General features: G+C 67.6%; 94 protein-coding genes, 2 tRNA genes and 1 other RNA gene (2 of these 97 cut by a window edge). 68 read left to right on the plus strand and 29 right to left on the minus strand.

The genetic code is table 11. The annotated features are described in order from the left end of the window. Nucleotides 1-760: the 5' portion of a M3 family metallopeptidase gene (locus tag NQ038_RS00485; protein WP_257049213.1), read on the minus strand. 1,550 nt of this gene lie to the left of the window's left edge; the window shows 760 of its 2,310 coding nt (coding positions 1-760); its start codon is at nt 758-760; its stop codon lies off the left edge, out of view. Nucleotides 761-830: 70 nt separating this feature from the next. Here NQ038_RS00485 and NQ038_RS00490 point away from each other — a divergent pair, with 70 nt between their 5' ends. From NQ038_RS00490 to NQ038_RS00500, 3 genes are all read left to right on the plus strand, one after another. Next, nucleotides 831-2,072: an MFS transporter gene (locus tag NQ038_RS00490; RefSeq protein ID WP_257049211.1), complete on the plus strand. Its 1,242-nt coding sequence runs from the start codon at nt 831-833 to the stop codon at nt 2,070-2,072. Nucleotides 2,073-2,144: 72 nt separating this feature from the next. After that, on the plus strand, nt 2,145-3,263 hold the full coding sequence (locus NQ038_RS00495) for an AI-2E family transporter (RefSeq protein ID WP_257061404.1): 1,119 nt from the start codon (nt 2,145-2,147) through the stop codon (nt 3,261-3,263). Nucleotides 3,264-3,289: 26 nt separating this feature from the next. Next, nucleotides 3,290-3,916 carry a peroxidase-related enzyme gene (locus tag NQ038_RS00500; RefSeq protein WP_257049208.1) on the plus strand — a complete coding sequence of 209 codons (627 nt, stop codon included), beginning with the start codon at nt 3,290-3,292 and terminating at the stop codon, nt 3,914-3,916. 18 nt (nt 3,917-3,934) lie between these two features. Here the strand turns inward: NQ038_RS00500 and NQ038_RS00505 are convergent, their stop codons facing one another. Further along, the gene (locus NQ038_RS00505; protein WP_257061405.1) at nt 3,935-4,675 is read right to left on the minus strand and encodes an AAA family ATPase; all 741 of its coding nucleotides are present in this window, start codon (nt 4,673-4,675) and stop codon (nt 3,935-3,937) included. A gap of 213 nt (nt 4,676-4,888) precedes the next feature. Between NQ038_RS00505 and NQ038_RS00510 the strand changes: the two genes are divergently transcribed. Together NQ038_RS00510 and NQ038_RS00515 are read left to right on the plus strand one after the other, a co-directional pair. Continuing rightward, nucleotides 4,889-6,412 (plus strand): aldehyde dehydrogenase family protein, encoded by a 1,524-nt coding sequence (locus NQ038_RS00510; protein ID WP_257049205.1) that lies wholly within the window; start codon nt 4,889-4,891, stop codon nt 6,410-6,412. Between the two features lie 25 nt (nt 6,413-6,437). Continuing rightward, nucleotides 6,438-6,926, plus strand: a complete 489-nt coding sequence (locus NQ038_RS00515; protein WP_373456756.1) for a DUF779 domain-containing protein — start codon at nt 6,438-6,440, stop codon at nt 6,924-6,926. 177 nt (nt 6,927-7,103) lie between these two features. Here the strand turns inward: NQ038_RS00515 and NQ038_RS00520 are convergent, their stop codons facing one another. The 3 genes from NQ038_RS00520 to ffs form a co-directional block, all read right to left on the minus strand. After that, on the minus strand, nt 7,104-7,841 hold the full coding sequence (locus NQ038_RS00520; RefSeq protein ID WP_257061406.1) for an SDR family NAD(P)-dependent oxidoreductase: 738 nt from the start codon (nt 7,839-7,841) through the stop codon (nt 7,104-7,106). Between the two features lie 189 nt (nt 7,842-8,030). After that, complete coding sequence (locus NQ038_RS00525; protein WP_257049202.1) at nt 8,031-9,401, minus strand: Ig-like domain-containing protein; 1,371 nt, start codon at nt 9,399-9,401, stop codon at nt 8,031-8,033. A 271-nt stretch (nt 9,402-9,672) separates the two neighbouring features. Next, an RNA gene (ffs, locus tag NQ038_RS00530) (signal recognition particle sRNA small type) lies at nt 9,673-9,767 on the minus strand. A 160-nt stretch (nt 9,768-9,927) separates the two neighbouring features. Between ffs and NQ038_RS00535 the strand changes: the two genes are divergently transcribed. Continuing rightward, nucleotides 9,928-10,012, plus strand: a tRNA-Ser gene (locus NQ038_RS00535). 48 nt (nt 10,013-10,060) lie between these two features. Here the strand turns inward: NQ038_RS00535 and NQ038_RS00540 are convergent. Continuing rightward, nucleotides 10,061-10,645 carry a TetR family transcriptional regulator gene (locus tag NQ038_RS00540; RefSeq protein WP_257061407.1) on the minus strand — a complete coding sequence of 195 codons (585 nt, stop codon included), beginning with the start codon at nt 10,643-10,645 and terminating at the stop codon, nt 10,061-10,063. Nucleotides 10,646-10,835: 190 nt separating this feature from the next. Between NQ038_RS00540 and NQ038_RS00545 the strand changes: the two genes are divergently transcribed. From NQ038_RS00545 to NQ038_RS00565, 5 genes are all read left to right on the plus strand, one after another. Continuing rightward, complete coding sequence (locus NQ038_RS00545; protein WP_257061409.1) at nt 10,836-11,963, plus strand: MFS transporter; 1,128 nt, start codon at nt 10,836-10,838, stop codon at nt 11,961-11,963. Next, nucleotides 11,960-12,559 (plus strand): hypothetical protein, encoded by a 600-nt coding sequence (locus tag NQ038_RS00550; RefSeq protein ID WP_257061410.1) that lies wholly within the window; start codon nt 11,960-11,962, stop codon nt 12,557-12,559. The genes NQ038_RS00545 and NQ038_RS00550 overlap by 4 nt, the downstream gene beginning before the upstream one ends. A 66-nt stretch (nt 12,560-12,625) precedes the next feature. Continuing rightward, a complete protein-coding gene (locus NQ038_RS00555) occupies nt 12,626-12,838 on the plus strand; it encodes a tautomerase family protein (protein WP_257061411.1) in 213 nt (70 codons plus the stop codon). A gap of 196 nt (nt 12,839-13,034) precedes the next feature. Then, the gene (locus tag NQ038_RS00560) at nt 13,035-13,307 is read left to right on the plus strand and encodes a hypothetical protein (RefSeq protein WP_257061412.1); all 273 of its coding nucleotides are present in this window, start codon (nt 13,035-13,037) and stop codon (nt 13,305-13,307) included. Between the two features lie 446 nt (nt 13,308-13,753). Beyond that, nucleotides 13,754-14,104, plus strand: coding sequence for a hypothetical protein (locus NQ038_RS00565; protein ID WP_257061413.1), 351 nt, complete (start codon nt 13,754-13,756; stop codon nt 14,102-14,104). A gap of 249 nt (nt 14,105-14,353) precedes the next feature. Here NQ038_RS00565 and NQ038_RS00570 read toward each other — a convergent pair whose 3' ends face one another. Further along, nucleotides 14,354-15,244, minus strand: coding sequence for a LysR family transcriptional regulator (locus tag NQ038_RS00570; protein WP_257061415.1), 891 nt, complete (start codon nt 15,242-15,244; stop codon nt 14,354-14,356). Between the two features lie 93 nt (nt 15,245-15,337). On the opposite strand from NQ038_RS00570, the gene mqo reads away from it, so the two are divergent. The 3 genes from mqo to NQ038_RS00585 all read left to right on the plus strand — a co-directional run bounded on the left by mqo (nt 15,338) and on the right by NQ038_RS00585 (nt 19,013). Beyond that, entirely contained in the window at nt 15,338-16,816 is a 1,479-nt protein-coding gene (gene mqo / locus NQ038_RS00575; protein WP_257061416.1) for a malate dehydrogenase (quinone), read from the plus strand. Nucleotides 16,817-17,366: 550 nt separating this feature from the next. Next, the gene (locus NQ038_RS00580) at nt 17,367-17,795 is read left to right on the plus strand and encodes a tyrosine-type recombinase/integrase (protein ID WP_257061417.1); all 429 of its coding nucleotides are present in this window, start codon (nt 17,367-17,369) and stop codon (nt 17,793-17,795) included. Nucleotides 17,796-18,089: 294 nt separating this feature from the next. Then, entirely contained in the window at nt 18,090-19,013 is a 924-nt protein-coding gene (locus tag NQ038_RS00585) for an Abi family protein (RefSeq protein WP_257061419.1), read from the plus strand. Between the two features lie 187 nt (nt 19,014-19,200). Here the strand turns inward: NQ038_RS00585 and NQ038_RS00590 are convergent, their stop codons facing one another. The 4 genes from NQ038_RS00590 to NQ038_RS00605 all read right to left on the minus strand — a co-directional run bounded on the left by NQ038_RS00590 (nt 19,201) and on the right by NQ038_RS00605 (nt 23,815). Then, nucleotides 19,201-19,752, minus strand: coding sequence for a DUF3592 domain-containing protein (locus NQ038_RS00590; protein ID WP_257061420.1), 552 nt, complete (start codon nt 19,750-19,752; stop codon nt 19,201-19,203). Nucleotides 19,753-19,908: 156 nt separating this feature from the next. Next, entirely contained in the window at nt 19,909-22,062 is a 2,154-nt protein-coding gene (gene betT / locus NQ038_RS00595) for a choline BCCT transporter BetT (protein ID WP_257061422.1), read from the minus strand. A 308-nt stretch (nt 22,063-22,370) separates the two neighbouring features. After that, the gene (locus tag NQ038_RS00600) at nt 22,371-23,456 is read right to left on the minus strand and encodes a DUF1648 domain-containing protein (protein WP_257061423.1); all 1,086 of its coding nucleotides are present in this window, start codon (nt 23,454-23,456) and stop codon (nt 22,371-22,373) included. Beyond that, nucleotides 23,453-23,815, minus strand: coding sequence for a GntR family transcriptional regulator (locus NQ038_RS00605; protein WP_257061424.1), 363 nt, complete (start codon nt 23,813-23,815; stop codon nt 23,453-23,455). Before NQ038_RS00605 ends, NQ038_RS00600 begins: the two co-directional genes overlap by 4 nt. A gap of 158 nt (nt 23,816-23,973) precedes the next feature. Here NQ038_RS00605 and NQ038_RS00610 point away from each other — a divergent pair, with 158 nt between their 5' ends. The 10 genes from NQ038_RS00610 to NQ038_RS00655 all read left to right on the plus strand — a co-directional run bounded on the left by NQ038_RS00610 (nt 23,974) and on the right by NQ038_RS00655 (nt 37,349). Continuing rightward, nucleotides 23,974-24,720, plus strand: coding sequence for an O-methyltransferase (locus NQ038_RS00610; protein WP_257048894.1), 747 nt, complete (start codon nt 23,974-23,976; stop codon nt 24,718-24,720). A gap of 81 nt (nt 24,721-24,801) precedes the next feature. Then, entirely contained in the window at nt 24,802-26,271 is a 1,470-nt protein-coding gene (locus NQ038_RS00615) for a sugar porter family MFS transporter (RefSeq protein WP_257061426.1), read from the plus strand. A gap of 3 nt (nt 26,272-26,274) precedes the next feature. Further along, nucleotides 26,275-26,898 carry a 2'-5' RNA ligase family protein gene (locus NQ038_RS00620; protein WP_257061427.1) on the plus strand — a complete coding sequence of 208 codons (624 nt, stop codon included), beginning with the start codon at nt 26,275-26,277 and terminating at the stop codon, nt 26,896-26,898. A 59-nt stretch (nt 26,899-26,957) separates the two neighbouring features. Further along, the gene (locus tag NQ038_RS00625; RefSeq protein ID WP_257061428.1) at nt 26,958-27,668 is read left to right on the plus strand and encodes a L,D-transpeptidase family protein; all 711 of its coding nucleotides are present in this window, start codon (nt 26,958-26,960) and stop codon (nt 27,666-27,668) included. 111 nt (nt 27,669-27,779) lie between these two features. After that, on the plus strand, nt 27,780-29,162 hold the full coding sequence (locus NQ038_RS00630) for an MFS transporter (RefSeq protein ID WP_257048898.1): 1,383 nt from the start codon (nt 27,780-27,782) through the stop codon (nt 29,160-29,162). Further along, on the plus strand, nt 29,155-31,326 hold the full coding sequence (locus NQ038_RS00635; protein WP_257048899.1) for a hydantoinase/oxoprolinase family protein: 2,172 nt from the start codon (nt 29,155-29,157) through the stop codon (nt 31,324-31,326). The genes NQ038_RS00630 and NQ038_RS00635 overlap by 8 nt, the downstream gene beginning before the upstream one ends. Beyond that, on the plus strand, nt 31,323-33,446 hold the full coding sequence (locus NQ038_RS00640; RefSeq protein ID WP_257061430.1) for a hydantoinase B/oxoprolinase family protein: 2,124 nt from the start codon (nt 31,323-31,325) through the stop codon (nt 33,444-33,446). The genes NQ038_RS00635 and NQ038_RS00640 overlap by 4 nt, the downstream gene beginning before the upstream one ends. Before the next feature lie 258 nt (nt 33,447-33,704). Further along, on the plus strand, nt 33,705-35,396 hold the full coding sequence (locus NQ038_RS00645; RefSeq protein WP_257061432.1) for an ATP-binding cassette domain-containing protein: 1,692 nt from the start codon (nt 33,705-33,707) through the stop codon (nt 35,394-35,396). A 35-nt stretch (nt 35,397-35,431) separates the two neighbouring features. Next, a complete protein-coding gene (locus NQ038_RS00650; RefSeq protein WP_257048918.1) occupies nt 35,432-36,781 on the plus strand; it encodes a threonine/serine exporter family protein in 1,350 nt (449 codons plus the stop codon). 148 nt (nt 36,782-36,929) lie between these two features. Then, nucleotides 36,930-37,349 (plus strand): hypothetical protein, encoded by a 420-nt coding sequence (locus tag NQ038_RS00655; RefSeq protein ID WP_257048919.1) that lies wholly within the window; start codon nt 36,930-36,932, stop codon nt 37,347-37,349. A gap of 9 nt (nt 37,350-37,358) precedes the next feature. Here NQ038_RS00655 and NQ038_RS00660 read toward each other — a convergent pair whose 3' ends face one another. Genes NQ038_RS00660 through NQ038_RS00670 form a run of 3 tightly spaced genes read right to left on the minus strand, consistent with a single transcriptional unit; the run spans nt 37,359 to nt 38,814 of the window. After that, complete coding sequence (locus tag NQ038_RS00660; RefSeq protein ID WP_257061433.1) at nt 37,359-37,682, minus strand: multidrug efflux SMR transporter; 324 nt, start codon at nt 37,680-37,682, stop codon at nt 37,359-37,361. Then, the gene (locus tag NQ038_RS00665; protein ID WP_257061435.1) at nt 37,679-38,161 is read right to left on the minus strand and encodes a multidrug efflux SMR transporter; all 483 of its coding nucleotides are present in this window, start codon (nt 38,159-38,161) and stop codon (nt 37,679-37,681) included. Before NQ038_RS00665 ends, NQ038_RS00660 begins: the two co-directional genes overlap by 4 nt. Beyond that, nucleotides 38,161-38,814 carry a TetR/AcrR family transcriptional regulator gene (locus NQ038_RS00670; RefSeq protein WP_306427580.1) on the minus strand — a complete coding sequence of 218 codons (654 nt, stop codon included), beginning with the start codon at nt 38,812-38,814 and terminating at the stop codon, nt 38,161-38,163. The genes NQ038_RS00665 and NQ038_RS00670 overlap by 1 nt, the downstream gene beginning before the upstream one ends. A gap of 138 nt (nt 38,815-38,952) precedes the next feature. On the opposite strand from NQ038_RS00670, the gene betT (NQ038_RS00680) reads away from it, so the two are divergent. The 4 genes from betT (NQ038_RS00680) (at nt 38,953) to NQ038_RS00695 (ending at nt 47,354) form a co-directional block, all read left to right on the plus strand. Continuing rightward, a complete protein-coding gene (betT, locus tag NQ038_RS00680) occupies nt 38,953-41,334 on the plus strand; it encodes a choline BCCT transporter BetT (RefSeq protein WP_257061436.1) in 2,382 nt (793 codons plus the stop codon). Further along, complete coding sequence (locus NQ038_RS00685; protein ID WP_257061438.1) at nt 41,331-42,830, plus strand: aldehyde dehydrogenase family protein; 1,500 nt, start codon at nt 41,331-41,333, stop codon at nt 42,828-42,830. The genes betT (NQ038_RS00680) and NQ038_RS00685 overlap by 4 nt, the downstream gene beginning before the upstream one ends. Nucleotides 42,831-42,833: 3 nt before the next feature. Further along, nucleotides 42,834-44,426 (plus strand): GMC family oxidoreductase, encoded by a 1,593-nt coding sequence (locus tag NQ038_RS00690; protein ID WP_257061439.1) that lies wholly within the window; start codon nt 42,834-42,836, stop codon nt 44,424-44,426. 99 nt (nt 44,427-44,525) lie between these two features. Then, a complete protein-coding gene (locus tag NQ038_RS00695; protein ID WP_257061440.1) occupies nt 44,526-47,354 on the plus strand; it encodes a LuxR family transcriptional regulator in 2,829 nt (942 codons plus the stop codon). A 60-nt stretch (nt 47,355-47,414) separates the two neighbouring features. Here NQ038_RS00695 and NQ038_RS00700 read toward each other — a convergent pair whose 3' ends face one another. After that, the gene (locus NQ038_RS00700; RefSeq protein ID WP_257061443.1) at nt 47,415-49,808 is read right to left on the minus strand and encodes a VaFE repeat-containing surface-anchored protein; all 2,394 of its coding nucleotides are present in this window, start codon (nt 49,806-49,808) and stop codon (nt 47,415-47,417) included. Nucleotides 49,809-49,951: 143 nt separating this feature from the next. Here NQ038_RS00700 and NQ038_RS00705 point away from each other — a divergent pair, with 143 nt between their 5' ends. Both NQ038_RS00705 and NQ038_RS00710 read left to right on the plus strand, forming a co-directional pair. After that, the gene (locus NQ038_RS00705; protein ID WP_257061446.1) at nt 49,952-50,914 is read left to right on the plus strand and encodes an aldo/keto reductase; all 963 of its coding nucleotides are present in this window, start codon (nt 49,952-49,954) and stop codon (nt 50,912-50,914) included. 185 nt (nt 50,915-51,099) lie between these two features. Then, nucleotides 51,100-53,433 (plus strand): FAD/NAD(P)-binding protein, encoded by a 2,334-nt coding sequence (locus tag NQ038_RS00710; RefSeq protein WP_257061447.1) that lies wholly within the window; start codon nt 51,100-51,102, stop codon nt 53,431-53,433. On the opposite strand, the gene NQ038_RS00715 is transcribed toward NQ038_RS00710, so the two are convergent. Then, complete coding sequence (locus tag NQ038_RS00715; protein ID WP_257061448.1) at nt 53,362-54,387, minus strand: DMT family transporter; 1,026 nt, start codon at nt 54,385-54,387, stop codon at nt 53,362-53,364. The two genes, NQ038_RS00710 and NQ038_RS00715, sit on opposite strands and share 72 nt — an antisense overlap. Nucleotides 54,388-54,456: 69 nt before the next feature. Between NQ038_RS00715 and NQ038_RS00720 the strand changes: the two genes are divergently transcribed. Continuing rightward, nucleotides 54,457-55,410, plus strand: coding sequence for a LysR family transcriptional regulator (locus NQ038_RS00720; RefSeq protein ID WP_257061450.1), 954 nt, complete (start codon nt 54,457-54,459; stop codon nt 55,408-55,410). Between the two features lie 44 nt (nt 55,411-55,454). Further along, complete coding sequence (locus NQ038_RS00725; protein ID WP_257061452.1) at nt 55,455-56,528, plus strand: Rv2578c family radical SAM protein; 1,074 nt, start codon at nt 55,455-55,457, stop codon at nt 56,526-56,528. A gap of 135 nt (nt 56,529-56,663) precedes the next feature. Here NQ038_RS00725 and NQ038_RS00730 read toward each other — a convergent pair whose 3' ends face one another. Then, the gene (locus NQ038_RS00730; protein ID WP_257061454.1) at nt 56,664-57,887 is read right to left on the minus strand and encodes a serine hydrolase; all 1,224 of its coding nucleotides are present in this window, start codon (nt 57,885-57,887) and stop codon (nt 56,664-56,666) included. Between the two features lie 267 nt (nt 57,888-58,154). Here NQ038_RS00730 and NQ038_RS00735 point away from each other — a divergent pair, with 267 nt between their 5' ends. Further along, nucleotides 58,155-58,505, plus strand: coding sequence for a VOC family protein (locus NQ038_RS00735; RefSeq protein WP_257061456.1), 351 nt, complete (start codon nt 58,155-58,157; stop codon nt 58,503-58,505). A 100-nt stretch (nt 58,506-58,605) separates the two neighbouring features. Then, nucleotides 58,606-59,982, plus strand: a complete 1,377-nt coding sequence (locus NQ038_RS00740) for a M20/M25/M40 family metallo-hydrolase (protein WP_257048943.1) — start codon at nt 58,606-58,608, stop codon at nt 59,980-59,982. Nucleotides 59,983-60,002: 20 nt separating this feature from the next. On the opposite strand, the gene NQ038_RS00745 is transcribed toward NQ038_RS00740, so the two are convergent. The 3 genes from NQ038_RS00745 to NQ038_RS00755 form a co-directional block, all read right to left on the minus strand. Continuing rightward, nucleotides 60,003-62,132, minus strand: a complete 2,130-nt coding sequence (locus NQ038_RS00745; RefSeq protein ID WP_257061459.1) for an NAD(+) synthase — start codon at nt 62,130-62,132, stop codon at nt 60,003-60,005. A 38-nt stretch (nt 62,133-62,170) separates the two neighbouring features. Beyond that, nucleotides 62,171-63,280, minus strand: coding sequence for a zinc-binding alcohol dehydrogenase family protein (locus NQ038_RS00750; protein ID WP_257061461.1), 1,110 nt, complete (start codon nt 63,278-63,280; stop codon nt 62,171-62,173). 134 nt (nt 63,281-63,414) lie between these two features. Next, nucleotides 63,415-64,668, minus strand: a complete 1,254-nt coding sequence (locus tag NQ038_RS00755; protein ID WP_257061462.1) for an MFS transporter — start codon at nt 64,666-64,668, stop codon at nt 63,415-63,417. Between the two features lie 143 nt (nt 64,669-64,811). Between NQ038_RS00755 and NQ038_RS00760 the strand changes: the two genes are divergently transcribed. The 3 genes from NQ038_RS00760 (at nt 64,812) to NQ038_RS00770 (ending at nt 67,012) form a co-directional block, all read left to right on the plus strand. Then, nucleotides 64,812-65,405 (plus strand): helix-turn-helix transcriptional regulator, encoded by a 594-nt coding sequence (locus NQ038_RS00760; protein ID WP_257048948.1) that lies wholly within the window; start codon nt 64,812-64,814, stop codon nt 65,403-65,405. A gap of 90 nt (nt 65,406-65,495) precedes the next feature. Further along, on the plus strand, nt 65,496-66,572 hold the full coding sequence (locus NQ038_RS00765; RefSeq protein ID WP_257061465.1) for a serine hydrolase: 1,077 nt from the start codon (nt 65,496-65,498) through the stop codon (nt 66,570-66,572). After that, nucleotides 66,569-67,012 (plus strand): hypothetical protein, encoded by a 444-nt coding sequence (locus NQ038_RS00770; RefSeq protein WP_257048950.1) that lies wholly within the window; start codon nt 66,569-66,571, stop codon nt 67,010-67,012. Before NQ038_RS00765 ends, NQ038_RS00770 begins: the two co-directional genes overlap by 4 nt. Nucleotides 67,013-67,035: 23 nt before the next feature. Here NQ038_RS00770 and NQ038_RS00775 read toward each other — a convergent pair whose 3' ends face one another. Together NQ038_RS00775 and NQ038_RS00780 are read right to left on the minus strand one after the other, a co-directional pair. Continuing rightward, a complete protein-coding gene (locus NQ038_RS00775; protein WP_257061466.1) occupies nt 67,036-72,282 on the minus strand; it encodes an ATP-dependent helicase in 5,247 nt (1,748 codons plus the stop codon). 39 nt (nt 72,283-72,321) lie between these two features. Further along, a complete protein-coding gene (locus tag NQ038_RS00780) occupies nt 72,322-73,653 on the minus strand; it encodes an ABC transporter permease (protein WP_257048952.1) in 1,332 nt (443 codons plus the stop codon). A gap of 235 nt (nt 73,654-73,888) precedes the next feature. On the opposite strand from NQ038_RS00780, the gene NQ038_RS00785 reads away from it, so the two are divergent. From NQ038_RS00785 to NQ038_RS00805, 5 genes are all read left to right on the plus strand, one after another. Continuing rightward, nucleotides 73,889-73,972 (plus strand) — tRNA-Leu (locus tag NQ038_RS00785). A 597-nt stretch (nt 73,973-74,569) separates the two neighbouring features. Beyond that, nucleotides 74,570-75,577 (plus strand): amidohydrolase family protein, encoded by a 1,008-nt coding sequence (locus NQ038_RS00790; protein ID WP_257061468.1) that lies wholly within the window; start codon nt 74,570-74,572, stop codon nt 75,575-75,577. Between the two features lie 282 nt (nt 75,578-75,859). Next, a complete protein-coding gene (locus NQ038_RS15320; RefSeq protein WP_306427582.1) occupies nt 75,860-76,594 on the plus strand; it encodes a DUF4190 domain-containing protein in 735 nt (244 codons plus the stop codon). A 13-nt stretch (nt 76,595-76,607) separates the two neighbouring features. Next, the gene (locus tag NQ038_RS00800; RefSeq protein ID WP_257061470.1) at nt 76,608-77,507 is read left to right on the plus strand and encodes a Sir2 family NAD-dependent protein deacetylase; all 900 of its coding nucleotides are present in this window, start codon (nt 76,608-76,610) and stop codon (nt 77,505-77,507) included. Between the two features lie 9 nt (nt 77,508-77,516). Continuing rightward, nucleotides 77,517-78,068 carry a maleylpyruvate isomerase family mycothiol-dependent enzyme gene (locus NQ038_RS00805; protein ID WP_257061472.1) on the plus strand — a complete coding sequence of 184 codons (552 nt, stop codon included), beginning with the start codon at nt 77,517-77,519 and terminating at the stop codon, nt 78,066-78,068. Between the two features lie 60 nt (nt 78,069-78,128). Here NQ038_RS00805 and NQ038_RS00810 read toward each other — a convergent pair whose 3' ends face one another. Then, nucleotides 78,129-78,815, minus strand: coding sequence for a DUF1707 domain-containing protein (locus NQ038_RS00810; protein ID WP_257061473.1), 687 nt, complete (start codon nt 78,813-78,815; stop codon nt 78,129-78,131). Between the two features lie 54 nt (nt 78,816-78,869). Here NQ038_RS00810 and NQ038_RS00815 point away from each other — a divergent pair, with 54 nt between their 5' ends. The 7 genes from NQ038_RS00815 (at nt 78,870) to NQ038_RS00845 (ending at nt 88,890) form a co-directional block, all read left to right on the plus strand. Continuing rightward, nucleotides 78,870-82,544 (plus strand): DNA polymerase III subunit gamma and tau, encoded by a 3,675-nt coding sequence (locus NQ038_RS00815; protein WP_257047922.1) that lies wholly within the window; start codon nt 78,870-78,872, stop codon nt 82,542-82,544. Continuing rightward, a complete protein-coding gene (recR, locus tag NQ038_RS00820) occupies nt 82,541-83,146 on the plus strand; it encodes a recombination mediator RecR (protein WP_306427583.1) in 606 nt (201 codons plus the stop codon). The genes NQ038_RS00815 and recR overlap by 4 nt, the downstream gene beginning before the upstream one ends. Nucleotides 83,147-83,392: 246 nt before the next feature. Further along, entirely contained in the window at nt 83,393-84,730 is a 1,338-nt protein-coding gene (locus NQ038_RS00825; RefSeq protein ID WP_257058665.1) for an aspartate kinase, read from the plus strand. Next, nucleotides 84,727-85,764 carry an aspartate-semialdehyde dehydrogenase gene (locus NQ038_RS00830; protein ID WP_257058668.1) on the plus strand — a complete coding sequence of 346 codons (1,038 nt, stop codon included), beginning with the start codon at nt 84,727-84,729 and terminating at the stop codon, nt 85,762-85,764. The genes NQ038_RS00825 and NQ038_RS00830 overlap by 4 nt, the downstream gene beginning before the upstream one ends. Before the next feature lie 271 nt (nt 85,765-86,035). Then, on the plus strand, nt 86,036-87,079 hold the full coding sequence (locus NQ038_RS00835) for a metal ABC transporter solute-binding protein, Zn/Mn family (RefSeq protein WP_257061475.1): 1,044 nt from the start codon (nt 86,036-86,038) through the stop codon (nt 87,077-87,079). Nucleotides 87,080-87,133: 54 nt separating this feature from the next. Continuing rightward, nucleotides 87,134-87,982, plus strand: a complete 849-nt coding sequence (locus NQ038_RS00840; RefSeq protein WP_257061477.1) for an ABC transporter ATP-binding protein — start codon at nt 87,134-87,136, stop codon at nt 87,980-87,982. Beyond that, nucleotides 87,979-88,890 carry a metal ABC transporter permease gene (locus NQ038_RS00845; protein WP_257061480.1) on the plus strand — a complete coding sequence of 304 codons (912 nt, stop codon included), beginning with the start codon at nt 87,979-87,981 and terminating at the stop codon, nt 88,888-88,890. The genes NQ038_RS00840 and NQ038_RS00845 overlap by 4 nt, the downstream gene beginning before the upstream one ends. 205 nt (nt 88,891-89,095) lie before the next feature. On the opposite strand, the gene NQ038_RS00850 is transcribed toward NQ038_RS00845, so the two are convergent. Further along, nucleotides 89,096-89,872 (minus strand): nitroreductase, encoded by a 777-nt coding sequence (locus NQ038_RS00850; RefSeq protein WP_257061481.1) that lies wholly within the window; start codon nt 89,870-89,872, stop codon nt 89,096-89,098. A 190-nt stretch (nt 89,873-90,062) separates the two neighbouring features. On the opposite strand from NQ038_RS00850, the gene NQ038_RS00855 reads away from it, so the two are divergent. The 6 genes from NQ038_RS00855 to NQ038_RS00880 all read left to right on the plus strand — a co-directional run bounded on the left by NQ038_RS00855 (nt 90,063) and on the right by NQ038_RS00880 (nt 96,251). Beyond that, on the plus strand, nt 90,063-90,980 hold the full coding sequence (locus tag NQ038_RS00855) for a metallophosphoesterase (RefSeq protein WP_257058677.1): 918 nt from the start codon (nt 90,063-90,065) through the stop codon (nt 90,978-90,980). 128 nt (nt 90,981-91,108) lie between these two features. After that, a complete protein-coding gene (locus NQ038_RS00860) occupies nt 91,109-93,457 on the plus strand; it encodes a transglycosylase domain-containing protein (protein WP_257061483.1) in 2,349 nt (782 codons plus the stop codon). Between the two features lie 174 nt (nt 93,458-93,631). Continuing rightward, on the plus strand, nt 93,632-93,790 hold the full coding sequence (locus tag NQ038_RS00865; RefSeq protein ID WP_257047937.1) for a hypothetical protein: 159 nt from the start codon (nt 93,632-93,634) through the stop codon (nt 93,788-93,790). A gap of 89 nt (nt 93,791-93,879) precedes the next feature. Beyond that, nucleotides 93,880-94,359, plus strand: a complete 480-nt coding sequence (locus NQ038_RS00870; protein WP_257058681.1) for a RidA family protein — start codon at nt 93,880-93,882, stop codon at nt 94,357-94,359. Between the two features lie 36 nt (nt 94,360-94,395). After that, on the plus strand, nt 94,396-95,457 hold the full coding sequence (locus NQ038_RS00875) for a hypothetical protein (protein WP_257047939.1): 1,062 nt from the start codon (nt 94,396-94,398) through the stop codon (nt 95,455-95,457). Between the two features lie 41 nt (nt 95,458-95,498). Next, a complete protein-coding gene (locus NQ038_RS00880; RefSeq protein ID WP_257061485.1) occupies nt 95,499-96,251 on the plus strand; it encodes an MBL fold metallo-hydrolase in 753 nt (250 codons plus the stop codon). A gap of 85 nt (nt 96,252-96,336) precedes the next feature. Here NQ038_RS00880 and NQ038_RS00885 read toward each other — a convergent pair whose 3' ends face one another. Beyond that, nucleotides 96,337-97,014 carry a Crp/Fnr family transcriptional regulator gene (locus tag NQ038_RS00885; protein ID WP_257047942.1) on the minus strand — a complete coding sequence of 226 codons (678 nt, stop codon included), beginning with the start codon at nt 97,012-97,014 and terminating at the stop codon, nt 96,337-96,339. Between the two features lie 268 nt (nt 97,015-97,282). Between NQ038_RS00885 and nth the strand changes: the two genes are divergently transcribed. From nth to NQ038_RS00905, 4 genes are all read left to right on the plus strand, one after another. Continuing rightward, entirely contained in the window at nt 97,283-98,146 is an 864-nt protein-coding gene (nth, locus tag NQ038_RS00890) for an endonuclease III (RefSeq protein WP_373456757.1), read from the plus strand. Next, nucleotides 98,143-98,856, plus strand: coding sequence for a CoA pyrophosphatase (locus tag NQ038_RS00895; RefSeq protein ID WP_257047945.1), 714 nt, complete (start codon nt 98,143-98,145; stop codon nt 98,854-98,856). The genes nth and NQ038_RS00895 overlap by 4 nt, the downstream gene beginning before the upstream one ends. 160 nt (nt 98,857-99,016) lie before the next feature. Continuing rightward, nucleotides 99,017-100,552 carry an MmgE/PrpD family protein gene (locus tag NQ038_RS00900; RefSeq protein ID WP_257061488.1) on the plus strand — a complete coding sequence of 512 codons (1,536 nt, stop codon included), beginning with the start codon at nt 99,017-99,019 and terminating at the stop codon, nt 100,550-100,552. 109 nt (nt 100,553-100,661) lie between these two features. After that, nucleotides 100,662-101,498 (plus strand): phosphosulfolactate synthase, encoded by an 837-nt coding sequence (locus tag NQ038_RS00905; RefSeq protein WP_257047948.1) that lies wholly within the window; start codon nt 100,662-100,664, stop codon nt 101,496-101,498. Nucleotides 101,499-101,656: 158 nt separating this feature from the next. On the opposite strand, the gene NQ038_RS00910 is transcribed toward NQ038_RS00905, so the two are convergent. The 3 genes from NQ038_RS00910 to NQ038_RS00920 all read right to left on the minus strand — a co-directional run bounded on the left by NQ038_RS00910 (nt 101,657) and on the right by NQ038_RS00920 (nt 105,060). Beyond that, the gene (locus NQ038_RS00910; RefSeq protein ID WP_257047949.1) at nt 101,657-102,064 is read right to left on the minus strand and encodes a phage holin family protein; all 408 of its coding nucleotides are present in this window, start codon (nt 102,062-102,064) and stop codon (nt 101,657-101,659) included. A 150-nt stretch (nt 102,065-102,214) separates the two neighbouring features. Further along, complete coding sequence (gene acs / locus NQ038_RS00915; RefSeq protein WP_257058694.1) at nt 102,215-104,170, minus strand: acetate--CoA ligase; 1,956 nt, start codon at nt 104,168-104,170, stop codon at nt 102,215-102,217. A gap of 542 nt (nt 104,171-104,712) precedes the next feature. Beyond that, complete coding sequence (locus tag NQ038_RS00920; RefSeq protein WP_257061490.1) at nt 104,713-105,060, minus strand: hypothetical protein; 348 nt, start codon at nt 105,058-105,060, stop codon at nt 104,713-104,715. A gap of 81 nt (nt 105,061-105,141) precedes the next feature. Here NQ038_RS00920 and NQ038_RS00925 point away from each other — a divergent pair, with 81 nt between their 5' ends. From NQ038_RS00925 to NQ038_RS00960, 8 genes are all read left to right on the plus strand, one after another. Next, on the plus strand, nt 105,142-106,638 hold the full coding sequence (locus tag NQ038_RS00925) for a hypothetical protein (protein WP_257061491.1): 1,497 nt from the start codon (nt 105,142-105,144) through the stop codon (nt 106,636-106,638). Between the two features lie 139 nt (nt 106,639-106,777). Further along, on the plus strand, nt 106,778-107,791 hold the full coding sequence (ssd, locus tag NQ038_RS00930) for a septum site-determining protein Ssd (protein WP_257047953.1): 1,014 nt from the start codon (nt 106,778-106,780) through the stop codon (nt 107,789-107,791). Continuing rightward, a complete protein-coding gene (locus NQ038_RS00935) occupies nt 107,788-108,933 on the plus strand; it encodes a TadA family conjugal transfer-associated ATPase (RefSeq protein ID WP_257047954.1) in 1,146 nt (381 codons plus the stop codon). Before ssd ends, NQ038_RS00935 begins: the two co-directional genes overlap by 4 nt. Before the next feature lie 60 nt (nt 108,934-108,993). Further along, the gene (locus tag NQ038_RS15520; protein ID WP_257061494.1) at nt 108,994-109,779 is read left to right on the plus strand and encodes a type II secretion system F family protein; all 786 of its coding nucleotides are present in this window, start codon (nt 108,994-108,996) and stop codon (nt 109,777-109,779) included. Nucleotides 109,780-109,788: 9 nt separating this feature from the next. Next, on the plus strand, nt 109,789-110,427 hold the full coding sequence (locus NQ038_RS00945) for a type II secretion system F family protein (protein WP_257061495.1): 639 nt from the start codon (nt 109,789-109,791) through the stop codon (nt 110,425-110,427). Nucleotides 110,428-110,608: 181 nt separating this feature from the next. After that, a complete protein-coding gene (locus NQ038_RS00950) occupies nt 110,609-110,869 on the plus strand; it encodes a DUF4244 domain-containing protein (RefSeq protein WP_257047957.1) in 261 nt (86 codons plus the stop codon). 1 nt (nt 110,870) lies between these two features. Next, nucleotides 110,871-111,305: a TadE family type IV pilus minor pilin gene (locus NQ038_RS00955; RefSeq protein WP_257058705.1), complete on the plus strand. Its 435-nt coding sequence runs from the start codon at nt 110,871-110,873 to the stop codon at nt 111,303-111,305. Continuing rightward, on the plus strand, nt 111,302-111,685 hold the full coding sequence (locus NQ038_RS00960; protein WP_257058707.1) for an Rv3654c family TadE-like protein: 384 nt from the start codon (nt 111,302-111,304) through the stop codon (nt 111,683-111,685). The genes NQ038_RS00955 and NQ038_RS00960 overlap by 4 nt, the downstream gene beginning before the upstream one ends. 99 nt (nt 111,686-111,784) lie before the next feature. Here NQ038_RS00960 and NQ038_RS00965 read toward each other — a convergent pair whose 3' ends face one another. Then, nucleotides 111,785-114,262: a DEAD/DEAH box helicase gene (locus tag NQ038_RS00965; protein WP_257061497.1), complete on the minus strand. Its 2,478-nt coding sequence runs from the start codon at nt 114,260-114,262 to the stop codon at nt 111,785-111,787. Nucleotides 114,263-114,298: 36 nt separating this feature from the next. Between NQ038_RS00965 and NQ038_RS00970 the strand changes: the two genes are divergently transcribed. Beyond that, on the plus strand, nt 114,299-115,343 hold the 5' portion of the coding sequence (locus NQ038_RS00970) for an HSP90 family protein (protein ID WP_257061500.1). Its footprint extends 806 nt past the window's final position; the window shows 1,045 of its 1,851 coding nt (coding positions 1-1,045); the start codon lies at nt 114,299-114,301; its stop codon lies off the right edge, out of view.

The raw sequence follows: 115,343 nt of genomic DNA on the forward strand, positions 1-115,343 counted from the left end.
GCCCGGCCAGTGTCTCCGCGTCGAGGCCGGCCAGCGCCGCGGCCGCCCGGTCGTACGGCACCTGCAGGGCCAGGGAATCGGACTCGGCCAGGACCTCGACGTCGAAGTCCGTCTCCAGCCGGGTGATCTCCGCGGACAGGTCGCGCACACGGGCGCGGGCATCGGGGTCGAGTTTGGCACCGGCGTGGACGAAATCGGCGACCATGAGTTCGTGGTGGCGACGGTCCTCCGGGGTCAACGCGGCCGTGGGGACCTCGTCGAGCCTGGCGTAGAGGTCGGCGTCCAACAGCAGGCCGGTCTGCAGGGCGGCGAGCCGACGGAACACGGTGTTGACCGCGTCGGTGATGGCCTCGGTCATGATGTTCGAGCCGATGACGCGCGCCACCGCGGCCAGGCAGAACGCCGGAGCGGTGGCCTCGTCGATGCGCAGCGTGGTGTTGATGAAGGTGGGTGCGGCCGGATCGGCGAGGAGTTCGGCGAGGCGGGCGGCCTGGAAGGATTCGACGAACTCCAGGACCTCCAGCAGAGCCGCCGAGTCGATGCCGGAGAAGTCCGGCAGCGTCAGGTTCTCCGGGGCCACCACGAAGTCGTGCAGCGCCTGCCGGTGTCCGGGGAGCGCTGCCAGCGGGTCGGCGACTTCAGCGGTGGCTGGACCCTCGGCCACAGCCCCGGAAGCGGCCGTGGCTTCCTCCACCTGTGGGATCTGCGCGGTTGTGGCTTCCCCGGCCGGGCCCGGCGCGGGGGTGGAATCGTCGGTCACTCTTGTCTCCTCGATCGCGGCGCCCGGGTGCCCCCGTTGCGGGCGGGAGGCGGGCGCCTACCATGGACGTGTGAGCGAATTCGCCGGATACCTCAAGGGAGAACCCGCAACACGGAGAATCGAGGCCGGCCTGCTCATGGCTGGAATCGCGACCTTCGTCCTCCTCTACAACACTCAAGCCATTTTGCCGTATTTCGCGCGCGATTACAGCATCAGCCCCGCTACGGCCGCCCTGTCGGTGTCCGTGGCGACCGCAGGCCTTGGCATCGGCCTGATCCTGGCGGTGCCCGTATCCGAGCGGATCGGGCGGGTCCGGCTGATTCGCTGGTCCCTGGCCCTGGCGGTCGTGCTCAGCATCGTCGTTTCCCTCATCCCCAGCTGGCCACTGTTCCTGTGCGGGCGCTTCTGCATGGGCCTGGTGCTGGCCGGACTGCCCGGCACAGCCGCTGTCTACCTGCGCGAGGAGATCCACCCCTCCTATGCCACCACCGCCACCGGCCAGTACATCTTCGGCACCACGATCGGCGGCCTGACCGGCCGGTTGGTGTCCGCCGGGGTCATCGAACTGCTCGGCCGACTGGGAGTGAGCCACGTGGCCTGGCTCGACACATCCCATTTGGCGCTCGCGGCCACGGTTCTGGTGTCCGCCTTGTGCGCCGCCGGCTGCTGGATCCTGCTCCCGGAATCCCGAGGCTTCACCCCGCACCGCGATTCCGTCGCCGAGCTGGTGGCCAAGTTCGGTCGCGCCCTGCGCGACCCCGTGCTGATCGGCCTGTATCTGCTGGGCGCACTGGGCATGGGCGCCTTCGTCGGAACCTTCAACGTCATCGGCTTCCGGCTGGAACAGGCGCCGTACCTGCTCAGTGTGGGCGTGGTCGGGCTGTTCTACCTGGTGTATCCGATCGGGGGCCAGGCCGGGGCATTCGCCGGGCGCCTGGCGGATAGGACCAGTCTGCGTTCCGTCGTGGTGTTCGGACCGGTCGTCGCCCTATTGGGCGTGGCGGCCCTGGCCATGCGGCCCCTGTGGGTGATCATCCTGGGCCTGCTGCTGTTGAGTACCGGGTTCTTCATGGTGCACTCGCTGGCCTCGGCGTGGGTGGCCCAGCGCGGGGCCGCCGGAGCCGGGGTCCCCGCGCAGGCGGCATCGCTGTACATGCTGTTCTACTATGCGGGGTCCTCGCTGGCGGGCAATGTCACGCCGCGGGCCTGGGAGCTGGCGTCCTGGCCCGGCGTGACCTGGGTGATCGGCGCGTGCATGGTGATCTGCCTGGTCATCACGATTCTGTTGCGCCGCAGCCGCTCACTGCTGTAGCCGCTTCCCGCTGCGCCGCGGCTGCTTCCCACCGTAGCCGGGCACGGGCCGGGTCCGCCTATGCTGGGGTTCATGAGTGACGAATCGTCGGATTCCCCGCTGCCCGCGGCCGCGCGCCCGAAGAACCTCGTGGGCGCGGTGCTGGCCCGGCCGGGCCAGGCCTTCCTGGTGGGCTTCCTGCTGGTGCTCGGCGGGGGTATGGGCTGGTGGCTGCTGCAGGGCATCGACACCCTGTCCACCGTCGTCACCTATGTGGCCATCGCCTTCTTCATCACCCTGGGCCTGGACCCGATCGTGCGCTTCCTGGCCAAACGGGGGATCAAACGCTCCATTGCAGTGGTCATCGTGGCGGTGGCCTTCCTTCTGGTGGTCACCGGCGTCCTCCTGTTGATCGTGCCGACCCTGGTCGCGCAGATCCAGGCGTTCATCGGCAATCTGCCCACGATCATCGGCGATATCGCCGAACAGGAATGGGTCAAGGACCTGGAGAGCAGATTCGGCGGTTCGCTGGACGTCGACACGATGGTCGCCAACGCCACCACCTGGGCCAGCGATCCGCAGAACCTGGTGAGCGTGGGCGGTGGGCTCGTCAGCGTCGGCTCGACGATCGCCAACGGCACGACAGGCGTGATCATCGTGCTGATCCTGACCGTCTACTTCTCCGCGACCCTGCCGACGATCAAGTCCTGGGCGTTTGCGCTGGTCCCCGCGTCCCGGCGCACCGGGACGGAATCCGTGGCCGAGGAGATCATGCGCTCGGTCGGCGGCTACGTGCTGGGCCAGGTCAGCCTGGCGGCCATCAACGGAGTCCTCTCCGCGGTGTTCCTGGTCATCCTGCAGGCGCCGTTGCCCGCGCTACTGGCCCTGATCGCCTTCATCGGCTCGATGATCCCGCTGGTGGGGACCCTGTCGGCATCCGTCGTCATCGTCGTATCGTGCCTGTTCGTATCGCCGACCATGGCGATCATCGCGGGCATCTACTATCTGGTCTACATGCAGATCGAGTCCTATGTGTTCAGCCCCCGGATCATGCGCGCGGCCGTCAACGTGCCGGGTGCCCTGGTGATCATCGGGGCGGTCGCCGGGGCCACGATCGCCGGGGTGCTGGGCGCCCTGCTGGCGGTGCCGGTGACGGCCAGCCTGCTCATCATCATCCGGCGCGTGGTGGTGCCGCACCAGGCCGCGCGATAGGGGCCGGCAGGCGTTAGGGTTGGACCATGAATGCCAAAGACGACATCTCACCCACTTCGTTCCCACCCGTCGAATTCCCATTGCCGGACCCGGCCGACATTCCCGAGGACATCCGCGAGTACCTGGCTCAGCAGACCGAGAAGGCGGGCTTCACCCCGAACGTCTTCATCGCCCTGGCCCGGCGCCCGGCGGAGTTCTGGGCCTTCGTGAACTACTACGACGCGCTCATGACCAAGGAGACCGGCAACCTGACCAAGGCGGACCGCGAGCTCATCGTGACCGCGACCTCGGCGGCCAACGGCTGCCTGTACTGCGTCGTGTCCCATGGCGCCTTCCTGCGCATCTATGCGCGCGATAAGCACATTGCGGACAAGGTCGCGGTCAACCCGCGGCACGCCGGTCTGGCGCCGCGCCAGCAGGCGATCGTCGACTTGGCAGTCAAGCTGGCGCGCTCGCCCGAACTGGTGCGCCAGGCCGACTATGTCCCGGTGCTTCAACAGGGCCTGGACGCCGAGGACATCTGGGACATCGCGGCGGTCACCGGTTTCTTCGGCCTGTCGAACCGCATGGCGATCGTCGGCGGGATTCAGCCGAACCCCGAGTTCTACGTGATGGGGCGCGTGCCCAAGGACCAGATGATGGACCTGGCGTAGCCGGCCGCGCCCGAGGCCTCAATCGAGCAGGTGCCGCAGATAGCGTTCCGGGGCCTGAAGATAGCGACACCAGTGGTCGACCAGCTCGAGGTCGCGCCACTGCACCTGTCGCATGCCCCAGTCGCCCACCTCGATGACGGTGGCCCCCGGCAGCGAGGCCAGGATGGGGGAGTGGGTGGCGATCAGCGCCTGCCCGCCGGCGGATCTGATCTGGTCCAGGATGCGCAGCAGGCGCAGGGTGGAGCCGAAGGACAGCGCGGCCTCGGGCTCGTCCATGCAGTAGAAGCCGGGCCGGGAGAAGTAGTCGGAGAAGAGCTCCAAGTACGATTCGCCGTGGCTCATCTGGTGCAGTCCAGTTCCGGGCGAGACCTCCTCCAGATAGGTGTAGAGGGAATGGGTGGTCTCCGAGCGTAGGAAGAAGCCCCACCTTTTGGTCCCGATCCCCCGCTGGATGTACAGGCGTGTATACAGGTCGGACTCCGATGGCCAGGTGCTGTGCTGGGAGTGGATCGACCCACCCTCGGGGGCGAAGCCGAAGGCCAGGGAGATGCCCTCTAAGATCGTGGATTTGCCCGAGCCGTTCTCGCCGACCAGGAACGTCACCCCGGGGTCCAGGGTCAGGCCCTCGGTGAGCAGCTGGGCCACGGCGGGGATCGAATAGGGGTAGGCCGCGCCTGGTTCTGCCCCGGCCGATCCGTTCTCGGCGCCACCAGTGGTGTCCCGGCTGATGCGGACGACGGGCGGTTGCTTGAAGTCCATGCCCCGAGCCTAGTGCTTGAGCGCGCAGACACCGCCTGAGCGCGGAAACGACTCACTACAGCCGGTCGTTCCCGTGCTCGCGTGGTGTTTACGCTTGTGTTGGGAGCCGGCCCTCCCAGAAAATCCATGCAACGCGGGTGCAACTGTGCATGAGCAGACTTACAGTGGACATACCCGCACAGCGGGACCACGATTACTCAACGAGGAGACATCATGGCGGTTTACGCAGCACCGGGCACGCCGGGCGCACTCATCGACTTCAAGCCCCGTTACGAGAACTACATCGGCGGCGAATGGGTCCCGCCGGTCAAGGGGCGCTACTTCGAAAACGTCAGCCCCGTCAACGGCAAGCCCTTCACAGAGGTCGCACAGTCCGATGCCGAGGACATCGAAGTCGCGCTCGACGCGGCCCACAAGGCGAAGCTCACCTGGGGCAAGACCAGCGTGGCGGAGCGCGCGGTGATTCTGAACAAGATCGCCGACCGGATCGAGGCGAACCTGGAGAAGATCGCGGTCGCCGAGACCTGGGACAACGGCAAGGCGATCAGGGAACCGCTGGCAGCGGACCTGCCGCTGGCCGTCGACCACTTCCGCTACTTCGCCGGCGCCATCCGCGCGCAGGAGGGCAGCCTGTCCCAGATCGACGAGGACACGGTCGCCTACCACTATCACGAGCCGCTGGGCGTGGTCGGCCAGATCATCCCGTGGAACTTCCCCATTCTGATGGCCGTGTGGAAGCTGGCGCCGGCCCTGGCCGCCGGCAACTGCGTGGTCCTCAAGCCGGCCGAACAGACCCCGGTCTCCATCCTGGTGGTCATGGAGATCATCGGCGATCTGCTGCCCCCGGGCGTGGTCAACATCGTCAACGGCTTCGGCGTGGAATGTGGTAAGCCGCTGGCCAGCAATAAGCGGATCTCGAAGATCGCCTTCACCGGTGAGACGACCACGGGTCGCCTCATCATGCAGTACGCATCCCAGAACCTGATTCCCGTCACCCTGGAGCTGGGTGGCAAGAGCCCGAACATCTTCTTCGAGGATGTGGCGGCGAAGGACGATGCGTTCTACGACAAGGCACTCGAGGGCTTCGCGATGTTCAGCCTGAACTCGGGCGAGGTCTGCACCTGCCCCTCGCGTTCGTTCGTTCAGGATTCCATCTTCGACAGCTTCGTCGGAGCCGGCATCGAGCGCGTTCGCAATACCAAGATCGGCAACCCGCTGGACACGGACACGATGATCGGCGCGCAGGCCTCGAACGATCAGCTGGAGAAGATCAAGTCCTATTTGGACATCGGCAAGCAGGAGGGCGCGAAGGTCCTGATCGGCGGCGAACAGGCACACCTGGATGGGGACCTGGCCGATGGCTTCTACATCCAGCCCACGGTGTTCCACGGGGACAACAAGATGCGGATCTTCCAGGAGGAGATCTTCGGACCGGTGTTGGCGCTGACCTCGTTCACCGATTATGACAATGTGATCGCACAGGCCAATGACACCCTGTACGGTCTGGGCGCCGGTGTGTGGAGCCGCAACGGCAACACCGCCTACCGGGCGGGCCGGGACATCCAGGCCGGTCGTGTATGGGTCAACAACTACCACTCGTACCCCGCACACGCGGCCTTCGGCGGTTACAAGTCCTCGGGCATTGGCCGCGAGAACCACCTGATGATGCTCGACCATTATCAGCAGACCAAGAACCTGCTGGTCAGCTATGCCGAGGGCAAACAGGGCTTCTTCTAAACGGAAGGGATCGATCGGTGTCGTCATGAATACCGATTTCGGCGCAGCACCCGTGACGGGGGACACCCCCGCCGCGGGTGTCGGCGCATCTACGAACGAACAGGACACCGGCGTCGAGGCCGTGCTCGCCTCGGAGTCGGCGATCGAGGGTGAGACCCGGCCCCGGGTCGATATGACGGCTGCGGCACTGGAGCTGTTGCAGCAGCTGGTGGGGCAGCATGGGCAGCTGATGTTCCATCAGTCGGGCGGGTGCTGCGATGGCTCCTCGCCCATGTGCTATCCGGCAGGCGAGTTCATCACCGGCGATGCGGACGTGTTGTTGGGACGGTTCACTCTGCCGGGGGTGCCGGAGGATCAGGCGGAGCTGGAATTCTGGATGTCAGCCGAACAGTTCGAGTACTGGAAACACACGTACCTGACCCTGGACGTGGTGCCCGGGCGTGGTTCGGGGTTCAGTGTGGAGTCGCCCACGGGCAAGCGCTTCCTCATCCGTTCGCGGCTGATGGAGGCCTGAGCACCAGGGCCGTCGTGCCCGGACGCGAATCGGTCCCTGTGGGACGGAATCCTCGATGGATCCGTCCCACAGGGACCGATTGGCTTGGAAGGGCCGGTCGGCTGACCGGTCGGGCCGCTGTCTGGCCGGCCCCTCGCCCGGCCGATCCGCTGTAAACGGCACCGGCGCGGGTGTGTCTCAGATGCCGGTGGTCAGGTAGCCGCCGTCGACCGGGACCACGGTGCCGGTGACGAAGGACGCGGCGTCGGAGACCAGGAAGGCGATGACCTGCCCGACCTCTTCGGGGCGGCCGAAGCGGTTGGCCGGGGTGCGGGAGAGCAGGCGCTCCTTGCCGGCGTCGTCCAGGGTGGCCAGCAGCGGGGTGTCGATCCAGCCCGGGGCGACGGCGTTGACGCGAATGCCCTCGGGGGCCCAGGCCTCGGCCAGGGACTTGGTGATCTGGGCGACGGCGCCCTTGGCAGCCGAGTAGGCGACGCGCTTGCCGCCTCCGAAGAACGAGTACATCGAGGCGATGTTGACGATCGAGCCGTGCGAGGCGGCCAGCAGATCGTGGGCCAGTTCGGTGATGCGGTAGACGGCGTTGAGCTGGATGGACAGGACCTTGTTGAAGGCCTCCCATTCGACCTCGCGGTCGCCCATGCTGATGCCGGCGGCTGGGACCAGGATGTCCAGGCGGTCCAGGCTGTCGATCAGGGCCTTGACGCCTGCATCGTCGGTGACATCGAGTTCGCGCAGGTCCAGGGTGACGTCCTCGGGAACCTGGGTCTTATCGGAGCCCAGGCCGACGGCGATGACGGTTGCGCCCAGGCGGGCCAGGGTCGACGCGGTGGCCAGGCCGATGCCCGAGGTGCCTCCGGTGACGACGGCGACCTTACCGGCGAGCATGTCGGGTGCGAATGACGGAACAGCAGTCATAGTATGTTTCCTTTGTCTTGTGGGCTGGGTGTCTAGGCGCAAGGCAGTATCGTTATGACGATCTGTGCGTCTTCACTTGTTCCAACCAGAAAGTCATCGGATGTATTCCCAAAGTGGCCGAGGCCGCACCCGGTTGGGTGCGGCCTCGGCCACTAGGATCCTGCGCTGTTCGGAGTGAGCGCGTGCTGCTTAGAGCGCGGACATCTCCTTGTACTCGTCCCAGTCGTAGACCCAGTCGATGACATCGCTATTGGACTTCGACAGCTTCACCGAGGAGCCCTTGATGATGACGGGGTCGCCATAGAGAGCCGACTTGTAGTACTTGTACGCGCGGCTGTTGGACAGGTTGATGCAGCCGTGGGACACGTTCGCCGAACCCTGCGAGCCCTCCGACCAGGGAGCCGCGTGGACGAATTCGCCGTTGTTCTGGATGCGCACGGACCACTGGGTGGGGGTCGTGTAGTTCCAGCGCTCGGACTTCATCGTGTAGTTCGCGTGTTTGGACATGACGACGTGGACGCCGTTGTAGCTGGGGGCGGCGGGGCGGCCCAGCGAAGCCGGCCAGTTCCAGATCTCCTTGCCGTTGCGCTCGACCTTGAAGCGGTGGGTCTTCGCATTGCCGGTGGCGATCTGCTCGCGGCCGACCTTGAAGCTGAAGTTCACGTCCTTCTTGCCGAAGCGATTGGCGGCGTACTGCACGTTCTTCAGCGGCAGCTCGACCTTGACGTTGGTGTGGGCCGGCCAGTATTCCTTCGGCCGGTAGTTCAGGCGGGAGATGCCGTCCTCGACCGGCAGCCAGGCCCAGGTGCCCTCGACATTGCGCTTCTTCCCATCCTTGTCCGTGGCCGTGACCTTGAGGCGGGATTCGACGGCGGCCTTGTTCTTGTCGGTGACGATGGTGTTGAAGTACAACAGGATCGGTGCGCCCACGCCCACGGTCTGGCCGTCGGAGATGATCGGGTTGATGCCGGTTGCCTCGCCCTTGGGCTTGGCGGTCTTGACGGTGCCGGTCTTCTCCTGGGTGTTGCCGTTGTCGTCGACGACGGTGGCCTTCCAGTTGTACGTCGAGCTACCGGCCAGGCCGTACTTCGAGCTCCACGTGGTGCCCTGTTCGGTGGGCTCCGCACTGGCCTGGGTATCGGAGAGCGAGCCGGAGTCGTCGGTCGCTGCACTGGATTCCGCATCCGAGGTGTCCGTCGGATCGGTGGCCGCTGTGGTCTGGTCGGTCGACGTCAGAGCGAGGTTTCCGCCGGCCTTGGCGGTTTCCGTCGCTGTGGCGGTCGACTTGGTCTTGGGGTTCATCACGCCGGTGTCGGCCGGGGCGGAGGAATGATCCGCATCGGTGACTTCGACCTTCTGGAACTTGCCATTGGCCACGCTCAGCTTGAGCTTGCCGCCTGCCTTGATGGTCTTATCGGGAGCGGTGACGCTGATTTCGGGGGCGTCCGCTTTGGCACCGGCCTTCTTCGCATCGTCACCGCCAGGGGTCGTGCCGGTGCATGAGCTCAGGGCGACAACCGCCGCAAGGGCTGCGGCGATCGGGTAAAGACGACGTGACACGGGGGCCTCTCTCCAGAAGGTGCTCAGTACCTGCCCTCCACACGGATGTGCCCGGGTGGAAGAAGGCGATCAATTCATGTTAGGAGGCGGTCCTGTACGGCGATAGGTATTTGTGATGCGAATCTCCGACGTTTTCCAGTGAGAACTCGTGCATCCGACGCCTGGGGGCGGCAAACGTTCTCAAAGAGCAACGGGAACTGTTGCGGAATCGTAATATGCCGATGGGGGAGGCGGGGAAGGTGGTTACAGGGGCTGCCGCGGGGAGGGGAAAGTAAAGGACTCTCCGTGCACCCGCCAGAGCTTCCTTACCCTTGCTACCTTTCGGTCCTGGGGGATTCGCAAGATGACGCCGCACGAAGAGCCACTGACAAGTGTAGTGGATCGAGCCCGTGGAAGCGAAACGGGGCGGCGTGCGTCAGGCGGGTGGCCAGTTGCTCGCCGGGCGGCCGTGCGGTCTGTTGTGTGTTGTCTCACGTGGGGCCGTTTCGATTCGCGCCGGGGTGGTGGGTCATGTAGAGTTATCTGCGGAGGATTCGCCTAGCGGCCTATGGCGCACGCCTGGAACGCGTGTTGGGTTAACGCCCTCAGGGGTTCAAATCCCCTATCCTCCGCAGTGAGGTTGAAGCCCGGAATCATTGAGATTCCGGGCTTCTTCTGTTTCATGGCTGTGTGAGCCGTCGGGCGGCCGTGACCACGGAAGCACGGCGACGCGCGTGTTCGGCCTCGGTCTCGGGTCCTGTGATCATGCGTGCGACCTGCGGGGCGGCTGACCACCAGCCGGCCAGCGACAGGATGAGGAACATCATGTGGTCGGCGTCAATGGACTCGGTGACCGTGCCCTTGTTCTGACCGTCGCTGACGGCCGCGGTCTTATGAGCGTAGTAGTCGCGCCTCTGCTCCTCGTCCGGCACCTCGGCATCGAAGACCAGCCCTTCCCAACGCAAGAGGCGCGTTAGCTCGGGCCGCTCGCGGTGATAGTCGTAGACCCGGCCCGCGTATTCACCTATATCTTCAACAGCGAAGGACTCCACTGGGACCGCCTGGGCGACCTTGGCGAGCTCGTTGCGCAGTACCCGGGCAAAGAGGTCGCGCTTGCCACCGAAGTAGTTGTAGATGCGCTCCTTGTTGATTCCGGAGGCCTTCGCGATCCGCTCGATCGTCGTGCCATCCGGGCCGTGTGCGGCGAACTCCGCTACGGCGGCATCGAGAATCTTTCGTTTGGTTCCCTCGGTATCCCAGGCCATCGTGCCACTCCTATCGACTGCGCCAGAACGCAGTTCCAACGCTTGCGTTGCTTCTTGTCGACAACGGTACTACAGTCAATTTCCAACGACTACGTTGGAAAGGTGTTTTATGGTCCCACAACCTGTTCTGGAAACCCCTGCTCTGGAATCCACTCGGAAACGCATAGCTCCGTTCGGGGTGACGTCCACGGTGGTCGCCGTCACGGCGGTCGTGGTGCTCTCACAGCTGTATGGAGCGATCCCGCTCTTCGGGCCGATCGCGAAGACGTTCACCGTCGACACCGGGTCGATCGCGTGGGTGCAGACGGCCTTCGGCATCGCCTATGCGGCCTCGTTCATCGCATGGGGGCCGGTGGTCGACCGGTTCGGGCCGCGCCGCATCATGCTGATCGGGCAGGGCTCGCTCATCATTGCCACGGTCCTGACCTCGTTCGCCCCCTCATTCGCCTGGCTCATCGTCGGGCGGGTGGTGCAAGGAGTGCTGGCAGCGACGTTCGCACCTGCGGCTTTCAGCTACCTCGGGTCGCGCATCGCGCCTGCACAAAGGCCTCTCTCGATCACCGTGTTGACGAGTTCGTTTCTCGCCTCCGCGGTGCTCGGCCAGGTCGCCGCACAGGTGGTGGCGACGGCATTGGACTGGCGCTGGTTCTTCTGGCTGAGCACGCTGGCGCTGGTGCTCACAGCGGTGGCGATCCGGCTGGTGTTCCTGCCAGATCTCACAGCCGTCGGGATGTCCGGTAACCCGGTTGCCGCGTTCGCCCGGCTGTTCAAGCGCGTGCCGGTGGTGTTGCTGCTCGTGGCGACGGTGGTGATCCTCGGGCCGATGATCGCGCTCTACACGGCAGTGGGCAGTTCGGGCCTCGCGACGGGAAACGCCCTACTCGGACTGCGCGCCAGCGCACTGCCTGCGCTGATCTGGGCACCGTTCGGCAACCGGTGGCTTGCACGATTCGCGCCGCACCAGCGGCTGATCAGCGCATTCATCGTCGCAGGGCTTGCGGCCTCGGCCGTCGCCGTGGTCCCAGGCAGCGCGATCGGTACTGGACTCGCGATGTCCGTCGTCGCAGCCTCGGCGGCCGTAGCCGCTCCGGCGATGATCCAGACGCTCGTCGGGTATGCGCCCACACAGGGCGGGTCGCTGACCGCGCTCTACACCTGCTTCCTGTTTCTCGGGGCCAGCATCGCACCCTCCTTCGTCGGTGCGGCCAGCGCGTCGCTGTCCGAGACGGCGATCGCCGCCGGGGCGGTCGCACTCGCCGGGGCTGTGCTCGTTCTGTTCACCCGAATCCGTCCGCACAATCAGGAGAAGAAATCATGACCAAGACGTCCACGATATCCAGGCCCCCGCTACCCGCCGGGTTGGTGATTCCCGAAGACTTCGTCCATACACACGTGCGTCACGAGTTGCACGAGGACATCCCCGTCACTGTCACCCGGCATCAACGCATCCATGATCTTGCCTATGGAGGTGAACATGTCACCACCGTGATCGGCGCCGACAATGGCATTCTCTATGGCTACACTCGCCAGATCGCCACGCGCGCCGAGGGCCGTCTGCCCGATACCGATATGGCCCGCGAGATCGCGTTCGACCTGCTGAATCGCGTGGATGCCGACTACGCGCTAGGGCTGCGCGAACTGTGGATCGACCGGCATGACGAGTCGGTCCTAACCGGCGCCGGAGACCCCGCGACCGTGGCGGGCGTCAAGGTCAAAACCGGTCATGACAACGGTCTCTACACCTGGGTGATCGTGGGTGAGCATGGCCGGGTCATCACCTATGAACGCGACGTGGTCTGGAACAGTGCCGAGTCACGACGTCACACTCATATGTGGCTCCACGATCGATGGATCGCCGCTCATGATGCGGGCGGCCCCGAGCCCGTTCCGCCTTTTGCGCACCTGGCCCGGTAACCGGGCTCATTCCATCGCTGCGCACTCAAGCGGCGTCCCATGAAAATAGAAAGAGGGAAGCATAAAATGCCGATCATCAACATCGATGCCTGGGAAGGCATCAGTGACGACCGAGCGCAGGAACTGCTGACCGAGGTCACCGAGACCGTGCACCGTGTCACAAGCGTCCCCCGTGACAAAATCCTCGTGCTGTTCCACGCCAACCCCGTCAAATACTGGGCGCAGGGTGGTGTCTTTGCCTCCGATCCGGAGTTCCTCGACAAGTCACGTCAATACTGACTCTGGCGCAGTCTCGCTTCAAAGAGGCCTGGCTGACGGCGGCTCTCTCCGATTCCGCGGAGGGGGTCGCCGTGCCCGTGCCCTGTTCTCGTAAGTCTCCTCTGTAAGCTCTGGTATACCTAGTGGTACTTGGGTACCATTGAGTGCAGGTGCAAGCCTGCACTCAACCGTGGAGTTTTACCCGGGAGGTCATCTCATGTCTGCATCAGTAGCTCCCATTAAAGTCGATGCCAAGACCGACCAGCTCATTGGCGACGCCGCCCATTTCCTGAAGCGATCGAAGAAGTCGATCGTGGATGATGCCGTTCGCGAATATATCGCGGCACACCGTGATGAGATCCAGGCCGCGGCCCTTGAATCGCTCAAACTCCTTGATGGGTCGACGAAGCGCTCCGTCTCATTGCTCAGCGGAATGTCGGCTGACGAACTTGATGCGCTAGGCGGATTCGAACAGTCAGCCGAGCGATGACCGAGGGCGTCCGTCCGACAAAACGAGTCCTTGACGCTCTTGATGTGGGTTTTCCACCTCTAACGTCTCCGCTGGAGGAACTTGCTCATCCGCTTGTGTTGCATGCGCAGATGGTGCCGGAGCAGGTTGCCGCCGGTGGGGCGGAACGTATCCGGTCCTTGCAGGATCGCGTATGGTTCAAGGTCAAGACGGAGGCATACCGCGGTGCAGTCGGGGAAGTCGATTCTGATGATCGCGATGCCCCGGTACCCACGGACTTAACCGGATGTGGGACTTCATGGTGGTTGGGCGCAGCTGGCCGTCGTCAGTCGGACTCTCCCCAACGAGACTTTTATGCGAGCTTGTCGGACGAGTGCGTGCGAAGGGGGAAGGAGCTCGGCCAATCCGTCTCGACGAGGCACCTGCTCCCACGTCCTGTCGATTTCAAGCGCTGGGAAGCCGAACGTGTGACGCTGGCGACAACCGCCTTGCAACAAGTCGTGCGTGAGATCGTCGCTCGGGCTGCGCAAACCGGCAAGTGGGCAGTTGCCGAAGCTGATCGACATGAGCTGCGTGCACGGGTCCACGTAGCGGATGGTGAAACGTATCTGGTAATCAGCACGGAGGGGTACCTCGACCCCAAAGTCATCGCGGTCATTCTCGCGGCAGTTCCGGGCGTTCCCGCTGATGATTGGCAGGCCGAACCGGGCAAAGTGTCCGGTGTTGAGCCCGGGCCTGCTCAGATAGTCTTCTCGACGTTGCTGCCTGAAAGCACTCTCGTCCAAGTACTCGATGATATTGACGGGACCTTCCTGTGACAGCACGGTCGTTGGCATATGTTCAAAACGTGTTCAGAAATGTCTGCCGAATCCCGCTCACCCAGTAACGGCACGGGATTCTCCCTCTGACGTTTGGGGTTCAAATCCCCTATCCTCCGCAGTGAGGTTGAAGCCCGGAATCGTTGAGATTCCGGGCTTTTCCCTTGTCTGGACTGGGGGCGCGGGGTGCGTTGTCTGCAATAGACTCGCGATCAACCCCTGGCGTACCAACCCGTCACTACGTCAATGTCAAACTGCAAACGCCTCTTGGAAATAGCTGTTGAGCTGTTGAGTGGCTGGTGTAGGAGGTATGGGACTCCATACGAGCGCAATATCGCGGCTGTAGGTCGTGTCGCCGGTTAGCGGCACCTCGACCACGCCAGGTGTCGGCCGGTCGTTGTGTGGCAGGAGTGCGACGCCGAGGCCGCGGCTGATGAGCTCTCGGATCGTTGCGAACTCGGTGATTTCGATTGAGACGGCTGGTGAGAACCCAAGCTTTTGACACCATGCTTCAGTCAGTGCGCGGAGGTTGTAGCTGGAAGGATTCGCGATGAACGTCTCGCCGTGAAGTTCATCAAGCCGCAACGATACGCGCGTTGCGAGGGGGTGCTCTTGAGGGAGTGCTGCGCAGATGGGCTGGTTATCGATGATGACGTGCTGAAGATCGTTCGGCGGCGGGATCGTGATTGCCAGATCCAGGTCGCCTGATCGTAAGTCGGCCATGAGTGCGGAGCCGTGAGCCTGTTTCAGGTGCAGCCGGATGCCAGGATGATGTCGGTGAAACGCGGCCAGAAGATCAGGTGTTTTTCCTGATCCCATCGTCAACGGGAACCCGAATCGGACCGTACCGTGCTCGGGGTCTGCTGTGCCGGTCGCAGTTCCTACTGCGAGTTCCAACTCGTGCAGTGGGCCACGCACTTGGGCGACGAGTTCACGGGCAACCGGGGTGAGCGTGACAGTACGCCCGCTCCGCAAGATGAGGGGCACGCCAAGCTCGGCTTCGAGGGAGTGGACTCGGCGGCTCATCGAGGATTGCGGGACGCCTAGCGTCGATGCCGCCTGTGTCATGTGGCCGTCTTGCACTACGAGTTCGACCAACGCGCGAAGCTGTGGAGCGAGACGCGGCACCCATTTATCCATATATGGATGCTATCAAGCAAAACATACATTGGACGGAACAGTGGTTGGTCGGTAACTCTGGGATAAGTAGTCAGTCGATCTGAGGTGGGTCAAATGAACACAACCGATCAGTACCGGAGTAAGACAGTGCAAGACGCCGATGTGGTGCTCATCGGGGGCGGTATCATGTCAGCCACGCTGGGGTCGATGCTCGCGGTGCTCGAACCGAGCTGGCGTATCGTCCTGCTGGAAAAGGGTGACGAGCCGGCGACCGAGAGTAGCGGCCCGTGGAACAACGCAGGCACCGGCCATTCGGGATACTGCGAACTCAACTACATGCCGAACCCCGAGGACGGTACCAAGGCAGCCACAATTGCCCAGCAGTTCCACACTAGCCGCGAGTGGTGGTCGTACCTCGCCCGGCATGGTCTTATCGACCCAACTGCATTCATCCATTCGACTCCGCATATGGACGTGGTGTTCGGTTCCCGCGACGTCGAATATCTCCGCCGCAGGCACGCAACCCTCGTGAACGATCCGTTGTTCGCAGACCTCGATTACTCTGAGGATCGAAGCACCATCGCTCAATGGGCACCGCTCGTCATGGCAGGCAGAACCGATGACGAAGAAATCGCAGCTACCAGGCACTCACAGGGCACAGACGTGGACTTCGGTGCACTGACACGCCAGCTCACCGGCCTCATCAACGCGCGCGGCGGCACTGCCCTGTACGGTCACGACGTGCGGGCACTCGACCGTGCAGAAGCGGGTGGCTGGATCGTTTCAGGTAACGGTCCAGGCCGAGCCCGATTCTCGATCAACGCCAAGCACGTGTTCGTCGGAGCTGGTGGTTTCGCGCTCCGCCTCCTGCAACGCGCGAAGCTGCCCGAGGTTCGCGGTTACGCGGTGCTGCCGGTCGGCGCAGCGTTCTACCGCTGCTCTGCCTCTGATGTTGTCGCACAGCATGAAGCGAAGATATACGGACAGGCCGCTATTGGTGCACCGCCCATGTCGGTGCCGCACCTTGATAAGCGGGTCGTGAATGGAGAAGGGCATCTACTCTTCGGCCCCTACGCGACGTTCAGCACCAAGCTCTTGAAGCGCGGAAAGCTCACCGACTTCTTCACCACCCTTCGCTGGCCCAACCTGCACGTCATCGTCGCAGCCGGGCTGCAGAATCTTTCATTGGTGCGCTATCTCATCACCGAGCTTGCTGCCAGCCCACACAAGAAGTTTGCCCAGCTCCAACGCTTCTATCCCGAGGCGAAGTTCTCAGAGTGGGAACTCATCCTCGCGGGTCAGCGCGCCCAGCTCGTAAAACCGGATCGTCGCAAGATCGGCGTGCTGCAGCAGGGCACCGAACTCGTCACCAGTGCCGACAACACCATGTCGGGGCTGCTCGGTGCCTCGCCCGGGGCATCCACCGCCGTACCGATCATGCTCGATCTGCTACGACGGTGCTTCCCCGACTCCTGGGGAGATGCTTGGCATAGCGTTCTCAGTGAAGCGATCCCGAGCATCACGAGGGAGACCTGGGATGCAGCAACTGTTTCGGCTACGACTGACTGTACGGAGAAGGCCCTCGGACTCTGAATCCTGTCCCGCTGAGCATTGGCGTTCTTGTAGTTATTGCACTTGGGAGGACGGAACAAGTGCTCAGTCGCTCGCAACTTAAGGTGCCCGTCCAAGAACCAGTCGGGGTAGATCGTCGTAGTCTGTGCTCATGGCGCACACTTCCCTCCGTTGAGCATTTCCACTCAGGCAAGAAGAGTGTCCTCAACCGATGTTGTGCCTCCGCCAGTAGCGTCCTTATTCGCCAAAGCGGTCCTGGACATCCGGCATCATGCGTGCAGTCGGCGTCTTGAGCGACATTATGAGGGTCGCAGTCCGCGATGGTCGTATCCCGCACAATCCCGCTGAGGCGAAGTTGTTGACGCTGCCGACGAAGCCCCGGCACGGGAAGGTGGGGGGCTCGTCGGTACCTGACAGCTGCGGAAGTACTGAAGCTGGCCGAGGCTTCATACGCGGACCTGGCGATCGTAGTGTAGCTGGCCGCTGTGGTGGGCCTCAGATTTTCTGAAATCAACGGCCTGCAACCTGGTGACATCGACCCGGAAAAGTGCCGTATCCGAGTAGTGCGTGCGTGGACCCAGGACGAGACTGGCGCTTGGCATCTGGGGAGCCGAAGCACGGCAAGAGGCGCACAGTGCCGGTGCCGCGGTTCCTGGTCCCTGTGCTGGAGACGCAGAAAGAGGACAAAGCCGACGGCGACCGGCTCATCAAGCGCCGCGATGACAGTGACAAACCGCTGCCGTGCCCCGGCAAGGCGAACGGAAGGGGTGAGGCCAGCTGGCTGGAACGCGGCCTCGAAAAGGCAGAGGTAGCTCGGCTGACGGTCCACGATCTCCGGCACACTGCCGCCAGCCTGGCAGTGCAGGGAGCGAACGTGAAGGCATTGAGCCGGATGCTGGGCCATGCGGACGCAGCAATGACCCTGAATGTGTATGCCGATCTTTTCGACTCGGACCTAGATGACGTCGCCTCCCGGCTGGACCAGGCGTTCATCAGGTAGAACACGCGGCACGTTGGAGCGTTCGTCGTTCGCCGAACGGCAGACGTCCCCTCGCCTAGAATTGGAGGCAATACGACAGGCTCGCTTCTCTAAATGAGACGTGGGTCTGTTCTCTTTTGGCCGATAGCCTCTGCTAGAACGTGTTGCACCAGTACCGGCTTGCCTCTTCGAGGTCAGGGGCGGTCTTCTTTTTCAACGACGTCTGTGCTAGTTTTGGGATAACAAGACCGGTTCCGCTGCCCGCTTCGGTGGGAGTCCAGGGCCGGTCCTCGTTTTTCTTCCAAAGTGGTGACGATGGCGGACGCCAAGCAGTTCAAGACATATACGCAGCAGATTGCACTTCTTGAACAGCGTGGCATGACCGTCGAAGACCCGCCATCTGCTGTAGCGTTGTTGCGTCAGCTGAACTACTACCGTCTTTCCGGCTACTGGCATCCCATGCGGCGCTTCGATTCTGGAACTGGGCAGAGCCTCGACGTGTTTCGGCCGGGTGCGTCATTTGAGCTTGTCCACCAGTTGTACTTGTTCGACGAGCAACTCCGAAATGTTGTTTCTGGTGAACTCGCACGAATCGAACTGGCCGTTCGTGCGCTACTCGGGCATGCACTGGGTGCGATAGATCCCTTCCTCCACTTGAAACCAGAACTGCTTGGAGCCCCTGCTCGCCAGGTCGTCTCGAAGCGGGGAGATACTCGCTACGAGGTTTGGCTGAAGAAATACGAAGCAGCGCTGAGAGCATCGCGTGAAGATTTCGTTGCGCACCATAAGAAGAAGTATGGTGGCAAACTCCCGATCTGGGCGGCTGTCGAGGTGATGGACTGGGGCACCCTTTCACACCTCTACGGTATGGCGCCCGGGTGTGCACGCAACCCGGTCGCTGACGCGTGCGGGCTGAGAGCACCGCAACTTGAGTCATGGTTGAAGTCACTGAACATTTTGAGGAACTACGCTGCGCACCATGCGCGGCTGTTCAACCGTGTCTTCGACATCAAACCGAGATTCAGCAGCGATCCACGGCTGGCTGTGGCGAAGGGTAGCGAGAATCGCGTTTTCACGCAGCTCACCTTGATTCAGTACCTACACCATGAGCTGAAGCTGTCGGCCGCCACCTCGTTACCGGCCTTGTTGACGACGTATCCAGAGAACGGGGTCGTTCCGTTCAAACGAATCGGGGCGCCCGAAGGATGGCAGCAGTCTGCCCTTTGGTCGGCGCGCTGACGCTGAACAGATGTGTGGGGAATGTGTGGGTATGGCACATTTTGGTGCTTGCCAAGCCCTGCTTCCCCAGCAACGGCGCGGATCTCACCAACAGAACCCTGGGGTTCAAATCCCCCATCCTCCGCCGAATGGGAAGCCTCTTGCCTTCACGGCCACGACCGGGAAGCGGAATGTGTGGATCGGCTCGTCAGTCCCTGCGCTTCGCCCGGGAGGAGAGAATCCAGACGAGTCCCAAAATGGCCGAGGCCACTCCGACGGCCACGAGGACCAGCCACGAGTACGTGTTCATGAAGTTGCTCGGATTCACCACGGTGTTCCGATCCGGATTGGCGGGATCGTAGTAGACGGTCATCTGCACGCCTGCGGTGTGGTCGTTGCCGCATTGCCCACTGTCGGAGCCCGAGCCCTTGACCTTGGCATCGTCGTCACCCCGGCTGCCGGCGCGCTCCGGGATGAACTGGTAGGTGAAGTTGCACGTGTAACGGGTGTCGCACTTGGAATGGCCGCTGCCGCTACAGCTCGATTCCCGATCCTCGGAGGCGCCGGGAGCAAGTGTCGCAGTGCCGGTTTCCGTCATGTGCGCTCGGGCATCGACGCCGGTGTGGTGAACATACAGCCCGAACACGATCGCCACGACCGCGACCACCAGGGCTACGATCCCGTTGAACCGGTCTTTGCTGCGGGCCCGGGCCGCCATCTGTTCTGAGAAATCAAAATTGGGCGGCACAGGCACTTCCACGTGTGAAATCCGGGAACCTTGTCGGAAACATCATGAGCGAAACATATCAAAGTTCTCGATCCGTGTACGGGCGGCCTGCACGGGATGTGTCTGCACATGCCGGAGGGCCCTCCCTCCGGCATGTGCAGAAGCCCCGGACCCGGACACCGGAGCGCGTTACTTCTCCAAGGCCCCGTCCTCTGTCCGGGTGGTGGCCTTGTCCGCAGAGACGGTCGCGTCCTCGGCCGCAGCGGACCCGGGATCCGCCGGCACGGTCGGCGGGGTGACGACCGACTTGACCGCGTACGCGTGCGAATAGCCCAGGAACGACATGTGGCTTTCGTAGCGGTCCAACACATCGTCGATGATCTGCTGCCGGCCCAGGCCCATCAGGTCGTAGCCCTCGGAACCGGTCTGGGTGAACACCTCCAGGCGGTAGTAGACGTCGTCACCGCGCGGAGCATTGCGTGCGCCGAACGCCGGCGTGTGTGCTTCGACTGGGGCGACGCGGTAGCTGAAATCGCGGTGCTCGCCCATATCAACCGACAGTGTGTCCGTTGCGATGCCGGACTCCTGGTCGATCCCCTGCTCCAGATTCGTCGTGTAGCCCAGCCGGCGGAATTCGGCGGCGACGGACTGCAGCGCCGGCTGCACGACCTCGGCGACGAATTTCCGGACCTCGCGTTCCGATGGATGCGACCGGAACCGGGCCAGCCGTTGTCGCCAGGTCTTCTCCGGCGTGGGTCCGCCGTCGGTGGCGATCGCGTGGTGTCGGCGGGTCCGGCCCTCGCGTTCGGCGTTCTCCATGCGCAGGACCTTGGAGAACGAGGCCATGACGAGATAGGCGATCACCGTCACCGGCAGTGCGAAGATGAGCGTCGCGTACTCCATCGTCGTCACTCCGCCGGCCACGAGCATGGCGATGGTCAGGACCGCGGTGAGCAGCGCCCAGAAGATGCGCAGCCACTTCTTGCCGTCATCGGCGGGATTGGGGATGGAGGAGCTGAAGTTCGACATCACCATGGCACCCGAATTGGCGCTCGTCAGGTAGAACAACAGGCCGGACAGCGTGGCCAGGCCGATCAGGAACGGAGCACCCGGGAACGTCTCCAACAGCGCGTACCACCCACGTTCCGGGGAATCGATGGCAAGTCCGGCGAAGCCCTTGTCGCCGTCGAACACCTTGGACAGGGCCGAGTTGCCGAAGATCGACACGATGATGAAGTCGCACAGGACCGGGGCGGTGATGGCTGCGATCACGAATTCGCGCAGGGTCCGGCCGCGGGAGATCCGGGCCAGGAAGAGACCCACGAACGGCCCCCAGGCCAGCCAGAACGCCCAGAAGAACAGGGTCCACGCGCCCATCCACTCCGAGCCGTTGCCCACATAGGCCAGGGTCGACAGAGTGCGTTCCGGCAGGGTGAAGACGAATCGGCCCACGTTCTCGACGAAGGCATTGAGCAGGAATGCCGTCTTGCCGGTGACCAGGATGTAGAGCATCATCGCCGCACAGGCCCAGAGGTTGAGCTCGGAGACCAAGCGGATGCCCTTGTCCACACCGGAGGTGCAGGCGGCCACGGTCATCACCACCGCCACGATGACCAATGCGATCTGCAGCGCCAGGCCCTCCGGCAGGCCGAACAGGAAGGAGAAGCCCACGTTGAGCAGGACCACGCCGATGCCCATGGAGGTGGCCACGCCGAAGACGGTTCCGATCAGTGTGACGATGTCGATCGCATCGCCTGCGGCTCCGCGCACTCGCTTGCCCAACAACGGGTACAGCACAGCGCGGATGGACAGCGGCATGCCCCAGCGGTACGCGAAGTAGCCCATGGCCATGCCCAGCAGGGAGTACATGGACCAGCCGGCGATGCCGTAGTGGAACATGGTCCACACCACGGCGTCCTGTGCGGCGGCCGCGGATTCCGGAGTGGCTCCGGCCGGCTGCATGTACTGGCTGATGGGTCCTGAGACGGAGAAGAACAACATGTCGATGCCGACGCCCGCGGAGAACAGCATCGCTACCCAGGTGAAGAGTTTGTACTGGGGCCTCGAGTGGTCCGGCCCCAACCGCAGACTGCCGGATTTGGACAGGGCGACCCACAGGACGAAGCCGATGACGACGGTGACGGTGAGGACGTAATACCAGCCGAGGTTCTGGGCGATCCAGTCGACAACCGACTTCATTGTCGTTTGCGCACTGTCCGGCGCTGCGAACGCCCAGATGGAGAATGCCACGATGACGGCGGATGAGATGAGGAAGACTTTCCAGTTCACACGCGAGCCGCCGCTCGCCGGATCGGGGGCCAGATCCGCAGGCCCGCGCTTCATTTCAGTGCTGGAGATGGGAGGGCGCATCTTGGGGTCAGCGTCTTTGCTGCGCCTGCTGCTCCGTGCGGTTCCGCCGAACTGCTGGCGTTCCACTAATGGTTCCGTTGGTTTCTGAGGATTCGGGTCTTTCACGCAGTGCCTTCGGTAGGGGACAATGTACCTTGAGGCCTTTCTCAGGAAAGGACACCAAGTTAGCTTATATGCTCAGGGTTTTCCCCGGTTTGTCAGCCTTGCCTTCAAGGAGGCTTGAGGGTAAGTCCGGGCGGGACATCCGAGGGTATTCGCCATATGCGGGCGGCTTCGGAATCTTAAGCTGCGCTGTGGGAATCGGAGACGGCCCGAAGTACCGCGGCTGCCTCGGTGGCATCGTCGATGGTGACCACGATGCGGCTGCCGGTGTGCCGCACGACCTCCAAGCCCGGACCCTTGCGCAGCACGAACCCCATCGCGCGTCCGGCGCCGAATCTCCAGCCCCAGCCGCCGAATTGGGCGAACGGATCCACCTCGACGACGCGCACCTCGGCGACCTTTTCAGGGGGAATGTGGACTCGGGGGATACCGATGAGAGATCGCACGGTGATGCCGCCTCGCCCGATCACCACGCGGAACGTCAGACAGCTGGCACTGGCCAGAATCACGATTAAGAGGGTCGGACCGGTGATCCACAGGGTGGAGCGATCGACGACGATCCCATACACGGCTGCTCCTGCGGCCAGCAGGGCCCCCAGCCCCAGGATGATGAGGGGGCCTTTGCCCATCCGCGCCGTGCCGGTCCACATCACGCGCTCGCCCGAGGTCAAAGGGAAAGAGTGCTCATTCGGGCTGGCCACCCCGCTTGCAGCTCTGTCGCCGTTCGCTCCCTGCTCGGAGGCACCCTTGGCGGTGGTCCGTAGAACCAGCCAGACGGCGATGCCCAGCAGGGCCGCTACCCCGGTGGCGACGAGGATCGACGGGTCCACGGACCCTGCCTGGCGGGCATCGGCCAGGCCACGTTGCATGGCTACGCTCCAGCACATGGTGGTGCTCATGAACGCGGCCATGGCCAGGTTGAATGCCGACAACCAGGTTCCTGTCTGCGAGCCGGGGGATCTGCGCTCAGCCCCGTAAGCGACTGCGCCCATCACCACTGCCATGCCACCGCCGATAGCCAAGAGTACGGCTAAGTACGTTGAAGGTGGCCCAAACCCATCTGGTTCGGGGCCGTTGCTCCAATGGGTGGCTGCCGGGTTGGGCAGTTCGGGCAACCACAACCAGATCATGAAGGCACCCACCGCGATCAGTAGGACCGGCAGGATGAGTCCAATCCACAGGACGACGATGCGCTGTCGTCGAACTGCGGGGGCGGTTGATGCAGGCCGATTCGAATCGGGTCGGTTCCCGCTGAGCAGAGTCATGATCGGTTCTCCTCCTGTGTTCCCGTAATGAGTGCCGCCAGGGTTTCGCGGGAGATCCCGAGGGACTTCGCGCGGGCCACCAGATCGCTCACGTCCATTGACAGTTCCACCAGGGACGCCGCCTGTGGGGTGACTATGGCACCGCGGGCGCGCCGGAGCTCCAAGAGCCCCTCATCTCGCAATTGCTGGTAGGCGCGCAAGACGGTATGGACATTGACGTTGAGAGCTTGGGCCGTTTCCCGGGCACTGGGCAGTCTGTCGCCCGGGGTCAGGGACCCGCCGACGATATCCGCGCGAACGGAATCGGCGATCTGATTGTGCAGTGATCGGGCGTCGCCCACGTCTACCCGGATGAGCATGGGGCCTCCTCATTGATTAGCCGGTGTGTGCTCCCCACCGAAATGAATCTTTGTTCTAGTGTAACTAGAACAATCAATGTTGCACCGGATACCGGCGCGGCCGTGTGAGCAGATCATGCGCACAGGGTTTGATCAGGCCGGGTTCTTAGGGTGTGCGCATGTCGAAACTCGCAGCATCGCCATTGGACCCACGTGCCCGTGCCGTGGCAGACAGACTCCACGCCCGCAGCCGCCGACAGCTCGGCACGTCCTTGCTTCCACAGCTGGTGAGCAGTGTGCGCAGCAGGATCAAGAACGGCTCATGGGACAACACACAGACGGATGACGGCAAGCGGTTTCTGTCCGACAAGCTCGTGGCCCTCGACCCGGAGAAGGCCGCACTGTGTTACCTCCTGTGTCGCTCGCTGGGCGCTGTGCGCGTGGTGGAGGCCGGGACCTCGTTCGGGGTATCGACGATTTATCTGGCCGCAGCGGTCCGTGACAATGCAGCGGTCCGTGACAATGCGGCAGCTTCGGGAGGTGTCTTAGGCGACGGTGTGGAGCCCCTCGTCATCGGCACCGAACACGAACCGGCCAAGGCCGCCGCGGCGCACCGCACTCTGCGGGCCGCGGGCGTGGACGGTTATGTCGACATCCTGCAGGGCGACCTGCGGGAGACCTTGCAGGACATCGCAGGGCCGATCGACTTCATGCTCGTCGACATCTGGATCCCCATGGCACGCCCGGCGCTGGAACTCGTCACGCCCCATCTTCGGCCCGGCGCCCTCGTCGTCTGCGACAACGTGCTCAGCGGGTATTCCGAGTACGCCGATTACCTGGCATTCGTGCGCGACCCGGACGGGCCGTTCACCTCGGTGACGATTCCGGGCCAGGGCGGCATGGAGGTGTCGATGCGTCGCCGGTGAAATCCACGACCCGCCCACCTTCCCGCCCTCTTCTCCGCCCTCCTTTCCGAATGAACAGGGGCCACGGCGTACAGTTGCGGCGTGAACAACGCCCAGACTCATGATCAGGCCCGCGTGGAGACTCCCCGGGCCCGCAGATTCCAAAGCCGAATCGCACTCCTGGCGGGAGCCGGGATGTTCATCGATGGATTCGACGTCTCCGTCATCGCCGTCGCCCTGCCCGGGCTGACCTCGGCCTGGCACATCACCAGCGGCCTCGTATCGGGCTTGGTGGCCAGTTCGGTGGTCGTCGGCATGTTCTTCGGAATGATGTTCGGCGGCCGGCTCGTCGACTACTTCGGGCGTCGCAAGATGTACATGTTCGACCTGGTGGGCTTCGTCGTCTTCGCGCTCGTCGCGGCAGTGACACAGGAAGCCTGGCAGCTCATCGCCGCGCGCTTCCTGCTGGGTCTGTTCATCGGCGCCGACTATCCGATCAGCTCCTCGACGACCGCCGAGTTCACCACCCCCGCCCGCCGCGGCCGGCTCATCATCTTCATGTCACTGCTGTGGCAGCTGGGTGCCTTCACCGCCTACGTCACCGGCATTCTCCTGATGCCGGTGGGTGCCAATGCCTGGCGCTGGATGCTCTTCGTGGGTGCGGTATTGGCCGTCATCGTGATCGTCTTCCGGCACAACATGCCGGAATCGCCGCGCTGGCTGCGCACCCAGAACCGCGATGAAGAGGCCGATGCGATCGAGCGTGAGATGTGGGAGAAGCACGACCTGGTCATCGACTCCCGCGCCATGACCGCAGCAGAGCACAACGCCGCCGCCGAGGCCGCACACGGCGCCGCCGGCCAGGCACGGGCCGCGGGATCCGGGCGCTGGCGCGAACTGTTCAGCGCCCGCAGCATCAGGGCGACGGTGTTCTGCTCGGTGTTCTGGTTCGCCTTCGCCGTGTCGTTCTACGGCATCCAGATGTACACCCCGACGATTCTCGATCCGTTCACGAACGGGAAGCCCGCGCTGGCCTTCCTGGGCGCTGCGCTGATCGCGGCCCTGGGCGTGCTGGGCGCCGGCATCGGTATGGTCACCGTCGAACGGTGGGGCAGGCGCCGCCAGATCATCTGGTGCTTCGTCGGCATGGCGATCGCCCTGGTGATCCTGGCGGTGTGGCAGCAGCCCACCCTGGCCCTGCTGATCGTGCTGCTGGCTGTGACGATCCTGCTGGCGAACCTGGGGCCCGGTGTGCTCAATATGGTCTACCCGAACGAAATGTTCCCCACGCGGCTGCGCGGAACCGGCGTCGGCTTCGCCGGTTCGGCCAGCCGTGTCGGTTCGATCCTCGGCGTCCTGGTGTTCCCCATTCTGGTGAGCGCCTGGGGCATGGCCAATGCCACCTGGCTGTTCGCCGCGGTCGCCATCTTCGGCTTGGTGGTCTCGATCTTCCTGGCCCCGGAGACCAAGGGCCGCAGCATGGACGAACTCGAGGACCTGGCCGGCAACGGCTGGCGGGACGAGGACGGGGCGCGTGTGTTCTACGGCCCCTACCGCACAGGGAAGAAGTGAACGATGGTCACCGATTTCTTCGCCACCACGGTCGACGACTGGGACGATCCCTCGGGAAAGCTGCACGCCTATCTGGTGCCGGATTCCGCGACCCGGGACCGTCTGTGCCCTGCCCTGGGCCGGCTTGCCGATCTGCCCTTCCTGGCGCTGCAGCCACTGGATGCGCTGCACGCGACCGTACAGCGGTTCGGGTTCTCGGCCGATGAGTTGGGCGACGCCGGCCTGGCGGCCCTGGAACGCACTGCGGGCGAGGCGGCCGCCGCGCTTGCGCCGGTGACGCTGGAATTCGCAGGGCCCTCGGTGACCCGGGATTCCGTCCTGGTGCCGGCCGGCCCCGACACCGTGTGGGAGGCCCTGGTGGCCTCCGTGCGCGCAGCGGCGGGCGAGGCCCTGGGCCGGGAAGCAACGCACTACGCACCTCCGTGGGGCCCGCATCTGACACTGGCCTATGCGACCGCCACCGGGGACGATGCGCAGATCACCGGCAGGCTGGAGCGGGACCCCGCGGTGACCTCGGCGCTGGGCACCGTGACCTTTTCGCATATCCACTGGTGCGCGGTCCACCAGAACCGGGCACAGGGCACGTACACCTTCGATACCCTGTTCGCCACGCCCCTTGGTTCGTAGCGCCAGTCCGAGGCGGACCGGCCGCCCGCCGGTCGGACGCGGGGGAGCACAATAATCCTGTGCTGAAAATCAAACCCCTCCTCACAGCTGCCACCTCGTTCACGATGGCGGCAGCACTGGTGCTCAGTGGCCTCGGCGTCCCCGCCGCCCAGGCGAAGGCGAAGACCCACTACTGCACCGGGATCGAAAAGGACAAGAAGGTCACGGCCAAGAAGGTCATCGAGGTCCGCCACCAGAAGAAGTCGGGCAAGAAGTCCAAGCGGGACGACTCCCTGGTCTACCTGTGCCACAAGTCGGGCAAGCGCTATATCCGGGACTACGGCGGCTGGCACGCCAACACCGGCTACGGCGGGATGAGCGCGAAGAAGGTCGAGGGAGACGGCAAGACCCCCATCGGCGTGTTCACCATGGGCAATGCCTTCGGCGTGAATAAGCGTCCCGGCCAGTGGAAGAAGGGCGCGAAGAAATACACGAAGGTCACCAAGGATCATGTGTGGGTCGACGGCCGGGGCAAACGCAAGGGCTACAACACGATGCAGCGCAAATCCAAGGGCTATAAGGGCGAATCCCTCTATGTGAAGCCGGCCTATCGGTATGCCCAGGTCATCGGATACAACCCGAAGAATACGAAGAACAAGGGCTCGGGCATCTTCCTGCACGTCCACACCGGTTCCGGTACGACCGCCGGCTGTGTGTCCATCAGCAAGGCCAGGGTGCTCACGACCTACAAGTGGCAGGGCAAGGACAGGACCCAGATCAAGATCCACTGAACAAGGATCCACTGAATATGACGCCGGGCCATGGGCACCAGATCGTCGCAGATTAAACTAGCTGACCGTGTGACCAGGTAATGCACTCGAGCGGCGAGAGGATTCGACAGCATGGCGGACAGGGAAGCCCGGACCCCACAGGGGACGGGCGCCGCGAGCGCGGCGGCCACTGATCGGGGAGCGCCGAAGCTCGGCGCCAGGATGATCACCGGAGGCCTCATCGGCACCGTGGTCGAATGGTACGACTGGTTCTGTTATGGACTCCTGGTCAGTGTCTTCGCCCCTTTGATCTTCCCCTCCGACAGCGCGATCGCGTCGATTCTGCAGGCCTTCGCCGTCTATGCGGTGGGCTTCCTGATCCGGCCCCTGGGCGCGCTCATCCTGTCCCCGCTGGGCGATAAACTGGGCCGCCGTTGGCTCATGGCCTGGTCCATCGTGACGATGGGCATCGCCTCGCTCATCATCGCGGTACTGCCGACCTTCGACGCGGTCGGCCTGTGGTCCCCGGTCATCCTGCTGGTGGCCAGGCTGCTGCAGGGCCTGTCCGCGGCGGGGGAATTCCAATCCGGCTCCAGCTATCTGCTGGAGAACGCCCCGCGGGGCAAGCGCGGGATGCTCTCGGGCCTGTTCAACGCGGCGGCCGGTGTCGCGATCCTGTTGGCGACCGTTTCGGCCAATCTGGTCACCAGCCTGATTTCGGACCCCGCTCTTTCGGCCTGGGGCTGGCGCCTGCCTTTCGTACTGGGTGCGGTCCTGTCGGCATTCGGCCTGTGGGTGCGCTTCGGCGTACCGGAATCGCATGCGTTCACGGAGATCGCCGAGGAGCAGAAGGTCGCTCCGACCCCGATGCGCACGGTGGTGCGCACGTACCCGATGCGGCTGCTGCAGATCGCGGCGGCCCAGTTCGTGTGCGTGCCCTACTACCTGTGGTCCACGTTCATCCCGACCTATGCGAATCTGGTCAGCGGGATCCCCCTGTCCAAGGCCCTGATGGGCAATTCGCTGGGCCTGGTGCTCTACCTCATCGCCCTGCCCACTGCGGGCCGGCTGGCCGATCGATACGGGCGCAAGCCGTTGCTGTTCATCGGCTCGATCGGCCTGGTCATCATGGTCTACCCGTGCTTCCTGCTGTTGCACAATCCGTCGTTCGGCGCCTATCTGGCGGCGAACATCATCGGTTGGCTGCTGCTGTCCACGATCGAGGCCCTGACGCCGGCGATCGGCGTCGAACTGCTGCCCCCGCGGGTCCGCGTGTCGGGGATCGGCTTCTCCTATCAGCTGGTCACCGCGGTGTTGGGCGGCACCGCACCGCTGCTGGCCTCCTGGTTCATCTCGATCGGTCATCCGACGTTCATCGCCGGCTACGTCGTCCTCATCATGGCCGTCACCGCGCTGATCTTCCTGACCATGCCGGAGACCAAGGACGCGGTGGTCGACCACGATCCGGATGCTGTGCCCGAGGCCGCAGCAGACAAGGAGCACCCCGTTGACTGAGGACACTCCGGTTTCCACCCCGGCTTCCCCTGTGGCTCCCGCACCGGTATCCGCGAAACGGATCCGCGTGGGCATCGACGTGGGCGGCACGTTCACCGACTTCGTCGCCGTCGTGGACGATCCCGTGGCGGCCCCGGCGACGTCCACCGCCGCCCTGGCCGCTGGGCCGGACGTCCCCGCATCCCAGCGGATTCAGGTCAAGGAGCCGAGCACACCCGACGATCCCTCCCTGGCGGTGATCCGGGGACTGACGCGGCTGTTGGAACAGCTGGATGCGCGTCCTGCGGACATCGTGAGCATCGTCCACGGCACGACCATCGGACTCAACGCGGTGATCCAGCGCAAGGGCGCCCGCGTGGGCCTGGTGGTCAGCTCGGGCCACCGTGACATCCTCGAACTGGGACGCCGTCTGCCCAAGGAATACGATCTGCGCCAGCCCCGTCTGCATCCGCTGGTGCCACGGAACAACGTCTTCGAAATCGAGGCACGGCAGGACGCAGCCGGCCGGATCACGGCTGAACCCACAGATGAGGAATTGGTTCGGGTCGCCCAGGCGATCAGGGCCCGCGACCTGTCGGCCGTGGCGATCGTCGTGCTGGGCAGCTATCGCGCCCCGGAGTTCGAAGCGCGCATCGCCGAACGCCTGGCCGAACTCCTCCCGGACACCCCGATCAGCACCTCGGCGGGCGTGTGGCCGGAGATCCGCGAATACAACCGGGCCTCGGCCACTGCGCTGAACATGTACATCACCCCGCTGATGCGCGGCTACCTGGACGAACTCCAGCGCCGCCTGGCGCGGCTGGGCACCACCGCCCCGCTGTACATCACGGCGAACAACGGGGGAGCGATCGGGGTGTCCACCGCGCGCAGCCGCCCCGTGGACACGGTGCTGTCCGGACCGGCCTCCGGCGTGGCCGCGAGCCTGCACCTGGCGGAGGACAACGGCATCGCCCAGATGGTGTCCTTCGATATGGGCGGGACCAGCAGCGATATCGCCGTGGGAGTCGGCGGTGCCGCTGAGGTCACGACCCGCAGCGAGGTCGGCGGTGTCCCGCTCATCCTGCCGGTCATCGCCGTGAGCGCGATTGGCGCCGGCGGCGGTTCGATCGCCGGAGTCGACGCATCCGGAGGCCTGCACGTGGGTCCCGAGTCCGCCGGAGCCGTGCCGGGGCCCGCCGCATACGGACTGGGCAATCGGGAGCCGACGATCACCGACGCGTACCTGGCCTCGGGCATCCTGGCCGCGGATAAACCGCTGGGCGGGCGCCAGACGCTGGATCCGGAGCTGTCGCGGGCGGCCCTGGAACGGCTGGCACCGGCGCTGGGGCACACCGGCCCGCGGGCGGCCGAGGCCGCGGCCGCCGACGTCGTGGCCGTCGCCTCGGCGGATATGGCGGCCGGCCTGCAGAAGGTCCTGGCCCGCGGCGGCTACGAGGCCGCAGAATTCACCCTCGTCCCCTACGGCGGCGCGGGGCCGACCCATGCCGCACTATTGGCCGAGGAGGTCGGGATCGGGACCGTGATCGTCCCACTGACCGCCGGCACCTACTGCGCCCTGGGCGCGGTGGAATCCGAGCTGCGGCGCGACTACCTGCGTGGGATCGCGGCGCCGCTGACCGAGGAGTCGGTCCGGCGCGCAGACGACCTCCTCGCCGAACTCGACGCCGAGGGCCTGCACTGGGTCGCATCCGAATCCAGTTCCGCGGCAGAACGCGCCCGCGTGCTGCTGCGCCTGGAGATGCGCTATGCGGGCCAGGCTTTCAGCCTGGAACTGCCCGTCACGGCGTCCGATCTGCCCCTGGACGTCGCGGCCCTGACCGAGGAGTTCCACAGGCTGCACGAACAGGAGTTCGGGCACCGCGATCTGCACGCTCCCATCCACATCATCGCGGCCAAGGCCACGGCCACCGGCGGGGCGCCGGAGCGCAGTCATCCGGAACCCGCCCGTGCTGCGGCGCCGGCAGTGCGCCCCACCCGCCGGATCGTGCTCGGCGGGGTGGCCCACGAGGCCTCCGTGCTGACCGCGGCGGACCTCGGCGCGGGCCTGCACGTGACCGGCCCCGCGGTATTCGACCTGCCGAATACGACGGTCCTGGTCCCGCCGGGCTGGCGGGCGGGGCTCGGCCTGGGATCGACGCTGCGCCTGGATCGGGAGGAACGATGACGAAGGAGATGGAGACATTGACCGACGAGCCGCTGAACCCCGTCGTCCTCTCCGCTATCGCGGCCCGTCTGCCGGCGATCGCGGTGGAGATGGGCTTCACCCTCAAACGCACCAGCCGCTCCCTCTACGTCAAGGACGGCGAGGACTTCTGCGCCGCCGTGGTCGGGGTGGACGGCCTGGTGCTCGGCGCGCCGGACACCGTCGGATCCACCCTGTTGACCCTGGTGGACGTGACGGCGGCCATCGAGGCGGTGGGCGGCCTGGGGCCCGGTGATGTGCTCATCACGAACGACTCCTTCACCTCCGGTGCGCTCTCCAGTCATTTGGCGGACATCCACGTGGTCCAGCCGTACTACTGCGAGGACACCCTGGTGGGCTACGGCTGGGCGTTCATCCACTCCTCCGATGTGGGTGGCCGGGTGCCCAGCAGCATTTCCCCGCTGAACACGGATGTGTTCCAGGAGGGTCTGCAGATCCCGCCGGTGAAGTTCGTCAAGAACGGTGAGATCGACCCGGAGATCGAACGGATTATGCGGCAGAACTCCCGCACCCCGGACGCCAACTCATCGGATATCCGCGCGATGCTCGCGGCCCTGCGCCACGGGCAGCAGGCGGTGGCCGGGCTGGTCGACAAGTACGGCCTCGGCGCTTATCTGGCCGCGGGCGGGCAGATCCTGCAGCGCAGCGCCGAGAAGTCCCGCGCGCTGGCCCGGAAACTGCCCGCCGGACCGTTCGAGTTCAGCGACTTCCTCGACGACGACGGGCTGACACCCTACCCCGTGCGGTTCAAGGTGCGGGTGGGCGTGCGCGCGGACGGGGACTTCGATATCGACTTCACGGGCACCGACCCGCAGGTCGCCTCGGCCTTCAACATCGCCACGGCCGGCCGGTCGAATCCGATGACCACCGGGCGGATCCGCTCGACCCTGTCGACCCTGGATCCGGACTTCCCCACCGATGGCGGCCAGCTGCGGGCCCTGCACGTCACCGAGCCCGTCGGCACGGTGGTCCACGCCCAACGCCCCGCCGCGGTGGGTGCCAGGCACGTCTCGGGGGTGCGCCTGTCCGATGTGCTGGGCGGGGCCCTGTTCCAGGCCGCGCCGGGGGTGCTGCCGGCCGCCGGCAGTGGCGTGGTGGTGCCCGTGGTGGTGGCCGAGCGCACCGCCGCGGGCTACGGTTCGCAGGTCGCCATGACCCTCTACGGGGGCTTCGGCGCGGCCGAGGGGCTGGACGGACACGATGGCCGCGACAACAGCTACAGCATCGTCCAGCCGTCCCCGGTCGAGGCGACCGAGGCCGCGCTGGACGTGGACGTGGTCCGTTACGGGTTGCGCTGCGATTCCGGCGGAGCCGGGCGGTACCGCGGCGGTGCCGGCCTGGAGTTCGTGCTGCGCATCAAGGCCGACCACACCCGGGTGCTGGCCCGCGGCCTCGACCGGTTCGTGTTCCGCCCCTGGGGTGTGTTGGGCGGTCGGCCCGGCCTGCCCATGGAGGTGCTGGTGGACGCCGGCACCCGGGAGGAACGGCGCCTGCAGAAGTTCGACTTCCTGGAACTTCGCGCCGGCCAGACCGTCACCTTCCGCACTCCCGGCGGAGGTGGCTACGGTTCCGCGCTGCAGCGGCCGATCGCCGATGTGGCCCACGATGTGGAGCTGGGGCTGGTCTCGGTGGCCGCGGCCAGGGCCGAATACGGTGTGGTTCTGGACGTGGACGGGGTGACCGGCCTGGTCACCGTCGACGAGGACACGACCGCGCAGTGCCGTGATGAGGCCGGTCGGGCGAATGCTGCAGCGCAACCGGCCGGGGCCCCGGCCGCGGATGAAGGTGCGGCTCTGATTGGGGGCGCGGACGGCGGTGCAGTTGAGCTGTTCGACTTCGGGCCCGAGCGCCGCGCCTGGGATACGGTGTTCCCGTCTGCCTGGTACGACGATTTCAACCGGACGTTGATGGAGCTGCCCGTCGAACTCCGGCGGAGCGAACGCGCACGGGTGTTCGCCCGGGCACTGGCCGGCCTGCCCGAGGGCTTCCCCCGCATTCCGGCCGAACCCGCGGCGCTGCAGGCCGCGGCCGCTGAGGCCAGGGCCGGCCTGGCGGAGCTCACGGAGCTGCGGAGCGCGTAGCGGGCCCGGCGGGCCGACAAGTTTGGACTGTTCATTTCAGATTGGACCGGACGTCCGGTCCAATCTGAAATGAACAGTCCAAACCCGTTGTGGGTGGGGTTGTGGGGGGGCTGCTATGGTGGTGCGCATGAAGATGAATGACACGGATGAGGTCTCCAGGACCCGCTGAGGCCTGCACGGTCGTCGACCACCCTTCATCATCTCCACCCGGACCTGCCGCGTTGTACCGCGCTCGCCGGGAGAAACGCGAGCATCTTCATGCCAACCCATCATTCACACACCCCCGCCAAGCCCTCCATCACCCTGGTCGATCTGAGCTTCGACTGGCCCGACGGCACCCCGGCGCTGACCGGCCTGTCCGGCACCTTCACCCCCGGCCGCACCGGCCTGGTGGGGCGCAACGGCTCCGGCAAATCCACACTGCTGCGCCTGATCGCCGGCCTCCTGCAGCCCACGGGCGGCCATATCGACACGGTCGGCGAGGTCGGTTATCTGCCGCAGACCCTGACCCTGGAGGCCACGACCACCATCGCGGATCTGCTGGGCGTGGCCGGAACCGTGGCGGCCCTGCGCGCGATCGAAGCCGGGGACGTGGCCCAGGAACACTTCGATGCGGTGGGCGACGACTGGGACATCGAGGCCCGCGCCGCCGCTGCCCTGGAGCGGATCGGCCTGCCCGGCATCGAACTGGACCGCCGGGTCGTCGAACTCTCCGGTGGCGAGGCCATGCTCACCGCCGTGACGGGCCTGCGGCTGCGCGGCACCCCCATCACCCTGCTCGATGAGCCGACGAACAATCTGGACCGCGCCGCCCGCGCCCGCCTGTCCGGACTGATCGACGACTGGCCCGGCACCCTGGTGGTCGTCAGCCACGACCTCGAACTGCTCGAACGCATGGACGTCACGGCCGAACTGCACGACGGTCGGCTGGAGACCTTCGGCGGACCCTACAGTGCCTGGCGCGCCCACCTGGAGAACGAACAGGCAGCGGCAGAGCAGGCCGCCCGGACCGCCGACCAAGCGCTCAAGGTGGAGAAGCGCCAGCAGATCGAATCCCAGACCAAGCTGGCCCGTCGCGAGCGCACCGGTCGGAGGGCCCAGCGCGAGGGCGGCCTGCCGAAGATCGTGGCGGGGACTCTGGCGCGTAAGGCGCAGAATTCCGCGGCGGGTCTGCGCGCCGTGCACGAGGACAAGGTGCGGTCAGCGCAGGCCGCCGTCGATGCCGCCGACGCCCGAGTGCGCGAGGACGAACACATCCGTCTGGATCTGCCGGATCCGGCGGTGCCGCGCTCGCGCCGTCTGCTGGAATTGACGGACGGGGTCACCGAGGTCGTGCTGCAGGGGCCGGAGCGCCTGGCCCTGGTCGGCGGGAACGGCACAGGTAAGTCGACTTTGGTCGCCCGCCTGCTGGCCGGTACGGCAGCGGATCCGGCGCAGGGGGAGGCCGCAGGAGCCTCGGCAGGCGGAATCGGACGCCGCGGTGGCGAAGCACCCAGCCGTCCCGGCGGTCGGCTGTTGACCGAGCGGGTGGGCTACCTGCCGCAGCGCCTCGACGGGCTCGACGATGAGGCGAGCGCGATGGACAATGTCAGGGCGGTGGCCCCCGATCTGCCCGCCGGCGAGGTCCGCAACCGTCTGGCGCGCCTGCTGTTGCGCGGGGATACGGTGGACCGCCCGGTGTCCACCCTGTCCGGCGGCGAGCGCTTCCGCGTGTGCATCGCCCGCCTGCTGTTGGCCGATCCGCCTGCGCAGCTGCTGATCCTGGACGAGCCGACGAACAATCTGGACATCGCCAGCGTCGAACAGCTGGCCGAGGCGCTCGACGCCTATCGCGGCGCGCTGCTGGTGATCAGCCACGACCATCCGTTCCTGCGCCGGATCGGCATCGATGCGGTGGTCGAGCTCGATGCGGTCGGCCGGCTGCACCGCAGGGCCGAGCTGCCGGACTGACCGGACCGAGCCGGGGCTCGCACTATCATCGACTCATGGAGACACCGCAGGAGACCCCGATGGAGCGGCCGCCGGCCCTGACAGCCTCCCAGATCCGCCGGCGTCTGGACTTCCTCACCGTCCTGGCGTACGGACTGATGGAATCGGGCCAGACCAGTTCGCAGGTCGAGCCGGTGGTGCGGCGCACCGCCGTGGCGCTGGGCGTGGACAATCTGGGTTTCAACGCCTTCGGGCGGATTCTGCTGATCGATACGACGCGCGGCGACGGGTCGACCAGTTCTGTGTCGGGTGCTGCCCGCGGGCTGGACATGATCGACTGCACCAGGGCCCGCGCCCTGCAGGACGTGGCGATGGGGCTGGTACAGGCGGCGACCTCGGCCGATACGGCGGAGCTCGCGGTCGAAGCGCGCCTGGATGCGGCCAAGGACAGGGTGGACCGGCTGCGTGAGTCCGCCACCCCGTGGTGGCTGTCCATGGGCGGACTGACCATGCTGGCCTTCTTCATCAGCATGCAGGTGGGGGTCTCCTGGCAGGCGTGGGTGTCCGCCGCACTGGTGCAGTTGGCCTCGTCTCTGATGGGTGCGGCCACCGGCGCGGTGCGCATGCCGAAGCTCTTCGCCACCGCCGTGCAGGGCTGCACCTCGGGGGCGCTGGCCACGGTCCTGGTGCTCGTGGGCTTCGTCGACCCGGTGGGCGCGGCCGCCGCGATCGCGGTGAGCTGGCTGATCCTGGTGCCGCTGCCGCAGGTCATCGGAGCGGTCTCCGATGCGATCGCCTCCGACTTCGTCTCCGCCATGACGCGCACTGCGAGCCTGCTGGTCGCGGTGATTTCCCTGACGATAGCCGGGGCCTTCACCTTCATGCTGGGGGAGGTGCTGCACATGGAGCATCCGCGCCTGGACGAGCTGCCGTCCTTCCCCTGGTACCTGGTGCTGGTGTTCTGCGCGCTGGGCGCGGTGGCCAACGCCTTCGCCAATGGCGGCCGACTGCCACTGGTGCTGCCGGCGGCCGGCCTGGGCCTGGTGACGGGTGCGGTCAACCAGGCGCTGCTGATCGGGGCGGGGCTGCCCACCCTGTGGGCGAACTCCCTGGCCGCGGTGGTGCTGGGGGCTTTGGCCGCATTCTATGCGGTCCGCTCCGGCTATCCGCAACAAGTGCTGGCGCTCATGGGCTTCACCGGCGCGTTGATGCCCGGCATCCCGGTGTTCTTCGGGATCCTGCAACTGATGGGAGGGGGCCAGGGCATGTCCTCCTTCGCCGAGGCCGCCGCGATCTGCGTGGGCATCGGTACCGGGGTGGGACTGGGCGCCTACCCCGTCGACGTGGTGCGCAGGCACCGGCGCGGGACCGACGCCTGGCTGCACCGCTTCGGCGCCCGGGCGTAGGGATCGCCGCGGTGGCCGGCCTCGTGCGCCACCAATCGCCGACCCTCCGCATTGCGTGTCCGGATACCGGATTACAGTGGACGGGTGCCCGGGGGAGTCCGCGGGCGCATGATCGAATCCACCTGCACGCCGATCGGAAGGTCGAAACATGACGCATCGTTTGAGCACCGCAATCCTCCGAGGCCTGTCGGGAGCCTCCATCCTCAACGCCGGAATCGAGAAGCTCAGCCTGGACGACGGCAGCGCCGGCTTCCTCAAGGGCATGGCCGCCAAGGGCTTCCCCTTCCTGGACCAGCTCGATGACAAGGCCTTCGGCAAGCTGTTGGCCGCCGGTGAGATCGCCGTGGGCGGTGCGCTGCTCGCCCCGTTCGTGCCCAACCGGGTGGCCGGTGCCGGCCTGGCGATCTTCAGCGCCGGCATGCTGACCATGTACTTCCGCACCGAGGACTTCACCAAGGACGACGGCGTGCGCCCCGCCGGCGATGGCGTCTCCGTATCCCATAACGCCTGGCTCGCCGCGATCGCCGGAGCCCTGCTGGTCGAGGGCAAGTCCAAGTCCGCGCGCTGAGGTCGGCGGTCAGCCCAGCTCCACCATCACCACGCCGCAGATGATCAGGCCGATTCCTGCCAGCATGCGGCGGGACAGGGGATCACGCCAGATCAGGCGTGAGAGCAGTGCGACGCTGACGATGCCCAGGGCCGACCACATTCCGTAGGCCACGCCCAAGGGCATCCCGGCGTCCAGGGTCAGCCGGAGGCAACCGAAGGCCGCGGCGTAACCCAGGCCAATCGGTATGAACCGCCACTTGCTGCGGCGCTTGTCACCATCCTGGCCGATGCGCAGGCCCAGTGTCGCCGCGACCTCGCAGCAGACCGAGGCGAGTAGCCAGACCCAGCTCATGTTCCCTCCCGCCTGTGGTTCTCATCACCGCTCGCAGCATCATGATCAGCATCGTGCCCGGCACCATGATCAGCACTGAAATCGGCACCGAGATCGGTGCTGAGATCGACCATGTCATCGACCACGTCGTCGAGCGCGGTCTCCCAGTCCTTGGTTTCGGATTCGCCGGATCCGGTTTCCACCAGGACGACGCCCACGACTGTCAGCCCGATTCCAACCATGGCCGGTGGGCTGAGGGACTCTGCGAATACGACGGTGCTCAGCAGGGCGACGAGCACAACCCCGGCCGCCGCCCACGTTCCGTATACGACGGTGAGCCCGAGGCCGGTGCGCAGGCTCCGGGCGATGAGCGTGAACGCCAGGACATAGGCGACGACGACCAGCGCGATCCAGGCGGCGTGCTCGGAGCTGGCCCGCAGTGCCAGGGTGCCGACGACTTCGGCGGCGATCGCCGCGCACAGGAACAGCCAGGACTTCATCAGCCGTGTTCGTCCTCCGCTGCCCGTGCACGATCCACCAGCTCCAAAGCGTGGGAGCGCACGGAGTCGAGTTCCGCCGCGGGGAACATGCCGGTGGCCTCGGACATCCACGCGCCGTCGGCACAGAAGCGCGCGGTGGTGAGCCATGCCCGGGCGGCGGCGGACACCCCGGCCGTGGAGAACCACGGGTTCAGCCGGTCGTGCCAGACATGTGACAGTGCTGGATGGTAGAGGGCATCGGAGAAGATCCAGTAGTCGGCTCGCGACACCCGGGCCGAGGTCGCGACCCGCACATAGCCGCGGTATCGGGCGAATACGCTGAAGTCCGCGGGTTCCCCCGCTGGCTCCGGATCGTGTCCCGGTGCTCCGGCGCAGCCCGAATCCCCCGTCCCGTCCGAGGCCTCCACCGCGGCTTGCGTACAGGCGGCGGAGATCATCTGCGCCCAGTTCGCCGCGGCCGCGTCGACCAGGCCGGTGATCAGGGCCTCTTTAGTCGGGAAGTGGTAGAGCAGTCCCGGTTTGGTCAGCCCGGCACGTTTGGCCACGGCCTCCAGCGAGATGGTCACGCCCTGAATTGAACGGTTGTCCTGGGCGATCTGCTTGGCGGCCTGGAGGATGCGCCGACGGGTGTCGGTCGGATGCGCGGAACTCATACTTCGACACTTTACCATCCGGTAGGTAAAGTAGGGGCGTAGCTGGCGAACCTCAGGGGGTGCCTCATAGGATGAAGGGGACTTGTGAAGGCAACTTGATGTAATCGACTCGTCGTCCATAAGGAAGTAGGCCGTGTTTTGACAGAAGCAGCCCCGAGTTCTCAGAGGACCGGACCGCAAGAGGACCAAGAGGACGGAGCCAAGCCCTCATCGGGCACCTCTGCCGTCAACTGGCCGGTCTTCATCGGGGCGGCGGTCATCATGGTCGCCTTCGCCCTGTGGGCGATGCTCCTGCCCGAACAGGCGGAGACCGTGATCTTCGGTGCGATGGACTGGGTCGCCACGAACTTCGGCTGGTACTACGTACTCACGGCCAGCATCGTCGTGGTCTTCGTCATCGTCGTCGCCTGCTCCCGGGTGGGACGGACCCGGCTGGGCCCCGACCACTCCCGTCCCCACTTCAATATGTTCACCTGGTCGGCGATGCTGTTCGCCGCCGGCATCGGCGTGGACCTCATGTTCTTCGGCATCTCCGGACCCGCCACGAACTACCTGACCCCGCCGGACGTGGCGCCGGAGTCCGATGCCGCGGCCAAGTGGGCACCGGTGTGGACGGTATTCCACTACGGCATCCCCGGCTGGGCGATGTACGCGCTGATGGGCATGGCCTTCGGCCTGTTCGCCTATCGCTATCACCTGCCCCTGAGCATCCGTTCGGCCCTGGCCCCCATCTTCGGCAAGCGCGTCAAGGGCACCGTTGGCCATGTGGCCGAAATCGCCTCGACCATCGGCACCGTCTTCGGCATCTCCGTGTCCCTGGGCATCGGCGTGGTCTTCCTCAACTACGGCCTGTCGGCGATCTTCGGGATCCCGCAGTCCATCGGCGTGCAGATCGCCCTGATGGCCCTGGCCGTGTTCATCACGATCCTGTCCACCGTCTCCGGCGTGGACAAGGGCATCCGACGGCTGTCGGAACTCAATGTCTACCTGGCCGTGGCCCTCATGCTGTGGGTGCTGTTCTCCGGCAACACCCACGAATTGCTGAATGCCCTGGTGCAGAACGTGGGCGACTTCTTCGCCGGCTTCGCCTCGATGATGATGAATACCTTCGCCCAGACCAGCGGGACGGAGGGCTACCCGGCCGAACAGTGGATGAAGGACTGGACCCTGTTCTTCTGGGCCTGGTGGATCGCCTGGGCGCCTTTCGTCAGCCTGTTCCTGGCCCGGATCTCCCGCGGGCGCACCCTGCGCCAGTTCGTCATCGGCGTGCTGCTCATCCCGTTCGCCTTCATCATGCTGTGGGTGTCGATCTTCGGCAATGCCGCGCTGAGCTTCTTCCGCGACCCGAACAGCGACGGGGGCTTCCTGGATCAGGCGATCAACCTGCCCGAATCCGGTTTCTTCACGCTGCTCGAACAGTATCCGGGCTCCACCTTCACGATCGCGCTGGCGGTCATCACCGGGCTGTTCTTCTACGTGACATCTGCCGATTCCGGTTCGTTGGTGATGGCGAATATGACGTCGAAGTCGTTGTCGACCGATGATGACGGCCCCCGCTGGCTGCGCATCGTGTGGGCGGTCATCACCGGCGGCCTGACACTGTCGATGCTGTTCATCGACGGCGTCTACACTCTGCAGGCGGCCACCGTGATGGTGGGCCTGCCGCTGTCGATTCTCGTGTACCTCGTCATGTACAGCCTGTACAAGGTGTTGCGGCGCGAGCGCATGGTGCTCGACGCCAGGGCGGAATCGCTGCCGGACATCCTGTCCTCGCGGGCCGACGCCGGCCGCGACCCACGCCGGAACTGGCGCCAGCGCCTGGGCCGGCGGATGAACTACACCTCGGCCGCCCAGGCCAAGCGCTTCGTGGAGACCGTGGCCGCACCCGCCCTGGAGGAGGTCGCAGCCGAAATGGAGCGCAACGGCGCCGATGTCAGCTGTGAGCGCGGCGAGCATCCGGACTATCCGATCCCGTACACCGACCTGGTGGTCACCTTCAGCAACGGCGAGCACTTCAAATACGAGGCGTACCCCGTGGCCTATCCGGTGCCCAGCTTCGCGGTCAACGTGCGCACGGTCAACGATGTGTACTTCAAGCTCGAGGTGTTCTCCTCCACCGGTTCGCGGGGCCGGGACATCATGGGCTACACGAAGGAGCAGATCATCTCCGATGTGCTCGACGGCTACGACGCCAGGGTGATGTACCTGTCCAGCCTCGACAGCGCGTCGGACACCGGCCCGATCGACGGCCCGGCGCCGGAACAGTGGGACGACGTCGATCAGATCGAGGCGGAGAACCTGGCCGACGAGGTCGCGGAGTCGATCGTCGAAGCCAAGGACGCCCTGGAACCGGCCGCAGGCCCGCGCCCGCCGCAGCCGGAGGACCTCGGGGGCACAGGGGACCGGCGGGCAGCCGCCCGGCCCGTGAACCCCCGCCAACTACTCACAGAGACCGAGCCCGCTGCCCGGCGCTCGAAGGAGAATTCGAATGGGACGGAACCCAAAGAAGGAGAACGATGACTGAGCAGACTAACGGCGTGGCGACGCTGTACATCGACGGCGCATGGGTGCCGGCGGCCGACGGGGCGACGCGCACCATCCACTGCCCCGCGGACGGTTCCACGGTCGGCGTGGTGTCCGAGGCCTCGGCGGCGGATACCGAACGCGCCATCGCCGCCGCCCGAAGGGCCTTCGACGCCGGCCAGTGGTCGGCCACACCGGCGGCCCAGCGCGGCGATCTGCTGCTGGCGGTCGCCGATGCGATGAAGGAGCGCAAGGACGAATTCGCCCGTGCCGAGGCCCTGGACACCGGTAAGCGCCTGGTCGAGGCCGAAGGCGATATGGACGACATCATGGGTTGCTTCCGGTACTTCGGCAAGATCGCCGATCAGCATCCGGGCCGGCTGGTCGACACGGGCGATCCCACGGTGATCTCCCGTGTCGTCAACGAGCCGGTGGGCGTCTGCGGGATGATCACCCCGTGGAACTTCCCGCTGCTGCAGGCCTCCTGGAAGATCGCCCCGGCCATCGCCGCCGGTGATACCTTCATCCTCAAACCGGCGGAGCTGACCCCGCACACAGCAATCCTCATCATGGACGTGCTCGACAAGCTGGGCCTGCCCGCCGGTGTCGGCAACCTGGTGCTGGGCGCCGGCGCCACCGCGGGTGCGCCCCTGTCCAGCCATCCGGATGTGGACCTGGTGTCGTTCACCGGTGGGCTGGTCACCGGGCGCACGATCGCCCAGACGGCTGCACAGACCATCAAGAAGGTCGCGCTGGAGCTGGGCGGGAAGAACCCGAACGTGGTCTTCGCCGATGCCGACTTCGACGCGGCGGTGGACAATGCGCTCAATGCGGGCTTCCTGGACTCCGGCCTGGTGTGTTCGGCCGGCACCCGGTTGATCGTGCAGGACACGATCGCGGAGCGCTTCGTCGACGAACTGGTCCGCAGGGCCGCGGACATCCGCCTGGGTGGGCCCTTCGACGAGGCCGCGCAGACCGGACCGCTGATCTCCGCGGCGCACCGGAACAAGGTCACCGACTATGTGGAGCGTGGCGTGGCCGCCGGCGCCCGCCTGCGCGTGGGCGGATCCTGGGGCGGCGACGAACTCAAGGACGGCTTCTTCTACACGCCGACCGTGCTCGATCAGTGCGATTGGGACAATCCCGCAGTGGTCGAGGAGGGCTTCGGCCCGGTCATTACGGTGGAGACCTTCTCCACGGAGGCCGAAGCCGTCGAGATCGCCAACCACACCGAATACGGTCTGGCCGGTGCCGTGTGGACCTCGGATTCCGGGACGGCGAACCGGGTGTCGCGGGCCCTGCGCCACGGCACGATCTGGATCAACGACTACCACCCCTATGTGCCGCAGGCCGAATGGGGCGGTTTCAAGAACTCGGGCATCGGCCGGGAGCTGGGGCCCAGCGGCCTGGGCGAATACGTCGAGGCCAAGCACATTTACGAGAACACCGAACCGGCCGTGAGCGGTTGGTTCCCGCAGCAGAACGGAGAGTGACATATGACTGAGACCAACGACTCGCGCGACTCATACGACTACATCGTGATCGGCGGCGGCTCATCGGGTGCCGCGGTGGCGGCCCGGCTCAGCGAGGATCCGAGCATCACCGTCGCCCTACTCGAAGCCGGCCCCACGGATGTGGACAAGGCCGAGGTGCTCACCCTGAACCGCTGGCCCGAACTCCTGGAGTCCGGCTTCGACTGGGACTATCCGATCGAACCGCAGGCCAATGGCAACTCCTTCATGCGCCACGCCCGCGCGAAGGTGCTGGGAGGGTGCTCATCGCACAACTCCTGCATCGCCTTCCACACCCCGGCCGAGGACCTGGACTACTGGGAGTCCCTGGGCTGCACCGGCTGGTCGGCCGCCGAGGTCAGGCCACTGCTCAAGCGCCTGGAGTCCAATGACCGTCCGGGCGAGGGCCACGGCCACGACGGCCCGGTCGAACTCATGTCGGTTCCGCCGGAGGACCCGGTGGGCGTTGCGGTGCTGGACGCCTGCGAAGAAGCCGGGATCCCGCGTGAGTTGTTCAACGAGGGACGCACGGTCAGCCACGGCGCGAACTTCTTCCAGATCAACTCGAAGGCCGACGGCACCCGCGCCTCGTCCTCGGTGTCCTATCTGCACCCGATCCTGGATCGGGAGAATCTGGACATCCTGACCGATCGCCAGGTCACCCGGCTGATCTTCGAACAGGGGCCGGAAGGACCGCGTGCCACCGGCGTCGAGTTCGTGGACAACCCCTTCCACCGCTCGTCCCGCTTGCACGCCACCCGCGAGGTCATCCTGTCCGCCGGTGCCATTGGCACCCCGCAGCTGCTCATGCTCTCCGGGATCGGCCCGGCCGATCATCTGGGCGAACTGGGTCTGGACGTGCTGGTCGACGCGCCCGGGGTGGGCTCGAACCTGCGCGATCACCCCGAAGCGGTGATCTCCTGGGAGTCCCAGGTCCCGATGACCAGGGACGCCACCCAGTGGTGGGAGATCGGCATCTTCACGAAGGTCGACCAGGACGGCGCAGACGGCACCGGGCTGCCGGACCTGATGATGCACTACGGCTGTGTGCCCTTCGATATGCACACCCGCCGCTACGGCTACCCGAGTGCGGAAGAGGCCTTCGCGCTGACCCCCAACATCACCCATGCGAAGTCCACTGGCACGGTCCGGCTGCGCTCGGTGGACTACCGCGACAAGCCGATGGTGGATCCGAAGTACTTCACCGATCCCGAGGGCTACGATATGCGGATCGCCGTCGAGGGCATCAAACTGGCGCGCAAGATCATAGCCGAACCGGCGATGGCGCAGTACGCCGGGCGGGAGCTGTTCCCCGGGGCCCAGACGCAGTCGGACGAGGACATCGCCGAATACGTGTCCAAGACCCACAACACCGTCTACCACCCGGCCGGCACCTGCAAGATGGGTGCCGCCGACGATCCGATGGCGCCGCTGACCCCGGATCTCAAGGTCAAGGGTGTGGCGGGGCTGCGCGTGGTCGACGCCTCGGTGATGCCGCAGCTGACCGCAGTCAACCCGAACATCACGTGCATGCTGATCGGGGAAAAGGCCTCTGATCTGATCAAAGCGGAGCAGTGATCGCAACGGTGCGCTGACCGGTCGGAAAATGCCATAGGAGATTGCTCAGGATGCCCGTAGTATGTGAGGTGAACTACCTGCACTGAAAAAGGAATATCCATGCGTAGTCCCACAGCGCACCGGGAAGCAGCACTCGATGATGCCCTGTCCGCAGCGAATGCGGGCAGGGCACATCTGTTCGTCGTCGACGGTCCGTCCGGAATGGGCAAGACCGTGACCCTGGGGCGGCTGGTGGAGAAGGCCCGCGCCCACGACACCTGGCGGGTCCACCGCACCATCGCCGCCCACGACGAACAGTCCATCCCCTTCGCCTACATCGAACGACTGCTCAGCAGTCTGGGCCAGGCCGATGCGATCTTCGACGCCGAGGACCTGCCCCAGCCGGTGGCCGTGGCCAGGCGCTGCCTGCGCGCCCTGCAGGCCAAGGCCGACACCGGCGCCCGACTGCTGGTGATCGACGACGCCCAATGGCTCGACGCGGAATCCGAGCGGGTGCTGCGCTACGCCCTGCCCCGGATGATGCGCCCCGGCGTGCTGGTGGCCATCGGCATCCGCACACCCCACGCCGATTCCAGCCTGGGCTCCTTCCTGCTGGCCACCGCATCCGGTGGAACGGGCCGGGTGCTGCACGTCGAACCGCTGACCCCCGACGAGGTCCAGGCCCTGACACTGGACCGCTTCGCCGTGCGCATCGCCCGCCGCAACGCCGCAGACCTGTGCCGGGCCACCGGCGGATCCTTCCTGGGCATCGACGAGCTGTTCTCCCGCCTGACCCCCGACGAGGTCTCCCGCCTGCACCTGGTGTGGGACCTGCCGATCCGCCGGAGCCTGGACGCCATGAACCCCCTCACCGCCGAATACCGGGCGGCCGACTCAGCCGCGCGGCTGATCGGCGAACTGGTCTGCCTGGCCGGCGCCGAGGTCCCCGCCGAGCGGCTGCGCCAGGCCGCCATGCGCGCCGCCACCGACCCCGGGATCGACACCCAGGACGGCAGGCCGGACACGGAACCGGCCGACTGGGTCACCGCAGCGCTCGAGCGGGCCCTGGCGGCGGGGATCATCGTCGAGGCCGGGTTCGGCGCCACCCTGGCGCCGCGCCACGCCCTGGTCGCGGACGCGGTGCGGCAGGCCGTGCCACGGGAGCGCGCCGCCGCCGTGCACCGCGCTCTGGCCCAGGTGAGCGACGGCCACGCCGCCGTGGTGCACCGCCTGCGCGGGGCCTCGGCCTGGGACGAGGAACTGGGCCGCGATGTCGAATACTGCACGACGGCGGCGCTGGAACGCGGCCGGCCGGAGTCCGCCATCGAGGTGCTGCGCCTGGCCCTGGACCTGGCCGACGATCCCGTCAGGCGCGGTGTCCTCATCACCCGCCTGGCGCTCATCCACACCAAGGCGAAGAGCTGCTATGCGTGCCTGGACCTGCTGGGCGAACTCGAAGCTCTGCCGCAGTCCATTCTGCGGGAATTCCTCGTTCTCATGCTGCGCGCCTACCTGGTCGATCAGGAGTTTCCGCAGCAGCGGGCGCTGGCGGTCCTGCAGGCGCCGACCGAGGACCCCGACGAGCGCACGATCCAGTCGTTCATGGCCTTCCTGCTGGCGATGATGACCCTGCGCTCGCCCGACGGGCCGAACATCCTGCTGCCCATGGTGCCACTGGTCAGGGGCATCTTCGAGAGGGCTCCCAGCGACCCCGCGCAGGTGGCGGATCCGCTGCTGCACTGGATGGTCACCCCGCGGGAGTTCTCCGCCGTGGTCGACTGCTATACGATCGTCGCCGTCTATCGAGCCAATGACGTGCCCGGCATTATGGCCGCGCTCCCGCGGCTGCTGGAGCTGACCGCCGCACTGCCGGACACGCCCCTGAAGACGGACTGCCTGGTGCCCCTGGCCTCGGCGCAGTTGTTCAGCGATCAGGTGGTTCAGGCGCGGGATCTGATGGAGCAGGCGCTGACCCTGATGGACACGGTGGGCCTGCCCTGGGGCGCGGGCGCGCCCTATCTGCTCTACGTCGACGCGCAGATCCTGCTGGGGGAGTACGGTGCTGCGCTGGACCGCTTGGAGACCTTCATGAATGTCTTCGAGGTCCTGTTGGACATCGAGACGAGGCTGACCGCAGCGGCGCTGCGCGCCCTGCACGCGAGCATCACCGGCTCCGGCGAGGCCGCCGGCTTCCTGCGCGGGACCGAGCGCCTGGTGGAGATGGACTGGCAGTCCTTCGGCCACGACACGCCCATCATCGCCGCTTGTGAGGCGGCCAGAGTGGCAGGCGACCCCGAGGCCGCGCTGGCCGCGACCGCGGATCCGGCTCTGCTCACCTCGTACAACTCCCGGCGCGGCTATCTGGGCTACCGCGCCCATGCGCTGCTGGACCTGGGGTGCGTGGCCGAGGCCGCCGAACTGATCGGGCGGCTGTCCGGGCTGCGCGGCTCGGGCTGGTTCGAGTACTGGGGCACCCTGGACTGGCTGCAGGCCAGGCTGGCACAGGCCAGGGGTCTTGAATCGGACGCCGCTGCCGCCTATGCGCGCGCCCTGGAGGTGCGGACCTATCCGCTGCCGCGGGCACTGACCCTGGCAGACCAGGCGGAGTTCCTGGCGGGTCTGGGTGACTACAAGCGGGCCGAGGACGCGGTCTTGGAGTCGCTGAGCGAACTGGACCGAATCGGGGCCTATGGCTATATCGACAGGGTGGGCGAACTGCGCAGGAGGATCACGGCGCAGTCCGGGGATGTGGCCCAGCTGCAGCTGAGCCTGCTGACCGAGCGGGAACGCCAGGTGGCCAAGTTGATCGCCGCCGGGATGGGCAACCCGGCGATCGCCCGGGAGCTCTTCGTCTCCCAGGCGACCGTGCGCTTCCATGTGTCGAATATCCTGCGCAAGCTGCAGGTCGAATCCCGGGCCCAGGTATCCGCCGCTTTGGCGAAGGCCTGAGCCCGGGATTCCGGGCCTGTGCCGGTCCCACCCGGCTGAGCCGGTCGGCACCGGATGCGGTCAGCTCCGGCGGCGCCTGTAGCTCACCGCGATGGTGATGCCGCCGATGGCCAGCAGGGTCAGCCCCGCTGTCAGCGCCAGGCCCGCTTCCAGACCGGTGCGCGGCAGGCGATTGCCCTGGCTCTCCGGGGTGTCCGGCTGCTTCGGCTGTTCGGGCTGTTCCGGGGCCTCGGGTCCACGTGGGGCGTCCGGTCCCGCCGGGGGTGCCGCGGGTGCACTGGGCGAGTCCTCGGGGGTCGGGACGATGCTGGGCAGGACCTCCTCCTCGGGGGTCTCGCTTGGCTTCGGCGTCTCACTCGGAGTGTCGGCAGGCGTTTCCGACGGTTCCGGCGATGGGGTCTCCGAGGGAGTCTCGCTGGGTTCCGGGCTAGGTGTTTCGCTCGGCGTTTCAGATGGCTCTGGCGTCGGCGTCTCGGAGGGTTCCGGTGTCGGCGTTTCGCTCGGGGTCTCCGAGGGTTCCGGAGTGGGCGTCTCACTCGGCGTCTCGGACGGCTCCGGTGTCGGCGTTTCCGAGGGTTCGGGAGTGGGCGGTGGGGAGACGGTGACCGTCTGCCTGGCCGATGCCAGGTCCTCGTGCTTGGCCAGCTCCTTCTCCTTCGGCTCATCGGTCTCGGAGGAGAACTTGCGCATCCGCGTTTCCCCGGCCGGGACCTCGTCCGCGGATTCGGGCAGCAGGAACAGGCGCTCGAAGACGACCAGGGTGCGTCCGGCGTGCTCGGCCGGGATGTCGAAGTCCATGTGGGCCACCCCGGAGGACTCCTCCGGGGTGAAGTCGGCCATTCCGGTGATGCCGGTGGATTCGCCGGTCTCCTGGTCCATTACGGTCCCGCGCAGGCGGTAGGTGTCGCCCGGGCGCAGGCCGGAGTAGGACACGTAGTCGCGCAGCACGCCGCCGGTGGCCGGCAGCTGCTTGCCCAGCGTGTCGCGGTCCGGATCGGAGTCGGGGTCGTGACCGGTGAAGTCGTAGGCGTCCGTGTCGATGGCGGGCCGGTAAACGGTCTGATCCGCGTCCTCGATGTCGGTGTGCACGGCGACCTCTTGATCGTCCTGGTACAGGCGCTCGAAGACGACCACGACCTCGCCGCGCAGCACGTCGGCTGGAACCTCGAAGGTCAGCTCGACGGAGCCGGATGCCTCTTCGGGGGTGAAGGTCTTCTCCGCCGTGATGCCGGTGGGCTTGCCGTTGGCGGAGCCGTCGCGGACCATCAACTCGCCCCTGACGGTGTACTCCGTGCCGGGGCGCAGGTTCTGGTAGGCGACGGTGTCGACGATCGTGGCGGGGCCGGTCTCCGGGAGGAAGGAATCCTCGTCGTCCCCATCACGGGCCTCGGTGCCGATCTTGGGCACATCGGTCCAGTCGGCCAGGGCGGAGGCGGTGACCTCGGTCTGGTCGCTGCGGGCGATCATCAGGGTCTGGGCGCGCGGATCCGTGTTCGTCACCAGCATGCCCACCCGCTCCGGGCCGGTCAGTGAGGCGGTGATCGTCGCGGAGCCGGCACCTGCCGAGGCGGGTACGTCGAGGTAGAAATCGGTGCCGGCGGGCACTGCCGTGGCGTCGATCGCCTTGCCCTCGGCATCGACCAGCGGGTAGTCGGGATCGACGGTGACTGCGACGGTGGGAGCGGAGGCGGTGAAGCGGAACGGGCCGACCCTGCTGCCCGCGACTCCTGCGGTGTCCGGGCCGCTGGCGGTCAGCTGCGGTGCGTCGGATTCGGTTTCGCGCGTGTTCGCATCGCCGGTCAGGTAGGCGATGAGGTCGCCCACCTGTTTCGTCGCGGCGTTCGGAGCGCTGCTGGTCAAGCCGCGGTAGACGAAGTCATCGGTCAGCTTCCAGATGGCGGCCTGGGTCCCGGCGATCGCCGCCTTCTCCGACAGCCCTGAAATGCCGGAGGCCTGCCGCAGAGCGTCCAGGCTCATCTGCGGGTAGGAGTGGGAGACGATCCAGGCGACTTTCTCTCTGACCTCCAGGCTCTCGGCGAAGTTGTTCTCGCCCGGGAAGCTGTTCCAGTCGCCCACATTCATGCCGATGTCGTACTGGGCGTTGACGGTGAATTCCACACAGTAGGCCAGCTGGTCGGCTTTATCGCCGGCTTCCGTGTACAGCGGGAACAGGGTGGTGCGAACGGAGCTGGAAGCCGTTTTCACGGAGTAGCCGTTAACGGATTCGGACGCCTTGCCCATCTTGGGATAGCCATCGGGGAAGGTGAAGGCCTGGGCCGGTCCCGTGAACAGGGCCGGCGCCAGGGCCAGTAGGCCGGCTACCAGCAGGGCCAGGACGGAACGCAGGGTGCGGCGCACGGTGGCGCGGAACGCGCCGGAGGTGCGGTGTGACGATGAGTTCTTCGATGAGCTGCGGGGCGGTGGCGCGGCGGTGCGCGGGTCATTTCGGGTCATGTTTCGACGCTATTGAGAACCGCACGCGGGCACACTAGCCCACAGGACGGTTCGAGCGTTGGGATTGTGTGGGCGAAGCGTTGGGATGAGCAAGGGACGGCACAAGGGGTCGCGCAGGGCGGTGCCGCCCTTAGACTGTTTGCATGACTGAGAAATACACTCTGATCCCGAACACCGACCTGTCCGTGAGCACCATCAACCTGGGCGGCAACGTCTTCGGCTGGACCTCCGACGAACCGACCTCCTTCGAGGTGCTCGACGGCTTCGTGGCAGGCGGCGGCACCTTCATCGATTCCTCCGCGTCCTACACCGGTCCGGTCGGTGGCCTGTCGGAGACCATCATCGGCAATTGGACGGCGGCCCGCGGCAACCGTGACAAGGTCGTCATCGCCACCAAGGTGGGCGCCCAGCCGGGCCGGAAGAACCTGGAGCCTGCGAACATCGCGGCCACCGTGGACGAATCCCTGACCCGCCTGCAGACCGACTACATCGACCTGTACTACGCGCACTTCGACGACGACTACACCCCGATCGAGGACATCGCCGCGGCCTTCGACGCCACCGTCAAGTCCGGCAAGGTCCGCTATATCGCCATGTCGAACCTGAGCCCGGCCCGCCAGCGCGACTGGATGCTCACCGCCAAGCGCGAGGGCCTGGCCGCCCCCGTGGCGATCCAGCCGCAGTACTCGCTGGTCTACCGGCACGAATACGAGGGCCCGGCGGAGACCCCGAAGGCCGGCTACCGCAGCGTGGCCGAAGAGTTCGACCTGGCCGTCTTCTCCTACTGGTCCCTGGCCGCCGGTCTGCTGACCGGCAAGTACTCCACCGCCGCGGACTTTGAGAACGCCCCCCGCGCGCACTCGCTGAAGAAGTACGGCACCCCCGAGGGCCTCAAGCTGGTCGGCACCCTGCGCGAGGTCGCGGACGGCCTGAGTGCCCAGCCGGCCTCCGTGGCCATCGCCTGGCTGCTGGCCAAGGGGATCACGGCGCCGATCGCCTCGGCCCGCACCCCCGAGCAGCTGCCCGCGCTGTTCGCCGCGCAGGACCTCGACCTGCCGGCCGAGGCCGTCGCCCGCCTCGACGAGGCCTCGCAGCCGTTTGCCTGAGGGGTATTCGCGCGGTGTCCTGCACGATGGAGTGCAGGATACCGCGCGAATGTCTTCCGGGCCGGTTCGGTGGCAGCCGATGCGCGTCGCGTCGCGCACTGCGTCGCGTAGCGCGAGCACATCCCCGCGTCGCTGCGAGTCGGGATGTGTGGGGACGGCCAGGGTGACTCTCTAGGATTGAGTGCGTGGCTGAAGATATCCCCGCACCCGTGACCGAGTCCGTCCATCCCTCCTCCGGAGTTCCACTGGAAACCGCGGTCGGCCCCCACTCCGTGGCGATCGTGGGCGCGGGCCCGCGCGGGACCTCGGTCCTGGAACGGTTGAGCGCCTACGCCGCCACGGTTCCCGACCGCACACTGCACGTCCACGTCTGTGATGACGCCGAGGCCGGACCCGGCGAGATCTGGGACCCCGAGCAGCCGCGCGAACTGCTGCTCAACGCCACGGCCCGCCAACTCACCCTGTTCACCGATGAGACGATCGGTGCCGCACGCGTGCGCAACGGGCCCGACCTCTACGAGTGGACCCAGCTGATTGCGCAGCGCGCGGGGTTGGGTGGGGGCGCGAGCGTTCCCGCAGCCGCTGCCGAACTCTTCGCCGCCTGGACCGCGCCGGACTACGCCCCGGCCGCCGACATCTTCGCCCTGTGCGCCGCCACCCGGGAGGACACCTTCCTGCCGCGCGCCGTCTACGGCGAATACCTGCGCTGGTACTTCGCCGGGGTCGTGCGCACTGCGCCCGAGAACATGCGTGTGAGCGTGCACCGTGCCAGGGTCGTGGGATTGCGCCCGGTGGCGGGGTCCCGCGCGGATGCGGATTCTTGCGCGGAGGAGTCCCGCGCAGCGGCGGGGGAAGCCGGCTGGGAAGTGGAATTCGCCGGCTCGCCGGAGGTTGCAGGTCCGCCGGACTCTGCGGGCTCGCCGGAGGCTGAAGGTCTGCAAGGATCTGCGGGACGAACGCAGCGGGCTGCAGTGGCTCCTTCCCTGCGCGTGAACGATGTGGTCCTGGCCCTGGGCTGGGTGTCCAACGATCCGGGCCCCGCCCGTCCGGACGATCCCCGGATCGCCTGGCTGCCGCCGGGCCATGTGCTGCGCCACGACCTGGAGGCGATTCCTGACCGGGCGCGCGTGGTGGTGCGCGGCCTGGGCCTGACCGCGATGGACATCATCGCCCGCCTGACCGAGGGCCGCGGGGGCGTCTACACGGCCGCCTCCGCAGGTTCCGGCGGCTCCGAAGACTCGGCGCAGGCCGGCACAACTCAGGGCGACCCGATCGTGGACAGCCCGGTGACGCTGCCGCGCGGGCCCCTGGTCTACCGGGCCTCGGGCCGCGAACCCACCGTCCTGCTGGCCTCGAATTCGGGCAACCCCTACCGCTGCAAACCCGCCGACTACGGCCCCGAGGCCGCCGACCACACCCTGCTGCACGCTGCCATCGCCCGCGCGGGGGCCCGGCGCGCGGCCACCGGCGAGCCCGTCGATTTCGCCGCCGAGCTCTATCCCGCGGTGCTCGCCGATGCCGCCATCGCCTACTACCGCGCCCGTGTCCGGCTCGACGGCGCTCCGGTGGCCGCGACCGCGGAACTGTGCGCGGCCATCGCCGCCGGCGGGGACCTCGGCGCCGTGGACGAGGAACTGTTGGCCGCCGCCTGCCCCATCCCCGCCGAACGCTTCGATCCGGTGCGGCTGCGCCCCCGGGTGCCCAGCCCACTGCCGGCCGGGCAGGACTACACGGCCTGGCTGCGCGACTTCTTCGCCGCCGACGCAGCCCGCGCCGAGGCCGGACCCGCCGTGGCGTTCAATGCCGCCATCGGCTCGGTGTCCGCTGCGCGCGGCCCGCTTGCGGCCTTCACCCGCGGCCGCGTGCTCACAGAGGAATCCTTCCGTACCGCCTACCAGCCCTTCCGCACCCTGGGCGCCAGGCTGGGCGGCGGCCCGCCCCCGGAACGCTACCGGCAGCTGGCCGCCCTCATCGACGCCGAGGTCGTGGCGGGCCTGGGTGCCCGTCCCACCGTGCGAGCGCTGACCGACTCGGACGGGGCACTGAGGGGTTCGAACGAGACCCTGACGGGTTCGGACCAAGCGCCGGCAGCGCCGGGAGCCGCGTCCCACCCGAGCGGGGAGGCGCTCACGGGGTCGGTGTTCGTCTGCGAGTCCGCGCACAGTGCCGCGCCGGTGGCCGCGGACGTGCTGATCGACGGCTGGCTGGCCAATCCGATGCTGGTCCAATCGGCGGATCCGCTGGTGTGTGGACTATATGCGGCGGGCCTGGTCCGCTCATCGAGCCTGGAGGCGGCGAGCGGGGGCAGCATTCCGACGACCAGTATCGACATCACCGCAGACAACCGGGTGATCGGGCCGGCGGGCCGCGCGGTGCCGGGCTTGTTCAGCCTGGGGCTGCCCAATGACGATGTCAGCGGACACAGCTTCGTCAGCCCGCATCCGCGCTCAGGAGCGAACTTCCTGGTCGAGACCGACCGGGTGGCCCTGACGATCGTGGGCGCGCCGGCGGGGGAGTGAGGCTGTGCGTCGGGCGGGCCAGGTGATGAGCACATTGCTCGCGACGATGAGCGCGATCCCCGTCCACTCGGCCGTGTGCAGGCCCTGGCCCAGGAGCACCCAGCCGGCCAGTGCCGCCCAGACGGGGTTCACGCTGGTGAGGACGCCGAAGGCGTTCGCCGGCATCCGCCGCAGCGCCAACAGGTCCACGGCGTAGACGATCGCCGATGACCCGAGTCCACACGCCAGCGCCAGCAGGAGGGCGTGTTGGAAGGCCGGGTCGGCGAACTGTGCCGCGGCGCTGCCGCCCTGGCCGTCGGAAGCATTCCGTGGCAGGTGGAATCCGAACCAGTAGAGGGCCACGGGGGCCCAGGCCAGCGCCGAGATGAGCGAGGCGACCGTGGGCCCCGTGAGCCCTGGCAGGCGCCGGCCCAGGGACCGGTTGAGCAGAATATAGGTGCCCCAGGCCGCGCCGGCCAATAGCGCCAGCGCGATTCCGAGCCAGTCGGTGGCCGGCCCCGGCCGGGTCAGGGCGACCACCCCGACGGTCGCCAGCCCGGCGCCGGTCAGATCCCGCCCGCGCCTGGACCCGCCGATTGCCACGGCCAAGGGGCCCAGGAACTCCAGGGTGACGGCCAGTCCCAGGCCGATGCGCTGCACGGACAGGTACAGCGCCAGGTTCATCACCGCGAACATCACCGCCAGCAGTGTGCACCGCAGCCAGTCCCCGGCGTGCAGGCGGGTCAGGCGGGGCCGGGCCAGGGGGAGCAGCACGGCGGCCGTGACGAACTGGCGGACCACGACGACCCCCGGCACTCCGATCACCGGGAACGCCTTGGCGCCCAGCGCTGCCCCGGTCTGGTTAGACAGGGAGCCCGCCAGAGCCAGGGCGATGCCCGATGTGCGAGCGCTCGCCGGAGTGGGCCCCACGATCTGCGGGGCAGCGCTGCCGGGGATCTCGTGTCCTCTTCTCATGGCATCCAGCATCCGTCCGGGCAAGGCATTCGTCCAGTGCATATTGCGCCCCTGCTATACGCTTTGATTATGGCTGAGGAGCAGGCGCTGAGGCAGGCGCCGGAACAGGCGTCGTCGCAGAGTCCGAAACCGGGCCCGGAGCAGGGCCCGGGTAAACGGCGGCACCGGGGGTGGACGCTGCGGGATCTGCGCGTCTTCGCCACCGCGGCACAGCTGGGCTCGTTCACGGATGCGGGCGCGGAACTCTACATCTCCCAGGCCGCGGTCTCGCGGACCATCGCCGGGCTCGAGGCCGCTGTCGGCGAACGCCTCCTGTTGCGCACGGCCCGTGGCTGCGAACCGACGGGGGTGGGCCTGGAGGTGCTCGAGCACGCCAGACGGTTGCTGCTGGAGGCCCAGCACTTCGACGACTTCCTGGCCACCCGCGGGCAGACCCTGCGTCTGGGGTATTCCTGGGCGGGCCTGGGGCGGCACACCGCCTCCTTCATCCGGGCCTGGGAATCGGCCCATCCCGGGATCGGCCTGGAGCTGGTCCGCTACGATTCCGCCTCGGCCGGGCTGGCCGAGGGTCGCTGCGATGTGGCGATCGTGCGCGCGGAGCCCCATGACATCCGCTTCGATACGACGGTGGTCGGCTTGGAACGGCGGATGGCGGCCTTCGCCTCCGACGATGCGCAGTGGGCCAGGCGGCGCAAACTGAGCATGGCGGAGCTCGCCGAGCGCACGGTGCTGGTCGATCCGCACACGGGAACCACGAGTGCCGCGCTGTGGCCGGCCGAGGGGCCGCGGCCCAAGACGCGGGAGACGCACAATATCGACGCCTGGCTCGATGCGATCGCCGCCGGCCGTGGCATTGGGACCACGTCCGAGGCGACTGAGGCCCATCATGGGCGCGCCGGGATCACGTTCCGGCCGGTCAAGGACGGTCCGCCGATCGCGGTGCGGCTCATGTGGTGGCGCGGCCAGGCGCCGCCGCAGTTGGCGGAACTGGTCGCCGCCGTTTCCGGGGTGTACGCGGGGTAGGCCCGGCGCTTGACTCATGTCCTAATAAGTGTTCGAATACATGCATGAGGTGGAGCGGACAGGCAGAAGGAGCTCCCGGACTGGTGAGCGTCAAGGGCCTGCTGCGCACCGTACAGACCCCGGAGTTCGCAGGCCTGACCTTCCACGAGATCACGGCCAAGTCCCTGTTGAACAAGGTGCCGGAGACATCCTCGATGCCGTTCCGGTGGACCATCAACCCCTATCGCGGCTGTTCACACGGCTGCGTCTACTGCTACGCCCGCAACACCCACACATATCTGGACTTGGACGCCGGGCGGGACTTCGATTCGCAGGTCATCGTCAAAGTCAATGCGGCCCAGGTGCTGGAACGGGAACTGGCGCGGGCGTCCTGGGGCCGCGAACATGTGGCGCTGGGGACGAACACCGACCCCTATCAGCGCGCCGAGGGCCGCTACCGTCTGATGCCGGGCATCATCACCACCCTGGCCGAACACCACACCCCGTTCTCCATCCTGACCAAGGGCACGCTGCTGCGCCGTGACCTGCCACTGCTGGTCCGGGCGCGCGAACGCGTCCCCGTGGAACTGGGCATGTCGATCGCGATCGTCGACGACGAGCTGCAACAGCAGATCGAACCCGGCACCCCACGCACCTCGGCCCGGCTGGCGACCGTGCGGGCCGCCGCGGATCTGGGCTTCAACGTCACCGTGTTCCTCATGCCGATCATGCCGGCGCTGACCGATTCGCGCGCCCAGCTGGAATCCCTGGTCGAGGCGGTCGCCCGGGCCGGGGCCACCCGGGTCACCTATGGCGCGCTGCACCTGCGCCCCGGCGCCAAGGAGTGGTTCATGCGCTGGATCGGCCACACCCGTCCGGATCTGTACCCGCGTTACCGCAGGATGTACGCGGACTCGGCCTATGCCTCGCGGGAGTACAGGGACTGGCTCGACGTCCGGATGCAGCCGCTGCTGGAACGCGCCGGGCTGGACTGGCTGCCCGACGACGACACCCCGGAGGCCCGGCGCTTCGCCCGCGACCTCGCGCAGAACGGTGCCGCCGAGGCCTCGCCCCCGGGGAGCGTGGTCCCGCCGCCAGGGAGCGCCGGTTCGGCACCCGCCGCACCCTCCCTCTTCTAGTCGACCCCGCGGACCCGGGTTCAGACGCGGCCCAAATGTAGGGAGGTGTCACGAAAAGACGGTCGTCCGGGCTCCTGAGCACTGATTTGTGACACCGGCCCGCCTTTGCGACACCTTCAGCCCCGCCCTTACTCCTTATTTCCCGTAGGCCGCCGATTCGAAGCGCATATAGCCGCCGAAGGAATCGGCGTCGGCGAACGGCAGGATCTGGGTGGCCCAGAAGCCGCCCAGTCCGTTCTTCCTGTCGATCCAGTAATACAGGTTCGCCAGCCCCGCCCAGCCCTGGGAGCCCGCGGGCCGGCCGGTGGGCGCGTCCTCGTTGTTGATCATGAAGCCGTAGGACCAGGACTTCGGCTGCCCGGGGAAGAACTCGGCGTCGTTCGACAGGCTCGGGATGACCCCGGGCAGCGGCGTGATCAGCCGGTCGCCCAGGTGATTGGCGGTGGCGAAATCGACCGTCTCCGGCTTGAGCACCTGCGTGCCGTCGTCGGCACTGCCATCGTTGAGCCACATCCGGATGAACTTCAGATAGTCGCCCACCGTGCTGTACAGACCCGCGCCGCCCAGGTGCACCTGGGGTCGGATAGGGATGACATAGCCGTCGATCGGAGTGAGCGATCCGTCCTCCCCGCGCTGGTGGATCGACGCGACCCGCTCGGTCATCTCAGTGCCCGGCTCGAAGCTCGAGGACTCCATGCCCAGGGGTGCGAAGATCCGTTCGGCGAACACCTCGCCCAGTTTCTTCCCCGTGATCCCCTCGACCACCTGGCCGGCCCAGTCGAGGTTCGTCCCGTACTCCCAGTTCTCGCCCGGATCGAAGACCAGCGGGGTCTGCAGTGCGGCCATGGAGGCGTCCGTGACCGGTGGCTGTCCGCATTCCTCGGTCAGGCGCAGGTAGTCCTGATCGAAGAAGTTATAGGCGAAGCCCGCCTGGTGGGTCAGCAGATCGTGAGTGGTCACGGGCCGTTTGGGCGCGCGCAGCCGCGGCTTGCCGGGCCCGTCCCACCCGTCGAGCACCTGGACCTCGGCCAGCCACGGCGCGTACTGCGAGGCCGGCGCCTGCAGGTCCAGATCGCCCTGTTCGTACAGCTGCATCGCAGCGGTGGCGGTGATCGCCTTGGTCGTGGAGAAGATCGCGTGGACCGTGTCGACTGTCATCGGCTCCTTCGTGCCCAGGTCCCGCACTCCGGCCGCGCCCAGGTACAGGTCGCCATCGCGCCCGGTGGCCCCGGCGACCACCCCGGGCACCGTGCCGCCCACAGACGGGGCCAATTGGACGACCGCGTCGAGGCGGTCGGCGATGCCGGCGAAGTCGACGGCGTGTCCGGTGGATTGTGTGCTGTTCTCTGGAGTGTTCATGCTGACCGCCTTCATTGCCGGTTCGATGCTCGTATCGGTGCGGTGATCCCACCGATTCGGATGATTGTCCGCTGCCTGGTTGCCGTGGCGCCGGATGACTCAAAGGTAGCGCCAAGCCGGTGCATTCGCGTTGCATCGTGTCAGGTTGCATCCGGCCGGGAACTCCACGACATCCGGCGGTAGAGTCGAAGGCGAAGGTCGTCGCAGGCGAACGTTCACCCCACACCGACCATCACACGAACCACAACACAACAGGAGGAAACGCACATGGCCGAACACCTGATCCGCCAGATCATCCTGAGCACCGAGGACCTCGACGCCTCGATCGAGTTCTACGAGAAGCTGGGCTACAGCCTGAAATTCCGCGACGGCGCCCACTACGCCCAGCTCGACGGCGGCCCGGTCGCCCTGGCCCTGGCCACCTCGGTCGACCACCCGCTGCCCGGCAAGACCGTCGTCGCGATCAAGTCCGACGATCCGGATCAGGACGCCAAGGACATCGAGGCCCTGGGCGGTGCCGTGGTCAAGGGCCCGTACGACGACGCGCACGAACGCCGCACCGTCGCCTACGACAACCAGGGCAACGGCCTGGTCTTCTACAAGTCGCTGGGCCGCTGAGCCCAGCCCGCGCCCGCTGAGCCCAGCCGACAGTTGATCCCAACGGGCGTCCGCTGAGCCACTGGCCCCAGCCCATCCACCAACGAAAGGGAACCGCCCGATGACCACTGCCACCTCGCCTGCGGCCGAACAACTCCACTCCGAGACCCTGGAACTGCTCCAGGCACTGATCCGCAATGCCTGCGCCAACGACCTGACCCCGGATTCCGGGCAGGAGGTGCGCAGCGCCGAAACGCTCGAGGAGTTCTTCGCCGGCGTGGACAATGTGACGATCCAGAAGGTCGAGCCGCGGCCGGGGCGCACCACCATCATCGTGACTCTGCCGGGCACCGACCCGGCAGCGGAGCCGCTGACTCTGCTGGGGCACACGGACGTGGTGCCGGTGGATGCGGACAAGTGGACGAAGGACCCCTTCGGCGCGGTGGTCGAGGATGGGGCGATCTGGGGCCGCGGCGCGGTCGACATGCTGTGCCTGACCGCCTCGATGGCCGTCGTGACCCGGCAGATCGCGCGTGCCGCCCAGGCGGATCCGGCGGCGGGCCCGGCCGGCACGCTGACCTTCGTGGGTGTGGCCGATGAGGAGGCGCGCGGAGGGCTGGGCGCCAAATGGCTGTCGGAGGAATACCCCGAGCTGTTCTCCTGGAAGAACTGCCTGTCGGAGACCGGCGGCTCGCACCTGCCAGTGGCAGACGGCTCGGATGCCGTGATTCTGGGCGTGGGGGAGAAGGGCGCGGCCCAGCGCCGCCTGCACGTCACCGGCGACGCCGGCCACGGCTCCCTGCCCTATGGCCGGGACTTCGCGGTGGCCAAGATCGGCCGCGTCGCCGAGGCGATCGGCCGGTTCGCCCCGGCCGTCGCCCAGGATTCCATCTGGGAGGGATACGTCAAGGCCTTCCGCTTCGACGAGGACACCGAACTGGCCCTGCTCGAGGGCACGGACCAGGCGGCCTACGAGGCCTTCGGCGAACTGGCGCCCTATGCCCATGCGGTGTCCCATCTGACCGTTTCGCCCACCGTGCTGCGCGCCGGCGAGGCGATCAACGTCTTCCCCAGCGCGGCCTATCTGGAGCTGGACATCCGCACCCTGCCCGGCCAGACGGACGACGAGGTGGACGCGGTGCTGCGCGGGGCACTGGGGGAGCTGGCCGACGAGGTGCGCATCGAGCGGCTCATCAGCGAACCGGCCTCGGCCAGCCCGACGGACTCGGAGCTGTTCAAGACCATGGAACAGGTCGTGGCCGAGCACTTCCCGGATGCCGCGATCGTGCCGACGATCGCCAGCGGCGGATCGGATCTGCGCTTCGCCCGGAAGCTCGGCGGGGTGGGTTATGGCTTCGGTCTGCACCGCCGGTCGACCACGCAGGCCTTCATCAATGCGCAACTGCACCAGCACGATGAGCACCTGCCAGTGGAGGACCTGTACCTGACCGTCGACGCCCTGGACCAGGTGGTCCGCCGCTTCACCAAGACCGCCTGAGGTCCATTGGCGGGGGCGGGCTATGCGATGGCCGCTTCGATCGCCTCGAGTTCGGCCAGCCACAGGCGGGCGTTGCCGTCCGAGGGCGCCCGCCAGTCCCCGCGCGGGCTCAACGCCCCGGCGGCCAGGACCTTGGGCCCATTGGGGATCGCCGAGCGCTTGAACTGGGAGAACCCGAAGAAGCGCTTCAAAAACACCTTCTCCCATTTCAGGATCGTGGCCATGTCATAGGAGTACCGGTCGGGCTCAGGGAAGCCCGCCGGCCACAGCCCCGCATGCGGATCGCCCGCCCAGGCGTGCCGGGCCATGAACGCGATCTTCGAGGGTCGGGCCCCGTGCATGATGTGGAACAGCGTGAAGTCGTGCAGGGCGTAGGGCCCGATCGTGTCCTCGGTCGACTGCACCTGGCCATCGGGCCCCGCCGGCACCAGTTCGGGGCTGATCTCCGTGTCCAGCACCGACTGCAGCACTTTGGCACCGGCCTCGTCGACTACGTCCCCGCGCGCGATCACCCAGCGGATGATGTGCTGGATGAGTGTCTTGGGAATCCCCGAGTTCACCCCGTAGTGGCTCATCTGATCGCCCACCCCGTAGGTCGACCAGCCCAGCGCGATCTCGGACAGGTCGCCCGTGCCCACCACGATCCCGCCCAGGTGATTGGCCAGACGGAACAGATAGTCGGTGCGCAGCCCGGCCTGCACGTTCTCGAAGGTGACATCGTAGACGGGCTCGCCATCGCCTGCCGGGTGGTGCATCTGGCGCAGCATCTCCGTGGCCGCCGGCCGGATGTCGATCGTCTCCACACTCGCGCCGATCGCCCGCGCCAGGGCCAGGGCATTGGACTTCGTATGGTCGCTGGTGGCGAAACCGGGCATGGTGTAGGCCAGGATGTCCGAGCGCGGCCTGCCCATCAGATCCATCGCGCGGGCGATGACCAGCAGCGCGTGCGTGGAATCCAACCCGCCGGAGACGCCGATGACCGGCTTGGGCCCGCCGATCGCGCGCAGCCGCTGCACCAGCCCGGAAACCTGGATGTTGAAGGCCTCGTAGCAGTCCTGGTCGAGCCTGGCGGCGTCCGTGGCGATGAACGGGAAGCGCGGCAGCGTGCGCAGCAGGCCCACATCCCCGCGCGGCGGGTTCGCCTGGAATTCCACGGTCCGGAACGCCGAGGCCTCGCCCAGCGCCCGGCGGTTGTCGTCGAAGGTGCCCTGGCGGCGGCGGTCCTGGACCAGGGAGTCCAGGTCCACGTCCGCGATCGAATGCCCGGCGGTCTGCGGGAAGCGTTCGGTCTCGGCCAGTAGTGCGCCGTTCTCGTAGATCATCGTCATGCCGTCCCAGGACACGTCATTGGTCGACTCGCCCAGGCCCGCCGCAGCATAGGCATAGGCCGCCAGGCCCCGTGCCGAGGCCGCACGCGCCAGCAGGTGCCGGTCGTCCGCCCTGGCGACCGTGATGGGGCTGCCGGACAGGTTGGTCAGCACCGTGGCGCCGGCCAGGGCCGCCAGTGACGAGGGCGGTACGGGCACCCACATGTCCTCGCAGATCTCGGCGTGGACGACCAGTCCGGGCAGGTCCGTGGCGGCGAACAGCAGATCGGGGCCGAAGGGCACGGTAACGGGTGCCCCGGCCGCGGAGGATCCGGAGCCGGGCGCCGCCTCGGCCGCTGCAGCCGGCCCCGCCGTGCCGGGGTCGGGCAGGGTGATCGTGCCGCGCTGATCGTCGCCCGGGGCGTACCAGCGGCGCTCGTAGAACTCGCGGTAGGTCGGCAGATAGGACTTCGGGGCGACGCCGAGGACGCGGCCGGCTTTGATCGCCACCGCACAGTTGTACAGGCGGTTGCCGTGGGCCAGGGGTGCGCCGATCAGCAGCAGCGGCGAGTACGAGGCGGTCTCGCGGGCGATCCGGTGGATGGCCGCCAGCACGCCGTCGAGCAGCGCATCTTGGAGTACCAGGTCGTCGATCGCATAGCCGGACAGGCACAGCTCCGGGAACACCGCCACGGTGACGGAGCGTTCGTCCAGGTCACGGGTAGCGTCGATGATCGTCTGCGCGTTCGTCGCCGGGTCCGCGATGGCAAGGGGGACCGTGCAGGCTGCGATCCGCGCGAAGCCGTGGCCGAAGGCATTGTCGAATTCAGTTGCGTCACTCACCGTCTCAGTCTTTCACGCCCGGCTCCGGCTCGGCGGCCTCAGAGGTCGTTGACCAGCACCGCGGCACCGTCGAACCGTCCGGCCTGCAGATCCTCCAGCGCGTTGAGCGCCCGGCTCATCGGGTACTCGTGGGTCGTGGCCCGCACCCGGTGGCGCGCCGCCAGTTCCAGGAACTCCCGGCCCTGGTCCCGCGTATTCGAGGTCACGCTGCGGATCTGTTTCTCATAGAACAGCTCGTCCTCGTAGTTCAGCGGCGGAGTGTCCGACAGGTGGATGCCCGCGATCGACAGCACGCCGCCACGGTCCAGCGCCCGCATCGCCGGCTTGACGATATCGCCCACCGGCGCGAACAGGATCGCCGAATCCAGCGGCTCCGGAGGCATATCGTAGGCCCCGGCAGCCGAGGCCGCGCCCAGTTCCAGCGCCAGTTCCCTGGCCGCCCGGTCACGTGTCAGCACGTGGACGCGGGCGCCCTGGGCCAGGGCGAGTTGGGCGCACAGATGGGCGCTGCCGCCGAATCCGTACAGGCCGAGGCGTCCGCCGGCCGGCAGTTCGGCCTTGAGCAGGGCGTGGTAGCCGATGATGCCGGCGCACAGTAGGGGCGCCAGGGCGGTGTCGTCGACCTCGGGCAGTTCATAGGCGTAGGCGGCGGGGACCGTGGTGTATTCCGCGTAGCCGCCGTCGGCGTCCCAACCGGTGTAGGTAGATTCCGGGCAGAGGTTCTCGCGCCCGGTGGTGCACCACCGGCAGTGGCCGCAGGTGCCGCGCAGCCAGGCGACGCCCACTCTGCGGCCGATCCGGGTAGTCCCGGGATCGGCAGCACCGGGGCCGGCCGTCCCCGGGCCGCAGGCGACGACGCGGCCGACGACCTCGTGCCCGGGTGTGACATGGGGCCGGTGCACGGCCAGGTCGCCCTCGACCACGTGCAGATCGGTGCGGCAGACTCCGCAGGTGTGGACGTGGATCAGCAGTTCGCCGGGGCCTGGAGTGGGGACGGGCACCTCGCGCAATTCCAAGGGTGGAACCGGTGCAGGGGAGGAGCCATCAGCGGCGAGGACCGGGGCGGGGCCCGTTACGGTCCAGGCGCGCATGGTCGCGGGTACCTCTGGCGGTGTCGTGACCGGATTCGCCGGCTGTGCAACGCTCATGGTCTGAATCTACCCAGGTGTCGGGTCAAGGGGAACCCCATAACCGCGTCGAACCGCCGATAATGTGCGATTCCACCAGGGGCGGGGCACACATTATCGACGGTTCGGCGCGAAGGGTTGGGGAGGGGCGGGCCTCAGCCGGCGACGACCTCGCGGTCGTGGGGCTTATTGGCCGCTGACAGGGGACCGTGCAGCGAGAACACGAGCACGATCGCCACGATGAGTGCCGCAGTGCCGAACACATAGGAGGCGCTCCAACCGAAGGCATGGCCCAGGCTGGTGGCCAGCGGAGGGGCGATGGCGCCGCCTAGGAAGCGGATGCCGGAATACGCGCTCGAGGCGACCGGCCGCGGCAGGTCGGTGGACTCCATGGACGATTCGGTCAGGACGGTGTTCATCACGCCCAGGATCAAACCGGAGACCACGATGAGGGCGATGAGGGCCGGGACCACGTTGACGAGGAAGATCGCCAGGGCCACGACGATGAACAGGGCGACCAGGCCCGAGGCGATGATCGTGGTGCGCTTGAACCGGGCGGACAGCGCCGGTGCGCCGAAGACCGAGGTCAGAGCCAGACCCACGCCCCAGCCGGTGAAGGTCAGGCCGATGCCCAGCGCCCCGAAGCCCAGAGGATAGGGGGAGACGGCGAGGACGACGAAGAAGGCCATGTTGTAGAAGATGGCGATGAGGCCGAAGCTCAGTAGGGCCGGCTTCTTGAAGGCGCCGAACGCGGCGAAGACCGGGGTGTGCCTCTTCTCGACGGCGCTCTTGTCCAGCATGGTCAGGATGGCGACGAAGCCCGCGGCCATGAGGACGGCCGTGCCGATGAAGGGCGCTTTCCAGGAGATCATGCCCAGCAGGCCGCCGACCAGCGGGCCCAGGGCCATGCCGACGCCCAGTGCGGATTCGTAGAGGACGATCGCGCCGTCGGGATTGCGCGATTCGCTCATGATCGTCGACAGTGCGGTCGAGATGAACAGGGCGTTGCCCAGGCCCCAGACCGCGCGGAAGGCGATGATCCACGGAACGCTGGGGGCCAGGCCGGAGGCCAGTGAGAACACCACGATCAGGCCGAGGCCGATCAGCAGGGTGTTGCGCGCGCCGATCCGCCCGGAGACCCAGCTGGTGAAGAACATCGCCACGGCGGTGATGAGCAGGTACGAGGTGAACAGGAGCGAGGTCTGGGCTGGGGTGGCGTGCAGGTCCGCGCTGATCGCAGGCGGGATCGGGTCGACCAGGCCGATGCCCATGAAGGACACTGCGGCGGCCAGCGCCACCGCCCATACGGTCTTGGGCTGGATCCACCAGCCGGGCTCGACCTCGGCGGCGGTGGCGTGCGTGCCCGGTGGTGTCTGCCCGGTGGCTAGGTTCTCTGTCTCTGCGCTCACTTCTGTGACTTCCCTGGTCTTTCTGTCGGCTGCTTGTGCCAACAAGAATATCAGATAGATATATAAATAAGTGTCTGGAATGTTGCAGAGTTGTTGCCGTCTGCCTCTAGTCAATTAATACGTAATTACGTTATAGTGAGAATATGACGGATGCAGATGATGTCGAGCGGGATCGGGTCGAGGTGCTCGAAGACCGGATCGGAGCGCTTGAGGAACGGCTCGCGCTGCTGGAACGCGGCGGGAAATCGCCCGGTGCCGGTTTCACCGACTTGACTGGCTCCGATGCCGACTCCCCGGGCCTCAGAGCCGATACGGCGGCCACATCGGCCGCAGTTTCGGAATCGGCCTGGATCCTCACGGAATCTGCCCGGCGCTATCCGGGCATGGACGCCGTGCACTTCGCTGGCACCGCACAACTGCCGGAGGGCCCGGTGGCCTGGCAGTGGGGGCGACCCACCGCCGAGCTGTTGGGCCGCGACTTCGCCGATGCGGGCGAACGCCTGGCCGCGCTCTCGCACCCCGTGCGGCTGGCGCTGGTCCAGGCGGTACTCGCGGGCACCTCGACCTCGGCGGACCTGACGGCTCTGCCGGGGATGGGCACATCGGGGCAGGTCTACCACCATTTACACCAGCTGGCAGCCACCGGCTGGCTGCAGTCCCCGCGCCGGGGCCACTGGCGGGTGCCCGCGGACCGGGTGGTGCCGTTGCTGGTCATCATCATGGCTGCCACCGACTGAGGCCCGGAGCCCGCAGTGTCAGCACTGCAGTGCCCGCATCGGAAGTGGCCGCCACGGCACCGGCATCCGGCCGGTGCGAGGAAGGACATCATGAGACGACACACAATAGCCATTGCGGCCGGACTCCTGGGCGCCCTGCTCATCGCCCTCGTGGCCCCGAAACCCCTGGGATTGCGCGGCCAGGCCAACGGAGATTCCGAATTGGTGTCCCAGATCGACGGATTGCTGGGCACCGGATTCCGCCACCACCTGGTTGCTTTGCGCCTGGACGAGGACGGTAAGACCTCGTTTGCCGGCTGGGGCGCGGACGAGCATACGGAATTCGAGATCGGATCGGTGACCAAGACCTTCACGGCCGCCGCCTTCGCGGATGCGATCGACCGCGGCGAAGTCGACCCCGATACCCGGCTTGACGAGGTCTTCCCCGACTTCCGCGACCGTCCGGCGGGAAGTGTGACGCTGGCGGAGCTGGCCACTCAGCATTCGGGACTGTCCCGCCTGCTGGAATCCGGCGCGGCGGGTGTGGGCGTGCAGACCGTCCGCGGGCTACTGGGATTCGACCCCTACACCCTGGATAAGGAAGAGTTCTTGACGCAGGCCGCCGAGAGCAGGGTATCCACGGGCCAGGGTGGGAAGAAGGAGTATGGATACTCCAATCTGGGCTTCGCCCTGCTGGGCCAGGCCGTGGCGAAACGTGCGGGGATGGAATATCCCGAGCTGATCCGGACCCGTATCCTCGCACCGCTGGGAATGGACGAGACGACGGTGCCGACCGAGGCCTCGGACCTGGGGACCGATGCTCCGCGCGGCTTCGACGCCGCGGGCCTGCCCACCGGCAGGTGGACGATGCGCGCGCAGGCCCCTGCCGGGTCGATGCGCTCGACCGCACACGATATGGGACTGTGGCTGCAAGCCGTGGCGACCGGAAAGGCGCCGGGGGTCAAGGCGGTCAAAGCCCGGGCGGACGCAGGGTCCGGCCAGCGCATCGGCTACGCCTGGATGCACACGGGCGCGGGGACTGTCTGGCACAACGGCGGCACCGGGGGCTTCTCCTGCTATCTGGGTTTCGCCGGTGACCGCAAGCAGAAGGACGGCGCGAGGGGAATCGTGGTGCTTAGCGATACCGCGACCTCGGTCGACGAAGCACAGAAGGTGATCGAACCATGAACGGCACACTGTCCCTGGTCATGAGTCTGATTCTGCTCCTGGTGTCCGCCTGGCTGCTGCTGGGCCCGCCGGTGCTGGCCCTGATCCGGTTGCGGCGCGGCACCCTGAACCCGGAGGCCGGTGCGCGGATGGCCGGCAGCTATTTGATCGGCATGCTGCTGGTGCGCATCCTGTGGCCGGCCGGCACCCTGCTGCTGGTCGTCTGGCTGCTCGCAGCGGTCCTGGCCGGGATCGCCGTCTGGCGGGTGGTCGCCGGTGGGGTTTCGATTGGCGCGGGCCCGGCGAGTCCGGCAGGGACTGGTCCGGCGGGGGAGGGCCTGGCAAAGGCGAGCCGTTTAGGCGGTGCCCGGCGCGGCCTGTCGAGGAAGACGATGGTGGTCCTGGCCGTCGAGCTCGTGATCATCCTGGCCCTGGCCGTGCGCTGCTTCCTCAACATATAGGATGGTGTGCCCAGTCCGTGCCCTTAATTCCCGTAGTAGCGTAGGCCACGCGGGGCCAGGCGCAGGCCGGCCCGTTGTAGGGCCTCGGCCCAGGGATGGCCCAGGGCCGGCCTGTCGTCGATCGTCTCCAAGACGAACCCCGGCAGCCGGTACCGGTCGAATGCGGCAAGCAGGGCCTCGGCTGCACGTCCCTGCCGTTCGGTGAAGGTCACAAGGTGCTTTCCGCCGCGGGCCAGCCAGGCGACCGCGCCCGCGTGCGGGTCGAGGACGAGCAATGCGCCCGCGGCCCGGTTCGGTTTGGGGACATGTCGCCCCTCGCCCTCCGACGGGGGCGCGCAGTGCCCGGTCCCATCCCGTGTTTCGGACTCGGTCCACGTCCCCGCCTGCGGCCAGGCGAGCCCAACACCATAGGGATTAGCCGGGTCGTTGGCGGCCAACACATAGACGGCACCGGCGGTTGCCGCGGACTCCACCGGGCCCTCGAGCCCCTGCCACAGATCGCGCAGGCGGTCCACCGTCTGGTGCTCGGCGTACTGACTGCCACCCAAACCCGCGACGAAGCGCCCGCGGATGGCCCGGCCCGCATCCTCGAAGGCGGTCAACGCGCGGGCCAGGGCGGGGAATCCGCCGGGTACGGATTCGTGTACGGCGGCGGCCCGGGTGACGACGCCGTAGCGATCCAGCATGGCCTCGGCCCGCTCCACGATGCGCTGTTCGGCACTGCCGTCTGGACTCGACTCTGCGGTCGGACCGGCGCCGGCAGAGGCGATACCGTCCCCGTTGGGCTCATCGCCGAACCACGGTGATAGGGCCCAGCGGCCCCGCAGCCTGGGATCGGCCGAGGTTATGAACGGATTGCGCGGTATCCGGCCGCTCCCATCGGCTTCGTGACCTGGACCGGCACCACCGACCCCCGGCAGGGACCGGTATGCGGAGCCGTACGCGGATGCGCCATAGCGGCCCGCGGCCCGGCCGGAGCGTCCCCGGCGACCCGAGCGCCGTGCACCGCGACCGGCGGTTCCACCCGCCGCTGAACCATGGGCGCCCCGCCCACTGCCGTCCGCTGCGAACTCAGCCAGGCCCCGCACCGGGGCGAAGGACTCCGTCACCACTGCTCCGCGCGCGGCCAGGCCCCACAGGGCCCGGAACAGGGCGTCGGCGTCGAGCGGTTCGGCAGCAGTGGCCGAGGCCGAACCGGCCCTGGCGCCGGGTCCGGCCCCAGGGTCGGCTCCAGCGTTCACGGCATCGGCCCCGGTATCTGCCCGCCGGCCCAGTTCGGCGGCACTCCAGGCGCCGCCGCTGGCCAACACATCGAGGATCGCCTCCTGCAGCGGAGTCAGTGGTGCAGGGTCGACGGCCTGCACCGGTCCCAGATCCTGTAGGCGCAGCGAGATGAGCGGCTCGGCAGCACCGGTTCCGGAGGCCCGGGCGCCCACCGCCGCGCCGCCGGCGAAGACGGGGACCCAGGTGACCGAGCCCTCTGCCAGCAGCTCGTCGAGCAGGTGCGGTCCATAGTCCGCAACTCGCGCGGGCAGGATCTGCGACTCCCACAGGGATGCGGGCAGAGCCAGGCCGTCCAACTGCTCGATCACCCTGGCCAGGCCATCGGCACCGTGCAAGGGGTGGGTGATGAACTGGCGTTCGAGTAGCAGGGAGGTGAAGGCCGGGGCCGGGGCCGGCCGTGTGGCCTCCCGCGCGGCGCGCAGGGCGGACCGTCTCACCCGGGCGAAGACCTCGGCATCGATCCACACCGCCGAGGGCCCGCCGGCCTGCTTGCGCGCCTCGCCGGGTGCCGCATGGGGGACCGTGTCCGGGACTTGGCCGTGCGCCCCGATCGCGATGAGTGTGCCGGAGTCGCGGAATCCGCGCAGGACAGGTTCGACAACGGCGGGTCCGAGTCCGAACGCCCGCGCCAGGGCCGAGGTCGTGAAGGTGCCGTGGGTGCGCGCGAAGCGGGCCACGAGATCGCCCATGGGGTCAGGGCCCGGGTTCAGGAATTCTGTGGGCAGTGTGGGTCGATCGACGCAGTCCACCCCGGCGACATCCGCTTCGGCACCGCCGGCCCCAGGAGTACTCGGTACGGTGTCCTCGCCCAGTGCCGCGCGCAGACGGCCCGCGTCCTCGGCTGCGGCCCAGGCGGTCTGCCCGGCGATCCGCACCGGAATCGCTCGTCCGGCGGAGGCCAGTTCGCGCACGTACCCGAAGACCTCCGTCCCCTCCTCATCCCGTAGCCGAGCGGCGAGCTGCGCGGTGTCCAGGGGCCCCAAGTCGCGCAGCAGATCGGCGACGCCCTCCATGCCGCGCGCTCGCCGGTCGGGGGCCAGGCGTTGGAGTTCGGCCTCGATACGGGCCAGGATCCTGGGGTCCAGGAGCTTTTCGGCATCGGGGGAGCCCAGGAGTTCGGCCAGTAGGGCCGGGTCCAGGGCGAGGGCCCCGGCGCGGCGTTCGGCCAGCGGGCGGTCCGAATCGTAGAGGAACTCGCCCACATAGCCGAACAGTAGATCGCCGGCGAAAGGCGAGGGCACGCGCGTGTGTTTCACGTGAAACAGGATGCGTCCGGAGCCCAATTCCCGCATCAGATCCTGCAGCCCCGGCAGATCGTAGACATCGTGCAGGCACTCGCGCGCGGTCTCCGTCAGTATTGGGAAATCGGGAAACTCCGCCAGCGCCTCCAGGAGCTGTCCGGCCCGCTGGCGCTGCTGCCACAGTGGAGTCCGCTTGCCGGGATCCCGGCGCGGCAGCAAGAGGGCGCGCGAGGCGCATTCGCGGAACCGTGCGGCGAACAATGCGGATCCGCCCACCAGCCGTTCGATGCGCGGGGAGAGCGATTCGGGATCGAACTGGAAGAACCGCGCGTCCGGCACGGCGGCATCCGCGGGTATCCGGGCGACGATCCCGTCGTCTGCGGCCATGACCGAGGCATCCGATCCGTAGGCTGCCAGCAGGCGTTCCGACAGGGCCAGGGCCCACGGCGCGTGGACCCTTCGGCCGAAGGGCGAATGCAACACCAGGCGCTGATCACCGGTCTCGTCGGGGCAGACCTCCAGTACCAGATCGGTATCGTCGGGCACCACGTCCGTGGCCTCGCGCTGCTCGTCGAGGAAGCGCACGGTGTTCGCCCTGACCCGGTTCTCCCGGGCCCGCTCGGCGCCGGCCTCGGACTGCGTGGCGGGCTGCGTCGAGGCCGTGCGGACGAAGGCGCCCATCGCCCGGCCCAGCGCCAGGGGCCGGCCGGGCCCATCGCCGTGCCAGAACGGCAGGCGCGAGGACCTACCGGGCGCGGGCACGACGACCACCTGATTCGTCGCGATCTCCTGGATTCGCCAGGCCGAGGCCCCCAGGGTGATGATGTCGCCGATCCGCGATTCGTGGACCATTTCCTCGTCCAGCTCACCGACGCGCCGGTTGCCGGTGTCCTCGACGCCGGCGGGCAACACCACCGAATACGCGCCGCGGTCGGGGATCGTTCCGGCGTTCGTCACGGCCAGGCGCTGGGCGCCGGGACGTCCGTGGAGTTCTCCGGTGGAGCGATTGAACACGATGGACGGCCGCAGTCCCGCGAACTCCCGGGTGGTCCAGGCGCCGGCCAACATTGCAAGCACGCTGTCGAAGGACCGGCGGGACAGGGCGGTGAAGGGATGGGCCCGGCGCACCGTGGCGAACCAGGAGTCCGCGGTCAGCGACGCAGCGGAGTCCGCGTCCGCGATCGCCACGGCTGACACCGTGTGCTGCGCCAACACGTCAAGGGGATTGCGGGGCGGGGACAGTGGCTCGAGCAGCCCCTCGGACATTCGCTCGGCGATCACCTGGGCCTGGACCAGATCGCGCCTGGTGCGGGGGAAGATCAGCCCATGGGCCACTCCGTCGACCCGGTGGTTCGCCCGGCCCACCCGTTGCAGGCCGCTGGCCACATCCGGCGGAGGGGCGATCTGGACGACCAGGTCGACCGCGCCCATGTCGATGCCCAGCTCCAGGGAACTGGTCGCCACGACGCAGCGCAGCTCCCCTGACTTCAACTGGTTCTCCACCAGCAGACGCTGTTCCTTGGATACGGAGCCGTGGTGGGCCCGGGCGATGATGGGCGATTCGGCCGCAGTTGTCGAAGTCACCGCGGCTGTTGCACTGGCCGCCACGGAATCGCGTTCGGCCGGCGGGCCCGAGGCCCGGCCGCCCTGGGGTCGGTCTCCATCCTCGGTTCTGCCGGTGGTCGGTCCCGAGGCGGAATGGCGCGCCTCGGGGAAGGGCTGCCCCAGCCTCTCGGCGTGCAGCTCGTTGAGCCGGGCGGCCAGACGTTCGGCCAGGCCGCGGGAGTTCACGAACACGATGGTCGAACCGTGGTCCAACACGCGATCCAGCACCTGGGCCTCGATATGCGGCCAGATCGAGCCGGCTCTGGCCGCCGCGGACTCGGACAGCTCGGATGTGCCGCCGGTTGAACCGCTGCCGGCTGCGATGTCGCCTAAGTCCTCGACCGCGACGATGATGTCCAGCTGCGGGGCCTTCGAGCCCTGGGGATGCACGATCCGCACCGGATGGGGCCCGCCCAGGAAAGCGGCGACCTCGGCCTCGGGACTGACCGTGGCCGACAGGCCGATGCGCTGCACGGGCGATCCGACCAGATCGTCCAGGCGCTCCAGTGATACAGCCAGGTGGGCTCCGCGCTTGGTCCCTGCGACCGAGTGCACCTCGTCGACGATGACGGTGTCGACCCCGCGCAGAGTCTCCCGTGTCCGCGAACTGAGCATCAGGTACAGGGACTCCGGGGTGGTCACCAGCATGTCAGGGGGCCGGCGGACCAGCCGCGCGCGCTCGTTCGGCGGAGTGTCGCCGGTGCGCATCCCCACGGAGATACCGTGCGGGTCCAGGCCCAGTTCCGCCCGCCGGGCGTCGATCCCGGCCAGGGGGATACCCAGGTTCTTGCGCACATCGGCGGCCAGCGCCTTGACCGGGGAAATGTAGAGGACGCGGGTGCCGGCATTCCGCGCGCCCGCGGCGGTGGCCGAGGCCGCGGCGCCGGACTCGTCCAAGGCGGCACATGCGGTGGCAGCGGTAGCCGCTGCGGCCTCGGTTCCGCCGGCGGCCAGTCGGTCGATCGCGTGGAGGAAGGCCGCCAGGGTCTTGCCGGAGCCGGTCGGGGCGATGACCAGGGCGTTCTCGCCCGCGTCGATGGCGCGCCAGGCCTGCAGCTGCACGGGCGTGGGCGCTGCGAAGGCCGCGGCGAACCAGTCCCTGGTGGCGCGCGCGAACGGGAGTCCGGATGTGGTGTTCATCGTGCCGCCAGCCTAGCGCGGGGCATGGACACCGCCGTCTCAGTGACGCGGATGGCCCGCCCGCGGGGACTCGTCGATGTCCGGTTCGAGCGCGGATCCGAAGCCGAAGGCGTCGGAGGGCTGATCGTAGAGCTCCTCATCGTCGGCTTCCTGCTTGATGACGGTGCCCTCGGGGCCGGGTTCCAGATTGTAGCGGCCCAGGATCGCCTTGCGCTCCGCCTCGTGCAGGCGGCCGTTGGCGCGCTGTGCGTCCTGGAACATCGTGGTCCGGCCCCGCAGCATATGGCGGACGCGGCGGGCCTCCCAGTAGGGCTTGCCCACTATGGTCAGCAGGACGCCGATCACCAGATAGCAGGCCAGCATGATCCAGCCGCGGTTGTAGCCGGGGCCCACGTCGTAGACCAGGCGCTTGAGCATCTCCGTGATCCCCGAGCCCACCACCACGTGGTTGAGCCAGTTGAAGGGCTGGCCGATGAACCACTGCGGCATGGCGGCCCCGGATGCGGGGATCGATAGGAAGATGAACAGGATCATGGCGGGTGCAGCGATGAACCTGCCGAAGAAGTAGCTCAGACCGTTGACCGCGGTGCCGATCGCAATCGCCCAGCAGGCGCCCAGGCCCCACAGGGCCCAGAAGTGTCCGGTGATGGCGCCCAGCACCGGGTCGACCAGGATGCAGGAGATCCCGGTGAGGAAGACCGATCCGCCGACGATGATGGCGAAGCGGGTCATACGCCGCAGGGGCGCGCCCATCAGGCCGATGAACATGGCGGCCAGATAACCGGTGATGCACCAGGTGAGCATGAGGTACATGGGCGTCATGCCCATATCGCCGGCCGGCAGGGGAGCGATGTCCTCGATGGTGGCCGGGGCCTTGGAGAACAGCAGGGTGTCCAGGTACTTGGGCATCAGCGTGGTCAACTGCGCCTGATGGGCCGAGGCCATGATGAGGGTGTTCTTCTGGGCGTCATAGGCCGCCGCCACCTCGCCGGTGCGTACGTCCTCCCTGGCCGCGGCCTCGGACTTCGCAACGCTGAAGTCCCAGCCGCCGGGCATCGCCTTATCGGTGATCTCCTGGAACTGCGCGGCGGTGCTGCGCGAATCGGAGACGGAGTCGCCCACGACGGCCACCGGGACATCGTGTGGGGACAGGTGCTGGAAGCCGCCCACGTAACACAGGACGAACATGATCGCCATGAAGGCGGGCATCCAGAACTGCAGGAGTACCAGCTGCAGGGACGGATGCAGTTTGGCGAAGGCGCGGCGGAAGGCGTTCTTCTCCGGTGCAGCGTGGATGCGTGCCGGGTCGATGTCCTGGGCGGTCGGGGCGACTGAAACGACCGAGGGGGCTGGAGTGGAGGCCGGTGCCACGGGCTGAGCCGGGGATTGTTCTGGCGGCTGCTCTGAAGGCTGCTCTGCTGATGGTTCCTGTGGGGTAGGCGGCGTACTCATAACCTCAGAATATGTGTTGGGCCTGAACGTGCGCCGAAAATCGGTGGAGCTGTGCTCGAGGGCGGGGCGTTTATGAGGGATGATTCGGCACGGAAGATGTTGCCGGAACCCGATTTTGCATGGGCGCTGGAGTCGTGTAATGTTGGACGAGTTCGCGCGAGTGGCGGAATTGGTAGACGCGCTGGCTTCAGGTGCCAGTGATCGCAAGGTCGTGGGGGTTCAAGTCCCCCCTCGCGCACGGACAGGAATGGCCCGGCAGATGCCGGGCCATTTTTTATTTGGCGATCCCCCGCATTTTCTAGCCCCAGTCCCTTATTGGGCCCGTCTACGAGGGTGTTAAGGGACTGGGGGTAGAAAATGCGCAGAGCTCCGGGAATACCCCCCCCTGGATCGAACTCCGGATGTATTCCCGGAGTCCTCACATTTACGGGCACGTTACGACCTCTGGCATTCCCCGGCGGGCGGCATGTTTCACCCGAGGCGTTTCTCCTTTTCGGTTGAAGTTCCCCGCTGCAGGTGACTGCACATCGGCACCCGGGTTGTGGACGTACATCCACCACTTCATCCACCCCTGTGGAAAACTCCCCTGCTGAGGCCCCAGCGTTATGCACAGCGGTGGATAGCACTGTGGACAGAGGGTGGAAGCACGGTGGACGACGCGCCCGGACACGTTGTGAACAGGTGCTCCGAGGCGCTATTTCCCGGGGCCGATCCAGGATTGTGAATAACGTGGTTTGCGGAAATCCGCTGCTAACGGTGTCGCCGCCCCTGACGTATTCGCCACCCACACTCGCTAAGCTCGCAGCAGGCTTCTGTGGAAAAGGAAAGGAATGCGATGGCGGATTCGAGCAACACCCGGAACAACGAGGAGCACAAACCGGAAGGCGCATCGGCGGACCCTGAGAGTCCGCCCATTTCCGACGCGGACATCCCGGCCTGGCTCCACGAACGGGGGATACCGGGAATCGTCGATCTGCACGTGCATTTCATGCCCGAGCGCGTTCAGGCGAAGGTCTGGGACTTCTTCGATCACGTCTCCGAGCACGATCCCGGTGCCCCGCCCTGGCCCATCGCCTACCGCCATCCCGCCCAGCAGCGCGTGCAGATCCTCCGGGATATGGGCGTCACCGCCTATACGACGCTGAACTACGCACACCGACCGGGCATGGCCGATTGGCTCAACGACTTCTCAACCGAATTCGCAGCCGCCCACCCCGACGCCATCCACTCCGGCACCTTCTATCCCGAACCGCCCGGCGCCACCCGGCCGGACCCCACCCGGCCCGGCGGCAAAGCGCCGGTCAGTGCCCGGGCCAGTGTCGCCTCGGCACTGGAAGCGGGGGCGCAGGTCTTCAAAGTCCACGTGCAGGTGGGCGATTTCGACCCGGCCGATCCGCTCCTGGACGAGGCCTGGGACCTGCTGCAGCAGACGGCGACCCCCGTCGTCATCCACTGCGGGAACGGTCCGCACGCCGGCCGCTTCACCGGCGCCGAGCCGATCCGCCGGCTGTTGGTCCGGTTCCCCGAACTGGTGCTGGTGATCGCCCATGCCGGCCTACCCGACTACCTGGAGTTCGCCCGGCTGGCCGCGGAACACCCGCACGTCTACCTGGATACGACGATGGTCGGCACCGACTATATGAATGCCCTGGCGCCGCTGCCCGCGGACTATCCGCGCGTCCTCGCCGGCCTGGCGGGCCGGGTGGTGTTGGGCAGCGATTTCCCGACGATTCCGTATCCCTACAGCCACCAGCTGCAGGCCCTTCAGCGCCTGGGCCTGGGCGCCGACTGGCTGCGCGGGGTGCTGTGGACGACACCGAGGTCCCTGCTGGGACTGGACTGACCGTCGCGCGGGCACAGGGTGCTCCACCTTTTCCACCGGTGTGCACGATGGGCACGGCCGCGCCTGTGGACAACCGGCACGATCCGGGGACTTTACTATGCACAGTTGTGGACACAGCGGTGGAAAACCTGGGTACGTGCACAGTGGGACTCCGTCGGCCGGGGCCTGTGAACAGGTGAGCCGGGCTCTCCTCAGGGCAGACCGTTAGACTTTCCGTATATGTCGAAGTCCGGCCCGACTGCGGTCGGGGTTTCGATGCCGAACCGACCGAAGGAGACAGCAATGTCCACTCCACAGGATCCGAATCAGGGCAACCAGGGATACAACGATTCCGGTGCCGGCTCCGGCAACTATTCGGGCGGCGATTATTCGGGTGGAAACTACGGTTCTGCAACGGATTCGAGTGGTGCCGCCTCCGGGCCGCAGCAGTTCGGTTCGCAGAACTACGACTCCCAGAACTACGGCTCGCAGGGCGATCCGAATGCCGCTTACGGCTCGCAGAACAATACCTACGGCTCGCAGCCCCAGTACGGCCAGCCCCAGTACGGTGAACAGCCGGCCTATGGCCAGCAGCCCGACTATGGCTCGCAGCAGGCGTATGGCCAGCCGGGCTACGGCCAGGATCCTTACGGGCAGCCGGCCTATGGCCAGGACCCCTACGGATACGGCCAGCCCTATACGGTGCCCGCCGTGCTGGTCGATCCGGGCCAGACGCTGGGCATCATCTCGCTGGTCGCCTCGCTCGTGGCACTGGTCGGCATCGGCGTGGGCCCGATCGTCGGCATCATCTGCGGTGTCATCGCCCGGAAGAAGTCGCGCGAGGTCGGCCTGCCGGACAACAATCTGGGTAAGTGGGGCTTCATCCTGGGGATCGTGTTCCTGGCCATCGGGATCGTCCTCATCATCGCCTACATCATCTTCATCATCATCATCGCCTCGGTGAGTAGCTCCTCCGACGGCTATTCACAGTACGACTCCCTGCTGACCGGTATCGCCGGCCTGGCCGGCCTGGCCTGAGGCGAAGCCCGCGGTGCCCATCGTCAAGGATCCGCTGGCGGGCATCCCGGCCGCCGCCCCCAGCCATCCCGATGAGGAGATCATCGCGGCCCTGACCGCGCGCCCGGCCCACGACTGGGTCGTGGTGACCGGGGCCGGGTTGAGCACGGATTCCGGGATTCCCGACTATCGGGGCCCTGACGCGCCGCCGCGCAATCCGATGGAGTTCCAGACCTTCGTCGGTTCCGCCGCGGCGCGCGCCAGATACTGGGCCCGCAGCTATGTGGGCTGGCCCGCGATGCGGGGGTCCCGGCCGAATGCCGGGCACCGGGCGCTCGCCGCCATCCGGCCCGGAGCGCTCATCACCCAGAATGTCGACGGACTGCACGAGGCCGCCGGTTCGCACCGGACGATCGATCTGCACGGGCGTTTGGACCGGGTGGTCTGCCTGGACTGCGGCGGGCTCTACGACCGCGACTGGGTGCAGGACAAGCTGACCCTGCGCAATCCGGGGTTCGCAGCCGCCTGCGCAGCCGAGGAACTCGACATCGCCCCGGACGGGGACGTCGAACTCGAGGACACAGCCGGTTTCGAGCCCCTGCCCTGCCCGGTGTGCGGAGGGCCGTTGAAGCCCGATGTCGTCTTCTTCGGGGAATCGGTGCCCAAACCACGTGCCCAGGCGGCCACCCTGGCCGTCGATGAGGCCGGTGGGCTGGTAGCCGTTGGAACCTCGTTGGCGGTGATGAGCGGCCTGCGGCTGGTACGTTCCGCCGCTCGGGATGGCAAGCCCGTGGTCATCGTCACGGACGGGCCGACCCGTGCTGACGCGCTGGCGGACTACCGATCGGTGAGTCGGGCCTCGGCGTTCCTGAGCGCCTGGGCTGCGGCGATCACAGGTGCACCGGGGCGTGCCAAGACGGCGTTCACGCTATAGCCTGGGTGCATGGTCAACTACGCCCGTGCTGAACGATTGGCCCTGGCGGCTGCGCTGCGCCGTACGGGACCCGACGCCCCGACTCTGTGTGAGGGCTGGGATGCCTCGGATCTGGCGGTGCACCTGGTGGTCCGCGACCGCTATCCCAGCGCATTGCCCGGCAACGCCGCACCGGAACTTGCCGCACGGGTGCCGCTACTGGAACGCCGTGCAGCCGCCCGCGAGGCCGAGCTCAAGGCGCTGCCCTGGGATCAGCTGGTGGGGATGGTCGCCGCCGGTCCGAAACGCCGCAGCCCTGCGGCCTGGGGCCCTGTCGATCGCCTGATGAACACCGCGGAGTACTTCGTCCACCACGAGGACATCCGCCGGGCCGCGGACGAATGGGTGCCCCGGGCGCTACCCGCCGATGAGGAGGAACAGCTGGGGCGGATGGTCGGCCTACTGCGCCGCCGGATGGTCGGCAAGCCGGGTTATGCCGAGGTCGAGGGTCCCAACAGCGAACTGCTGCTGTACTACTTCGGCCGGCAGTCGGTCGCCCTGGTCAAACCGGTCAAGGCCTAGCCGTATTTCCCCGCTGGGTTGTTTCGCCAAGGCCGCGGCCCCGGCGGTTGGGCCATCCGGCTACCCGAGTTTCCTGCGCTCCCAGCGGTTGGGATGACGGACCCGCAGACTCGACATTCCCAGTGAACCGGTGACGACGATGGCAGGCTGTCCAGGTTCTGGCTGCCGGTTCACCGTGCTCTTTTTCGAGCCCCAGCTCTTGGCGACGGCATCGACGTCGACGCCCCAGCCCTCGGGCACCACGATGACGCCAGTGCCCGCTGCGCCCTCGACCTCGATGTCGATGCGGCCCAGCGTGTTGCGGACCCGGGTGAAGTCCAGGTGCACCGTTGAGGCGCTGAGTTTGATGCGCATGAAGGGGACCGTCTTCCAGTCGCCCGTGAGCTCTTGGTCGTTCCAACCCGCGTTCAGAACCAGCGGGTCCGCGGCGGAGTAGCCGGGGGCTCCGGCCTGGCCGGGCATTGGGACCTGCCCGGGAATCCGCTGGGCGGGGATGGAGGGTTGGAGCTGTTGTCCGGCGACCTGTGCTGAGGGCGGTGGGGTGGGCAGATCGGCGACGATCGGATCGAGCTCCAGATATGTCCGCGCTGCGTCCGCGGCTTCGATCCTCTCCTCGAGTTCATCGGTGGTGATACGTCCCTGGTCGGCGGCCTCGCGCAGGGTTTCGATCACCGCATCGCGTTCGGCATAGCCGATGCGCAGCCTGCGGGGATCGCGGGAAACGGGCGGTTCCGGGTTCGAGGACATGGTCCCATTGTGCCGTGTCCGACCCGTGTCAGCCCAGCCCGGTAGCCTAGTACCGTGTCCACAGCTCTTTACCGCAGATACCGTCCCGAAACCTTCGAAGAGGTCATCGGGCAGGAACACGTGACCCGTCCGCTGCAGATGGCCCTGGCCAACGGGCGCGTCAATCACGCGTACCTGTTCTCAGGCCCGCGCGGCTGTGGCAAGACGACGTCCGCGCGCATCCTGGCCCGCTGTCTCAACTGTGCCAAGGGCCCTGCGCCCACCCCGTGTGGGGAATGCGCCAGCTGCCGCGACCTGGCCACCGGCGGCCCCGGTTCGCTGGACGTGGTGGAGATCGACGCGGCCAGCCACAACGGCGTCGACGATGCCCGCGACCTACGCGAACGCGCGGTCTACGCGCCGGCCCGCGACCGCTACAAGGTGTTCATCCTCGACGAGGCGCACATGGTCACTCCCCAGGGTTTCAACGCCCTGCTGAAACTGGTGGAGGAACCCCCAGCGCATGTGAAGTTCATCTTCGCGACCACCGAACCCGAAAAGGTCATCGGCACCATTCGCTCGCGCACCCACCACTACCCCTTCCGGCTGGTCCCGCCGGAGATCATGGCGAACTATCTGGGTGAGCTCTGCGCACGGGAGAACGTCCCGGTTGGCAAGGGCGTGCTGCCCCTGGTGGTGCGCGCCGGCGGCGGTTCGGTGCGCGACTCGCTGTCCGTGCTCGACCAGCTGATGGCCGGCTCCGGTCCAGACGGGATCGACTATCACACGGCGGTGGCCCTGCTGGGCTATACGCCGGAATCCCTGTTGGGCGACATCGTGGACGCCTTCGCCGCAGGCGATGGAGCCGCCGTGTTCAGGGTCATCGACCGGGTGGTGGAATCCGGGCAGGACCCGCGCCGGTTCGTCGAAGACCTGCTGGAGCGCTTCCGCGACCTCATCGTGCTGGCCACGGCTCCCGATCAGGCGACGGCGATGCTGCCGGATGCGCCGGCGGATCGCTTGGAGCGCCTGGTAGCCCAAGCCCAGGCCTATGGGATGGCCGAACTCTCACGGGCCGCGGACCTGCTCAACGTGGGCCTGTCGGAGATGACGGGGGCGACCAGCCCACGGCTGCAACTCGAACTCATGTGCGCACGCGTGCTGTTGCCCGGCGGTGAGAAGACGCGCGGGGCCCTGCTGTCGCGCCTGGACCGGATGGAACGGCGCATCGGCATGGGCGCGGCCGGAAACGTGCCGGGCGCCGCAACCGGTGTGCCGGGCGGTGCGGCGGCTGGCGTGCCCGGCGGCGCTGCGGTGGCCGGTGGCTCCTCGATGACCGGTGGGACCGGGTCCGCACAGCAAGCGGGACGGGCCCAGCCGGCACAGCAGGCGGCGCAGAGCGGACCGGCGCAGAACGGCCCGGTCCAGTCCGATCAGGCACGGCCGCGCGGTGCGCAGGGCGGAGTAGCCGGTCCGGCTCCCTCACACGAGGGCCGGCACTACGATTCGCTGGACGACATCGCCGACTTCGCCGCCATGGCGCAGTCCTTCGCGACCGAGGACCTCGGCGGGTCCGCGCCGGCTCCGGCACCGGAGCAGGGCCGGCCGCAGGAACAGGGCCCGGCCAAAACGGCACAGGCACCGGCAGGACGTGCACCCGGACAACAAGAGGCGCAGCCGGGCCGGCAGCCCGCGCAATCCCGACCGCAGGAACGAGGCGAGCAGCGGGACTCCACCCGCCAGTCCCTGCACCAGTCCGAAGGGCGTGCTGCGCAGCAGCCTCCGTACCAGCGTTCGGCGCCGCAGCCAGGGCAGCAGCCCACACAGCAGGCTGCCCAGCAGGAGCCGCAGCGGCAGCCAGAACCGCCGCGGGTGGACCCCTCGCATCCGCAGGGATCGGCGCCCACCGCCGCACCGGCTGGACGGCCGGCAGCGCCCGCCGCGCCTGCAGCAGAAGCCGCAGTATCCACAGCGTCGGCTGCACCCGCACAAGCAGCTGCGCCCGGCATTCCCGGTGGCAATGAGATCGACGCGATCCGGCGCAACTGGCCCAATATCCTGGACGCCCTGGGTCGGCGCAGCCGTCTGGCCCGCGCGATCCTGAGCAGTAACGCCGTGCCCTTGGCCGTCGCATCCGGAACCCTGCAGCTGGGCTTCAACAATGAGGGATCGGCCCACAGCTTCGATCGCAACGGCAATGACCAGCGACTGGCGGAGGCCATCTTCGACGAACTGGGCATGAGGGTGAGCGTAGCCGTCGGCCAGGTGGGCATCGACCTCGACGCACAGCGTGCGCAGGCCTCCGCCGGCGGGCAGAACACCGGCTCCGGTGCGGGCCAGAACCGGCCGCGCGGTGGGCAGGAATTCGGCCCCGGCGCGGGCTTCGCGGGCCGGGCGGGGGAATCCGCACCCGGCAGCGCGCCCACGGCAGGCCAGCATCGGCCCAGCCAGGACGAGATCGATGCGGTCGTCGGGCCGCGCGCCATGGACCGTGAACCCGTCGACCACGAGAAGTTCTGGCAGACCCCACCCCAGGATGGGCCCTGGGCTCCCGCCTCCGGTCCCGGCACAGTGGACCCGAGTCCAGCCCCCGCCGGCCGGCGGGATCAGCGGCCCCAGCAGCCCGGCGGACCGCAGGCGCCACAGCGCGAAGAGCGGCAGCCCGGACCACACCGTGCCGAGCCCGAGGGCTCCGATCAGGAGGCGGACCCAGCCGGGCCGGCCAGCACGCCTGCGGGACCGGGAAGCCGGGCGGAGGTACAGCCCGTAACTGCCCCCTTCGCCGATGACTTCGAGGTTTTCGGCGAGGTCGAGGACACCCCGGTCGGAACTTTCAACGAGCCGACCACCGAGCCCTCCAACGAGCCGACTGCAGGCACCTTCGACGAGCCCCAGACCTCGGCCGGTTCCGGAGCAGTCGACGTGCCGGCTCTGGTAGTGCCACCGCCGGCGGACGTGGACTTCGAACCGTGGGATGAAGACTATGCGGACGCGGCCTATCCGGATGCTCCCGCGGGCGAACCTGCCAACGAACGGCCTGCGGAGACCCCCGGAGACCAGAGCGCGCCTGCAGCGTCGGCAGTTCCCCCGGCGGACGATCTGGACTTCCTGGGCGCATATGCCGACACCTCGATCAGCTTCACGGGGTATCAGCCGGATGGGGGCACGGCCGGGTGGGACCGGGCCGACAACGGTTTCGCGACCGGGCCGGGCACAGGCCCCGGGGCCGGCGGCGGCCGGGGGAATACCCAGGGCACAGGTGGCGCTTACCCCCAGGGGACTCCTGCGGGCGACCTTCCGGGACAAGCGGAGGATGAGTCCGAATACGGCCGCGACAACGGTTCAGGTGCCGCAGGGTTCGCCCACGGCCGGGGACCGGGGCCGGGCAGCTCGTACGCCTATCGGCACGATCATGCGGGCTCCGGGGGGCCCGGGCAGCAAAACGCGAATCCATTCGCAGACCTCGCCGCCCGGCACGCCAAGGGCAAGCGCTCCGGTGGGCAGCAGGGCGGCTCGCAGGGTCAGTACCCGGGCGACCCCGGCTACACGGGGGACTCCGGATATCCGGGTACCCCCGTGGGGCCGGGCCCCGGCCAGGAGGCACCCGGCGCGGGCTACATCAGCCCCGACGAGGAATATATGAACGTCGACCCGGAGAACGACCTGGACATCAGCGAGACCGGGGAATTCGGGGTCCCGGTGGTTGAACGGCTGCTGGGCGGAGTGGTGATTGAGGAGATTAGAGAATGAGCATGGCGTACGAGGGTGCGCTGGCGGACCTGGTCGAGGAATTCGGCAAGCTGCCGGGGATCGGGCCCAAGTCCGCCCAGCGCCTGGCCTTCCACATCCTGCAGAGCGATTCGGCCGAGGTCGCAGCCCTGGCCCACGCGCTGACTGCGGTGAAGCAGCGGGTCAGTTTCTGCACCATCTGCGGCAATGTGGCCGAAGGGGACACCTGCCTGATCTGTCAGGATCCCCGTCGCGATCAGACCATGATCTGCATCGTGGAGGAGTCCAAGGACGTCGTGGCCCTGGAACGCACCCGCGAATACCGGGGCCTGTACCACGTGCTCGGCGGGTCGATCGATCCGATGCGCGGCAAGGGCCCCGATGATCTGCGGATCAAGGAACTGCTGCCGCGCCTGTCCGACGGCACCGTCACCGAATGCGTGATCGCCACCGATCCGAACCTCGAGGGCGAGGCCACCGCCACCTACCTGATCCGGCTCCTGGGCACGCTGGGCATCAAGGTGTCCAAGCTGGCCAGCGGCCTGCCGGTGGGCGGCGATCTGGAATACGCCGACGAGGTCACCCTGGGTCGGGCGCTGCAGGGCCGGACCGCGGTCGGCTGAGCCGGAGGGCCGCGCCGCCTGCGGGCGGTAGTGCCAGCCGCGCCGTCGGCGGTACCGCCGGCTGCCGATCCCGTCTCGCGGCCACCCGGCAGGAAAATTTCCTGCCGCGGTTCGAGGCGCGGACGGCCACCTCGGCCCCGGCGGGGTGCCCTCATACAATGGACGATGGAATGGACCACGGAGCCATTCCGCACGGGTCCGGGTCCTCACCCCCGGTTCCCCGCTCCCACCTAGGAAAGTGAACGCATGAGCCTAGTCGTTCAGAAGTTCGGCGGATCGTCGGTGGCGGATGCTGCCAGCATCAAGCGCGTCGCCCAGCGCATCGTCGAATACCGCAAGGCCGGGCACGAGGTCGTCGTGGTGGTATCCGCAATGGGTGACACAACCGACGATCTGATCGATCTGGCCCAGCAGGTTTCCCCCATGCCGCCTGCCCGCGAACTGGACATGTTGCTGACCGCCGGTGAGCGCATCTCGATGGCTGTGCTGGCCATGGCGATCGCCAATCTGGGCTTCAACGCGAAGTCCTTCACCGGTTCGCAGGCCGGCATGATCACCGACGAGTCCTTCGGCCGCGCCCGCATCATCGACGTCACCCCCGGACGCATCCGTTCGGCCCTGGACACGGGCAATATCGCGATCGTGGCGGGCTTCCAGGGCGTGTCCCAGACGACGAAGAACATCACCACCCTGGGCCGCGGTGGTTCGGACACGACCGCAGTCGCCCTCGCAGCGGCGCTGAACGCCGATGTGTGTGAGATCTACACGGACGTCGACGGCGTGTTCACCGCCGACCCGCGGATCGTACCGGCGGCCAGCCGGATCGAGACGATCACCTTCGAGGAGATGCTGGAGATGGCGGCCTCGGGCGCAAAGGTGCTGCACCTGCGCGCGGTCGAATACGCCCGCCGCTACAATGTGCCGATCCACTGCCGCTCCAGCTTCTCGCACAACCAGGGAACCTGGGTGACAGACGATCCGATCCCGGCGGAATTCCGTCCCCGCCGCAAACCGGGCGCACTCACCCCGGAAGGTACCGACACAGAAGAAACGGACACCACTATGGAACAGGCAATCATCTCCGGCGTCGCGCACGACCGCTCCGAAGCCAAGCTGACCATCGTCGGCGTCCCGGACATTCCCGGCAAGGCCGCGCAGATCTTCACGATCATGGCCAAGACCGAAATCAACATCGACATGATCGTGCAGAACATCTCCACCCGCGACCCGGGCCGCACGGACATCTCCTTCACCCTGCCCGCCTCCGACGGAGCCAAGGCGACGAGGGCCCTGGAGGACGCGAAGTCCGAAATCGGCTTCGACCATATGCGCTACGACGATCAGATCGGCAAGCTGTCGGTGATCGGCGCGGGCATGCGCAGCCACCCCGGTGTCACCGCCAAGCTGTTCGAGGCGCTGTCGGACGCCCACATCAACATCGACATGATCTCGACCTCGGAGATCCGCATCTCCGTGGTCACCCGCGCGGACCTGCTGGACGAAGCGGTGCGCGTGGCCCATTCCGCCTACGGTCTTGATGCCGAAGAGGTCGAAGCGATCGTATACGGAGGTACCGGACGATGAGCTCACTGAAGATCGGCGTCGTCGGCGCCACCGGCCAGGTGGGTGCCGTGATGCGCACCCTGCTGGCGAACGATCCCGGATTCGACATCGAGCAGATCCGCTTCTTCGCCTCGGCCCGTTCGGCCGGCAAGCAGCTGGACTTCAAGGGCACCCCGATCACGGTCGAGGACGCGGCCACCGCGGACCCGAGCGGGCTGGACGTGGCCCTGTTCTCCGCCGGCGGAGCCACCTCGAAGGCGCAGGCCCCGCGCTTCGCCGCGGCCGGCGTGACCGTGGTCGACAACTCCAGCGCCTGGCGCCAGGACCCGGAGGTCCCTCTGGTCGTCAGCGAGGTCAACCCGGGCGCTCTGGACGACATCCCCAAGGGGATCGTCGCCAACCCGAACTGCACGACCATGGCGGCCATGCCGGTGATGGCGGCCCTGCACCGGGAAGCCGGGTTGAACAGGCTGATGGTCAGCACCTACCAGGCCGTTTCCGGTTCCGGACTGGCCGGTGTGGACGAACTGTACGGCCAGCTGGAAGCCGGACTGCCCGATGCCCGCGGCCTGGTGCACGACGGTGGAGCCGTCACGCTGCCCGCCCCGCAGGTCTACGTCGAGCCGATCGCGTTCAACGTCCTGGCCTTCGCCGGCAATCTGGTCGACGACGGCCTGAATGAGACGGACGAGGAGAAGAAGCTGCGCAATGAGAGCCGGAAGATCCTGGGGATCCCGGAGCTGCGCGTGGCCGGCACCTGCGTGCGGGTACCCGTGTTCACCGGCCACGCACTGTCCGTCCATGCGGAATTCGACCGGGACATCACCCCGGAGAGGGCCCGCGAGGTCCTGGCCCAGGCGCCCGGCGTGGTGCTCGACGAGGTCCCCACTCCGCTCAAGGCCGCCGGTGCGGACCCCAGCTTCGTGGGCCGGATCCGCCAGGACCAGTCGGCCGAGGGCAAGAAGGGCCTGGTGCTCTTCATCGCCAATGACAATCTGCGCAAGGGCGCGGCGCTGAACACCGTGCAGATCGCGGCCCTGCTGGCCCAGCGCTGACGGGATCCGCATTCCGGACTTCAGGAGCCCGCTAAATGATGATCGTGCCTCCACGGCGGCCTCGATCATCATTTAGCGGGCCTCTATTTTATGGTCGGTCACGGTATGCGCGGATGTGCATATTTTGATTAGTGCATATGCACCTACATGAGTACGGTGGAACCAACGTCGAACGACGGCCCGCCACCATGCGCAGTGAATGCGCGCGGTGGCGGGCCGTCTGCATTCAGCCGGACCCATAAGCCGGCAGACATATGAGAAAGCAGGTTCCATGAAGGCCTCATCCAGTGCATCCATCCGACTGCGCAAACCAGCCCGGTTCGCGGCCATCGGAGCCCTCAGCGCATCCGCTCTGCTCTTGGCGGCCTGCGGTTCCGCCCAGGCGGGCTCCGCGTCCGGCGGTTCGGCGGACTCCGGGAAGCTCACGGTCGTGACCTCGACGAACGTCTATGCGGACATCGTGAAGAACGTCGCGGGCGACGATGCCGACATCACGGCCGTCATCGACGATCCGAACAAGGATCCGCACGACTACGAGGCGACCAGCGCCGACCAGCTCAAGGTGTCCAAGGCCGACCTGGTGGTTGAGAATGGCGGTGGCTACGACGCGTTCATGACCTCCATGATCAAGGCCGCGAACGTCGACCCGACTGTGGTGGACGCCGTTTCGGTCTCCGGCCTGCCGGGCTCCGACGGCGTGGGCAATGAGGGCCACGACCACGGTGACGAGGGCCATGATGAGGATGGCCATGAGCACGGTGACGAGCACGGCGAGGAGGGCCACGAGCACGGCGAGTTCAACGAGCACGTCTGGTACTCGGTGCCGACCATGGTGAAGGTGAGCGACGCGGTGGCCAAGGAGCTGGGGGAGAAGTCCCCGGACAATGCCGATGCCTTCACCAAGAACGCCGATGCCTACAAGTCCAAGCTGCAGGGCCTGGAGGACAAGGCGGCCACGGTCAAGAAGGACCACAACGGTGCCAAGGCCGCCGCCACCGAACCCGTGCCGCTGTGGTTGTTCGGTGATATGGGCCTGCACAACGCCACGAGCGAGGACTTCCTCGAAGCCGTCGAAGAGGGCGACGACGTGCCGCCGCTGGTGCTCAAGTCGGCTCAGGACCAGATTTCGAAGAAGCAGGTCAAACTGCTGGCCTACAACACACAGGCCTCCAACTCCCAGGCCGACGCTCTCAAGGACTCCGCCGAGAAGTCGAACGTGCCCGTCGTCGACCTGCGTGAAACGATGCCGGCCGACACCGATTACGTGACCTGGATGGGCGGCAACATCGACGCCATCGACAAGGCCCTGGGCTGATCCGCCACGTCCACTGGGACTCCGTCCGTGACAACGCTTGGGTACAGTGATCAGGTGAGTGGAAACCAACCCCCTGTTCTGCAACTGCACGACGCGCAACTGCGCTTCGGCGAACGCGTCCTGTGGCACGGCCTGAACATCGACGTCCACCCGGGGGAGTTCATCGCGATCCTGGGCCCCAACGGTTCAGGCAAGACCTCGCTGCTGAAGACCCTGCTGGGCCAGTACAGGCTGCATTCGGGCACCGTCGAATTGAACGGGCACGAAGTCCACCGCGGGGATCCGGACGTGGGCTATGTGCCCCAGCAGCGGGGAGTCGACCGGGATACCCCGATGCGCGCCCGCGACCTGGTGGGTATGGGCATCGACGGGCACCGCTGGGGCACCGGCTGGCCCAGTCGCTCCAAGCGCCGCCAGGTGGACGAACTGCTGGCGGCCGTGGGTGCCCAGGACTATGCGAACGAACCGGTGGGCACACTGTCCGGCGGGGAACTACAGCGTCTGCGCCTGGCCCAGGCGCTGGCCAGCGATCCGAAGATCCTGCTGTGCGATGAGCCGCTGCTCAGCCTCGACATCCCACATCAGCGCCTGGTCGCCCACCTGCTGAACGAACAGCGCAGGCAGCGGGGGACCTCGGTCCTGTTCGTCACGCACGAGATCAACCCGATCCTGCCCTATGTCGACCGCGTGCTCTACATCGCCGGCGGCCACTTCCTGGTCGGAAAACCGGAGGACGTCATCACCACAGAAGCACTGTCGGACCTGTTCCAATCACCCGTCGAGGTCGTGCGCGCGGCCGGGCGGCTCATCATCGTCGGCGGCGAGGACGGGGCACCTGCCGGCGGGGCTGCGGTGGCCGCCGGGACCTCGGCCACGGCCACCGGCACGGGCGGTGCGCGATGATCGACTTCCTGTCCACCTTCTTCGCCTCCTTCACCTTCGACGACTACGGCGAACTGGTCCACCTGCTGCGCAACTCGCTGTTCGCCGCCGCCCTGCTGGGGATCGTGGGCGGACTGGTCAGCGTCTTCGTGGTCACCCGCGATATCGCCTTCGCAGTCCACGGCATCTCGGAACTGTCCTTCGCCGGCGCCTCCTTTGCCCTGCTGGTGGGCGCCGATGTGGTCTACGGCTCCATGGTCGGCTCGATGCTGGCGGCCCTGCTGATCGGCGTGCTGGGCGTGCGCTCCTCGGAGAAGAACTCGATCGTCGGTGTGCTCATGCCCTTCGGCCTGGGCCTGGGCATCCTGTTCCTGGCCCTCTACGACGGCAGGGCGGCGAACAAGTTCGGCTTGCTGACCGGGCAGATCGTGGCGATCACCCCTGACCAGGTACGGGTCCTGGTGATCTGCGCGGTCATTGTGCTGGTGGTCCTGCTGATCATCTGGCGCCCGCTTATGTTCTCCTCGATCGACCCGCAGATAGCCCGCGCCAAGGGCGTGCCGGTGGGTGCGCTGACGATCGTCTTCATGCTGGTGTTGGGCCTGGCCGTGGCGCTCAGCGTCCAGGTGGTGGGTGTGCTGCTGGTACTCGCGCTGCTCATCACGCCTGCCGCCGCCGCCACCCAGGTGTCGGCAAATCCTGTGGTGGTGCCACTGCTGTCGATGGCCTTCGCCCTGGTCTCCAGCGTGGGTGGAATCCTGATCGCCCTGGGCGCGCCCAGCGTGCCGATCAGCCCCTTCGTCACGACGATCAGCTTCCTGATCTACCTGGTGTGCCGGTCGATCGGCGCCGTACGGATGCGCCGCCACACCCGTAAACTGACGGGCCGCCAGGCCGACCTGGACCGCCACCCCTCCCTGGCCGGCTGAACGGAGGCCCGAGCGCGGTCGGGTGTTCCTGAGGGCTGACCTCACCCGCCTCCGCTCCTTCGTCGGGGTCGCGAACGTAGGGCGGTGTCACAAAAGGCGGGATTTTCGCCGGGTTAGGCGGAAGTTCATGACACCTATCGGCCGTTCGTGCCCGATGCGGCACTCGCAGGAACGCTCAGACACTGTCGAAAGTCCTACCCGACGCTCAACCCACCCAGGTCACCAGTTCGTCGAGCCCCTGCCGCGCGGTCCGGTAGCCGTTGACCGGGGCCTCGGAGTCGGGGAAGCCCAGGGCCACCGCGCACACCACCAGGCGATCGTCGTCGAGTCCCAACTCCCGGCGGATCACATCGGAGTAGCCGGCCGGAGCAGCCTGGGGCACGCCGGCCACGCCGCGCGCCTGGGCTGCCAGCAGGAACGACTGCAGGAACAGCCCGCAGTCCAACACCCCGTAGGTGCCCAGCGTTGCGGTGGTCGTCAGGATCGCCACCGTGGGGGCTGCGAAGAAGTCGAAGTTCTTCAGCATTTCGCGCCCCGAGGCCTCCCGGTCACCCTTGCGCACGCCCACCGCATCGTAGAGCTGCCAGCCCGAAGCACGCCGGCGCTCGCGGTAGACGCCCTCGAAGGACGTGGGGAAGGGGATGTCGGGGGTCTCCGGCAGGCCCTTGGCCAGCCGTTGCCGGGCGGCGGTGGACACCGCACCGCGCAGTTCCCCGGCCGCGGTCCCCTCGAGCACGTGCAGGTGCCAGGGCTGGGTATTGCACCACGATGGCGCATGCGAAGCGGAGGCGATGATCTGGGAGATCGTCTCGTGGGGGACCGGTTCGGGGAGGAACGCCCGGCAGCTGAAACGTTCCGTCAACAGCCGGTCGAGCACTTGGGCGGCATGGTCCCGGACGGCATCTTGCGCGGTGTCGTCCCCGGTGTCGTCGGCAGCCGTGCGGGGGAGGGGATTCAAGGTGCTGTGCTCCATTGCGGTCATGGACCCAAGTCTCATCGACAGCCCGCACAACCGCAATCCGACCTCGGATGGCGGGCGCTTTCGAACATGGGCAGAGGGAATGCGCCAGGACCCTGGCCGGCGGGTGAAGGCTTGAGAGTCGCAGAGCGCGGGCCGAATCCCGTGGGAATGATTCAGTGCCTTCGAATCCCGCCCGGGTACACTCCCGACGGTGAGCACAACCCGAAATCTGCTGGCCGCCGCCGGCACCCTGGCCCTGACCGGCACCGCCGTGGCCGGCTGGTCCCTGTTCGTCGAACCGAACTGGTTCCGCATCCGTCGCTATGAACTCCCCCTGCTGCCGGCCGGGTTCACCGGCACAGACGGCACCGGCACAGTCCGCATTCTGCACATCTCCGATCAGCACCAGACCACCTGGCAGCATTGGAAGCCCCGCTGGATCCTGGGCCTGGCCGATGAGCTCGACCCGCACCTGGTGGTCAATACGGGTGACAACTTCGGCGGCCAGACCCTGGACATGGTGCTGGACTCCCACGCCCGTCTATTGGAGCGTCCAGGCGCCTTCGTGCTGGGGTCCAACGACTACTTCGCTCCGCACTTCAAGAATCCGCTGAAGTATCTGGACGGTCCCTCGAACAAGCGGTCGAAGTATCCGGCCGTGCCCGATCTGCCCGTTGAGGCCTTCGTCGGCGCCTATCGGGACGCGGGCTGGAACCGGCTGGACAATGCCGCAGCCCTGGTCATGGCGAACGGGGCGCGGATCGCCATGTCCGGCCTGGGCGACGCCCACATCGCCCTGGATGCCGACCACGCGCCGGCCTTCGCCCCGGACGCCGATGTCCGCATCGGCGTCACCCATGCCCCCTATCAGCGCGCCCTGGCGAAGCTCTCGGCCGTTGGCTCCCAGCTGATCCTGGCCGGGCACACCCACGGCGGCCAGGTCTGCATCCCCTTCTGGGGGGCGCCCGCGACCAACTGCGATCAGCCGCGCGATCGGGCCCGCGGCCTGTTCCGCTGCCTGGACAGCTGGGTGGAGGTATCGGGGGGAACCGGGGTCTCCGCACTGACCCCGGTGCGCTTCGCCTGCCGGCCCGAGGCCTCGCTCATCACCCTGACCACCGCGGGCTGACGCGCGGGGTCGGCTCGCGGCGGGTCAGCCCGCGGCCCGGGGCACCGGCCGTTTGCCGTTCGTGAACCTGGGTGTGGGCTGCGCACGGGCTCCACGCTGGTTTTTCCGGACTTCGCTAGACTTGCGCCATGGCTTCTTCTGTGTCTGACACCAAAAAGGGTGGGATCCGCGCATTCATGCAGTTCCTGGCCGTCTCGGTGATCGCCGGCGTCGTGTCCGCCGGCCTCGCCATCCCCGTCGTGGGGGTGGGCACCGCCGGTGCCCAGGCCGGGGTGGACGTGTTCAACGCCCTGCCCAGCGAACTGGACCCCCGCCCGCTGGCGGAGAAGTCCACGATCCAGGCGGCTGACGGCTCCACGATCGCGCAGTTCTACTGGAAGAACCGCGAAGAGGTGCCACTGGACAAGATCTCCAAGCCCATGCAGGACGCAACGGTGGCGGTCGAGGACTATCGGTTCTTCGAACACGGCGGCGTCGACCTGCAGGGCATCGGGCGTGCCCTGGTGCACAACCTGGTGTCGACCAATCAGCAGGGTGGTTCGACCCTGACTCAGCAGTATGTGAAGAACGTGCTGACGGAGGATGCGGAGGCCGAATTCGGACCCGATGACCCGCGCGTCGCAGAAGCCACCGAGGGCGAGGGCGTGGCCGGCTATGCGCGCAAGCTGCGCGAGGCGAAGCTGGCCATCTCGGTTGAGAAGAAGTTCCCCAAGGAGGACATCCTCAACCGCTATATGAACATCAACAACTACTCCGGTTCCCCGCGCGTCTACGGTGTGGAGGCCGCCGCCTACCGGTACTGGGGCATCGACGCCAAGGATCTGGACGTGGCACAGGCCGCGACCCTGGCCGGCATCGTGAAGAACCCGTCCCTGTACAACCCGGAGCGCAACCCGGAGGGGACGATCAACCGGCGCAATGTGGTGTTGGGGCTGATGCTCCAGCACGGCAAGATCGACCAGAAGGAACACGATAAGGCCGTCAAGGCCAAGTTGAATCTGAAGCTGCACGAAACTCCCAACGGCTGCACCACTGCCAAACGCGGGATGGGATTCTTCTGTGACTACGTCTCCGAGATCTTCAAGGAGGACCCGGTCTTCGGCAAGACTCCACAGGAACGTGCCACAGTGCTCTCCCGCGGTGGTCTGACGGTCAAGACCTCGATCAACCCGAAGATGCAGAAGGACGCGGTCAAGGCGATTGAAAACCGTGTGCCCACCGGTGACAAGTCCGGTGCCGGCCATACGGTCGTGTCCGTGGAACCGGGGACCGGCAAGGTCCTGGCGATGGCCCAGAATCGCAAGTACACCGCCACGGAGGGCGGGAAGAAATACACGAAGACGGCCTGGAACTTCAATGTTCCCAAGCAGTACAACGGCATGAGCGGTTTCCAGGTCGGGTCGACCTGGAAACCCTTCGTCCTGACCGAATGGCTCAAGGAGGGCCATGGCCTGGGCGGTACGGTCAATGCAAGCAGACGCACCTTCCCAGCCGGCTCCTGGAAGTATGAGGGCTGCCGGGGTGCACAGGCATCGTGGAACCCGAGGAACGCAGGAGACGGTGAGGCCAAGCCGTCGATGACGGCCCTGGATGCCACCAAGAACTCAGTGAACACCGCCTATGCCGCCATGGGCAACCAACTCAATATGTGCGGCATCCTCAAGACGGCCGAGGACCTGGGCGTCAAGTACGGCAATGGCGATGGGCTGGAGGACGCTCAGAAGCAGTGGGCCATGGTCAATGGCAAGGCCAAGAAGGTCGATACATACCCGGCTATGGGCCCCTCGTCGATTCTGGGCGTGTCTGAGATCGCCCCGATCGATATGGCCAGCGCCTATGCCGTGTTCGCCTCCGGCGGCACCTACTGCAAGCCCTCGCCGATCGTGTCGATCAAGGACGTCAACGGCAAGAAGGTCGACGCGCCGGATCCGGACTGCCACGAGGCGCTTGACCCGGAAATCGCCAAGAGCGTGGCCTGGGCGCTGACCCAGGGCTTCAGCGGTGGTACCACCCGTGGCCTGAGCATCGGCGTGCCCGCCGGTGCCAAGACCGGTACGACCAACTTCGAGGTCGGTTCGACCTGGCTGTCGGGCTTCACGAAGAAGATCTCGACCTCTGTGTGGACCGGCAACCCGGACGGGGTCAAGGACTGGCGCAAAAACTCTAAGGGCAGCGTGACCGGTCGGATCTTCGGTGCGACGATCTCCGGTAAGACCTGGCAGTCGTATATGAGCAAGGCGGTCAAACACACGTCCGGTAATACCGGTTTCTCCCGCGGAGACATCAGCGCATCGTCCGGGAACGGTGGTGCCAATAATTCCTCCGGCCAGGATGACGAGGACACAGACGACCAGCAGAACGAAGACGATTCCGATCAGGACAAGCCGGACGACAAGGCCAAGCAGGACGACGACAAGTCCGATCAGAAGGACAAGGACAAGAAGCCCGAGGGCGGCTACGGCCTGGGCGGCAACTGACAGCCGTTCGGCGGTCCTTGCCGGGGGTGGAGTCGCCCAGCAGGTGGCCTCCGATTCCGTGTCCGATGCGTGGTCTAGGATATCGGGTGTAGGCGTCTGGCCCCTGGCCTTGGACGCCGCCAGCACAGCCGGTGCCGCCGTGTGGCCGCCCGCAGACAACGCGAAGGAGAGCCCATGCAGAAGTGGGAGTACGTCACCGTCCCCCTGATGATCCATGCGACCAAGCAGATCCTGGACACCTGGGGCGACGAGGGCTATGAACTGGTCACCGTCATCCCCGGCCCGGACGGCAATGGCCTGGTCGCCTACCTCAAGCGGCCCAAGGAGGCCTGAGCCGGTCCGGTCGTAACTCCGGTCCGGCAGCGGCCCCCGGCCGCGGCCTCGGTCCCGCACCCACAGCCAACCAACCCTAGGAGAATCCCATGAGCCTGGTCGAAGGACGTCTCAAAGCCCTTGACATCACCCTGCCGGAAGTCGCCGCACCCGCCGGCGTCTACGTTCCCGCCAAGCGCGTGGACACGATGGTCTACACCTCCGGCCAGCTGCCCTTCGCAGACGGCAAGCTGCTGCACCCGGGCGTGCTCGGAGCCGATGTGACGGTGGAACAGGGCTACGAGGCCGCCCGCCAGTGCGCGCTGAACGCCCTGGCCGCCCTGAAGTCCGTGATCGGCGACTTCGACCGGATCGAGGACATCGTCAAGGTCACCGGCTTCGTCGCCAGCGCTCCCGGTTTCACCGAACAGCCCGCCGTCATCAACGGCGCCTCGGAGATCATCGGCGAACTGTTCGGCAAGCCCGCCGGCGACCACGCGCGTTCGGCCGTGGGCGTGGCCGCCCTGCCGCTGGGCTCCTGTGTCGAGGTCGAGATCCAGGCGCGTTTCCGTATGTCGGCGACGCGCTGAACCGTTCGCGGTCCACACTGAGGCGCTGAGGCGACCATGCCGGCCCGGGAGTTCCCGATCTCCACCGAACTACGACAGGTGGTCGATCTGTTCTCCCGGGCCGGCGCGCGTCCGCACCCCGACACCCCCAAGCCCTATGCCGGCGCCGTGCTGCTGCGCGACACCCCGGATGGGCTCGAGGTCTTCGTGACTCGGACGCAGACCGACCCCGGTATCGCCGATCCGGGGCGCTGGTCCTTCCCCGTCGCCCCCACCAGGGCAGGCGACGCCGTGCGCGCGCCCCTGTCCGCTTGGAACGCCGCCGACTGTGCGCGCGCCCTGCGGGTGGACAACCAGGCCAGGGCGCTGAGCTACTTCACCGCGGCGGCCCGCGTCCTGCTCATGCGCATGGGCGTTCTGTTGGCGGCCCTGCCCAGTGGCCGCCTGGCGACCGCGGAGGACTTCCCCTGGTTGGAACGGGGTCGGACGGCAGTGGAGGACCGCAGGCAGAAGTTCATCGGCCTGCTGCGCAGCCAGTCGATGACACTGCGGTTGGACATGCTGCACCCCTGGCTGCGCTGGGTCAACACCGAATGGCAGTTGCGGCGGATGGACACCGTCTACTTCACCCTGGCCCTGCCCCATGGCCAGCGCGTCCGCTTCCGACCCGTGGGCGATGCGTGGGGCGGGTGGCTGTCCCCGGCCGAGGTCCTGGCCCGGGCCGATGCCGCTGCCCAGGAGGCCGGCGCCGGGCCCAATGAGTTCATCTCCCTGCCGACCCGACTGATCTGCGAATCCCTGTTGGACACCCGAACAGTGGGATCGGCGATGCTGCGCGTGCGCGATCTGACTCCGGTGCGACCCGGGCTGGTGCACCGCGGCAGCGAGTGGCTCATCACTCTGGACCCGCCTGCCGACCCCAGCGACCGCGGGGCACTGCGCTCCTTCGAGCCGGTTGACCCCACCGGTACGGGAGCCGAAGAGGACGATGACGCCGCGACCCTGACCGGCGGCGATGAGTTCGACGAGGAGGAGCCCTTCGCCGACGATGAGGCCGCGGAACTGGAGGCCGAGGCCGACGACGCGGACCGTGCCAACTCGCAGACCTCCGAGGACTGATATCCCGGACCGCTCAGGTCACCTGGCGTAGTCTGGGACACATGCGGATCACTGCCGATAACCCCACGCCGATGACCCTGGACGGCACCAATACCTACGTCCTGTTCGCAGACGACGACGCCTCGGCGCTGTTGATCGACCCGGGACCGGAACTACCGGCGCACAGGGACGCCTTCCTGGCCGCGATCGGCGGGCGCACGCTGGTCGGCATCGTGCTGACCCACCAGCACTGGGACCACTCCGACATGCTGGCCACCATCGACCAATGGGCCCCGGATGTCCCCGTCTACGCGGGGCTGCGGCGTTTCGCCCGGCACACCGCACCGGTAACCGACGGACAGCAGGTGCGGTTCGGACCCGGTCGCGGCGACACCGTCGAACTCATCGCCACCCCGGGCCATACCGCGGATTCGATCAGCGTGTTGCACGGGGACACCCTGTACTCAGGCGATACCGTGTTGGGCCGCGGAACCACAGTGGTGACTCATCCGGAGGGCTCTCTGGCGGATTATCTGGACAGCCTGGGGTCGCTGCTGGCGATGGCGATCGCCGGCCAGTTCACGGTGATCGAACCGGCCCACGGTCCTACGGTCACGGATCCGGTGGGCTGGCTGGAGTACTACGTGAATCACCGGCAGGAGCGCATCGGTGAGGTCGAGGCGGTCAGGGCCCAGGGTGCGACGAGTGTGCAGGCGATTGCGGACATCGTGTACGCGGAGGTGCCGGACAATGTGCGCCCGGCCGTCGAACAGATCGTGCGCGCTCAGCTGGAGTACCTGGATAGCAGGGCCTGAACGCGCAAACACGCCGTTCCCCCAAGAACCTGCCCCTGTAGTGGGGTGTTCTTGGAGGAACGGCGTGTTTGTCGTGCTGGGTCGCTCAGTGCGCGCGGTTGCGCAGGCGGTCCATGTCGAGGATGACCACGGCGCGGGCCTCCAGACGGATCCAGCCGCGCTGGGCGAAATCCGCCAGCGCCTTGTTCACGGTTTCACGCGAGGCGCCGACCAGCTGGGCCAGTTCCTCCTGCGTGAGGTCGTGGGCGACCAGGATGCCGTCGGGAGCGGGCTTGTTGAAGCGCTCCGAGAGGTCGATCAGGGCCTTGGCGACACGGCCGGGGACGTCGGAGAACACCAGGTCGCCAACGGTCTCATTGGTCCGGCGCAGGCGCTGGGCCAAGGCCTTGAGCAGGTTCATGCCGGCCTGCGGGCGTTCGGACAGCCAGTTGAGCAGATCCTCGTGCTTGAGGCTGAGCAGTTCGGTCTGGCTGACCGCGGTGGCGGTGGTGGACCGTGGGCCCGGATCGAACAGGGCCAGTTCGCCGACGATTTCGCCGGGCCCCAGCACGGTCAGCAGGTTCTCCCTGCCGTCTGACGATTCGCGCCCCAGCTTCAGCTTGCCGCTGGAGATGATGTAGAGCTCATCGCCGCTGTCACCCTCGTGGAAGAGCACGGTGCCGCGGCGCAGGCTGCGCGGCTTCATGAACTTCAAGAGGGCACTGGTGGATTCGTCGTCAAGACCCGAAAACAGTGCGGCGCTGCGCACTACCTCTATGTCCACGTGGATACCTCCGTTAATAGCTTTCGATCCGCGAGCGCGAAGGATACTACCACGCGCACCGATCCAACGCTCATGATCACTTACTGGTACTAATCTACCCGGTCAGTGCGAACAATCACAGGGTGGGGGTGACTGTTCCGACGACTGCGCGCGGCTGCGGCATCATCGCTGCCCGTGCGCGGCATCGCCGTCGCCCGGCCGTGGTACCGGATGCCCAGGTGGGCAGCACTCCACAGCATCGGTGTCTGGCACCGCGTATCCTTGACGGGTGTTGACGCTCGCTGAAAAATCGGCCAGGAAGTTCTCCCGCGAGACCCCGTTGGGACGCAAGCGCAGGGCCCGGAAGATCAATCGGATCCTGGCGGCCACGTATCCCTATGCCCATGCCGAACTGGATTTTCGCAATCCCTTCGAACTGCTGGTGGCCACCGTGATCTCCGCCCAGACCACGGATGTGCGGGTCAACCAGGTCACCCCGGAGCTGTTCTCCCGCTACCCCGACGCCTTCGCACTGGCGGCTGCCAGGATCGAGGACGTCGAGTCGATCATCCGCCCCACCGGGTTCTACCGGGCCAAGGCGAAGAACATCGTGGCACTGGCGAACAAGCTCGTGACCGACTTCGACGGCGTCGTCCCGGACACGGTGCGGGAGCTGACGACCCTGCCAGGGACGGGCCGCAAAACCGCTTTCGTCGTCATGGGCAATGCCTTCGGCATGCCGGGGCTGACGGTGGACACGCACTTCGGCAGATTGGCCCGCAGGCTGGGCTGGAGCGCGCAGGAGGACCCCGTGAAGGTCGAGGCCGATGTCGCCGAGCTGTTCGAACCACGGGATTGGACGATGCTGTCCCACCGGTTGATCTTCCACGGACGGCGGATCTGCCATTCCCGCAAACCGGCCTGCGGGGCCTGCCCGATCACCGCACTGTGTCCCAGCTTCGGCATCGGCGAGGTCGACCCGCAGCAGGCGCGGGCCCTTTTGACCTATGAGATGGCGCCGGGGCGCGAGGCCGAGTACGCACGCCTGTGCGCCGAGGCGGGGCAAACCGCGGCCTCCGCGCGCGGCGCCGCGAACGGTGCCGTGGCCGATTCTTCCGCGCCGGGCGCCTCGGGAACGGGGGAGGCGCAATGAGCCTGCACCTGCCAGACGATCCCCAGCCGGATCCGCTGTTCTCCAGCCTGCGCGGCGTGGCGGGGCGGTCCCTGTCGGGTTCGTGGCTGGCCGCCCGGCCGGCACCGGCCGCCGGCGCCAGGGCCGCCAGCGTGCTCATGCTCTTCGGTCGTGGGACCCAGGCTCCGCGCACACCGGCGGGCCGGGCGGAGCTCGAACGCCTGCACGGCCTGGGCGTGGGGGATGTGGACGTGGTGTTGCTCAAGCGCGCCAGTACGCTGCGCAAGCACGCGGGCCAGGTGGCCTTCCCCGGCGGCGGCCGCGACCCGGAGGACGCCGATGCTGTCGCCGCGGCTCTGCGCGAGGCCTGGGAGGAGACTGGCGTGACGGCCGGCGGGATCAGGGTGGCCGGTTCGTTGGAGCCGGTCTATGTGCCGGTCTCGCGCTTCGAGGTCACGCCGGTGCTGGCCTGGTGGGAGACGCCCATGGACGTGCGGGTGGTGGACAGGGCGGAGTCCCAGGAGGTCTACCGGGTGCCGATCGCGGATCTGGTGGCTCCGGGCAACCGGGGCCGCTATGCGGTGCCGGGCTCGCGTTTCTACACGCCCGCCTTCGACGCCGGGGTGCTGACGGTCTGGGGTTTCACCGCCGGACTGCTGGACTTCGCCCTGGATTCGGCCGGCTGGGCGCGGCCCTATGACAAGCGCCGGGCGATTGAGATGCGCCCCTGATTTTGCTTGACATCGAGATATTTTTAGTGAGGTAGGTCACTTAGGGGTTGCTAAATAAGCCATACCTATTAGATTAAGGAACGTAGATGTTACCTAAATCTATGGGCCCTTGATCGGTAGCTCTACGACAGCACAGAACATGCACTGTTGTGGAGGACCAATGACAACCATCGACGCAACACCGAACACGGCAGCACCGAACGCCGCAGCACCGAACACGGCGACAGCCGGAGAAACGGGCACAGCCGCCCCGGCCTCGGCCACTCCCGGCACCGAGGTCCAGCAACTGGCCGCCTTCGCAGCCAGTGCCGAGCTGGACGACATGAGCCCGCAGGCGCTCGAACAGCTGAAGATCCGGGTGCTCGACACCCTGGGCGTGGCCATCGGCGCACTCGACGCGGAACCGCTCAAGGCGATCCGCGGCCTGCTCGGCGATCTCGAAGGGGACCGTGCGACCGCCCCCGCCGCGGCCGGCACCGAGTCCGGCGGCAACCTGGGAAGCCTGCGCTCCACCCTGATCGGCGGGGGATCGGCCAGCCCGGAGCGCGCCGCCTTCTACAATTCCGCACTCAGCCGCTACCTGGACTTCATGGACGCCTATCTGGCGCCCGGGGAGACCAACCACCCCTCCGATAACTTCGGAGCCGTGTTGGCGGCCGCGGAATCCGCCGGGGCCAGTGGGAAGGAACTGCTGACTGCCTTCGCGGTGGCCTACCAGATCCACACCCGCCTGTCCGATGTCGCGCCGGTGCGCGCCCGCGGCTTCGACCACACCACGCAGGGCGCCTTCGCGGCGGCGGCAGCGGCCGGGCGTGCCTTCGGACTGAGTGCCGGACAGATCGCCAATGCCGCAGCGATGGCGGGCACGGCGAACGTGGCCCTGCGGGTCACCCGGACCGGGAACCTGAGCCACTGGAAGGGCCTGGCCTATCCGCACGTGGCCAAGGAGGGCACCTGGTCGGCCATGCTGGCCGGCCGCGGCATCACCGGACCCGAGGAGGTCTTCGAGGGCAACAAGGGGTTCAAGGACTCCGTCGCCGGGGACTTCACGATCGACTGGTCCGCCGAGGACCTGGAATCGGTGGCCAGGACCATCATCAAGAAGCACAATGCGGAGATCCATTCGCAGTCGGCCCTGGACGCCGCCCAGGAGATCCGCCGGATCGACGAGTTCCACCCGGAGCGGATCAAGGCGGTGCGCCTGCAGACCTTCGACGTCGCCCATTCGATCATCGGCGGCGGCGAGGAGGGCTCCAAACAGCTGGTGCTCACCAAGGAGGAGGCGGACCACTCACTGCCCTGGATGCTGGCGGTGGTCCTGCTGGACGGGGAGCTGAACCCGGCCCAGTACGAATCCTGGCGCATCACCGCAGACGACGTGCAGGACCTGATGACCAAGGTGACGATCACCCCGCGCGATGACTTCTCCGCCCGCTTCCCAGCGGAGATGCCGGCCTATCTGGAGGTCGAACTGGATGACGGCACCGTGCTGCACGCCGAGGCCGACGCCTACGACGGCTTCACCACCCAGCCGCTGGACTGGACGGGGGCCAGGGCCAAATTCGACGCGGTCGCCGGCCCCTTCACCACGGGGCGACAGCGCGATGAGATCGCCGAGGTGGTCCACGGGTTGGAGCACCACACGACCGCCGACCTCACTGCACTGCTGGCGGGCGTGTCGACCGAACGGCTGTGAGCCGGACCCCGGCACCAGGGCTCGGATTCGCCGTCCGCACCCCGGCCCGAGCAGCACAGAACATCAGAACATCGAAACATCCGAACACCAGAACACACAAGGAGACATCATGAGCAACGCCATCGACTTCGACACCTCGTTCAACTTCGTCCCGCGGGCCTACCGGCCGCAGAAGCCGCGCAAGGTCGGCATGACGGAGATCCGCGCCCCCTACTACTCCACCTACGGTACCCGGCACATGCAGGACGTGTTCGATGTGGCAGGCAACTGGATCGACGGGATCAAATGGGCAGGCGGCTCGTTCAGCCTGGTGCCCAAGGAGCAGGTCCGGAAGTTCAGCGACATCGCGCATGAGAACAACGCCTACGTGTCCTCCGGCGGCTGGATCGAAACGGTCCTGCGCTACGGCCCCGACGCCGTCGACCAGTACCTGAAGGAGGCCAAGGAGGTCGGCTTCGACGTCATCGAGATCTCCACCGGCTTCATCATGCTGCCGACCTCCGGCCTGGAGCGCCTGGTGGACAAGGTCGTCAAGGCCGGCCTGAAGGCCAAGCCGGAACTGGGCATCCAGATCGGCTCCGGCGGCGACTCCGGCGAGGCCGAACTGGCCGCGGAGACCAAGAAGGACGTCGGTGACCTGGTGGACCGCGGCAAGCGCGCCCTGGACGCAGGCGCCTCGATCATCATGATCGAGTCCGAGGGCATCACGGAGAACGTCACCGAGTGGAACACCGCGGCCGCTGCCTCCATCATCAACGGCCTGGGCCTGGAGAACATCATGTTCGAGGCCGCCGACGGCCCCGTGTTCGAGTGGTACGTGAAGAACTACGGCAATGAGTGCAATCTGTTCGTCGACCACAGCCAGATCCTGCAGCTGGAGGGGCTGCGCCAGAACATCTGGGGCAATAAGTCCACCTGGGGCCGCGTCATCAACCCCGCCCCGTGATCGCCATGACGCTGGCGGTGGCCGCCGCGGCCGCCACCGCCGTGTTCATCGCCCACGACACCGCCGATCGCGACTGATCCGGCGGGCCGCACCACAGCACAGGGCCCCGCACCACGTTTCCGTGGTGCGGGGCCCTGTGTGTGCTCAGCCCTGTGTGCTCAGCGGCGCGGACCCGAGGGGTTGCGCACCGCGCGGCCCAGCTGGCGGAACGCCCGCTTGGCACCGGAGATGGCGCCGGTGGGGGTCGGGTTGCCCTTCTTCAGCAGAGGCACGGCCACCAGCACCAGGACGACGGCGATGACGACCAGCAGGGCGAAGACGACCAGGAAGCTCAGCCACCAGGGCCAGCCGGCGCCCTCGTGCAGGGCGGCCGATACGCAGAACAGTGCTGCGAAGGACGACATGAACAGCAGGAATGCCGCAGCGCCGGCCAGGCCGCCGCCGATGCCCAGGTTCTTCGCGCCTTCGATGGCCTCGGACTTGGCCAGCGCGGTTTCCTCCTGGGCCAAAGCTTGGGCGTCCGACTTGATATCGGTGATCAGCTCGGAAAGGGACCGTTCGGCCATGTGGATGACTCCTCGTACGGGGTGCGCGGGATACGGGCCGCCGGGGCCCGCGCGGGCGCGGGATATATGGTTTCGCTGAGTCCAAGCCTAGCCGGAAACCCCCGCGCCCGCGTCAGGTGGTGGGCACAATCGTGTGACGATGCCCGCGACTCAGGCCTGCGAGTCGCGCACCTCACGGGCGATCGTGTCCATCACCGAGGCGTCGGCCAGGGTCGAGGCGTCGCCGACCTGCTTGCCCTCGGAGACGTCCTTGAGCAGGCGGCGCATGATCTTGCCCGAGCGCGTCTTGGGCAGTTCGTCGACGATGTAGACCCGCTTGGGCTTGGCGATCGCACCGATTTCGTGGCCCACATGGGCCCGCAGTTCCTCGACGGTTTCCGGCCCGGACTCCTTGCCCCCGCGCAGGATGACGAACGCCACCACGGCCTGCCCCGAGGTGTCGTCGGCCGCACCGACGACCGCGGCCTCGGCCACGGAGGAGTGGGAGACCAGGGCGGACTCGATCTCCGCGGTCGATAGGCGGTGCCCGGAGACGTTCATGACGTCGTCGACGCGGCCCAGGAACCAGATGTCGCCGTCCTGGTCCTTGCGCGCGCCGTCTCCGGCGAAGTACATGCCGGGGAAGCGCGACCAGTAGGTCTCCTTGAATCGCTCCGGATCGCCGTAGACCCCGCGCAGCATCGCCGGCCACGGTTCGGTGATGACCAGGTAGCCGGCCTCGCCGTTGCCCACCGGCTTGCCGTTGTCGTCGACCACGTCCACGCTGATGCCGGGAATGGGACGCTGGGAGGAACCGGGCTTGGTCGCGACCACGCCGGGCAGTGGGGCGATCATATGGGCGCCCGTCTCCGTCTGCCACCAGGTGTCGACGATCGGCGCCTTCTCATGGCCGATGACCCGGCGGTACCACATCCAGGCCTCGGGATTGATCGGCTCGCCCACGCTGCCCAGCAGCCGCAGGGAGGACAGATCGTACTTCGCCGGAACCTCTTCGCCCCACTTCATGCAGGTGCGGATCGCGGTGGGGGCGGCGTAGAGGGTCGTGACCCTGTACTTCTCGACGATTTCCCACCAGCGTCCCTGATGCGGGGTGTCCGGGGTGCCCTCGTACATCACCTGGGTCATGCCCATGGACAGTGGGCCGTAGGCGATGTAGGAGTGCCCGGTGATCCAGCCGACGTCGGCGGTGCACCAGTAGACGTCCGATTCCGGCTTCGCGTCGAAGACGTACTTCATGGAGTACGTGGCCTGCGTCAGATAGCCGCCGGAGGTGTGCAGGATGCCCTTGGGCTTGCCCGTGGTGCCGGAGGTGTAGAGGATGAACAGCGGGTGTTCGGAGTCGAATGCCTGCGGGGTGTGCTGCTCGGACTGGCGTGGGACCACATCGTCCCACCACAGGTCGCGGCCCTCGACCCAGTCGACGTCCCCGCCGGTGCGCTTGACGACCAGCACGTTCTCAACCGGGGTGTCCCCGGGCGACAGTGCCGCGTCGACGGTGCCCTTGATGTTCGAGGCCTTGCCGCGGCGGTAGCCGCCGTCGGCGGTGATGACGAGTTCGGACTGGGCGTCGAGCACGCGCGAGTGGATCGCGTCGGCGGAGAAACCGCCGAAGATCACGGAGTGCGCGGCGCCCAGGCGGGCGCAGGCCAGCATGCTGATGACGGCCTCGGGGATCATCGGCAGGTAGATCGCAACACGATCGCCGGCCTTGACTCCCAGTTCCGTGAAGGCGTTGGCGGCCTGGGCCACGGCCGAGGTCAGTTCGGCATAGGTGTAGGTGCGGGTGTCGCCGGGCTCGCCTTCGAAGTGCAGGGCGACGCGGTCGCCGTTGCCCGCGGCCACGTGCCGGTCCAGGCAGTTGTAGGCGACGTTGAGCTTGCCGTCGGGGAACCACTTGGCGAAGGGCGCATCACTCCAGTCCAGGGTCTGGGTGAAGTCGGTTTCCCAGTCGATGAGTTCGCGGGCCTGCTTCGCCCAGAAGCCGAGGCGGTCGGCCTTGGCCTCCTCGTACAGGTCCTGGGTCCCGTTGGCCTGCGCCACGAAGGCCGCCGGCGGCGGGAATTCCCTGGTTTCGGTGGACAGGGTTTCGATATTCTGTTCGGCCACTTTTCATACCTCCCGGCATCGTTGATGGGTGTTGAGGTGGTGCTTCCGCTGCCAAGGATACTCGTTTCGCAGTTGCAGCCATGTTGCGCGGGCCTTGCTTGCGCCGTGGTGGTCCATGTCTCTTTCAATACGTTTGACCGGGCGCGCTGCGGCGAAGGATGAGAGGATGGAAGTCGGCAAGCCGCCAATCGGGCGGGACAGCGGAGCCGTCGCCGGTGCCTGGCGCCGGTGGCGACCGAATGCGATCCGAGGAGAGTCATCCCATGAGCACTCCGAACCAACCCGGCCCTCAGGGATCGGGACCACAGCAACCAGGGCAGCCGTACCCGGGTCCCGGCCAGGACGGCCGGCAGTACCCCGGGCAACCGGGACAGGCGGGACAGCCCCAGTACGGTCAGCCGGGCCAGCCGGGGCCATACGGGCAGTCCGGAGCAGGGCAGCCCGGACCCGGACCATATGGTCAGCCGGGACCGGGGCAGCCCGGACCGTGGGGCCCCCAGCCCGGACCCGCGCCCTATGGGCCGCAGTCGGGTCCCTATGGCTCACAACCCGATCCCTATGGCGTCCAGCCCGGCCAGCCCCAGCCCGGGCAATGGGGTCCGCAACCGGGCAATCCGGGGCAGCCCGGACAGCCGGGGCCCGGCCAGCCCCATGCCGGCCAGCCTGGTCCGGGCCCAGGGCCTGAGGGATTCGGCCCGCAGGGACCAGAGCCCCAGGGCCCCGGACCTCAGGGATCCGGACCCGAGGGACAGGGTCAGCCCGGTCCCGACCGTGAAGCGCAGGCAGCGGGTCCGTTCGGACCTGGGCCTCAGGGACCAGGACCCCAAGGACCAGGACCCGAGGGATTCGGCCCCCAGGGCCCCGGACAGCAGCCGCCGGTCGGTTCTCAACCCGCCCCCGGGCCATACGGCTCCCAGCCCGCGCAGTACGGTTCGGCTCCCGGCGGCTTCGGCCCGGCCGGGGCCTCGCCGGTGGGCTCGCAGCCCGGCGCACAGCCCTATCCCTCGGGCCCCCAGGGCTACCCCTCGGCGGGCGCGCCCTATGGCCCGGGTGGTTCGGCGGGCCCCGCCGGGTTCGCACCGATCGCCACTCCACCCAAGCCCAAGCAGCCCGGCATGCTCTTCGCCTCCTTCTCCCTGCGCGATCTGCTGTTGTGGATCGCAGGGCTGTTCGCCCTCCTGTCGCTGGTGCTGCCGTTCCGCCGCTTCTCCGTGGCCGGCAACGCCTACTACGACGGCTTCAGCGAGTCGACGTTCATGTGGCACTGGAACGTCGTCTACCTCAGCGCGATCGTGTTGGGCGCGCTTCCGCTGATTGCCGCCGCAGTGCTCTCGCTGTTGAACAAGACGGCTGCGGGCTTCCCCCGGCGCTTGGGATCGTTGGGCATCGACCAGGTCATCTCAGTGTTGACCAGTGTGTCCTTCGCGATGAATATAATCTTCCTGTTGACTTCGGCCCCGTACTTCCACATCGGCGGGTTCCTGCTGCTGCTCGGTTCCCTGGTGGGCTTCTTCGCGGGCGTTTTCACGATGATCCCGTTCTTCGCCGCGGAATTCCAGGCGCGTGAAGAGGCTCCTGCGGCGCCCAAGGCCCGCGGCTTCGCGGCCCAGCCGGCCGCACCCGGCGCGTCTGCCGCGCCGAGCGGCTCCTACGGTCCCGCCGCTCCGGCAGCCCCCGGTGGTCCCGCCGCTCCGAACGGTCCCGGGGCGCAGACTCCGGCGGGCTCCGGCCCGAACACCCCGGCCCCGCAGGCGCCGGGTGGCGGAAACGAGTGGGGCCCCTCTGCCCCGGCGTCCCAGGATGCGGGCGTCCCCGCGGCCGGGTTCCCCGGCGCCGAGGGCCCTGCGGATCAGCAGCCGGAGGCCGAACAGGCATCATCGGCCGCACCGTGGGGCGGCATCGATGAGCAGGCGTCTGCCGAGCAGACCGCTCCCGCCACGGACAACGGGCCGGACGATGCCGCGACATCGACCGAGGCCGAACAGCCTGCCGGGCAGCAGTCCGCCGAGCAGCCCGCTGTCACGGACGATGCGGCCGATCGGCCCGACCCCGAGGCGACCCTCGCCTTCAATCCGCTGCGTGAGGACTCCGCTTCCGCCGCCGACCCGGGTGTGACCGCCGCCGCGGATTCCGCTGACCGGGCCGAGCCCGGTATCGGCATCAAGGCGCAACCGACCGCCGCCCAGCAGGCCGCCGAGGCCTCGGCGGGCGAACCGGCGGCACAGGCCTCGGCCGCGGACCAGGGACCTGCCACGGCCCAGCCGGCCGCGGGCGGGCAGCCCTTCTGGTTCGCCGTCGGCACGGTGCGCCCCGCGGTGGACCCCGGCACCGGGGCGACCGTGTTCATGGTGACCCCGGGCGAATGGTTCCTGGCCCTCGAAGAGCGGCAGGGCTCATTCCTGGTGCAGAACAACGGAGACGCCCGCACCGGCGTGCTGCGCGATCTCAGCGATATTCAGCGCGCCTGACTCGGATGTGAACCGATAGGCACTCGGCTGGGGATCCCCTGCCGATCGACGCATCAGCGGCCTGTGGACGACGAGGGTTCGTCCACAGGCCGCTGATGCGTCGATGGCCGAATTCCGGGGACCGGCCCACGCTGGGGGCATGTCTCGAATCGTGCTCTTCAGCCAATTGACCAGCCTGTCAGAACACTGCGCCGCCCTGGCCGACGGCATCGGCCTGAGCCTGGACGTCCGCGCCCCCGACGCCGGCGGCTGGCAGGACGCGGTCCTGGTCCTGCTCGGCGAGGACGTCGCAGTGCGCCCGGCCATCAGCGGGCCGGCCACGGTCCTGGTATCCCTGTCACCGGCCTCGGCGACATGGGTGCTGGCGGCCAAACTGGGCGTTGACCACGTGGCCGTCCTGCCCGATGCCGCCGAATGGCTCACCCAGCGGATGATCCAGGCGGTCGAACCCGCCAGGGAATCCGCACCCACCTACGGCATCATGGCCGGCTGTGGGGGTGCCGGCGCCAGCGTCCTGGCCTGCGCGCTGGCCCGCCACGGCGCTGAATCCGGTCTGTCCACGGTACTGCTCGATGCGGATCCGCTGGGCGGGGGACTGGATCTGCTGTTGGGCTGCGAGGACGCCGAGGGCCTGCGCTGGCCGTCCCTGGCGGCCTCCCGCGGCAGGCTGCTGCCCTCGACCCTGACCCAGGCGCTGCCGCGCGCCGGCGACCTGGCGATCCTGTCCTGGGACCGCCACGGCGTCGACGATCTGGCAGCCGAGGTCTTCGACACGGTCCTGTCCGCCGCCCAACAGGCCTTCGATTTAGTCGTCGTCGACCTGCCCCGGCACACGCCGATCGACCGGGTCCGCGCCTGCCACGAGGTCGTGGTCGTCACCCCGGCCCGCGTCCGCGCAGCCGTGGCGGCCTCCCGGGTATCCGCGCGTCTGGCAGGGGTCCACGCCTCCGTGGGGCTCGTCGTGCGCCAGACCGGCCGGGCGGGCCTGGATCCGCAGGTGGTCGCCCAGACCATGGGACTGGACCTGCTGGGCACCCTGCGCGATGATCCCCAACTGGCCGCCGGGGTGGACCGCGGCGACGGCCTGCCCGGGTCGCGGACGCACCTGGGCCGGCTGGCCCAGGACCTGCTGGGCCGGGTGACGGGCGCATGAACGACTGGATCGATGCGGGTGTGATCGAGGATGTGCGCACCTATCTGCTGGAGAACCCCGGACCCATCACCCCTGCCACGGTTGCCACCGCGCTGGCCGGGACCGGACGGGTGCTGGGAGCCGCGGCGGTGCTGGAACTGGTGGGCCGGGTCTCGGCACAGTTGGCGGGGGCCGGACCCCTGCAGCCGCTGCTGGACCGCCCCGGGACCACCGACCTGTTCGTCAACGGCCCCCACGACGTGTGGATCGACGCGGGCGCGGGCCTCGAACCCGTGCCCATCTCCCTGGGCACCGAATCGGATGTGCGGGCCCTGGCCGTGCGTCTGGCCGGGCTGGGCGGGCGCCGCCTGGACGACGCGGTCCCATTGGTCGACGTGCGGCTGCCCGACGGGGTGCGGCTCAACGCCGTCATCCCACCGCTGTCGGGTGAGACCACGGCCCTGTCCTTCCGTGTCCCGCGCTCGCGCGGCTTCACCCTGGCCGAACTGGTCGACACCGGGGGTCTGGAGGCCGAGGTCGCGGACGTACTGCTGCAGATGTTGCAGTCGCGGATGAACTTCCTGATCTCCGGGGGCACGGGCACCGGCAAGACCGCCCTACTGGGGGCGCTGCTGGCCGAGGTCGACCCCGGTGTGCGGATCATCGTCGTCGAGGACTCCCGCGAACTGGTCATCGCCCATCCGCACGTCGTCCAGCTGGCCGCCCGCCAGGCGAACATCGAGGGCGCCGGCCTGGTGTCCATGGCCGACCTGGTGCGCAACGCCCTGCGGATGCGGCCCGACCGCCTGGTGGTGGGCGAATGCCGTGGCGCCGAGGTCCGCGATATGCTCACCGCTTTGAACACCGGCCACGAGGGCGGCTGCGCGACCCTGCACGCGAACACCGCAGAATCCGTGCCCGCCCGGCTCGAAGCCCTGGGCGCCCTGGCCGGGATGAGTCCCGCCGCCGTGCGCGCCCAGGCCGCAACCGCGATCGACGCGGTCGTCCACGTGCGCCGCACCGGAGTCCGGCGCCACGTGGAACAGGTCGCCGTTCCGGATGCCACCGGTTCAATGGAGCCCCTGTGGCTTGCCGGCAGGGGTTTCACCGCGGATGGACGGGCCCGGTTCCGCGGACTGTGCGCCGAGCGGGACCGGGACTGATGGGACAACCCGGAGTGAGGATAACCGGTACTGAGACACCAAGGACCCGAGGAGGCCACTGTGCTCACGCCCATTCTGCTGATCCTGGCCGTCGGCTGCGGAGGCCTGGCCGTCTGGCTGCTGCGCGACAGGTCGACCGAGCGTTTCCGCGCCCTGGCCCGCGGCACCGGCGGGCACCTCGGTCAGGAGACCGCCACCGGTGGAAACCGCGACATACAAGGGGGAGCCGGGCCGGGTGGACCCACGCGGGACGGGCCCGGCGCCGTGCGAGGGCACAAGCGCCGGGACAAAGACGCAGACCCGGCCGAACCCGCGATCGCCATCGTCGACCGGTGCACCGCACTGCTGCGCGCCGGAGTCGCCCCGGCTCATGCCCTGCGCCAGGTGGCCAGGGCGGGCACCGAGCCCGGGCTGCGGACTCTGTTGGAGAAGGTGGCGCGCGCTCTGGAACTCGGGCAGGCCCCGCATACGGCGATCCGGGCCCAACTGGCCCAGGCCCGACCGGCCCCGCAGATCGCGCGCATCCTCGAGGGGATGGCATCCGTCTGGTTCGTCGCCCAGACCGCCGGCGCCCCGGCCGCCGAGATGCTGGGCCGTTACGCCGAATCCTGCCGTGCCCGGGCCGATTCGGAGCGCGAACGCGCGGTCGCACTGGCAGGTCCCCAGTCCACGGTCAGGGTGCTCACCTGGCTGCCCGTGATCAGTCTGGGCCTGAGCCTGCTGATCGGCGCCAACCCGCTGGAGCTCATCACCGGTGTGCCCGGCGCCCTGAGCCTGGTCTGCGGGGTCGCGTTGCTGTTGGCCGGGCGCGCCTGGATGCGGGCGATGCTGAAAAAAGCGGAATAGGAGACGGCCATGACCTTCGCACTGTGCTGTGCCGCGGGACTTCTCATCGCCTGCGCAGTGTGCCTGTGGGGCAGCCCCGGCCACCGGCGGCTGCGCGGCCTGCTGGCGGCTGCAGCGGCCCCCGGCATTCGCCGGGCGGATGGGGCAGATGCTCCTGCCGAGGCCGGAGGCGCCGACGATCCGGGCAAAGCCGGTGCGGCGGGCGGAACCGGTGAGCCCGGCAGAGGCGGGACGGCTACGGACCTGGCGTTCGAACTGGAACTCGTCGCGATCTGTCTGGACGCGGGCCTGCCGACGGCCCGGGCCCTGGAACTGGCGGCGGAGTCCCGCAGCACCGCAGGAGCGGGCCTGCAGCGGCTGGCCCGCGCAGTGGTACTGGGCGAGCCCGTGGCCGAGGGCCCACTGAAACAGGTAGCCGAGCTCATTGTGTTCTCCTCGACGACCGGTGTGGCTCTGGCACCGCTGCTGCGCGGACTGGCCGGGGACCTGGGGCGGGGCGAACACCGCAGACGTCAGCTGGCCGCGGCCCGACTGGGCACCCAACTGGTCATTCCGCTTGGCGTGTGCATCCTGCCTGCCTTCATTCTGATGGGCGTGGTGCCCGTGCTGTTGAGCCTGGTGGAGGACTTCGGAGGGCTATTCGGCTGAGCGCCCGAGCAGCACCGACGCATCGGCTCCTGTGGAAGCCGGGACGACCACGGCATCATCGGCCTGTGGACGGTGGGCGGGACTCCACAGCCGCGCGAATGCCTCTGGCGGTCTGGACACCCGGTGCGCAGACTCGGAACAACCCGGGCGATCCGGCACCGGGATTCGAAAGGAGAGAACCATGAACACCCACGCAGAGAACGAGAATCCGGAACCGGCACCGGTCCTTGAACCCGATGGGGTCACCGACCCGCCGGCGCCCCGGCACGCGCGACGCCTGGCCCGGCTGCGCTCGGATCGGGGCGCGACGACCGCGGAGTACGCGATCACCACGCTGGCCGCCTGCGGGTTCGCCGCACTCCTGGTCGTCATCCTCAAGAGCGAACCGCTGCGCGATGCGATCACCGGGATCATCACGAACGCGCTGAAACTGGGCGGTTGAGATGAGCGGACACGGTAGCCCCGATCGGACCAGGACGGGAGGGACCGGAGCCGAAAGGATCACCGCGGATCGGGCCGGTTCCGCCGGTGCCCGGTCCGATCGGGGCGCCGCGGCCGCGGAGTTCGCGATGATCATGCCGGCCATCGTGCTGATCATCCTCATGGTCCTGGGCACCGCGACCATCGGCCTGACCCAGCTCCAGGCGTACGAGGCCGCCCGGGCCGGTGCCCGCGAAGCGGCCCGCGGCGAGGCCTCGAGCGCGGTGACGAAGGCGGCGCAGGCCAAAGCGGGAAGTAGTGCGGCCGTGAAGATCACCCGTGACGGCGAGTACACGCGGGTGTCGGTGGAGATCGGATTGCCCAAGAGTCTGCACTTCATCAAACAGCGCGTGGACGCCACCGCGGAGGCCCGCACGGAAGGAGGGAGCGGATCATGAGCGGGCCCGATCGGCGCGGCGTTGGATCGGGCCATGATCGTGGGTCCTCAACCGTCGTGAGCATCGGCATCATGCTGGCCTGCCTGGGTCTGATCGCCTCCCTGGGACTGATGTCGCGGGCCTTCGGCGCGAAGACCCGCGCTGACGCCCTGGCGGATTTGGTCGCCCTGGCCGCGGCCGACGCCGCTCGGGGCCGGGCACCGGGGGAGCCCTGCCGGGTGGCCAAGGAGATGACGGAGAAACGGGCGGGCGCGAAACTCGTCGAGTGCATTGCGCGTCCCGATCTGGGCCGCGTCACTGTGACCGTCCAGGTTAAGGCGCCACCGCCCTTCCCCGCGATCAAATCCAAAGCCGTGGCCGGCGGGACACTTTCCCGCTGAGTATTCCCACTGGATGATGTGAGGGACCATTGACTGACCGGTTCGCGCACATTCGAGCCCGAAAATCCGCATGAACCGGCCACTGGATGATCGACCCACTCATCGAGTGTGCAGCAGGGCGCGCAGCAGGCGTCGGGCAGCGTCCTTGTCCAGTGGATCGTTGCCATTGCCGCACTTGGGTGACTGCACACACGACGGACAGCCGGCCACACACTCACAGGACTCGATCGCCTCGAGCGTGGCCCGCTGCCAAGCGTCGAACCCGGCGAAACCACGTTCGGCGAAGCCCGCCCCGCCGGCCTGCCCGTCGTGGACGAACACCGTGGCCCGCCCCGTGTCCACGTGCATGGCCGTCGACACCCCGCCGATGTCCCACCGGTCGCACCCGGCGAACAGGGGCAACAGGCCGATCGAAGCATGCTCTGCGGCATGCACCGCACCGGGCAGCTGCGCCTGATCCACTCCCGCGTCCTCCAACAGATCCGGTGGCGCGGTCCACCACACCGCATGGGTGCGCAGATCCCGGCCCGGCAGATCCAGCGGGAACTCGCCCAGGACCACGCCCGTGCCGTTCTGCTTGCGCTGATACCCGGTCACCTGCTCGGTCACGACGACCATGCCGTGGTTGACCGTGGCCCCCGAGGGCAGCGTGTAGGACTCCTCGCAGGACTCCACCGTGATCTCGCTGAGCGTGCGCGCCCGCGTCGAATAGTCCACCTTCTGCCGCACCACCAGCGCCACCCGCTCGGCCAGGTCCAGCTCGGTGACCACATAGCCCACTCCCTGGTGCAGGTACACGGCCCCGGCATGCACCTGCGCATGGGAAGCGGCATCGTCGATCGTGCCCAGCAGGGTCCCAGTGGCGGCCTCGACGATGCGCACCTGCGCCTGCCCCGAACCGCGGATATCGGTCAACGCGGCAGCGGACTCCGCCTTGGCCCAGAACCAGCCGGCCGGCCGGGCCCGCAGCATCTTCGCCGCCGTCAACCCGGCCACGACCTCGGCGGCACCCGGACCGAAGAACTCCAGATCCTCCCCGGTCAACGGCACTTCCTGGGCCGCCGCGCACAGGTGCCCGCCCAGCACATATGGATTCTCCGGATCGATCACCCCGGCATCCACTGGGGCGCCGAAGACGGCCTCGGGATGATGGACGACGAAGGTGTCCAGGGGATCGTCGCGGGCGATGAGCACGGCCAGCCATTCGCGCCCGGCCCGGCCCGCCCGCCCCGCCTGCTGCCACAGGCTGGCCAGGGTGCCCGGCCAGCCGCACATGACGACCAAGTCCATCCCGCTTAAGTCCACGCCCAACTCCAGCGCGTTCGTCGAGGCGACCGTGTGCAGCCTGCCACCCCGCAAGCCCAGCTCCAGGGCCCGACGCTCCTCCGGCAGATACCCACCGCGGTAGGCCACCACCGTCCCGGCCAGCTCGTCGGCGACATCGGAAACCTTCGTGCGCACGGCATCGGCCAGCACCTCGGTGCCCCGCCTGGAGGCGATGAAGGCGATCGCGCCCAGGCCCGCACAGGTCGAATCGGCCAACACGTCTGCGGCCTCCGATATCGTCGAGCGGCGCACCGGGGCGTCCGCCGGCAGTGCGCTCGCCGTGGCCAGGGCTGCGGGCCCGGCGGAATCCTCCCAGGGGTCGTCGAGGCCGGCCGCCTCCGTTTCGAGTCGGGCCTCCGCCGCCGCGGCCCCTCTGGCGAAACCGCCCCTGTCCCCGTCGTCCGGCCCCGCGTCGGCGAAACCCGCAGCCAGCGCGGCGTCGGCGGCCGGGGTCAGGGGCGGTTCCCACAGCACGAACGTGCCCGGCGCGCGCGGTGATCCGTCCTCGGTGATCTCCACCGCCGGACGTCCGGTGAACCTGGCGAAAGCCGCGGCCGGTTCGGCCATCGTCGCCGATGCCCCGATCACGGTGGGCGCGGCACCGTAGTGGGCGGCGATCCGCAGCAGTCGGCGCAGCACCAGTGCCACATGGGATCCGAAGACGCCCCTGTACCGGTGCGCCTCGTCGATCACGATATAGCGCAGCGCCTTGAACCAGCGGCCGAACCGGATGTGGTTCGGCAGCACGCTGCGGTGGAGCATATCCGGATTCGTCAGGATGACATTGGCGTACATCCTGCTCCAGTCCTTGTCCGCCTGGGCGGCGTCCCCGTCGTATCCCACCGGCCGCAGGCCCTTGAGTGGCAGGCTCTTCAGCGCCCCCAACTGATCGTGGGCCAGGGCCTTGGTCGGGGACAGGTAGATGGCGGTGGCCTGACGCACCGGAATGTCATCGCGCGTGCGGACCACCGCATCCAGGATCGGCAGCAGATAGCCCAGCGACTTCCCGGATGCGGTGCCGGTGGCCATAACGGTGTCGTGCCCGGCATGTGCGGCATTCGCGGCGGCGGCCTGATGGGTGAAGGGCCGGGCGATCCCGGTGCGCTCGATCACGCCCCGGACCTCGGCGTGCAGCCAATCCGGCCAGTCGGCGTACCGGGCGGAGCGGGCAGGCAGCGCCTCGAGATGCGTCACCCGATCGGCTCTGGCGCCGTGGGCGGTGAGCAGGTCGATCAACTGGGAGGAGGCCATGGGGACTATTATCCCCGCCGCCGTTAGGCTGGATGGGTGACGAACGAACTTACCCGGCCCTTCCAAGTGCATCTGCGCGGGGTCGTCGAACTCCTGTCGCGCAGCATCTACTCCGGCCCGCAGGTCTATCTGCGCGAACTCATGCAGAACGCCCACGATGCGATCGCCGCGCGCCGCGCGGCCGACGGTGGCGGATCGCGCATGATCATCACCCCGCTGGGGCCGGGGCAGGACTATCTGCAGGTCGCCGACGACGGCATCGGCCTGACCGGCGCCGAGGTCTCGGACCTGTTGGCGACCGTCGGCCGTTCGTCCAAACGCGACTTCCTGGACCTGCCCAGGTCGGACCGCCTGGGGCAGTTCGGCATCGGGCTGCTGTCGTGCTTCATGATCGCAGACGAGATCACGGTGCTCAGCCGTTCGGCCGCCGGCGGTCCCGGTGTGGCATGGACCGGCCGGGCCGACGGCACGTTCACGGTCCGGGAAACGGACGAGCCCATGCCGGTGGGCACCCGGGTGCGTTTGCGCCCGCGCGGGGACGATGCGGACCTGGCCAGGGAGAAGTCGGTGTTCGAACTGGCCCGGCGCTTCGGCGAGTATCTGCCCACCCCGGTCGACGTGGTGCGCGTCGACGGCCGGGAGCAGCGGATCAACCGCGCCCCCGTCTTCTGCAATCCGGCCCAGGCGGATGCCTCGGCGCTGCTGGAGCTGGGCGAGGAGCTGATCGGCGCGCGGCCCATCGAGGCGATCCCGCTGGACGTGCCCGCCACCGGTACCACGGGCGTCGCCTACGTTCTGCCCTATGCCCCGGCACCCGGTGCCCGGCAGGCCACCCGCGCCTATCTGGGCGGGATGTTGCTGTCGGAGCGCTTGGACGATCTGCTGCCCGAATGGGGCTTCTTCGTCCGCTGCGTCGTCAACACGACCGGTCTGCACCCCACCGCCGCGCGCGAGGCGCTCATCGAGGACGCCGCCCTCGACCTGACGCGCGACGCGATCGGTGACACCCTGCGCCGCTGGGTGCTCTCGATCGCAGCCACCCGGCCGGCGGCCCTGAGCGAATTCCTGGCTATCCACCAGC

It is taken from the genome of Brevibacterium sp. 50QC2O2 (genome assembly GCF_024580675.1).
Lineage (GTDB): Bacteria > Actinomycetota > Actinomycetes > Actinomycetales > Brevibacteriaceae > Brevibacterium > Brevibacterium moorei.

What these genes read in the sequence shown, in the direction of transcription:
- NQ038_RS00835 (WP_257061475.1), top strand. Translation starts at nt 86,036, where the DNA reads ATGAAGGCCTCATCCAGTGCATCCATCCGACTGCGCAAACCAGCCCGG.
- recR (WP_306427583.1), top strand. Translation starts at nt 82,541, where the DNA reads ATGAGCATGGCGTACGAGGGTGCGCTGGCGGACCTGGTCGAGGAATTC.
- NQ038_RS00935 (WP_257047954.1), top strand. Translation starts at nt 107,788, where the DNA reads ATGAACGACTGGATCGATGCGGGTGTGATCGAGGATGTGCGCACCTAT.
- NQ038_RS00655 (WP_257048919.1), top strand. Translation starts at nt 36,930, where the DNA reads ATGACGCATCGTTTGAGCACCGCAATCCTCCGAGGCCTGTCGGGAGCC.
- NQ038_RS00960 (WP_257058707.1), top strand. Translation starts at nt 111,302, where the DNA reads ATGAGCGGGCCCGATCGGCGCGGCGTTGGATCGGGCCATGATCGTGGG.
- NQ038_RS00645 (WP_257061432.1), top strand. Translation starts at nt 33,705, where the DNA reads ATGCCAACCCATCATTCACACACCCCCGCCAAGCCCTCCATCACCCTG.
- NQ038_RS00555 (WP_257061411.1), top strand. Translation starts at nt 12,626, where the DNA reads ATGCCGATCATCAACATCGATGCCTGGGAAGGCATCAGTGACGACCGA.
- NQ038_RS00505 (WP_257061405.1), bottom strand. Translation starts at nt 4,675, where the DNA reads ATGGACTTCAAGCAACCGCCCGTCGTCCGCATCAGCCGGGACACCACT.
- ssd (WP_257047953.1), top strand. Translation starts at nt 106,778, where the DNA reads ATGTCTCGAATCGTGCTCTTCAGCCAATTGACCAGCCTGTCAGAACAC.
- NQ038_RS00830 (WP_257058668.1), top strand. Translation starts at nt 84,727, where the DNA reads ATGAGCTCACTGAAGATCGGCGTCGTCGGCGCCACCGGCCAGGTGGGT.
- NQ038_RS00600 (WP_257061423.1), bottom strand. Translation starts at nt 23,456, where the DNA reads ATGACTCTGCTCAGCGGGAACCGACCCGATTCGAATCGGCCTGCATCA.
- NQ038_RS00805 (WP_257061472.1), top strand. Translation starts at nt 77,517, where the DNA reads ATGGTCAACTACGCCCGTGCTGAACGATTGGCCCTGGCGGCTGCGCTG.
- NQ038_RS00775 (WP_257061466.1), bottom strand. Translation starts at nt 72,282, where the DNA reads ATGAACACCACATCCGGACTCCCGTTCGCGCGCGCCACCAGGGACTGG.
- NQ038_RS00875 (WP_257047939.1), top strand. Translation starts at nt 94,396, where the DNA reads ATGCCGGCCCGGGAGTTCCCGATCTCCACCGAACTACGACAGGTGGTC.
- NQ038_RS00770 (WP_257048950.1), top strand. Translation starts at nt 66,569, where the DNA reads ATGAACGGCACACTGTCCCTGGTCATGAGTCTGATTCTGCTCCTGGTG.
- NQ038_RS00650 (WP_257048918.1), top strand. Translation starts at nt 35,432, where the DNA reads ATGGAGACACCGCAGGAGACCCCGATGGAGCGGCCGCCGGCCCTGACA.
- NQ038_RS00700 (WP_257061443.1), bottom strand. Translation starts at nt 49,808, where the DNA reads ATGACCCGAAATGACCCGCGCACCGCCGCGCCACCGCCCCGCAGCTCA.
- NQ038_RS00905 (WP_257047948.1), top strand. Translation starts at nt 100,662, where the DNA reads ATGAGCAACGCCATCGACTTCGACACCTCGTTCAACTTCGTCCCGCGG.
- NQ038_RS00880 (WP_257061485.1), top strand. Translation starts at nt 95,499, where the DNA reads ATGCGGATCACTGCCGATAACCCCACGCCGATGACCCTGGACGGCACC.
- NQ038_RS00500 (WP_257049208.1), top strand. Translation starts at nt 3,290, where the DNA reads ATGAATGCCAAAGACGACATCTCACCCACTTCGTTCCCACCCGTCGAA.
- NQ038_RS00540 (WP_257061407.1), bottom strand. Translation starts at nt 10,645, where the DNA reads ATGGCCTGGGATACCGAGGGAACCAAACGAAAGATTCTCGATGCCGCC.
- NQ038_RS00825 (WP_257058665.1), top strand. Translation starts at nt 83,393, where the DNA reads ATGAGCCTAGTCGTTCAGAAGTTCGGCGGATCGTCGGTGGCGGATGCT.
- NQ038_RS00610 (WP_257048894.1), top strand. Translation starts at nt 23,974, where the DNA reads ATGTCGAAACTCGCAGCATCGCCATTGGACCCACGTGCCCGTGCCGTG.
- NQ038_RS00495 (WP_257061404.1), top strand. Translation starts at nt 2,145, where the DNA reads ATGAGTGACGAATCGTCGGATTCCCCGCTGCCCGCGGCCGCGCGCCCG.
- NQ038_RS00695 (WP_257061440.1), top strand. Translation starts at nt 44,526, where the DNA reads ATGCGTAGTCCCACAGCGCACCGGGAAGCAGCACTCGATGATGCCCTG.
- NQ038_RS00760 (WP_257048948.1), top strand. Translation starts at nt 64,812, where the DNA reads ATGACGGATGCAGATGATGTCGAGCGGGATCGGGTCGAGGTGCTCGAA.
- NQ038_RS00730 (WP_257061454.1), bottom strand. Translation starts at nt 57,887, where the DNA reads ATGAACACTCCAGAGAACAGCACACAATCCACCGGACACGCCGTCGAC.
- NQ038_RS00865 (WP_257047937.1), top strand. Translation starts at nt 93,632, where the DNA reads ATGCAGAAGTGGGAGTACGTCACCGTCCCCCTGATGATCCATGCGACC.
- NQ038_RS00715 (WP_257061448.1), bottom strand. Translation starts at nt 54,387, where the DNA reads ATGAGAAGAGGACACGAGATCCCCGGCAGCGCTGCCCCGCAGATCGTG.
- NQ038_RS00895 (WP_257047945.1), top strand. Translation starts at nt 98,143, where the DNA reads ATGAGCCTGCACCTGCCAGACGATCCCCAGCCGGATCCGCTGTTCTCC.
- NQ038_RS00965 (WP_257061497.1), bottom strand. Translation starts at nt 114,262, where the DNA reads ATGGCCTCCTCCCAGTTGATCGACCTGCTCACCGCCCACGGCGCCAGA.
- NQ038_RS00720 (WP_257061450.1), top strand. Translation starts at nt 54,457, where the DNA reads ATGGCTGAGGAGCAGGCGCTGAGGCAGGCGCCGGAACAGGCGTCGTCG.
- NQ038_RS00945 (WP_257061495.1), top strand. Translation starts at nt 109,789, where the DNA reads ATGACCTTCGCACTGTGCTGTGCCGCGGGACTTCTCATCGCCTGCGCA.
- NQ038_RS00790 (WP_257061468.1), top strand. Translation starts at nt 74,570, where the DNA reads ATGGCGGATTCGAGCAACACCCGGAACAACGAGGAGCACAAACCGGAA.
- NQ038_RS00900 (WP_257061488.1), top strand. Translation starts at nt 99,017, where the DNA reads ATGACAACCATCGACGCAACACCGAACACGGCAGCACCGAACGCCGCA.
- NQ038_RS00670 (WP_306427580.1), bottom strand. Translation starts at nt 38,814, where the DNA reads ATGAGTTCCGCGCATCCGACCGACACCCGTCGGCGCATCCTCCAGGCC.
- NQ038_RS00630 (WP_257048898.1), top strand. Translation starts at nt 27,780, where the DNA reads ATGGCGGACAGGGAAGCCCGGACCCCACAGGGGACGGGCGCCGCGAGC.
- NQ038_RS00550 (WP_257061410.1), top strand. Translation starts at nt 11,960, where the DNA reads ATGACCAAGACGTCCACGATATCCAGGCCCCCGCTACCCGCCGGGTTG.
- NQ038_RS00665 (WP_257061435.1), bottom strand. Translation starts at nt 38,161, where the DNA reads ATGAAGTCCTGGCTGTTCCTGTGCGCGGCGATCGCCGCCGAAGTCGTC.
- NQ038_RS00690 (WP_257061439.1), top strand. Translation starts at nt 42,834, where the DNA reads ATGACTGAGACCAACGACTCGCGCGACTCATACGACTACATCGTGATC.
- NQ038_RS00765 (WP_257061465.1), top strand. Translation starts at nt 65,496, where the DNA reads ATGAGACGACACACAATAGCCATTGCGGCCGGACTCCTGGGCGCCCTG.
- NQ038_RS00640 (WP_257061430.1), top strand. Translation starts at nt 31,323, where the DNA reads ATGACGAAGGAGATGGAGACATTGACCGACGAGCCGCTGAACCCCGTC.
- NQ038_RS00740 (WP_257048943.1), top strand. Translation starts at nt 58,606, where the DNA reads ATGACCACTGCCACCTCGCCTGCGGCCGAACAACTCCACTCCGAGACC.
- betT (WP_257061422.1), bottom strand. Translation starts at nt 22,062, where the DNA reads ATGAAGCGCGGGCCTGCGGATCTGGCCCCCGATCCGGCGAGCGGCGGC.
- NQ038_RS00860 (WP_257061483.1), top strand. Translation starts at nt 91,109, where the DNA reads ATGGCTTCTTCTGTGTCTGACACCAAAAAGGGTGGGATCCGCGCATTC.
- NQ038_RS00605 (WP_257061424.1), bottom strand. Translation starts at nt 23,815, where the DNA reads ATGCTCATCCGGGTAGACGTGGGCGACGCCCGATCACTGCACAATCAG.
- NQ038_RS00845 (WP_257061480.1), top strand. Translation starts at nt 87,979, where the DNA reads ATGATCGACTTCCTGTCCACCTTCTTCGCCTCCTTCACCTTCGACGAC.
- NQ038_RS00910 (WP_257047949.1), bottom strand. Translation starts at nt 102,064, where the DNA reads ATGGCCGAACGGTCCCTTTCCGAGCTGATCACCGATATCAAGTCGGAC.
- NQ038_RS00585 (WP_257061419.1), top strand. Translation starts at nt 18,090, where the DNA reads ATGGCGGACGCCAAGCAGTTCAAGACATATACGCAGCAGATTGCACTT.
- NQ038_RS00955 (WP_257058705.1), top strand. Translation starts at nt 110,871, where the DNA reads ATGAGCGGACACGGTAGCCCCGATCGGACCAGGACGGGAGGGACCGGA.
- NQ038_RS00510 (WP_257049205.1), top strand. Translation starts at nt 4,889, where the DNA reads ATGGCGGTTTACGCAGCACCGGGCACGCCGGGCGCACTCATCGACTTC.
- mqo (WP_257061416.1), top strand. Translation starts at nt 15,338, where the DNA reads ATGAACACAACCGATCAGTACCGGAGTAAGACAGTGCAAGACGCCGAT.
- NQ038_RS00750 (WP_257061461.1), bottom strand. Translation starts at nt 63,280, where the DNA reads ATGAGCGTTGCACAGCCGGCGAATCCGGTCACGACACCGCCAGAGGTA.
- NQ038_RS00735 (WP_257061456.1), top strand. Translation starts at nt 58,155, where the DNA reads ATGGCCGAACACCTGATCCGCCAGATCATCCTGAGCACCGAGGACCTC.
- NQ038_RS00560 (WP_257061412.1), top strand. Translation starts at nt 13,035, where the DNA reads ATGTCTGCATCAGTAGCTCCCATTAAAGTCGATGCCAAGACCGACCAG.
- NQ038_RS00515 (WP_373456756.1), top strand. Translation starts at nt 6,438, where the DNA reads ATGAATACCGATTTCGGCGCAGCACCCGTGACGGGGGACACCCCCGCC.
- NQ038_RS00660 (WP_257061433.1), bottom strand. Translation starts at nt 37,682, where the DNA reads ATGAGCTGGGTCTGGCTACTCGCCTCGGTCTGCTGCGAGGTCGCGGCG.
- NQ038_RS00685 (WP_257061438.1), top strand. Translation starts at nt 41,331, where the DNA reads ATGACTGAGCAGACTAACGGCGTGGCGACGCTGTACATCGACGGCGCA.
- NQ038_RS00725 (WP_257061452.1), top strand. Translation starts at nt 55,455, where the DNA reads ATGAGGTGGAGCGGACAGGCAGAAGGAGCTCCCGGACTGGTGAGCGTC.
- NQ038_RS15320 (WP_306427582.1), top strand. Translation starts at nt 75,860, where the DNA reads ATGTCCACTCCACAGGATCCGAATCAGGGCAACCAGGGATACAACGAT.
- NQ038_RS00520 (WP_257061406.1), bottom strand. Translation starts at nt 7,841, where the DNA reads ATGACTGCTGTTCCGTCATTCGCACCCGACATGCTCGCCGGTAAGGTC.
- NQ038_RS00850 (WP_257061481.1), bottom strand. Translation starts at nt 89,872, where the DNA reads ATGACCGCAATGGAGCACAGCACCTTGAATCCCCTCCCCCGCACGGCT.
- NQ038_RS00950 (WP_257047957.1), top strand. Translation starts at nt 110,609, where the DNA reads ATGAACACCCACGCAGAGAACGAGAATCCGGAACCGGCACCGGTCCTT.
- NQ038_RS00810 (WP_257061473.1), bottom strand. Translation starts at nt 78,815, where the DNA reads ATGTCCTCGAACCCGGAACCGCCCGTTTCCCGCGATCCCCGCAGGCTG.
- NQ038_RS00570 (WP_257061415.1), bottom strand. Translation starts at nt 15,244, where the DNA reads ATGGATAAATGGGTGCCGCGTCTCGCTCCACAGCTTCGCGCGTTGGTC.
- NQ038_RS00870 (WP_257058681.1), top strand. Translation starts at nt 93,880, where the DNA reads ATGAGCCTGGTCGAAGGACGTCTCAAAGCCCTTGACATCACCCTGCCG.
- NQ038_RS00620 (WP_257061427.1), top strand. Translation starts at nt 26,275, where the DNA reads ATGGTCACCGATTTCTTCGCCACCACGGTCGACGACTGGGACGATCCC.
- NQ038_RS00705 (WP_257061446.1), top strand. Translation starts at nt 49,952, where the DNA reads ATGACTGAGAAATACACTCTGATCCCGAACACCGACCTGTCCGTGAGC.